This window comes from Acidimicrobiales bacterium (assembly GCA_035536915.1).
In the GTDB taxonomy this organism is placed as follows: Bacteria; Actinomycetota; Acidimicrobiia; order Acidimicrobiales; family JAHWLA01; genus JAHWLA01.
The window spans coordinates 56161-167809 of the sequence record DATLNE010000044.1 but is presented as its reverse complement, the minus strand read 5'-3'; the positions used below and the strand labels follow the sequence as shown (position 1 = coordinate 167809).

Genomic DNA, 111649 nt, shown 5'->3' with positions numbered 1-111649 from the left:
CGGCGGACAGGCAAAGTCTGGAAACGGAAACCGCAAGGGCGGCAACCGCGCCAAGAAGGGTCGTTGATCATGGAGTGGGTCGAAACCACCGGCCGCTCGGTGGAAGAAGCGAAGGACGCCGCCCTCGACGAACTCGGGGTCGACGAGCAGGACGCCGAGTTCGAAGTGCTGGAGGAGCCCAAGGTCGGGCTCTTCGGACGGCTGCGCAACGAAGCTCGCGTGCGGGCCCGGGTGCGCCCCACGGCGCCGCGCCCCAAGGAAGACCGACGCGACCGGCGTCGCAAGAAGACCGGCAACGGGAGCAACGGTGCAGGTCAGGCGGCTGCGGCGCCCTCGGCCGACGGCGAGGCGGCGGCCGCGCCGAAGCCTGTGCCTCGGCCCGAGCGCGCCGAACGGCGGCCCCGGCAGGAACCGAAGCAACAGCAGCAGCGGAGCGGGTCGAATCGGCCCCGACAGGAAGGAGCCGAGGTGGACGAGGACGTGCCGTTGGCCGAGCAGGGGGAAGTGGCCCGCCAGTTCCTGACCGGCTTGATGACCGAGCTGGGGGCGACCGCCGAGGTGGCCGTGCGAGATGTCGACGAGGACACCATCGAGCTGGTGGTGGAGGGAGACGACCTCGGCACACTCATCGGCCCCAAGGGGACGACGTTGACAGCGCTGCAGGAGCTCACCCGCACCGTGGTGCAGCGGCGTACGGGTGGCCGCAACGGTCGACTGCTGGTCGATGTGTCGGGCTACCGCCAGAAGCGCCGTGAGGCGCTGGAGAAGTTCACCCACAGCGTGGCCGCCAGCGTGCTGGAGACGGGGGAGCGCAAGGCGCTCGAGCCCATGCACCCTGCCGATCGCAAGGTCGTACACGACACCGTCAACACCATCGACGGCGTGCGCACGATCTCCGAGGGCGAAGAGCCCCGCCGCCGGGTGGTGCTGTTGCCGGAGAACGACTAGGCGCTTTCCCGCTGTACGTGCTGTGCTGACGACCCGCCTCCAGGGCGGGTCGTTGCGCGTCCGGGCGCAGGCGGGCAGGGTAGGCGGGTGCAAGAGGTGCGGAAGTGGCTGGAACAGTCTCGGGAGTACGGGTTCCTCGGCCCGGGGCCGGTTGACGACCATATCGAGCACGCCCTGGGGTTCGCCGACGTGGTGGGGGAGGCGCCCGAGGCGATCGTTGACCTGGGCAGCGGGGGAGGTGTGCCCGGGCTGGTGCTGGCGGCGCTGTGGCCCCGGGCGTCGTTCGTGCTGCTCGACAGCAACGAACGACGTACTGGGTTCCTGCGGGAGGCGGTCACCGACCTTGGTTGGGAGGGTCGGGTGGACGTGATGCGCCTGCGGGCCGAGGTAGCGGGTCGGGAGGACGTCCTGCGGGGTCGGTTCCCGCTCGTGGTGGCCCGCAGCTTCGGGGCTCCCCCGGTGGCGGCGGAGTGTGCCGCTCCCCTGCTGCGGGTCGGTGGCCGGTTTGTGGTGTCGGAGCCGCCGAGTGAGGAACAACCCCGGTGGCCCGAGGACGGCTTGGCGCTGTTGGGGCTTCGCCTGAGTGCTCGGGCGGAGGCGCGTGGGGCTGGGTATGTCCTGCTTACGCAGCACGAGGCGTGTCCGGAGCGCTACCCACGCCGAGAAGGCATCCCGGGAAAACGGCCGTTGTGGTGATGTTTCACGTGAAACGGCGACCGCCAGGTTTCACGTGAAACATGAGGGTCCTTGACCGGTAGACCCGGAACGAGCAGAGTGTGCCCGTGAGCGCTGAGGACGAGTTGGCCGAACGTGGGCGGGCAATCTTCGAGCGCCTCCGTGGTGCGACCGAGAACCCGGAGCCGGAGTTCATGGCGGAGCCGGAAGTCACGGCGGAGCCGGAGATCACGGGCGCCCCCGACGAACCGGAGGCCGAGGCCGAGCTTCCCTCGCCGCAGGGGGAGGCTCCGGCGGACGAATCTTTGTCTGAAGGCGAGGTTGGCCCCGATTCGCCGCGTGTTGATGACGACGGCGTCCCTGAGCCCGATGTTGAGGTTGGCGTGGAGTTTGCCACCGAGCCGGAGGTCACCGACGAGCCTGGGCCTGAGGCCGCTCCGCATGACTCCGGACCCGAAGCAGCGGGGCCGGCCGATCCGGAGGAAGACGCCAGCGAGCCGGGGCCGCAGGCCGCCCCCGAAGACGTGGTGCCGGCAGCCGAGGCCGAGTTGCTTCAGGATGAGGAGGCGCCTGGGGAGGAGCCAGCTGCGAGCACGCCCGTCGAGGTGCTCCCCGAACCGGAAGTGGTGGCTGCGCCTCCCGAGACTGCGGGCACCGGTCACGGCCTGGGTTCGGCACCCACATGGGGCGCCGAGGGCGCCCCCACCCTGGACGACGAGACTCCTCCCCCGGCCAACCCGTTCGTGCGGCCGCTCCCCCGCATCCTGGCCATCGCCAACCAAAAGGGTGGCGTGGGCAAGACCACCACGGCCGTCAACCTGGGTGCCGCCCTCGCTGAGCTGGGCTATCGCGTGCTGGTGGTCGACCTCGACCCCCAGGGCAACGCCACCACCGGCCTGGGCGTGAACCCTCGCAACCTGGAGTCGTCGGTCTACGACGTGATCATGCACGACACCCCGCTCGAGGACTGCATCGAGCCAACGTCGTTGCGCAACCTCTTCGTGGTGCCCGCCACCATCGACCTGGCGGGCGCCGAGATCGAGCTGGTGCCTGCCTTCAGCCGTGAGCTCAAGCTGCGCAAGGCGCTGGCCACGGTGATGGACGACTTCGACTTCGCCCTCATCGACTGTCCCCCGTCGCTCGGGCTCATCACCGTGAACGGCCTGGCCGCCGCCACCGAGGTGGTCGTCCCCATCCAGTGCGAGTACTACGCACTTGAGGGTTTGGGCCAGCTCCTTCGCAACGTCAACCTCGTGCAGGGCAACCTCAACCCGGGCTTGGAGGTCAGCGCCATCATCCTCACCATGTACGACGCTCGCACCAAGCTGGCCGACCAGGTGGCCACCGAAGTACGTACGCACTTCGGCCCCAAGGTGTGCCGCAACATCGTGCCGCGCACCGTGCGGCTGTCGGAGGCCCCGTCCTTCGGCCAACCCATCATCGTGTTCGATCCAACCTCTCGGGGCGCCATCGCCTATCGGGAGCTGGCCAAGGAGGTGAGTGGTGGCGCGCCGCAGCGGGTTGGGTAAGGGCCTCGGCGCCCTCATCCCGACGGAGGTCACCGGCGAACGAGGCTCGGCCCTCGTCGAGATCCCCATCGGTGATGTACGCCCCAACAACTACCAGCCCCGGCGCCACTTCGACGAGGAGGCGCTGGCCTCGTTGACCGCGTCGGTGCGGGAGTTGGGGGTCTTGCAGCCCGTTCTCGTGCGCCCCGCAGGGGAGGGCAGCTACGAGCTCATCGCCGGCGAGCGCCGGTGGCGGGCAGCCAAGCGGGCAGGCCTCACCTCGATCCCCGCCATCGTGCGGGAAGCGGGCGACGTGGCCAGCCTGGAGCAGGCGCTGGTCGAGAACCTCCACCGTGAGGACCTCAACGCCTTGGAAGAGGCGGCGGGCTACCAGCAGCTCATCGAGGAGTTCAACCTCACCCACGACGAGGTGGCGGGCCGGGTGGGCAAGAGCCGTACGGCCATTACCAACACGCTGCGTTTGTTCCAACTCCCTCCCGCTATCCAGAAACTGGTAGCCGAGAACCAACTGTCAGGCGGGCACGCCCGGGCGCTGCTCGGTACCCCCGACCGTGCCTTCCAAGAGTCGCTGGCCAAGCGGGCGGTGGCCGAGAGCCTGTCGGTGCGGGCCGTGGAAGAGGCCGTACGCCTCCGCAACGACCTCGGCGAGCAGTTGGGCGGCGCCTCGGCCACGCCGGGGGCCATGGCCAAACGACGCCTGCCCCGCGCCGGCCTCGACGACCTGGCCGAGTTGCTGTCGCACCACCTCGACACGCGCGTGAAGGTTGACATGGGCAGCAAACGGGGCCGCATCGTGGTCGAGTTCGGCGGCCTGGAAGACCTCGAGCGCATCTACAAGGTGATGACAGAGCCGCCCACCGCCCAGGCCTAGGGTTCAACCCTCAACCTCTGCTCAACCGTCCACAGTCTGTGCAGAAAGCTGTGGACGCCTGATTATTCGCCGCCGGCAGCGGCCCAGGCGGCTAGCACCTCACCGAAGGCCACAGCCAGTTCCGCCGTACGCTCCACCACCAGCGACGGCGGGCCCAGTTCGCACAACACGGCGGGCATGCGGGTCTCCAGCAACACCGGCAGGGCCATGCCGTGCACGCCCCCGTCCTTGAGGTCGAGGGTTTCGGGCACCAGCTCCTGCACGAACTCTGCCAGCCGACGGCCGCCAGGCGACTCGTAGCGGTGCCCGGCGTAATAGGCAGTGGAGCAACCGTCGATGTCGGGGCTCACCGTGAAGCCGAGGTAGACCTCGGCGTTGACGGCGTTGGCCTCGGCCGCCTGCTCCGACTGGTCGGGGTGCTGGGTCACCGCCACCAGCGCCCCTCGATCGGCGAGCACCTTGGCCACGGTGGTCACCAGAGCGTTGAGCCCGCCGCCGTCGCCCACCACGATGCGCCGGTCGGCCAGGGTGCGCGGCGCCGAGCGCAGCTTCTCAATCTCCCGCACCGCCGCCACCGACAACGGCCCCTCGCACTTGGCACCGAGCCGCTCCAGGGCCTGCACGGTGGTGGGGCCGCAGATGCCGTCGGCGTTCATGCCCACGTTGCGCTGGAACTCGGCCAGGGCGACGCCGGTCAGGGGCCCGAACAGCCCGTCGACCTTGCCGGGGTCGAAGCCCAGCGAGCCCAAGCGCCGCTGCAGGGTGGCCACGTCGTCGCCCCGCAACATGGGTTGGCGCAGGAACAGCAGCCGGTCGCCCAGCCGATAGCCCGCCTCCACCAACGCCGACCAGGTGTAGCGGCCGCAGATGCCGTCGACCCGCAGGCCCCGCGCTGTCTGGAAGCTGCGCACGGCGGCTTCGGTGCCCGGCCCGAAACGGCCCGGCTCGTCGCCGGGGGCGTCGTGGCCCACAGCGACGAGCCGTTGCTGGAGATCCCGGACAGCTTCGCCTGTGTCTCCGGCCCGGAGCGGCAGGCCCTCTACAGGAATGCCTGCAGCTCCTGAAGCAGCTGGCCCTTGCCCTTGGCGCCGATGAGGCGGAGCTGCGGCTCGCCTTCCTTGAACAGGATGAGCGTGGGGATGCTCATGACCTCGAAGCGCCGGGAGACCTCGAGGGCCTCGTCGACGTTGACCTTGGCCACCCTGATCTTGCCCTCGTGTTCGTTGGCAATCTCTTCCAGAACGGGGGCGATCATCTTGCACGGGCCGCACCACTCCGCCCAGAAGTCGACCAGGACAGGTTCGTCGGACCCCTTGATCTCCTCGTCGAACGTGCTGTCGGTGAGCGTTGCGATGTTGGCGGCCACGGTGGCTCGACCTCCTCAGGTGCGTCGCCGGGAATCTACCCGGACACGGGGGTGCAACACCGAGGGCATAGTGCCGATTCCGCCCTCGGTGGGGGCTACCAGTTGCGGGGCGTCTCCACGATCTCGTTGTCGGTCTCGACGGACTCCAGCCAGCGCTCGGCGTCGATGGCGGCCGTGCAGCCCGAGCCCGCGGCGGTGATGGCCTGGCGGTAGGTGTGGTCCTGCACGTCGCCGCAGGCGAACACGCCGGGCACGTTGGTGCGCGACGACTTGCCCAGGGTGATGAGGTAGCCGTTGTCCTCCATATCGAGCTGACCCTTGAAGATGTCGGTGTTGGGCACGTGGCCGATGGCCACGAACAGCCCGGTGACATCGAGCTGCGACTCCTCGCCGGTGTCGAGGTTGCGCACCCGCACGCCCGCCAGCTTGGTGTCGCCCAGCAGCTCGGTGACCACCGTGTCCCAGAGGAACTCGATCTTGTCGTTCTTGAAGGCCCGCTCCTGCATGATCTTCGACGCCCGCAGCTCGCCCCGGCGGTGGATGATCGTCACCTTGGCGGCGAACTTGGTGAGGAACAGCGCCTCCTCCAAGGCCGAGTCGCCGCCGCCGACCACGGCGATGTCGTGGCCCCGGAAGAAGAAGCCGTCGCAGGTGGCGCACGTCGACACCCCGTAGCCGACCAGCTCGGTCTCGCGGGGTATGCCCAGCATCAGCGAACGGGCCCCGGTGGAGACGATGATCGACCGGGCCTGGAACTCGTCGTCGCGCACCCACACCCGGAAGGGCTGGGCGGAGAAGTCGACGCGGGTGACCTTCTCGGTCAGGAACTCGGCGCCGAAGCGGGCGGCCTGGCCTCGGAAGTTGGCCATGAGCTCGGGGCCCATGATGCCGTCGACGAAGCCGGGGTAGTTCTCGACCTCGGTGGTCAGCATGAGCTGGCCGCCCGGCTGGTCGCTGGTCGACGACGGCTCGCCCTCGATGACCAGCGGGTGCAGGTTGGCCCGGGCCGTGTAGATGGCGGCGGTCAGGCCCGCGGGCCCCGAACCGATGATGATGACGTCGCGGACGTCGGGCAACGAACTACCCCTTCCTGATGGCGGTGGCTCTGCGCAGCAGGAACAGGCCTGCCAGCGTGAAGATTCCGCCGAGGAGGGCGTAGGCGATCCACACCCGGCCTTCGCCCGTGTAGACGTCGACCAGGCGCACGAGCCCGACGACGAGGAAGACGGCCGCGGCGCCGCCCACGATGGCGGCCAACAGGCCGAACACCATGGCCCGCGCCACGATCACCAGCGGCGTGGTGGTCTTGTTGCGCACCGAGCCGACGACCCGCTCGACGGTGTCGGCGGCTTGCACAGTCCAGTCCTGCCCAGCGGCTTCCGGCATGGCGGCACACTACCCTCGCCCGTCGATGCGCCTCGCCCTCGCCGTCCTCGCCGGTGCCGCCACCGCCACCTTCAGCGCCCTCGTGCTGGGCGAGTACGAGTTCGTGGGCACCACGCCGTACGTGGCCGGGGTGCTGTTCGGCCTGGTGGTGGCCGAGGCGATGGTGACGGTGGCCCGCCGCGGCGGCCTGGCCCTTGCCGTCGTGGCCGCGGCGCTGGCGGGCGGCGGCCTGGTGTGGGCGGCGTGGATCTCCTCGGGCCGCGACTGGGACTACGTGCCCACCCTGGCGTGGGTGGCGGTCGGCTTGGGCGTGGCGTGCGCGGGCGTGCGCACCGCCCGCGCCGCGGTCAGAACGTCTGGGCCACCAGCAAGCGACAGTCCGCCGTCGCCATGACCAGCACCCGGTGGTCGAGTGCTCCGGTGGCGCCCTCGATCCGGTAGACGAGGGCGACGGACGCCGTGCCCTCCCAGCGCAGGGTGGCGCTGTAGACGAGCGGGCCGAGCCCGTTGCCGTACTCCGAGGCCGCTGTCGGTCCACACGGGGTGCCCGGCGGCGACGAGCCCGCGCCGGCTCGGCGGGCGGACAAGGCTTGGGGCGAGCTCTCGACGGTGGCCCCCGCCGCCCCCGACGACGCGTCGCCCCCGCCTGCCGTGGGCGCCATGTCGGCCATGGCCTGGGGCTCCACCACGCCGCGCAAGCGCTCGGCCAAGGCGGTGGGGTCGGACTGGTCGCCGATGTCGGCTTCGGCACGCATGTCGGCGGCCTCCGGTGCGCTCGCCGCCATCTGGCTGCGGCCGTCGTCGTCGCCCCCGTTGACCAGCGACACCGCCACCATCACCACCACGACCAAGGCGGCGGCGGCCAAGGCGAACGGCCCCCGCCGGTCGCGGTGCAGCGGGGTCACGTTGGCAGCCCGCAGGGCGGCCGCCACCGCGATGTCGGCGGACGGCACCGCCAGCGGAGCGGCCACCGAGGCGGCGACGGCCCGGAACTGGTCGAGGCGGGCGGCGCACTCGCGGCAGCCCGCGGCGTGGGCCAAGGCTTCGGCGTCGTGGCCGTCGAGGGCCGCGCTCAGGCGCTCGTCGTCGGGGTGGGGGGAGCTCATGATCGTTCCGTTGGACGGTCGGCGGGCATGGACGGGTTCCCCAGGTCGGCGGCCAAAGCGGCCCTGCCCCGGGCGATACGGGAGCGAACCGTGCCGGGCGGGATGTCGAGCACCTCGGCGATCTCGGCGTAGTCGAGCGCGCACAGGTCGCGCAGCACCACCGCGGCGCGGTAGTCGGGCGGGAGGCGGCGCAGGGCGGCGTCTACGTCGATGCGGTCTCCCACCCGGCTCTCCACCGACGGCCCGGTGTCGGCCACCCGGGCCAGCGACAGGTCGTCAGTCGGCTCGGGCCGGCGCTTGCGCCGACGCAGTTCGTCGAGGCAGGCGTTGACCGCCACCCGGTAGGCCCACGTGGAGAACCGGCTGCGCCCGTCGAAGCGGCCGATGCCGCGGGCCATGGCGATGAGCGCGTCCTGGGCGGCATCGGCGGCATCGGCGTCGTTGCCGGTCATGCGCCGGCACACGGCGTACACGCGGTCGTACTGGGAACGCAGCATTGTGTCGAGGGCGGCACGGTCGCCCGCCGCCGCGCGGCGGGCCAAGGCGAGCTCGTCGGACACGAGCCGCAGGGTACTCAGGCCCGCAGGCTGACCTCGGCGATGCGGGCCTTGTTGCCCTCGCCGGGGTCGGTGATCCACAGCAGCACGGCGGCGCCGCGTCGGCCTTGGAGGTCGAAGGTGGTGTTGCCGTCGATGGCCGTCTTGGTGTCGACCGGCTCGCCCCAGTCGGCCAGCGTGCTGCTGGGCCGGTCGGCGACGTACACCGCCGCCGCCCACCCCGACGTCGGCGACTGCACCTCCAGTCGCCGCAGCGGCGAATCGCCGGGCACGGTGAGGACCAGCCCCAGCCCCTCCTTGAGCCTGCCGAACTGGCGGCTCTCGTAGGTGAGCGTGCTCCACATGGTCTCGGGGTTGCCGTCGAGCACGTTGGGGGCGTCGTCGTCGTTCTCGCTGCGGTCGCCCTGGGGGTCGAAGGCCTCGGCTGCCGTGGGCGTCACCACGCGTGCCGCCTGGGGCCGAGGCCGGGCCGCGGCGGGCTCGGTGTCGTCGTCGGGCAGGAACGACACGGCCACCATCCCGGCGGCGACGACCAGCAGCACGACGAGCAGGGCGGGCGCCCAGGCGCGGCGCGAACGGCGGGCCACCGGCACGATGCCGTCGGGGGGCGTGGGGTCGCGGACCACGAAGGGCTCGGCGTCGTCGTCGGCCAGGTCGACGGCCAGCAGCGCCCCGCGCAGGTCGGCCGCGCTCTGGTAGCGCTGGTCGGGCTCCTTGGCCATGGCCCGCAGCACGACCTGTTCGAGAGGGCGCGGGATGCCCGCGCACACCTGGCGAGGCCGCGGCGGCTCGGCCTGCACGTGCTGCATGGCGGTGGCCAGCTCGGTGTCGCCGCTGAACGGCGGCCGTCCGCACAGCATCTCGTAGAGCACGACGCCCAGTGCGTAGACGTCGGAGCGGGCATCGGGGGAGCGGCCCTCGACCTGTTCGGGCGACAGGTACTTGGCCGTGCCCACCAGTGCACCGGTGGCGGTGAGGTCGCCGCCCCCCGACTGCAGCTTGGCGATGCCGAAGTCGGCCACCTTGACCCGCACGCCCCCCGCCGGGGCTTCGCACAGCAGGATGTTGGCGGGCTTCACGTCGCGGTGCACCAGGCCCGCCCGGTGCGCGTGCTCCAAGGCATCGGCGACGTCGGCGGCGATGCGCACCGCTTCCCGCGGCGGCAGCGGCGACTGTTCCATCGACTGGCGCAGCGTGCGCCCCCGCACCAGTTCCATGACGATGAAGGCCACGCCGTCGTCGGCCCCTGCGTCGTAGGTGGCGACGATGCCGGGGTGGGTCAGCCGGGCGGCGGCGACAGCCTCACGGCGGAAGCGCTCGACGAAGCCGTCGTCGTCGGCCAGGTGGGAGTGCAGGATCTTGACGGCCACCGGCCGGGCCAGCACGTCGTCGACGGCTTCCCACACCTCGGCCATGCCCCCGCGGGCGACGGGGGAGACGAGGCGGTAGCGGCCGGCCAACGTGCGATCGGTGGTGAGGGGATAGGTGCGGTCCGACACGACCCCTTCACCGTACCCACGCAGCGCGGTCGCGCTGTGTCAGCGGGGGACGTGGAAGGTGACGCCGAGCACGCGGGGCCCGCCGTGGGCCCCGATGACGGCGCCGATTTGGCCGACGATGATCTCGTCGCGGGGGTAGACGGCGCCCAGCAGGTCGAGCATCTCCTCGATGTCGGGAGCATCGCCGTGCATGACCGCCAAGTCCTCGACGCGGGGGTACTGGCGCACCTTGTCGACCAGGTAGCGCAGCGACTTCGACCGGGTGCGCTGCTTCGACTCGGGCTCGACCTTGCCGTCGGCGATCTCGATGATCGGCTTGATCGACAACACCGACCCCAGCGCGGCCTGGGCGGCGCCGATGCGCCCGCCCTTCTTGAGGTTCTCCAGGGTGTCGAGGGCGGCGAAGGTGCGGGTGCGGGGCACCAGGTCCTCGGCCGCGCCCAGGCAGTCGTCGAGGCCCTTGCCCTGGCGGCTCATGCGCGCCGCGGCCACGGCCATGAGCCCTTCGCCCAAGCTCACCGTGCGGGAGTCGAGCACCCGCACCGGGATCGTGCCCTCCACGGCGCGGGCCGCCAACTGGGCCGACTGGAAGGTGGCGGAGAGGCCCGCGGCCAGGCACACGCACACCACGCCGTCGTTGCCCTCGTCCGCAGCGCGGCGGAAGGCCGCCTCGAAGGCGCCGGGCGAGGGTGCTGCGGTCTCGGGCAGCACGGGCGAGCCGTGCATCCGCTGCCAGAACTGTGTGGGCGTGAGGTCGAGCCGGTCGACGAGGGTCTCCTCGCCGAAGCGGATCGTCAGAGGGACGATCTCGATGCCCAGCTCGTCGGCCAGCTCCTGGGGGAGGTCGCAGGCACTGTCGGTCACCACTTTGACGGGGCTCATCGTTTCTCCTCGCTGGTGGCCGACACTGTGACGTCGTACCAGCTCTTGGTCCGGTCCCACTCCTTGAGGAGGTAGGACGTCGCCTGCTTGCGGACGGTCAAGCGAACTCGTCCCTGCTGGTCGACGGCGAAGGCCGTTATCTCGGCACTGTCCTTCGCCGCCCGGTCGGCGGCCGCCTGCTGGGCGGCCTCGGGGTTGCCGCGGTCGCGGATGATAAACGCCGCGTCGTCGGCCGCGTCGTGGGCCACGCCGTCGAGCTGGATGCGCACGATCACCGGGCTGCCGAGCTCCAGGGCCGCGAAGCCGAACAAGGCAATCCCCAGCACAAGTTTCACCAGCCAACCGGCGATCACGTGGTGCGCCTCCGAATGCGAAGAACGGTGTGGAGCTCTGCCACTCCGACGGCTCGGGCGACGAGAACGTACACCGCCACGCCCAGCGGCACCGCGATGGCGACCCGGGGGAGGGGGTCGTCGACCAACGCGTTGACGCCGGCCACGGCCACGGCCATCACTGCGGCGGCCGCACCGACGCGGGCCACGGTCGTGGCCAGGCGGGGGCCGTCGATGCCGTCGAGCCGGCGGCGGAGGTGGGCGAGGGCGACGGCGGTGCCCACCGTGTAGGCGACGGCGTAGGCGAGGGCCAGGCCTTGCACGCCGAGGGCGGGGTAGAGGGCGAGGGCCAAGGCGATGTTGAGGGCGTTCTCGACGGCGTAGAGGACGAACATCGACCGGGTGTCCTGCATGGCCTGGTACGCCCGCATGAGCAACAGGTACGCACTGAAGCCGGGCAGGCCGACGGCCAAGAGCGCCAACACGTCGGCGGTGGTCTCGGCGCTGGCGGCCCCGAAGGCGCCGTGTTCCAGGGCCACCCGCACGATGGGGTGCGCCAGCACCAGGTAGCCCACGGCCGCGGGCACCAGCACCAGGGCGATGGTGCGGAAGCCGAGCGACACCCGGGTGCGGAAGCCGTCGACGTCGCCGGTGCTCCAGCGGGAGGCGAGGTCGGGCAGCAGCGCGGTCATGACCGAGACGCTGAACACGCCGTGGGGGAGGAGGAAGAACACGAGCCCGGCTTGGTACGCGGTCACGTCGCCGGGCTCGCCCTGGTTGGCCAGCACCAAGACGATGTAGAGGCTGACCTGGTTGGCCGCGGCGAAGCCGAACGTCCAGCCCGACAGCCGCACGACCCGGCTGACGGCAGGGTGGCGCAGGTCCCACCGGGGGCGCAGGCGGATGCCCGCCCCCCGCAACGACAGCACCATCACCACGGCTTGGGCGGCCACGCCCGCGGTGGTGCCGAGGCCGAGCAGCATCAAGGCGCCGGTGTCGTTGCGCATGGCGGCCAGCGAGAGGTCGTCGGCGATGCGGGGCACGGCCAGCAGGGTGGCGATCACGACGAGGTTGTTGACCACCGGCGAGAACATGGGCGCCCCGAAGCGGCGGCGGGCGTTGGCCAGGGCGGTGGCCATGGTGATCACGCCGTAGAGCGCCACTTGGGGGGCGAAGAGGACGAGCAGGGTGGTGGCCACGGCGCGCTGGTCGGCCGCTTCGGGGCCGGTACGCCCCACCGTGTAGAGGCGGATGAGAAGGGGGGCAGCCAGGGCGAACAGGGCGCTGACCGCCACCATGACAACGGCAGCCGCGGTGGCGATGGCCGAGATGCCTTCCCACGCTTCTTCGTCGGACTTGGTGGCCAAGAGGTCGACGAAGACGGGGATGAGCGTGGCCGACAGGATGCCGCCCAGCACCAGTTCGTAGACGATGTTGGGGGTGGTGTTGGCCAGCGTGTAGGTGTCGGTGAGCCGGGTGAAGTTGAAGGCGTAGGCCAAGGCGACCAGGCGGCCGAAGCCGGTGAGGCGCGACAGCATGGTGCCCGCCGCCATCACCGCCGTGTTGCGGGCGAGGGTGGTCACGCGGGGACGAGGCGGCGGTTGCGGCGGCCGCGGACCAGGTGACGGGCCCACCACGCGGCGAGCACCAACAGGGCGCCCGCCGAGAGGACGAGGCCCACGCCGGAGATGGCCGTCGAGCGCACGGTGAAGCGGGTCTCGCCCACCACCAGGCCGCCGTCGGGCGACGTCAGCCGCACCCGCAGGGGGAAGGCGCCCGAGGTGCGGGCCTCGACCACGAACTGCTCGGTGGTGTTGCGCCGGGCCAGTTCCACGGACCGGGTCGACCCGGCGGGGAAGGCGAGCTTGTCACTGTCGACGTCGACCACCAGCCGGACCGGGTAGTCGGCCTCGTTGAGCACGGTGATGGGGATTTCCCCGCGGCGGGCCGTGAGGGTGATGGAGCGGTCCTGGGGCACCCGCACGAGGGTCAGTTCCTTGGCGATGAGCGAGTCGACGCCGTCGAGGTAGGCGGCCCGCCGCCGGGGGTCGAGGTCGACCGACTGTCCCACCAACAGGATCTCGTCCACGGTGTCGTCGCGCGGGTTGTCGGTGTCGAGCATGGCGGCGAACGAGCGGATGCGGCGGCGGGTGTTCTGGATGCGCTCGGCCGGGAGGGCGCCGGGGCCCACGTTGGCCGGTGGCGGGACGGGGGAACGGCGCAACACGTCGTTGCGGCGGCCGGTGGTGATGGGCGGCACGTCCTTGAAGATGGCCTCGACCGTGGCGCCCGCCACGATGGGGCTGGAGGCGACGCCCGCCAGCACCGTGTCGAGGAAGGAGCGGTCGCCCGACCACGACCGGGGCGGCAAGGCCACCACGCCCCGCGAGCGGCCGGGCCGGTCGAAGTAGAGGACGGCGAGGTCGGCCAGCAGGTGATGGGCGGCCAGGGCGGGGTCGTCGCCTCGGCTGAAGTGGGCGGCCAGCCCGGCGTCGGCGGCCAAGGCCACCGGGCGGCGCACCTCCCGGTTCTCCAGCTCGAAGGGCTGGGCCAGGGTGACGTCGAGGTCGACCGGGGTGAGCAGGGGGTCGGGGACGACGAGGTGGTCGACCTGCTGGTCGCGGAACTGCTGGAGGGCCGTTTCGTCGAGGTGCTCCTCGACCACCGCCAGGTTGGGGTCGGGCTCGGCCGCGAGCAACTGGTCGAGCACCTGGCTGCCGCGCTGCACCTGGCTGGTCGCCTCCGAGCGCAGGCTGGCGAAGGCGGTGGGCGGGACGGGCACGTAGGTGGCGCCCACCACTTGGCGGCCGGTGGTGGCCCGGGCCAGGGTGGCCACTGCGTTGCGGGCGGCGTCGTCGGGGGACGACGCCAGCGCCTGCAGCGTCTCCGGGGTGGGCTTGAGGGTGAGGGGCACCTCCCGGTGGGCGTCGACCGCGGCGGCCAGCCCCACCAGGCGGTCTCGGTCGCGGTCGGGCAGTTGGCGGACGCCGTCGGGGCGCAGGGCGGGCGGGGCGTGAAAGGGCACCACCAGGCCGAAGCGCAGCTTCTGGCCGCCGTCGGCCGGGGGCGTGGCGTAGACGAGGTGCGTCACCAGCCGGGCCAGGACGGGACCGCCGCCTGTGCGCCGCAACTCGGCGCGCACCGGGTAGACGCCGGGCTCGCGCAGGCGCAGGCGGCCGTTGTCGGCGGGCTGGGCCGGGTCCTGCACGGGAATGTGCACGTTGCGGGCGCCGCCTGCGTCGGGGGGAAGCTGCGCCAACGGCGTGGCGGGGGTGACGGTGATGGCCGAGCCCCGGATGCGGTCCTCGAGGGTGAGGGCGTACTCCGAGCGGCTGGCCACCGCACGGAAGACCGACACGGCCAGTTCGGTGTCGGCCAGGTCGACGTCGCCCAGGACCACCAGGCGCAGCACGAAGTCGCCGCCGGGCGTTACCCATGACGTCTGCGAGGCCAGCCGCAGCGCCGGAGGGGGCGGCTGCTGCTGGGCCGCAGCCGCAGTGGCCAGCGTGGCGGCCAGGACCGCCGCCGCCAGCAGGGCGCGCTTCAAGGAGCCAGGCCCGCGCTGAGCACGGTCAGCCCGCTCGGCTCGCGCCGGAAGCCGAGGCTTTCGTAGAGGGCGAGTGCTCGCTCGTTCTGCAACTGGGTGTTGACCACGGCGCGCTCCACGCGCCACCGGCGCAACCACCGCAGCCCGTCGAGGACAAGCGCCCGGCCCACGCCCGCGCTCTGCCGGTCGGGGGCGACGGCCAAGCGCTGGAGGAAGCCGCGGCGACCGGCTCGTCCCGTCACCGCGTAGCCGAAGACGTCGGGGTCGGCGGCCAGCCGGAAGCGGGCGTGCGGGGTGGCTCTGACTGCTTCCTCCAGGCCTCGTTCGTCGAGCCGCCAGAAGGGCGGGAAGGCGACGCCGTCCACGGCCAGCACAGCAGTGCGGTCACTGGGCCGGGCCCGGCGCAGGGCGCGTTCCGACTCGGTGGCGGGCGGCAGGTCGCGCACCTCGTGGGCGAGCAGGTGGAGCTCTTCTTCCACCTCGAAGCCCGCGGCCAGGAAGCCCGCCTGTTCGCCCGGTGCCAAGGCGCCCGTGACCACCCGTGTGAACCCCCGAGCGGCCAGTTGCTCGCAACAGCGCCGCACGAAGCTCGCCGATGGCGCGGGGGCATCGGGCACCGGGGTGAGAAAGGCGACGCGACGATCACCGCGCCAAGGCCCGGTCCTGGCGCGTTCGGCCCCCCAGCGGATGACGTCGATCTCGGCGCCCACGGCAAGGCGAGGTTACCGACCCGGGTTCAGGCGGCGCGGACGGAGGTGACGATTGCTGTCGGACGATGGTCGCGGTGCCACGTCGCCGTGTCGAGCGAGCTCGTGGGGTCGACCCAGAAGCTGAACCGGGCCATGTCTCCTCCCGACGTGCCGGTGAGGTGGACGATGGAAAGCTGGCCGCCCTCTGTGGCGTCGAAGCGAGAGACGGCGAATCCCAGCGCTCGCAGCTCGGCTTCGACCGTGGCCACCACCTGCCGAGGTGCGTCGACGGGGACGTAGTCCCACGAGGTCACGTAGCCCACGCGACGACCGCTCCCCGTCTTCCCTTCGGGAATGACCTCGCCCTCGGAGTCGATCGCATGGTCTTGGGTGACGGCCACGGCGCGGGCGCCGTTCACCTCACGGAGCTGCGCCGCCAAGGCGTCGTTGCGAGCCTTCACCGAGGCAGGCGCCGCGGGTCGACCGTCGCGCAGGACCACCACGGCGGCGGCGCCCAGCCCGACGAAGACGGCGAGGGCCACCCAGGTGAATCGCCTCGTCGTCATGGTGCAGCCAGCGTACGACCGAAGGCCTAGCCTCGAAGGGTGGCTGTCCTGCTCGGCACGTCGCCCCGGTTCCTCGACCACGACACCGGCTCCGGCCATCCCGAGCGCCCAACCCGGCTCGACGCCGTGTTGCGCGGCATCGATGCCGCGGGCGTGGCCGACGCCCTGGTGCGGGTGGCGCCCCGCGCTGCCACCCGGGCCGAGCTCGAACGGGTGCATCCCGCCGGCTACCTCGACGCCGTCGAGGGCTTCTGCGCGGCGGGCGGGGGCCGGATCGACGCCGACACGACGGTGAGCGCCGAGTCGTGGGACGCCGCCGTGCTGGCCGCAGGCGCCGGGCTCGACGCCGTGGAGCGCCTCGACCGGGGCGAGGCCGACGCCGCCTTCCTGGCCCTCCGACCGCCCGGCCACCACGCCACGCCCCGCACGCCCATGGGCTTCTGCCTGATCAACAACGTGGCGGTGACGGCGGCGGCCTTGGCCGACCGGGGCGAGCGCGTGTTGGTCGTCGACTGGGACGCCCACCACGGCAACGGCACCCAGGACGCCTTCTACGCCGACGGCCGGGTGGCCTACCTCTCGCTCCACCAGTTCCCGCTCTATCCCGGCACCGGCCGCCTCGACGAGACAGGGGCGGGCGAGGGCGCGGGCACCACGGTCAACCTGCCGCTTCCGCCGGGCACCACCGGTGACACCTACCTGGCCGCCTTCGACGAGGTGATCGCCCCGCTGGCGGAGCGGTTCCGCCCCACGTGGTGCCTCATGTCGGCGGGCTTCGACGCCCACCGGGCCGACCCGCTCACGTCGCTCGGGTTGTCGGCGGGCGACTTCGCCCTGCTGGCCGAACGGGTGGCCGCGCTCGTGCCCGCGGGCAGGCGCATCGCCTTCTTGGAAGGCGGCTACGACCTCGACGCGCTGGCGGCGTCGGCCGGTGCCTGCGTGGCTGCGTTGGCAGGTGCGGCATATCGGCCCGAACCGCCCACCTCGGGCGGCATCGGACGCTCGGTGGTGGAGGCCGTCAAGCGGGTGGTCGATCGCGCCGATCCCTAAGGCGGTGCTCGATCTCAACGAACTCCTTCGTTACACCGTGGAGCAGCGGGGGTCCGACCTGCACGTCAAGGTCGGCTCGCCGCCCCACGTGCGCGTCGACGGACACCTCATGCCCGCGCCCTTCGACCGGGTCACCCCCGCCGACGCCGAGCGCATGGCCTTCCAGATCATGCCCAAGGACCGGGCCGACGAGTTCGTCGACTCGGCCGAGGCCGACTTCGCCCTGAGCCTGTCGGGTCTGGGCCGCTTCCGGGTCAACGTCTTCCGCCAGCGCGGCTCGGTGGGCCTGGTGTTCCGCCGGGTGCTGCCCGGCATCCCCAGCTTCGAGTCGCTGGGCCTGCCCTCGGTGGTGCGTCGGCTGGCCGAAGAGCCCCGCGGCCTGGTGCTCGTCACCGGCCCCACCGGCTCGGGGAAGACCACGACCATCGCAGCGATGATCGACCACATCAACGAGACAAGCGCGGTCAACGTCGTCACCATCGAGGACCCCATCGAGGTCCTGCACGTCGACAAGAAGGCCATCGTCAACCAGCGCGAGATCGGCACCGACACCCGCGACTACGCCATGGCCATGAAGCGGGTGCTGCGCCAGGACCCCGACGTCATCTTCATCGGCGAGATGCGCGATCCCGAGACGGTGTGGGCCGCGCTGGCCGCGGCCGAGACCGGCCACCTCGTGCTGTCGACCCTGCACACCACCAACGCAGTGGAGACGGTCAACCGCATCGTCGACTTCTTCCCGCCCCATCAGCAGAAGCAGATCCGCCTGACCATGGCGTCGTCGATGCGAGGCGTGGTCAGCCAACGCCTGCTCGAGCGGGCCGACGGCAAGGGCCGGGTGCCCTCGGTGGAGGTGCTGGTCATGACCGGGCGCATCTTCGACCGCATCGTCGACCCCAACGCGGGCGGCAACGAGTCAATCGAGGACATCATCGCCGAGGGCGAGTACTACGGCATGCAGACGTTCGACCAGAGCCTGTTCGGCCTCTACAAGAACGGCTTGGTCGACATGCGCTCGGCCATGGCGGCGGCGTCGAACCCGCATGACTTCCGCATCGCCTTGCAGCAGGCGGGCCTGCTCCCCACCTAGTAGTGACCTGAGTCGGAAATCCACCGGCATCTCGACGGCCAGGGTCGCCGCTCGCGGCGTTCTCGGATCTAGCGGTGGGGCAAGGCCAGCGCGTCGATCCTGCGGCCTTGCGACCGACGACCCTGGCTCGCCGAACTGCTCACTGACTTCCGACTCAGGTCACTAGGCAGCCATGCGGCGGCGGGCTTCGACGGCCACGGCGGCCAAGGCGACCATCGACAGCAGGATCAGCCACCACGGCAAGCCGTCGCGCTTCTTGTCGTCGTCGGCGTCGTCGGCTGCCTTGAGCGCCCCGTCGAAGGTGAAGGTGAGCGAGCGCTCCTGGTCGGCCCCGCCCTGCACCAAGCGCAGCTTCATGCGGGCGTCGTAGGTGCCTGGCTCCAGCGGCTTCGGCGGTGGCACCTTGAACGTGCGCTGCTCGCGGGGCGGCACCGTTCCCAGTACCGGGAGGTCCGTCGACCCGTCGAGCCCGCCGCGGCTGATCGTGAGTGTGCCGAGGGGCTCGACCAGCAGGTCGCCGGTGTTCTGCACGTCGACTTCGAAGGCGTCGCCCGCCCAGCGCAGGTCCTTGAACTCGAACGTCCGAGCCAACCCGCCTGTGCGGCCGCTCTCGCCCGCCGCGGACTGCACGGTGAGGTACACCCGGACCCCCACACGCTGCACGAGCTGCACGTTGCCCGACCCTGTCGGCGGCCCCGCCTTCTGCGCCACCACGGCGGCGATGTGGTCGCCTTCGGCGGCATCGGCGGGCACCTTCACCCGCACGCTCACGGGCGTGGTGCCCCGGGCGGGGACCCGCACCCGAGCGGGGGTGACGGTCAGCCATCGGCCGTCGGCCTGGGTGGCTGTCCCCGGGGCGAACTGCCCGTCGCCGGTGATGGTGGCGTCGACGGGGGCAACGTCGAGCTCGATGGGCTTGTCGGTGAGGTTCACGGCCAGCAGGCGGTCGCTGAACTCGGCGCCCGGCTCCACGGTGCGGACCACGTAGGACCGGTCACGGGCTTCGGCGGTGGCAGGACGGTCGGGCCGCAACGAGAACTCGGCGTTCTCGGCGGCCGACGCCGGTGGCGGCGCAACCAGTGCGAGCGCCACCGCCAGGGCGCCCCACAGGTTGCGCCGCACGCCGGGCCTCAGCTGACCGTTTGCGTGACGACGACGCTGTAGGTGCCGGCCTCGGTGTTGGGCGGGACGGTGAAGGTCAGCGTCGGGTTGTAGGTGTAGGTACCACCACCGGCGCCCAGCAACGACACGGCCACGGGGACCGGCGTGGTGTTGTTGAGGAAGCCGCCTGCGCCTGCGCTCACGCCGCTGAGCAGGCTGCCCGTGCCGGCGGTGACGGTGCCCGTCACCAAGCCGAGCGGGGCTGCGGCGGTCAGGGGGATCGTCTTGGGCGTGGCGCCGGCCGTCGACATCGACGCCGTCGTCGTCAGGGCGGTCACCGACCATCCGAGAAGGGTCCCACGGGCGTCGGTCACCGTGGTCTCACCCATGGCGGCTGTGGCCACCGAGCCGGGAGCGACGGAGATGGTGCCCAGCGAGGCGGCGTCAGGGGCGGCGATCGTCAGGCTGCCTGCTTGAAGGGTCACCGAGACGGTGGTGGAGTCGTCCGCAGCAAGGGCCGCGGGTGCCAGCGAGAGGGTTGCGGCTGCGGCGGTGAGGAGGATGAACGGCTTGCGAACGGTCACGGGGGTTTCCTTCCGACTGGGTGCTGAGAGAAGTTTCGGCACGCGCAGTGGTTGACTCCATGGCCCGATGTGACGGTTTCACCGTCCCCGTTCGAACTAGTTACACAGGGGGCTGAGCGTGGTGCGCGACACCTGCGCCGTCGGCGCGCTGCGCCAGTTCCCCTTGGTTGCCTGCACCACGTAGTGGTAGGTGGTGGCGAACGACAGGCCGGTGGCGGTGAACGTCGTGGTGCTTCGTCCGCCGACGGTGCCGATGGCGGTGTAGGGGCCGCCCGAGAGCAGCGAGGCCCGCACCTCGTAGCCGTCGGCCCACGTCGACGCCGTCGCCGTCCACGTCAGGGTGATCGACGCCATCACGGCTGCGGTGCACGGCCCGTGGCCCGCCGCCAGGTTGGTGGGGGGCTGCAGGGTGTCGGTCGACACCGTGGCCGACACGGACGCGCCGTCGAGGAACGACGCCGACGCCACCGAGGCGGTCAGCAGCAACGCCGTGAGCACGGCGAGGACGGATGCCGCTCGGTCACGCACGCTGCCGCGATGCCAGGGCGCCGACGGACAGGAGGGCGACGACGGCCAGTGCCCCGCGGGCGTCGAGGGGTTGCGGGTGCGGCCGCAGTGTCGTCACCGGAAGTTCGTCGTCGTCCCGCCAGATGTCCTTGAGCCACAACACGGCGAGGAGGAGGGGGACGGCGAAGAGCACGAGCTGGCGGGCCAGGGGCGCGCGCAGCTTCTCGAAGGCGTAGCCCACGCCGGGAATGGCGGCTCGCACCTTCCACACCTTTTGGCCTTGGAGCTCGGCCACCCACGCGTCGGGGGCGTTGTTGGCGTCGCCCTTGGTCACCACGGTGCCGGGCTTGACCACCTCGACGACCCGATGGGTGACGACGCGCCGGTCCTCGACGGGGATGCGATAGGTGATGACGTCGCCGACCTTGACCTGAGGAATGGCGACCGGCGTCGACACCACGATCGTGCCCTCCGGCATGTCGGGGCGCATGCTGGCGGTGAGCACGGTGTAGGTGCGGTAGGCGCCGGTGCGCGGCCCCAGGGCGAGGGCGCAGAAGACGAGGGCCGAGCACGCGACGAAGACCGGCCCGAGGAGCCGGCCTGCAGTGAGGGCGAGTGTGGCGAGTCGACGCATCGATGTTCCTCCCCGAACGAGGTCCGGCCGGGCCGCACGGGGGGGTGCGGCCCGGCCGTTCCTTCAGTCAGTGGTTACTTGCTGCCGCCCGCCCGCTGGGTGGCGTTGAAGGTGTAGGTGATGACCGACTCGAGGCCCTGGAAGTTGTTGCCCGCCGTGCTGGGCAGGTCGACGGTGACCACCATGTCGTCACTGGAGCCTGCGGTCAGCGACGCCATGCCCGAGAGGGCGATCGTGCTGCCGAGGATGGCCCGCCGAGCGAGCACTGTGGAGACGGTGCCGGCGCACGTGTAGGTGTACGGCGTGGTGAGGGATTCCACCCAGGCCACCGAGCACTTCTCGATCTTCATCTGCAAGCCGTCGGTGGTGTCGCTGGTCAGCAGGGTGCTGGCCGCAGCCGTGGTGCTCAGGGTGACGGAGGCCAGGTTCTGGTTGCCGTCGTTGCTGAGCACGACCCGGCGCTGCAGGGAGTCGCCCGGCACCATGCCGCTGGCCCCCACGTTGAGGCGGTTGTTGGCCCCGACGTCGGCCAGGTCGATCGTGACGGTTCCCGCTGTGATGGTGGCGCTGGCGCTGTCGGTGTCGGTGAAGGTCGCAAAGGTCCCCAGCCCGGCGATGCTCGCTGCGGCCCCGACTGCACCGATGGAAAGCAGGATCTTGCGGGTCGTCTTCATGTGTGATGCCTCTCCCTTGTTCGCCCTTGCAGTACGAAGGAAAGCTTCGGCCCGTCACCCTCCGTGAGTGGAGCGTGGTTTACGAAACCGCCCGACCGGGCTACTGCCGGTGCTCCGGGTGGGTGACAAGTCATTGACGTCAATAGCCCGATCAGGCCGGCCCGCTGGGCGGTTCGCGGCCTACCGGTAGCCTCGGTTGCCGTGATCCCCCAGCGCTTCCTTCCTCTTCGCGACCAGACGGCCGACCTGGCCGAGCGGTTCGCGCGGGCGGGAAAGGCGCTGTACCTGGTGGGCGGCGTGGTGCGCGACGCCCTGCTCGACCGGGTGCGCGAGGAGGACGACCTCGACTTCACCACCGACGCCCTGCCCGACGAGATCGAGGCGTTGATCGCAGGCGAGGCCGAGGCGGTGTGGCTGCAGGGCAAGCGGTTCGGGACCATCGGGTGCGTGTGGCAGGGGCGCCGGTGCGAGATCACCACGCACCGGGCCGAGGCCTACACGCCCGACTCGCGCAAGCCCGAGGTGGCGTTCTCCGACGTTGTCGACGCCGACCTCAGCCGGCGCGACTTCACGGTCAACGCCATGGCGTTGCGGCTGCCCGACTTCGAGCTCATCGACCCGTTCGGGGGGATTGCCGACCTGGCTGCGGCCCGGCTGCGCACGCCGTTGTCGCCCGAGGAGTCCTTCGCCGACGACCCGCTGCGCATGCTGCGCGCCGCCCGCTTCCTGGCCGGGTACGGGCTGACGCCGGAGCCTGCGTTGGTGGCCGCCGTCGAGGCCATGCATGCCCGGTTGGAGATCGTGTCGGCCGAGCGGGTGCGCGACGAGTTCGACAAGCTGATCGTCGTGCCGCGCCCGGGGCCGGGGCTGTGGTTCCTGGTGGAGACGGGGCTGGCCGACGAGTTCCTGCCCGAGTTGGCGGCCATGCGGTTGGAGCAGGACCCGATTCATCGGCACAAGGACGTGCTGGCCCACACCATCGCCGTGGTGGAGAACACCACATCGGACCGGTGGCTGCGGCTGGCGGCGCTGTTCCACGACGTGGGCAAGCCCAAGACCCGCTCGATCGGGCCCGCGGGCGTGTCGTTCCACCACCACGAGGTGGTGGGTGCGCGCATGACGCGCGACCGGATGAAGGCGCTGCGGTACTCGACCGACGACGTCGAGGCGGTGTCGCGCCTGGTCGAACTGCACCTGCGCTTCCACGGCTACCGGGAAGGCGACGGCGGCTGGACCGACGCCGCCGTGCGCCGTTACGCCCGTGATGCCGGGCCGTTGCTCGACCGGCTGAACGAGCTCACCCGCTGCGACTGCACCACCCGCAACAAGCGCAAGGCGGCCGAGCTGGCGACGCGCATGGACCAGTTGGAGGAGCGCATCGAGCGGCTGCGGGAGCAGGAGTCGCTCGACTCGTTGCGCCCCGACCTCGACGGCCGCCAGGTCATGGAGCACCTCGGCGTGCGCCCGGGCCGCGTGGTGGGCGAAGCGCTAGCCATGCTGCTGGAGCTCCGCCTGGAAGAAGGCCCGCTGGGCGAAGAAGAGGCCTACCGCCGCTTGGACCAGTGGTGGGCGTCACGCTCGCGGGCCACCGACTGAGGCGGTGCTGCCTGAGACTTGGTTCGTCACTTCAGGTGCGTCGGTCGACGCTCCGCGACAAGGCCCGAGGTGACAGGCATGGTCTGACTCTTGCCGTCCTCGTTGATCAACACCGCTACGTGAGGTCGCACTTGGACGGGGACGCGCACGGGGACCGCCACGACAGCGGTACTGCGACCGGGAAACACGCTGGGCCATACGACCTCGTCGGCCGGGAACTCGGTGCCGTCGCGCGCTCGCAAGAGAACCCTGGGCGCCGGCGTGGCGGTACGTTCGCCAATGTTCGTGGCTACGACTGGGAGGATCCACACGTGGTGGGGCCCGGGCTGGGTGTAGAGGATGTCGGGCTCCTGCACCGGCTGCCCGGTGTCGTACGCGAAGTGCGCATCGTTGGGATCGTGGACCCCGACGGCGATGAGTGCCATCACCAGCACCGCTACGGCTGCTCGCCCGAGCACATCTGCGAGCGTCTCTCCGACCACCATTTTGGTCGCCCCCCAGGCAGCCGCGCGCAGTCGGCTCATGGGCTGTGGGACGGCGGGACGAGATGGTGGACTTGACCGAGCGGTGCTGTCAGGTCGAGCCCCACGGAGGCCACGAGCACGCGCAGATCGCCGCGCTGGAGGTGTACCGCGCAGTAGGCCGGCGGCTCGTCTCCCGACGCCGCGACCGAAGGCGGCCCGAGAGGATCGCCCGGCTTTGCGGCGATCAGTTCGCCGAGTTGATGCTCGGCCAAGCGGACCGATGCAATCGGCGCCCACGTGATGAACGTGACGAACGCCCGCCCCGGCGGCGCTCCCCAGTCCACCGATCGCAGCGCCGTCTGCAGTGCATCGAGATCCGCTGTCGACGGCGAGCTCGGGAGCACGGCCGGGGTTATCTCCACGACCGTGTCGTTGTCGTAGAGCATCAGCTTCAGCGCATCGTCGCCCGCCGTCTCCAAAAGCACTGTCGTCGCCGGGCTCATCCGCTTAACGCACAGGCGCGTCACGTCCGCCAGCACGGCGTGGTCGAGGAAGGACAAGGCGTCGTCGTCCTTGCGGCGGTCGAGTTCCCGCAACAGGCTTTCGGCGACGGCGCGCCACGTTGCCTCATCGCGCCAATTGGGCGAGGCCTCCACGGGCATGTCGGGCGACGAGGTCGAGAGCAGCTCGGCGAGGAGGTCCGGCGGCGGCACGCCGAGCGCAGTGGCGAGAGCGATGAAGGTCGTAAGCCGAGGATCGCCACCGTGGGATTCGAGATGCAGGAGGGTGCCGGGTGCCACGCCGGCCGCCTTGGCGAGGCCGCGGAGGCTGCGCTCGGCGCGCCGGGTGCGAAGCACATTCTGAAAGGCCGTCGGCATCACCGCAGCGGCTTGTTCGGCGTCCTCCATCGGTTCTGCGCCCTTCGTGCAATGTATTGACCACACCGGTCAATACATTGTGCACAAATGCCATTGATGGGATTCAAGTGCGCGAAGACCCAAACAGCCGTTTCCCTTGGGAAAGCATGGCCCGCCAGCGGTTTGGTGCTACCTCGACGAACGGGAAGGGCACGACCTTGCCGGTCGAGCGGTCGTAGAAGGCGTGGGGGTGGTCGGCGGGCAGGCGGCACAGGACGTGCACGCTCACGCCGGTGCCAGGGCCGGGGTTGCGCACCCGGTGCCAGCCTTCGCCTTCGTCGGGCAGCAGGTAGGTGATGTCGCCCTGGTGCCAAACGTGGCGTGACGTCTCGGCCCGCTCGTCGTCGTAGCGGGTCTCTTCGTCGCCACCCTGGAGGTAGCCGATCACGCCCCAGCAGCCGTGGTGGTGCACGCCACTCGACGTCCCCTCGGGGAACACCACGGCGAGCACGTGGAAGCGCCCGTCGGGATCGGCGTGCAAGAGGTTGCCGACCGCCTCGCCTTCGTAGGGCTCGTACGCCCAGGCCGGGATGGGATCGGCCGCCGCCAGCAGCGCCGCCATGGCCGGCCGCATGCCGTCGCACCGCGCCCGATCCGACCCGTCACCGTTGGCCAGCGCGGCGTCCACGGCGTCCACCAATGAATCGATTGCGGCAGTCCTCACCGCGCCATCGTGCCTCGCCCCATCCGAAGTTGCGTAGGAATCGCGCCGAAAAACGGCACGGTTCCTCCGCAACTACGACGTGAGCAGCTTGACCACCGACTCGACGTCGGACAGGTCGTCGAGCACGGCGTCGGCATCCACGCCGTCGAGCTCGTAGGGACGGGCACCCGTGCGCACCAGCGCACAGCGCCCCCCGCCCGCCCGGGCGCAGGCCAGGTCGTGCACGGTGTCGCCCACCACCCACACCTCGTCGGGCCGGAACCGCCCGCCCGCCCGCGCCAACGCCACCGGCACCAGGGCCAGCCGATCGGGGTTGTCGCTGCCGAAGGCGCCGATCTCCAGGTCGAGCCACCGGTCGAGGTCGAAGGCGGCCAGCTTGGTCGCCGCGTTGGCCGCGGTGTTGCCGGTCAGCACCGTCTGCACCAGGCCGGGCTCGTCGTGCAGGCGGGCCAGCACGTCGCGCACCCCCGGCAGCACGGTGCCCGCCTCGCGCATGAGCTCGACGGCCTTCGCCAACTCCGCCTCCAACCGGCCGAGCACGAGGGGCAGGTGGTCGTCGCCTGTGTCGATGCCCATGGAAGCGAGGATCTCCAGGGCGATCTGCGGGTCGGTCTTGCCGCCCATGCGCACGCCGTGCGCCCCGGGGTGACGGCCCACGGCATGCTCGACGGCCAGCGAGAACACGTCGGCCGCCACCTGCCCCGCCCGCACCAACGTGCCGTCGATGTCCCAGAGCACGAGGCGACCCATGGCGGGCGACGGTAGCGTCCGTGGCCATGGTCGCCCGCATCCAACTGGCGCACCTGCCGACGCCCCTGGAACCGGCGCCTCGGCTGGCCGCCGCCTTGCACATGGACGACGACGCCCTCTGGATCAAACGCGACGACTGCACCGGGTTGGGCGGCGGCGGCAACAAGGCCCGCAAGCTTGAGTACCTGTGCGCCGACGCGCTGGCGCAGGGCTGCGACACCTTGGTGACGGGCGGCGGCCGGCAGAGCAACCACGTGCGCATGACCGCCGCCGCGGCCAACAAGCTCGGCCTCGACTGCACCATCGTCCTGTCGAGCGACCCGCCTGCCACACCGACGGGCAACGTCGTACTCGACCTGGTGCTGCGGCCGACCATCGAGTGGGCGGGCCGTCTCGACTACGTCTCCCTGGAGGCGGCCATCGACGACGCCGCCGAACGCCTGCGGGCCGCCGGCAAGCGTCCGTACGCCATGCCCATCGGTGGCGCCTCCGTCATCGGGGAACAGGGTTACGTGGCCTGCGCGGCCGAACTGCCCGACGACGTCGACCTGGTCGTCACCGCCATCGGCTCGGGGGGGACCCAAGCGGGACTGGTGGCGGGGCTTGGCGACCACGCCAAGGTGCTCGGCGTCGACGTCGGGGCCCGCACCGACCCGGCCGAGGCGGTGGCCCATGGCGCGGCCGCCGCCGCCGAGTACGCCGGGTTGCGCACGCCCGTGGGCACGCCGCAGGTGGACTTCACCCAGGTGGGGCCGGGGTACGCAGTGCCGACGGCAGAGGGCCGGGAAGCCGTCGACCTCGCCGCCCGCACCGAAGCGCTGCTGCTCGACCCCGTCTACACGGGCAAGGCCATGGCCGGCCTGGTTGCCGCCCGCCGCGCCGGGCGCATCGAGCGCCACACCCGCACCGTGTTCCTCCACACCGGCGGGCTGCCCGCCCTCTTCGCCTACGCCGAGTGGGTCAGGTCCGGTCCCACGTGACGCGACGGGAGCCCTCGTAGCACTGGTAGTGCCCGACCGGCATCGCCTCGTCGTCGGTGGCCACGGTGCAGTGCCACCCCTCGCCCGCGTCGAACTGACGCGGGCCGGTGACGAAGTTGTGCGAGTCGGCGACGCGGCGCACGACCGCTTCGGCTCTGGCGCAGTCAGGTGTGGCGGGGTCGGGGCCGAGGCTTGTCTGCGACCGCACGTTGAAGGCGACACGGTCGGTGCCCGGCTCGAAGCCGATGTCGGGGCACGCGTCACTGCTCGGTGCCGTCACCGGCGCGTCCGTGGCGTCGTCCTGGCACGCGCCGAGGGCGAGCACGGCGACAAGCCCGAGGGCGAGCAGGCGGGCGGTCAGCTGCCTTCCTTGCGGGCCCGGACGATCAGCGTGCGGGGCACGTAGCGGAACGTCTCGCGCCACTGCTGGCTGCGCGGCCCGGTGTGGGTGGGTGCGGGCTCGAGGATGGTGTCGACCCGATAGCTGGCCCGCACCAGGCTCATGTAGATCTCACCGATGGTGTGGTGGTAATCGGTGAACGGGATCCCGTTCCACTCGTAGTCGATGGGGGAGCGGTCGAAGTACGAGCGGCGCACCAGCAGCGGCTGGTCGGAGTCGTCGTCGATGAGGTCGTAGGCCGGGTGGGGGAGGCTGAACACCAAGGGCGCGCCGACCTTGAGCACCCGGTGCACCTGGCGGAAGACCCGGTTGAGGTCCTCGACGTAGCCGAACGAATAGGCGCTGAACACCAAGTCGATGGAGTCGGCCCGCAGGAAGGCGAGGTCGGCCAGGTCGCCCTGGCGCAGCTCGACCCGCACTTCCTCCCGCTCGCACAGGCGCTTGGCAAAGGCCAGTTGCTCGGCCGAGAAGTCGATGCCGATGGCCGTTGCGCCCTGCTTGGCGAAGGCGATGGAGCACTGGGCGCCGCCGCACCCGAGCTCGAGCACCCGCTTGCCCTTGACGTCACCGAGGAGGCGGAAGTCGACCTCGGTGCCGATGTCGGGGCCGTAGTGCACCACGTCGGTGGGGAGTTGGGCGCCCGCCTGGTAGGCAGCGGCGTGACGATCCCAGGCGGCAGCATTGTCGGTCGGCATTGGGAAGATGTTGCCCCACGGGGACCCATGAGAGTCGTGACCTTCAACATTCAGCACGGTGCGGGCGGCGATGCGGCCGCCTTGGGGCGCGCCTGCGCGGGGTTGCAGGCCGACGTGCTGGCGCTCCAGGAGGTCGACGTGCGAGTGCCCCGATCGCGCTTCGTCGACGAGGTGGCAGTGGTCGCCCGGGCCACCGGCATGCACTCGGTGTTCGCGCAGACGTGCCGCGTCGGCGGGGTGGGGCGCTACGGCAACGCCCTGTTGACGCGGGCACCGATGGCCGACGTCGAGGTGGTGCGACTGCCTCGCGTCGGCCGCACTGAGCGGCGCGGTGCGGTGCTGGCGTCGGTCGACGGCGTGACGGTGGCGGCCACCCACCTGTCGATCCACCAAGGGGAGAGCGCGGCCCAACTCACCGCGCTGGTGGAGCTGGTGCGGGAGCGGCCGCAGCCGTGGGTGTTGCTGGGCGACCTCAACCGCTTCCCCGACCAGCTCGACGCGCTGGCAGGCTTCGACCTGGCCGACACCGCTGAGCCGACCTTTCCCGCCGACGCGCCCCGAGCCCGCATCGACCACATCGCCGTCGTGGGCCTGCGCATCGAGTCGGTGGAGGTGCTGCCCCGGCAACCGGTCAGCGACCACCGCCCCCTCGCCGCCACGTTGATTTCGCAGTAGTTACAAGCCGGCTCGTAACTACTGCGATCTCAACGGGCGGGAACTACTTGCCGTCGGCGAAGTCGTCAACCATCTGGCGGGCCACTTCGTCGCGGTACTGCACGGGGGGCGACTTCATGAAGTAGGCGCACGCACCCATGACCGGTCCGCCGATGCCGCGGTCCTTGGCCACCTTGGCGCAGCGCACGGCGTCGATGATCACGCCCGCCGAGTTGGGCGAGTCGTGGACCTCGAGCTTGAGCTCCACCGTCAGCGGCACGTCACCGAAGTTGCGGCCCTCAAGGCGGATCATCGCCCACTTGCGGTCCTCGAGCCACGGCACGTGGTCGGACGGGCCGATGTGCACGTCGCGGTCGGAGATGCCGGCGTCGATCTGCGAGGTGACCGACTGCGTCTTGGAGAGCTTCTTCGACTTCAGCCGCTTGCGCTCCAGCATGTTCATGAAGTCCATGTTCCCGCCGAAGTTCAGCTGGTACGTGTGGTCGATCGTCGTGCCACGGTCCTCGAACAGCCGGGCCAGGGTGCGGTGCACGATGGTGGCGCCCACCTGCGACTTGATGTCGTCGCCCACGATCGGCACGCCGGCCGCGGTGAACTTGGCCGCCCACTCGGGGTCGGAGGCGATGAACACGGGGATGGCGTTGACGAACCCGACACCGGCGTCGAGGCAGGCCTGCGCGTAGTAACGCTGCGCCTCCTCGGAGCCGACCGGCAGGTACGACACCAGCACGTCGGCGCCCGATTCCCGCAGGGCGGCGGCCACGTCGACCGGCTCGGCGGGCGATTCCTCGGCCACCTCCCGGTAGAACTCGCCGAAGCCGTCGAAGGTCGGCCCCCGCTGCACGGTCACGCCCAGGTCGCTCACGTCGGCGAAGCGGATGGTGTTGTTGAGGCCCGAGTAGATGGCCTTGCCCAGGTCGATGCCGACCTTGGTGGCGTCGACGTCGAAGGCGGCGACGAACTCGACGTCTCCCACGTGGTAGCCGCCCAGCACCACGTGCATGAGGCCCGGCACCCGCTCGCTCGGGTCGGCGTCGCGGTAGTACTCGACACCCTGCACCAGCGAACTCGCGCAGTTGCCCACGCCTGCGATTGCGACTTTGACCTTGCTCATCGGTTGCGGTCCTCCTGCTTTTCCAGTTCGATCAGTCCGTCGAGCCACGAGATGTCGCGCTCGGTCGTTTCCGTGCCGTGATCCAACAGCGACTGCGTGTACGCATCGAGGCGGTCGCGCCGGACCCGGACGGCACCCCGGGCTCGGGCCAACCGCTCGACCAGATAGGCCCGCCGCCGCTCCAGGAGCCCCAAGCGGGCCTCCGAGGGCAGGTAGCGGGCGAAGGCCAGCTTCAAGTTGAACGCTCGGTCGTCGTCCCCCGACTGCGACTCGGCCAGCAGCAGCTCCTCGAAGAGGTGCTCACCCCGGTCGGTGATGCCGTACACCTTCTTGCCCCGGGTCCCCCGCACCGCCCGGGACCTGGCCCGGAAGGCAGCGAGCTCGCCCGTGAGGGCTCCCGTCATGGGGATGGCAGGCCCCGGTTCCCCGTTGGCCTCCACCGCCTTGACCGCTCCCGCCGACTCCAGGCGCGCCAAGCACGGATACAGGGAGCCGAACGACACGCTGGAGAACGGGCCGAGCGTTTCCGTCAGCCGCTTCTTCAGTTCGTAGCCGTGCAGCTCCTGTTCCTTCAGCAGGCCCAGGATGGCGAGTTCCAGCAAGTGTGTGCCCCGATGTATCGGTCCGATATATCGAGAACGAGTGTGACGACATCGGCCGTCGAAGTCAAGCGAGGGCACGGGTACCCTGGCGGGGTGCAGTTCGGGCCGCAGTCGTTAGGCGCCTCGGGTGGGGCCAACCTCCCCGGGCAGATCGACTACCGGCTGGCGCGCAACTCCATCGTCAAGGAGTTCCGGCGCGGCCGCCTCTCCCGGCTCGACGTTTGCGATGCCCACCCCGAGCTGCTGCGGGCGGCCCGCAACATCGGCGCCCCAGCCACCGAGGACTGCCCGATCTGCGAGACGCCGGCGCTCGTGCACGTCTCCTACGCCTTCGGTGCGCGCCTGCCTCCGAGCGGCCAGACGTTCATCGACGCCACAGAGCTCGGACGACTGACGCGCCGCGCCGGGCAGGTGGCGTGCTATGTCGTTGAGGTGTGCCCCGACTGCAACTGGAACCACTTGGTCCGCGCCTATCCGGCCGGGAGGCGGCGGGCGTAGCAGCCGCGGCGCTCGTCTTGACCTCGACGGGGGACGCCTTCCTGCTCGCGCTGCTCCTGGGCTTCGCCGCCCGTTCGCGCCTGGTGGGCGCCACCACGACGGCGGTAGCGGTGGCCTTGTTGGCCCGGTGGGGGAGTTCGTCGCTGGCCGCCGCCGCGGGCGCCCAGGCGGTGCTCGGCCCCGCCTTCCTCTTGTTGCCCGTGCCGTCGATGGCCTCGACGTGGCTGGCGGCCGCGGCCTTGCTGTTGGTGGCGCCCGTCGGTTGGTTGGCCCCGCTGTTCGGCGCCACCGCGGGCCTGGTGGCGGCAGGCCCGGGCGTGACCTCGCCCCTCGACGCGCTGGTCCGCCTGGCCGCCTTGGCCGCAGGCGCCGCCCTCGCCTGGTTCGTCGCCCCCCGCCTGGCTCTGACGTGGGTGCCCCGCCTGGCCCCCGGCCTGGCGGTGGCCGCGGCCGCCCTGGCGGTGGCGGCATGAAGGCTGTGTACGGATCGCGCCGTTTTGCAGCGCGATTCGTACGCAACTTCGGCGTCGGGGGCTGGTGGACGCTGGCGGGAGCCGTCGTCACCCTCGTATGGCTCGTGGGTGTCGTGCCCGCGGAGCTCGACACTCGCGCCCTCGTGGTCGCCACCGCCACCGCTGCGGTGGTGACGGCGACGTGGGCACCCCGTACCGACGCGGTGGAGTGGCTGTTCGCCTCGGGACTCGCCCTCGTCCTCCTGCCCACCGCTGCCGCGCTCGTCGTCGACCGCTACCCCGGAGGCAGCCTGCTCGGCCTGGCCGCCGTGGTGGCCGGCGGGTTCCCAGTCGCCCCCCGGCTGGCCCGTCCGCTGCTGGTGGTGGGCGTCGCCCTCGCCGTGCCTGCGGCCACCGGCGCCACCGTGGCCGCAGCAGCCGCAGCAGGCGCAGTCCTCGTCGCCATGTGGTCGGGCGCCTTCGCCCTGCCCCTCGCCCTCGTGGCCGTGGCCGCCGCGCCCGTGGCCCCCGTCGGCGCCCTCCTCCTGGCCGCCGCCGCTGCCCTCGCCGCAGCCGACGACGACCAAGGCGGGGCCGTCGCCGTCCTCGCCTTGCCTGGTGCCATCGCCGCCGCCGCAGCCATCGCCGCCGGCCCCGTCTCCGCCGAACGGGTGGCGGCCACCGTCGCCCTCGCCGCCGTCGCCTACCTGGCCACCACGCACGCCCCCGCCCGCACGCTCGCGCTCCCGACCGCCCCTGCCGCCGCCCTCGCAGCCTGGTTGGTCGTCGCCCCCGCCACCTGGACGTGGGCGGGCGACACCCGCCTGGGCCACTACGACCGAGGCGTGGCGATCGCCGCGGCCGTCGTCGTCGGCGCCGAGGTCGTGCGACGTATCCGGCCCGGCCCGGTACCCTCGGACCCCGAGCTTCCCTGATGCCCGAGCCCCGCCCCCGCCCGCGACGGCCGGCCCCGAAGAAGCGCCGCAGCTTCGCCTGGCGCTACCGGCGCCTGCTCTTCCTCTTCGGCCTCCTCGCCTTCACCGGCGTGGCCGGAGCGACCTACCTCTTGGTGCGCGTTCCCCTGCCGCCCGAGCGCATCCAGGCCGAGACCAGCTTCCTCACCGACATCAACGGCAACCGCCTGGCGGCCATCGCCACCGACACCAACCGGGTGAACGTGAAGCTCGACGACGTGCCCGAGGTGCTGGTCGACGCCGTGCTGGCCAGCGAGGACAAGTCGTTCTTCGAACACGGCGGCCTCGACCCCGTGGGCCTGGCCCGGGCCACCATCTCCGACATCCGGGGCAAGGGCGCACTGCAGGGCGGGTCGACCATCACCCAGCAGTACGTGAAGAACACCTACCTGGGCAGCGACCGCACGCTCGGCCGCAAGCTCAAGGAGGCGGCGCTGGCCGTCAAGGTCGAGCGCAAGCTCGACAAGCGGGAGATCCTCGAGCGCTACCTCAACACCATCTACTTCGGGCGGGGCGCCTACGGCGTGCAGGCGGCGTCGCGGGCTTACTTCGGCAAGGACGTCAAGGACGTCGACCTGCGCGAGTCCTCCTACCTGGCGGGCCTCATCCGCGCTCCGGTCGGAGCCGACGCCCTCAAGAACCCCACACTGGCCAAGTCGCGACGCGACAGCGCGCTGCGCCTCATGGCCCGGGCGGGCCACATCAGCGAGGCCGACCGGCAAGCGGCCGAGGCCGTGCCCGTCGAGTCGTACGTGGTGGCCAAGGAACAAGCCGACCCCGCCTTCGCCATGCCCGACAAGGGCACGCAGTACTTCGTGGAGCACGTGCGCCGGCAGTTGGTGGCCAAGTACGGCGAGGCCACCGTCTACGGCCGCGGCCTGCGGGTGAAGACCACCCTCGACCTGGCCATGCAGTCGCACGCCTACGACGCGGTGTACGGCTTCCTCAACCGCAACGACGACCCCGCCGGCGCCCTGGTGGCCATCGACGACAACGGCCACGTCAAGGCCATGGTGGGCGGCAAGGACTGGGCGGCGTCGCAATTGAACCTGGCCACCGGCCGCGACGGCGGGGGCTCGGGACGCCAGCCGGGATCCACCTTCAAGCCCTTCGTGCTGGCCGAGACGGTGAAGCAGGGCTACACGGTGCAGTCGACATTCCCGGCGCCCGCCAAGATCGTCTTCCCCAAGGCCAACCAAGGCTCCGACTACCCCGTCGAGAACTACGAGAACGAGGACTTCGGCAACTCCCTCAACCTCGTCGACGCCACCAAGAACTCGGTGAACACCGTCTACGCCCAGCTCATCGACGTCATCGGCCCGGCCAAGGTGGCCGACACGGCCCATCACATGGGCATCCAGTCCGACCTGGTCCCCCGCCTGTCGCTCACCCTGGGGACCTCTGAGGTGTCGGTGCTGGAGATGGCCGCGGGCTACACCACCCTCGCCAACCGGGGCGAACGGATCGACCCCACGGTGATCGTGGAAGTGGCCACCGCCGACGGCACCGTGCTGGAGCGGGTGCGGCCGTCGCGCACCAAGGTGCTGGAGCGGCGCCATGCCGACGTCGTCACCTACTGCCTGCAGCAGGTGGTGCAGAGCGGGTCGGGCACGGGCGCGCAGTTCGGCAAGCCGCTGGCGGGCAAGACCGGCACCACCAACGACTTCGGCGACGCCTGGTTCGTGGGCTACACGCCCAAGCTCACCGCCGCCGTGTGGATGGGCTACCCCGAAGGCAACTCCCGCAAGATGCTCAACGTGCGGGGCCGCCGGGTGAACGGCGGGTCGTTCCCCACGGCCATCTTCAAGCGCTTCATGACCGAGGCCACCAAGGGCGTCGACACCGGTTCGTTCCCGGCGGTGACGAGCTTTCCGGGCAAGACGCTCAAGCCCTCGACCCGTGGCGTGATCGAGACGACGACCACCTCGTCGTCGTCGTCCACCTCGACCACGGCACCGGCCGCGGCCGCCACCACCACGAGCACCACGACGAAGAAGGGCGGCGGCCCGCCGCCGCCGACCAGTTCCACCACCACCACGACCACGGCGCCGACCACCACGACCACGGAAAAGAAACGCGATGAAGGCGGTTAGCGCGCTAACGGCGCTGGCCGTCCTTTTCGGCGCGTGCTTCGGCGGCGACGGCCCTCCCGACGCCACCAGCCGCGTCACCGACGCGGTCGGCGACGTGGCCCGAGGCCCGGCCGCCGACGCACCCCAGCCTCCGGGCATCGACCTCGCGACGGCCGAACTGACGCGGGCCGACGGCACCTTGTCGTTCACCGCCACCGTGGCCGACCCCGGGGACGAGCGGACGCGAGTGTGGGTGGTGCGACTTCGCGAGACGGACGGCACCCTGCTCGCCATGCTCTACGCAAGCGACAGCAACGTGCTGTTGTGCGACCACGACCGGTTCTGCACCGAGCGCGTGGAGGACGCGACCATCGCCCAGTCGGCGTCTTCCGTCGAGGTGCGCCTGCCGCTGCCCAAGCTGCCCGACTCCTTCGAGTGGGAGGCTTCCGCGTCGAGCTCGTCCACGCCGAACATCGACGACACGTGGAACGACTTCGCGCCGAAGGCAACCCTCAGCGGTTGACGGTGTCGGCGTCGATTGTGATGCCGTCGCTCGGCTTCGCCTCCAACGCTTCGAGCTCCGGGCGGGCCAGCACGGCGTCGATGCAGTCGGCCGAGCCGCCCACGTAGGTCCAGCAGAAGTCGATCTCGGTGGCCACGCACCACGCCCGGTCGTCGGGCCACCACAGGTTGGCCGACTGCCGCCACGGCGGTTCGCAGAACGACTCGCCCACCGCCTCGATCGGCCCGGTGAACAGGTGCAGCCGCCGCCCGGGGATCTCGAGCGACGGCGCCGCGTGTACCTCGGGTGCAATGCCGCCGAAGCCCTCCCACACGGCGAACCAGCACCGGTCGGGCGTGGTCGTGTGCGCCCGCAGCGTCGCCACCAACGGCGCCTGCAATTCGACGGGCACGGTGCCGTCGTAGGGCGCGTCGTTGGGGTCGCCGCCGATGGCGTGCCACTGCATCTCCCGGTGCACCACCCGCCCGTTGGCGGCCGCCACCTCGGCCCACCGCCGTCCGTCGTGGGGGTGGAAGACGCGGGCGTAGCGGGCGAAGCCCGACGGCACCACCGACGTCACGTCGACGGCGAAGGTGATCAGCCGCTCGACCACCCAGTCGGCGGGCGCGGCGTCGGGTGCAGCCCTCAGTCGACGACCTCGTGGGGGTACATCGAGCGGCACGAGAAGCACCACAGCTCACCGCCCGGCACGGTGGTCGACGAGCCCGCTGTGTCCCAACTCTCGGGCACCACGTAGACCCGGCTGACCAGCACCAGGTCGTCGTCCTCCCGGGCACAGTTCTCGCAGACCCGCTCCATGTTGCGAACGGTAGCCCCGCAGGCTCACACTGGAGGTACCGCCGGTAGCCGAGGGGCACTGGACGGGAAAAGGAGGCCAAGCGACATGGCCGCTGCACGCACGTCGCCCATCACCGTCCCCGCAGTCCGCGCCCGCAAGGGCGGCGAGCCGCTCGTCATGGTCACCGCTTACGACGCCCCCGGTGCCCGCATCGCCGATGAAGCAGGCGTCGACCTCATCCTGGTGGGCGACTCCCTCGCCATGGTGGTGCTCGGCTACGACGACACCCTCCAGGTGACGGTGGCCGACATGGCGCACCACACCGCGGCGGTGGCCCGGGCCAAGCCCCGGCCGCTGATCGTGGCCGACCTGCCCTGGCTGAGCTACCACGTGAGCATCGAGGACACCGTGCGCAACGCCGCGACCCTCATCCGGGCGGGCGCCCAGTCGGTGAAGCTGGAAGGCGGTCGCAAGCGGGTCGCCCATGTGGCCGCCCTGGTCGACGCCGAGATCCCGGTCATGGGCCACATCGGCCTGACCCCGCAGTCGGTGCACGCCATGGGCGGCTTCAAGGTGCAGGGCAAGGACGCCGACGCCGCCGCTGCCCTGGTCGACGACGCCTTGGCCCTGGCCGAGGCGGGCTGCTTCGCCCTCGTGCTCGAAGGCGTGCCCGACGCCGTGGCCCGCATGGTGACCGAGGCCGTCGACATCCCCACCATCGGCATCGGCGCAGGCCCGTGGTGCGACGGCCAGGTGCTCGTCTTCCACGACGTGCTCGGCCTCGAAGACCGGGTGCTGCCGAAGTTCGTGCGCCGCTACGCCGGCTTGAAGGCCGACGCGGTGGCGGCGGTGGCGGCCTATGCCGACGACGTGCGCACCGGCGCCTTCCCGTCGGACGCCGAGAGCTACCACCTCTCCGACGAGACGGCCCGGGTGCTCGGCCTCTACGGCAGCGGCGCCGACGCCGTGTCAGCATGACCGCGTGACGAGCAGCCCAGTCGAGCTCCCCGAGTCCCTCCCGCCCGGCCTCCGGCGCACGTTGGCCTGGTTCAGCACCGAGACAGGGCGGCGCGCCCTGTGGTGGATCATCGGCGTCCTCCTGGCCCTGACCTTCCTCGGCTTCCTCGCCGTGGGCGCCAACGGGCCGGCCGACCCGACCTTCGCAGGCGAGGAGTCCGTGGCCCTGCGGGTCACCGCCGCCGACGGGCGCGAGCAGGTGCACTGCGTGCTGGTGGCCGACGACGCCGAGGAGCGGGCCCGGGGCCTGATGGAGCGCACCGACCTCGGCCCGTACGCGGGCATGGCGTTCGTCTACCAGAGCGACGTCGACCACGGCTTCCACATGAAGAACACCCCGCTGCCGTTGACGGTGGCGTGGTACCGGGCCGACGGGTCGTTCGTGTCGTCGGCCGACATGGACCCGTGCCCGCAGGCCGTCGTCTCGTGCCCGCCGTACAAGCCGGCGGGCGCCTACCGCATCGCCGTCGAAGTGCCCAAGGGCCGGGCCGGCGCGCTGGGCATCGGGCCGGGGTCGAAAGCAGCCGTGGCGTCCGCCTGCGCCTGACCGGTACCATGGCCCGGTTCAACTGAACACCCTGCCCCCGACCGCCGGGGGCCCCGAGCACTCGGTGCCGGGTCCACAGGGAGGTACCAGGCCTTTGCGGCCCTACGAAGTCATGGTCATCCTCGATGCCGCCCTCGAAGAGGACGTCATCCGCAGCGTTGTCGACCGGGCCACTGAGCTCCTCCGGTCGCGTGATGCCAACCCCGGTCGTGTCGAGACCTGGGGGAAGCGTCGGCTGGCGTACGAGCTCAACCACCGCACCGAGGGCTACTACGTCCTCATGGAGACGACGGGCGAGCCTGCGGCCATGGCCGAGCTCGACCGCATGCTCTCCCTCGCAGACGAGGTGATCCGCCACAAGATCATCCGCCTGCCGGAGCACGTGGCCGGCCGCCGCACGGCGCCCCCGCCGGCCCCTTCAGCAGGTGAGGCCCCCGCCGAGGCGGGCGCCCCAGCGAACGGAGCGTGAGCACATGAGCAACGGCAACAGTGTGACCCTGGTGGGCAACGTCACCCGCGACCCCGAGTTGCGGTTCACCCCCAGCGGGCAGGCCACGGCGTCCTTCGGGCTGGCCGTGAACCGCCGCTGGCAGAACCGGCAGTCGGGCGAGTGGGAGGAAGCAGTTTCGTTCTTCGACGTCGTCTGCTGGCGGGAGATGGCAGAGAACGCCAGCGAGTCGATCACCCGAGGGTCGCGAGTCATCGTGACCGGCCGCCTCGAGCAGCGGTCGTGGGAGACGCAGGACGGCGAGAAGCGCTCGAAGATCGAGGTGGTGGCCGACGAGATCGGCCCCAGCCTCCGGTGGGCAACGGCCACCGTGACCAAGAACGAGCGCCGCGGCCCCGGTGAGGGCGGCGGCGGTGGCGGCGGCCAAGGTGGCGGCGGCGGCCAGGGCGGCGGCGGCCGTCCTGCCGGAGCCAACGAGCCGCCTGCCGGCGGCTACGGGTACGACGAGGAGCCTTTCTAGTGGCACGAAGCAACGATCGCGACCGGGGCACCAAGCGGGCCCCCAAGGACGACCGCCGCCGCGGCGGCAAGAAGAAGGTCTGCGTCTTCTGCAAGGACAAGATCGACTGGGTCGACTACAAGGACGTGAACCTGCTGCGCCGGTTCATGTCGGACCGGGGCAAGATCCGCGCCCGTCGGGTCACCGGCAACTGCTCGCAGCACCAGCGTGACGTGGCCGTGGCCATCAAGACGTCGCGTGAGCTGGCCTTGCTGCCGTACCTGCAGCGCACGGTGGCCGAGCGTTCCGGTGGCCGCGGTGGCCGCGGGGATCGTGGCGACCGCGGGCCTCGCCCCGACCGTCGTGACGAGGCGGCGGCCGACGTGGTGGCCGAGGACCTGCCCGACGACGTGACGCTCGACGGCGACGACATCGTCGCCGAGCCGATCGGCGATGCGCTGGTGGCGGCCGGCGGCGGTGACGACGAGGCGGCCGAGTGATGCGGATCGTCCTGCGCACCGATGTCGACGGCGTCGGCAAGAAGGGCGACATCCTCGAGGTCGCCGACGGCTACGCCCGCAACTTCCTCATCCCCAAGGGGCGGGCCATCAAGGCCACCCCCGGGGTGCAGGCCCAGGCCGAGGCCATGCGCCGGTCCCGCGACCTCAAGGACGCCAAGGACCGGGAGTCGGCCGAGGTGGTGGCCCGCACGCTCGTCCCCAAGACAATCCGCATCCCGGCCAAGGCCGGGGCCGAGGGCAAGCTCTTCGGCTCGGTGACGGCGGCCGACATCATCGCCGCGGTGACCGAGCAGGCGGGCGTGGAGCTCGACCGGCGCAAGCTGCAGCTCGACGAGCCCATCAAGACGCTGGGCACCCACCACGTCCCCGTGAAGCTGCACAGCGATGTGCAGTTCCCGGTGACCGTGGAGGTCGTCGCCAGCTGAACTCCTGCTGAAGTTGCACCGGTTTCGTTGCGGAATCCGCAACGAAACCGGTGCAACGTCGCGTCCGGGGTCGGGCGGCGGGAAAATTGTCACACCCGCTCGTCATCCTCAGGGGTGTGCACAACTTGGCGGCAAATCCCCAACGTCGTCCTCTTCCTCCCCACAGGCTCGGCCCTGTCTACTGAGGGTCACCCATGGTCCAATCGATCGAAGAAGCTCGTCGGCGGCAACAACAGGCGTCCTCCAAGCCCCGTGTCCCGCCCCACAACCTCCAAGCCGAGGAGTCCCTGCTCGGCGCCATGCTCCTGTCGCGCGACGCCATCGTCGACGCGGTCCAGATCGTCGGCGCCGACGACTTCTACAAGCCGGCCCACGGCCACGTGTTCGAGGCCATCACCTCCCTCTACGGCCAGGGCGAGCCCGTCGACCCGGTCACCGTGTCCGACGAACTGCGCCGGGCCGACCTGCTCGACCACATCGGCGGCTCGGCCACGCTGGTCTCGCTCCAGGCCAACACCCCGGCCATCTCCAACGCGGCGCGCTACGCCCGCATCGTCGAGGAGCACGCCCTCCTGCGCCGGCTCATCGGCGTGGCGGGCGAGATCGCCGAGCTCGGCTACGACGTGCCCGACGACGTCGAGGCCGCCGTCGACCGGGCCGAGTCGATGGTCTTCGAGGTGGCCCAGCGCCGGGTCACCGATACCACCAAGCCGCTGCGCGACCTGCTGGCCGCCAGCCTCGACCGCCTCGAAGCCCTCTACGACCGGGGCGAGTCGATCACCGGCGTGCCCACCGGCTTCACCGACCTCGACGACCGCCTGAGCGGCCTGCAGCCCTCCAACCTGCTGATCGTGGGCGCCCGCCCCGCCATGGGAAAGACCTCCTTCGCTCTCAACATCGCAGCGCACGCGGCCATGGAGGGCAACACCCCGACCCTCATCTTCTCCTTGGAGATGAGCCACCTGGAGATCACCCAGCGCCTCATCTGCGCCGAGGCCCGGGTGGAGGCCAGCCGCATGCGCAACGGCCGCCTGCACGACTCCGACTGGGGCAAGATCAGCCACGCCGTGGGCCGCCTGGGCGAGGCCCCCATCTACATCGACGACAACCCCATGATCACGGTCATGGACATCCGGGCCAAGGCCCGGCGCCTCAAGAGCCGCGAGGGCCTGGGCCTCGTCATCATCGACTACCTCCAGCTGATGTCGGGCCGCTCCAACGCCGAGAACCGCCAGGTGGAGATCTCCGAGATCAGCCGAGGGCTCAAGATCCTCGCCCGCGAGCTAAGCGTGCCCGTCATCGCCCTCTCCCAGCTGTCCCGGCAGTTGGAGATGCGGGCCGACAAGCGCCCCCAGCTGGCCGACCTGCGAGAGTCGGGCGCCCTCGAACAGGACGCCGACGTGGTGATGTTCCTCTACCGCGACGAGGTCTACAACAGCGAGTCACCCGACCGGGGCACGGCCGAGGTCATCGTCTCCAAGCACCGCTCGGGACCGACCGGCACCACCCAGCTGGCCTTCCTCGACCACTACACCAAGTTCGCCAACATGGCCCGGGTCTAGCGCTCGACTAGTAGCCGGCGTCGTGCCACGGGGTGCGCCAACGCGACTCGCTCTGGCCGTGGCCAGGCCACAGTGGGCGTTCTGTCGTCGCCGTGAGGATGGTCTCGGCCCGGCCCCGCAGGCTGGCTCGCCGCTCCCGCACCGGCGGTGCCACCGCGGCGCGCCCCCCGGTGACCAACTCGCTTACGGCCCGGCACACCCGCAGGGCGGGCCAGCCGAGTTGCGTCATCAACTGCGCGGGCGTGGTGTGCCCGGCGGCCACGGCCGTGCTCAACGTCCAGGCGTCGGCCGACAGGTGCACGTCGTCGTCGCCGTGGGACAGGGTCACCACCACCGCCATCGACGGCACCACCTGGGCGACCTCTTCCCAGTCCATGACCGCCTCGCCTGCCTCGGCCAAGACCTCGGCGATGTGCCGGCCGAAGACGTCGCCGCCGACGGTGGCCGACTCCTCGAAGCGGAACCGACCTTGCGGCGTGCGCAGCATGCGCACGACCTCGTCGACCGCGTCGTCACCCAGCACCCGGCCGTTGCGGAACGACACGGCGATGTCGTCGACGCGCAGCACCCCGCTCTTGCCGGTCAGCCCCAGGAAGTGCAGCAGCGTGCGGGGGCGGAAGTCGACAAGCGTGCCGGTGAGGGCGGGCGGGTCGGAGGCCACACCTTCCTGTCGGAGCGCACCGCCTCCTGGTTGACCGCAGAAATGTCCGCTTCGGCCGTTTGTTCACGCCGAGGCGGCAAGCTGCCGATAGGCGCGCATGACGCGCGTGCTCGTCGTCGACGACAACCCCGTCGCCCGGTGCGTGGCCGTGATGGCCTTGGAACTGGCGGGCATGGACGTCGACGAGGCGCCCGACGGCAGCCTCGCCTTGGAACGGCTGGCCGCCGAGCCCGCCGACGCCGTCGTGCTCGACATCATGATGCCGGGGCTCTCCGGCCACGACGTCCTGGCCGAACGGAGGCGACGCCACCTCGCGCCGGAGACCGCGGTGATCATGCTCACGTGCAAGACGGACGACGCCGACATCACCCGGGCGTTCGCCGCCGGCGCATGCGACTACATGACGAAACCCTTCGACCCGGACGCCTTGGTGCGGGCGGTGCGCACGGCGGTCTACGGCTCGATCGGCTGAGTCTCAGGGAGGCAGGGCGGGAGCCGAGAGAAGGGAGCCGTCACGGCGGGACACCGCATCGGTTTGGAGGGTCCTCGACCCCCGCGCCTGCCTCCAGCGGAGCTTGCTGGGTAACTCCGCTGCCCGAATCTGTCGGCCCGCCGCACCGCCGAGTTGAGCAAAATCACCACACAGAGTGGCAAAAGGTAGTCTCCGGGCGTGGACGCCCGCCGGGCTTCGTTCGTCGCCGTGGCCGCCTGTGTGCTGTGGGGCACGATCCCGTTGCTGGTCCGAAAGGTCGAAGTGCCCACCGTGGCCCTGGTGTTCTCCCGGGTCGGCATCGCTGCCGTGGGGCTCGGCGTCCTGCTCGCCGTGCGCCGTCGGCGCCTCACCGGCCTGCCCGCGGGCCGAAGCGCCCTGGCCGCCGCCCTCCTGGCCGTGCACTGGTCGGCCCAGTTCGCCGCCTACCGACGCCTGCCCGTGGCCGTGGTCATCCTCGTCATCTACCTGTCGCCGGTAGGCATGGCCGTGCTGGCCCGGCGCCTGCTCGGCGAGCGGGTGGAACGGCGCACCGCCGGAGCCCTCGGCATCGCCCTCGTCGGCTTCGTCGTCATCGCCGCCCCCGAGGTGGAAGGCCCGGGCGACCCCGTCGGCCTGGCGCTGGCCGTGTTCGCAGCGGCCACCTATGCACTCGTGATCGTGGTGGGCAAGCCGTTGGCCCAACAGGCGGGGGCGGTGTCGGCCACGTTTGTGGAGATGGCCGGTGCCGCGGCGCTGCTGGCGCCCCTCGCCCTCGCCGCCGACTGGGGCGAGCCGAGGTGGGCGTGGGGGTGGTTGGTCGTGCTCGGCCTGGTGCACACGGCGGCCGCCACTGCTGCCTACCTCGCTGCCGTCGCCGTGCTGCCGACGGCCCGGGCCGGCGTGTTCGGCTACCTGGAGCCGGCATCGGCCGTGGTGCTCGGCTGGGCGGTGCTGGGGCAGCGGCCGACCCTCGCCACCGCCGCGGGTGGGTTGTTGATCGTGGCGGCCGGCATCGTGGTGCTGACCGCTGCCCCGCCCGCTTTGGAGGTGCCCACCGGTGTTCCTCGGTGACGACCTGCTGCCCTACCTCGTGCTTGCCTTGGGCGGCGCCATGTTCGTGGGCAGCACGCTGGCCGTCGTGCGCCCGCCCGAGCGCACACGCGAAGGGGAGTTGGAGCGGGCCCCGATCGGCCGCAGCATGGCCATGGCCGCCGTCGGCCTCGTCGCTGCCCTGTGGGCCTTGGCCTCGCTGATCGCCGGCTGAGACCGCCGGTGGACCGCTTGCAGCGCCAGCTCCAGTTCCTGCTGGAGGCCGACCGGGTGAAGCAGGTGGTGCGGCAGAACCCACTGGCCGACGGGTCGCGCCGGGAGAACGACGCCGAGCATATGTGGCACTTGGCCCTTGCCGTGCTGGTGCTGGCCGAACACGCAGCGGAGGCCGTCGACGTGGTGCGGGTGCTGACCATGGTCCTGGTGCACGACTTGGTGGAGATCGACACCGGTGACGTGTTGGTCTACGACGAGGTGGCCCGGGCGGCCGCCGTCGAGGGCGAGCGTGCCGCGGCCGAACGCATCTTCGGGCTGTTGCCCGACGACCAGGCGAGCGCGTTCCGAGAGGCGTGGGAGGAGTTCGAGGCGGGGCGCACCGCCGAGGCCCGTTTGGCCGCCGCCGTCGACCGGTTGCAACCGATGCTGCTCAACCACGCCGCCGGTGGGGGCGCCTGGGTCGAGCACGGCGTGTCGCTGGACGCGGTGACGGCGCGCAATGCGCAGATCGCCGAGGCGGCACCTGCGCTGGGCGAGACGGTGCGGTCGCTGCTGGCCGATGCCGCCGAGCGCGGGATGTTGCGACCGGGCAAGGCAGGGGCTCCCTTCGCCCCCCCGGATGAAGGAAGCCCCTGATCGTCCTCGGCGCCGCCGAGCACCTTGCGAGACCCATAGTGCGCTTCCCCGGCCCAGGATGCGAGGGCCATTTCTCCGGGCTAGGAGACGATGGCCCTATCGGGGGAGGCGCCCGCACGGTCAGTGACGGCCGTCGCGGGCCGTCGCACCGCGAGCACCAGCGCGGCCGACCACGACAACAGGATTAGCACGTCGAGGCCGTACACCACGTAGGCGAACCCTTGCGCGCCGGGCCGCTGCTCGCGCAGCAGGTACCGGGTCTCGGGCTCGAAGGCGGCCCGCCGCGACACCGGCTCGATGGCGGGCTCGCCGATCTCGGGGTCGGCCGGGAACCGCAGCGGCACGGCCATGAGCTCGTCGCCGCGGTGCAGGCGCAGCACGGTCTTGCCCGGCCCCGTCAACGGGACGGCACTGGCCAGCACCCAGCGGCCCGCGCCCGCTTCCTGCAGGTCGAGGGCTTCGTGGCCACCGCCCTGCCACGTCATGACCTGGAACCAGCGCACGTCGTCGGCCGCGTCGGGCGGGTCGAGCACCACCTCGAGGTCGGCGCGGTCGCCCCGGGGGACGAAGCGGATGTCAGCGGTCACGTCGCCCACGTTGCGGGGGAACGGCACGGCCAGCGCCACGAGCACGGCGACGGCACCGACGGCGGCCAGTCGACCCGACATGCGGGGCGCCGTCGTCACCACGCCTCCGGCGAAGGCCGCCGCCAGGACGGCGGCGCCGATGCCCGCCAACGTCGCCAGGATCACCGCTTCGGGCAGGAGGTCGGTGGTCCACGGCTGGAAGGCCCGGGTGTTCAAGGCCCACTCGCCCGCCAGGCCGATCGTGCCCACCCCGATGCCGGCCACGGCGGCGAAGCGCAGCCGCGAGGCCGTCCCCACCGACAGCGCCGCCGCCTCCACGGCCAACGCTGAGGCCACATAAAGCCCCGTCTCCTTGATGTCGAGCGGCCCGCGGTCCTGGAAGATGGTGAAGCTGACGACGAGGTTGATCACCGCCACTTCGAGCGCCCCGCCACGGCCCAGCACCAACCGGGATGCCACCATGGCGAAGGCGGCCGCGATGCTGACGAGCACCGGCAGGTAGAGCTGCTGGAACTGGGGTACGCCGAAGACGAACTCGCCTTGTGACGCCGACAGCCCTTGCACCGTCAACACCGCGGCGAATACGTGCACGGCGTGCGTGGCGCGCCGACGATCGGGGCGCGCACCAGCCTCGCCCAAGGCCAACCACGCGGCCAACGGCGTCAGGGATGCACCGAGGATCATGATCATGTGGGTGGGGCTCCACATGGTGACGTCGATGCCGTAGCGGGCGTGCCACAAGTCGTCGAGGGGGAAGCCCGACAACGCGGTGACCCCCAGCACCCCGAGGGCCAGGCACGACCACGGCACCCGCAGCTTGCCCAGGCGGAACCCCACGTCGGCCCGCTGCAGCGTGGCGAACAGCACGCCCACGGCGCCTGCAAAGGGGATCAGGGCCAGCCCGACGACGATGCCCGTGTGCGGGGCGGTGAACAGTTCCTTGTCGCGGCCCAAGGCGATGTGCCAGGCCACGTCGTCGTAGAAGCCGACGCCCGCCACGGCCACGGCGAACAACGAGGTGCCCACCGCGGCCGCCGCCCACCCCGGCACGCCGGTGGCCCGTTCGAGGGCGTCGGGGATGCGCAGGAGGAAACGGCCCAGCACCGGCCCCCTGGTGCCCGGGCGCCCGAAGACGGTCAGCAACGCCACGATCACCGCGTAGCCGCTCAACAAGGCGAGGAAGGGCGTGAAGCTGGAGATCTCCGCGAGCGCGTCGGCGTGGGCGAGGAGCATTGGTGCATTGTACGGCCGCAACCCCCATTTTGAAAAGAAGTCTTTCCTGTTACTCTTGTCACGGTGAGCAGCAGTTCCAGCCGTCGATATCGAGGTATGTCACGCGACGAACGGCAGGCCGAGCGCCGCCGCCGGCTGCTCGACGCGGGCCTTGGCCAGGTCGGCACGGCGGGCTACGCCCGCACCACCATCGAGGGACTGTGCGCCGGCGCGGGGGTGACGCCCCGCCACTTCTACGAGGAGTTCTCCGGACGCGAGCCGCTGCTGCTGGCCGTCTTCGAAGAGATCGTGGGCTGGACCCGCGAGGCGGTTGCGGCTGCGGTGGCCGCCGCCCCGGTCGACCCCGAACGCCGGGTGCGGGCGGGCATCGGTGCCTTCCTCCACGCCCTGCTCGACGACCCCCGCCGGGCTCGGGTGGCGTGCGTCGAGGTGGTGGGGGTGAGCCCCACGGTGGAAGGGCGACGGCGCGAGGTGCTGCACGAGTTCGCCGCTTTCATCACGGGCGAGGCGCGGCAACTGCAGGTGACGGAGCGGCCCGACACCGGTTCGTTCGCCGTCGCCGCCATGGCCTTGGTGGGAGGCACCAACGAGTTGGTGGTGGAGTGGGTGCTGGGCGAGCACCGTCCGCCCCTCGACGACCTGGCGGACGAGATCACCCGCTTGTTTCTGGCCGTGGGACGGACGTACTTCAGCTGAGCTTGGCCACCTCGTCGCCCACCCGGATGGTGCCGGGCTCGACCACCCGGGCGTTGATGCCCCGGGCCCGCAGCCGCTTGCCGTCCGGCGAGTTGAACAAACGGACTGCCTCCGGGCCGTAGCGGGCGCGGAACTTGGCGCAGCCGTTGTGCGGTTCGGGCGTCACCTCGACCACGGCGGTGCCGATGCGCAGGCGGGTGCCCGTCGGGAGGTTCTCGTGCGACAGGTCGAAGTCGATGTAGAGCTGGTCGCCAGCGAGGGGCCACCGTTCCCGTTCGCCGGCCACGATCGCTACGGCGCGCGAGTTCATCAGCGTCAGTTGGCGGTTCACCTCGGGCGATCCGTCGGGCGTGTGGCGGCTGCCTCGAGCACGCCAGCCGTCGCCCACCAAGCCCTCGTCGGTGGTGAGCTCGCCGACATCGAGGATCTCGCGCTCGGCGGGCGCGGGGCGGCGCACGATCATCTCCAACGACCCCACATCGCGCGGCGACGCTTCGATGGAGGCGAGCACGTCGGTCACGGCAGCCCATGGTGCCGGCCGAGAATGGGCGGCGTGATCCTCGTCGACCTCGACCGGGCGGCTGCGTCGCGGCCCGGCCGCCCGCTGTTCACCGACCTCTCGCTGACGGTGGCCGACGGGGACCGGTTGGGGGTCATCGGCCTCAACGGCACCGGGAAGTCCACGTTGCTGCGGGTCATCGCCGGCTGCGACGAACCGGAGTCGGGCGCGGTGCGCCGAGGCCGTGGCGCCCGCGTCGGGTTCCTGGCCCAGCGGCCCGACCTGCCGCCGGGCACGGTGCAGGCGGCGGTCGGCGATGGGTGGGAGGCCGCCGCCGTGCTCGACCGCTTGGGTATGAGCGGCGTGCTCGACGCCGACGTGGCGACGCTGTCGGGCGGCCAGGCCAAGCGGGTGGCGCTGGCGCGGCTGCTGGTCGAGGAGCCCGACCTGTTGGTGCTCGACGAGCCCACCAACCACCTCGACATCGACGCCATCGCCTGGCTGGAGGACCGACTGGCCCGCCACCGGGGCGGGCTGGTGCTGGTCACCCACGACCGGCACGTGCTCGACCGGGTGACCACCCGGGTGCTCGAGCTCGACCGGGGGCGGGGCTACGTGCACGAGGGCGGCTACGCGGGCTACCTCGAAGGCCGAGCGGTAAGGGCGGAGCAGGAGGCGACGGCCGAGTCGGTGCGGCGCAACCTGGCGACCCGCGAGCTGGCGTGGCTGCGCCGAGGGGCGCCCGCCCGCACCCGCAAGCCCAAGGCCCGCATCGCCGCGGCCACCGCGGTGGTGGAGGGCAGGCAGGCCGCCGCCGCCCGGCCCGACGAACTGCAACTGCACTTCGGCACGCCGCGCCTCGGCGACAAGGTGGTCGAGCTCACCGGCGTGGGCCATGCCTTCGACCGGGTGCTGTTCGACGGGGTCGACCTCGACCTCGACCCGCGGGAGCGGCTCGGCATCATCGGGCGCAACGGTTCCGGGAAGTCGACGTTGCTCGACGTCATCGCCGGGCGCTTGGCGCCGTTGCGGGGGACGGTGGAGCGAGGGCCGACCGTGCGCATCGGCTACTACGACCAGGCGGGCGCCACCCTCGATCCCGAGCAACGGGTACGCGATGCGGTGGCCGGGCCGACCCGCAAGCCCAGTTGGGAAGACGCGGCGTTGCTGGAGCGGTTCTGGTTCGACCGCGATGCCCAGTGGGCTCCCATCGGCTTGTTGTCGGGTGGTGAGCGGCGGCGGCTCCAGTTGTTGTTGGTGCTGGCGGCGCGGCCCAACGTGTTGCTGCTCGACGAGCCGACCAACGACTTCGACCTCGACACGCTGCGGGTGTTGGAGGACTTTCTGGAGGACTGGCCCGGCGCGCTGGTGGTGGTCAGCCACGACCGGGCATTTCTGGAACGCACGGTGGAGGACGCGCTGCTGCTCGACGGCGAGCGCAGCGCGGCGCGGGTGCCCGGCGGCTACGCCGCCTGGGAGGACGCCCGGCGCAAGCAGATGGCCGCCGCGGGCACGCCGGTTCGAGCCACCGCGCCCACGCCGCCGCGGGAGCGGCCGAAGCGGACGGGCCGTTCGCCCAGCACGCTGCACCGGCTGTTGCGCACGGCCGAGCGAGAGGTGGCCGACTTCACGGCGCGGCGCGATGAGTTGAACGCCGCGCTGGTGGCGGCAGGCGCCGACCACGAAGCCCTGACCCGCCTCGGCACCGAGCTGGCCGACGTGCAAGGGCTGCTCGACGCCGCAGAACTGTGCTGGTTGGAGCTCGCCGAAGAAGCGGAGGGGTGACCGTTGGGGTGACCTCTCGCTTGGCGGCTGAGTACGCCGCTTGAAGGCGGCTGTCTCCTGCCCGTCGTTGGTGGTGTGTCGAGTTGGCGACCCCGGCGGATCCCCGTCTGTCAGGGGCGAGCGAACCATCGGGCGAGCGGTCGGAGGTCGACCATGACGCTCGCGGATCGGTAACTGAAACGCACGTCACACGGCACAGATGCCTCGCGACCGTCAAATGCCAAAGGGAGGTTCCGCACTGTGCTTGAAGTCCGGCCCTCGGGCCCACCCAGGGCGTCGGAGGTGGCCCAAGTCGGCTCCACCCGCACTGTGGGCCTCACCCGAGTCTTCACCGACAGCGGGATCCACCTTGCATCGGGCTCGTCCCAATGGAAGTGCAGGAGCGCAGCGTGCCATTTGGCGGTTCGCGCCAGCGCCACGAACGCCGCAGATTGCGACACTCCAGCGTCACGCGCCACTCCGTCGAGCGTCTTCAGCGAAACGAGGTGCAGGTCGCTCCGCGCTTTTAGCCACTGCACCGGCAGCAGGAGGTACGAGGCGAAACTGTTGCACACCGACTCGGCGACTGGATGGTCGACCTGATGTGAGAAAGGAACTCCTGCCCGCTGCAACATGATGTGTCCGAGTTCGTGGGCAACGGTGAACCGGTGCCTGTACAAGGGCAGGTCGGACGACGTCTCGATCACGTAGCCCGTGCCCCTCGGCGTCACGCGCCCGGCATCCTCGAGCCCGGGCACTCTTCGAATTACGGCTCGAAGGTCATCCGCAATTTCTTCCAGGGGGACGGTCGGGGACGTACTTACGTGCGCGGAACAGATGCGAAGTTGGTGGAGAAGCGCACCGGCTGAGGGGATCTCAGCCAAGTTTTCCATCCCGCCACGCCCGGTAGAGGCGTTCCCACGCCTCTTGGGTTGTGAGGTCGTAACGATCGCTTCGACGTGGCGCTCCCGAAGCGTGGCGCCGCGCCGCCTTGGCGGCATCCGCGCTCTTCATCTGCCGAGCGGCCACGGATACGACGTTGCGCAATTCGTCGCCAAAACGATTGCGTTCCTGCCACTGGCGCAGGGCGACCTCTTCCGCCGGGTCGAGCTCCCGTAGACGTCGGATCGACGCCAGAAACGGTGCGACCTGTACTCCCAACGCTGCGCCGAGCCGGACCAATTTTCCAGCAGGCAGCGCAGCAAGCATCAGCGGGTATTCCACCGTGATCTCGATTTCACCCGAACCCATGCCCGCAATGAAGCACACCTCTGCGAGCTCGGCGTGTGACTTCGCCCTGAACTGCTCTCGCCACGCCCCCGCCAGTTCACGCTGCAAAGGCGCCCAGAGGTGCGCCGTGGAGGCTCGCATCGTTGGCCCGATCGACAGCGCCACACGTCGGGTGCGAACCCATTCCGTCACTGCGGCCTCAAGCTCTCCATCGCTGCTGTAGGGCACGATGGACATGTCGAGTCCGTCAAGGCTCATGCCAGTCGTCTGCCGACTGACTGGCTCGTCGATGTGGTGGACATAGAGGAGGGGAATCCCACGCAGGTAGGCAAGGGTCCCCTCGTTCCCGACGCCGAAGCTGGCGCCATCTGCTCCGTGGACAATCAATCCGTCGGCCAGTCGGACAACGTGGTGAAGGTTCCGCCTCCAGATGTCGATCGGTTGATCCTCGTTTCGCCAAGGCGCCGTGTACATGAGGGGCGTATAAACCACCAGTTCCCAGGCGGGCACATCGTCCACTGCGGCGGATACCGCAGCTCGTTGGATGACATGACACTCGAGTTCAAGGCGTTGGCGCCGTTTCGCGGAGAGGCCGGTCAACTTGCACGCCAGGTAGAGGTGCGGCTGCGCTGTGCCTGGGTCGAAGATGTCGCTGGCTGGGATTTCGACCGTCATCAGGGCTCCTCTTCGGTGGGACGGCGGACGTGCGACAACATCCACTGCAGCAGCGCTGCCCGACGGCACTTTCCGCTTCTGATAGCCATGGCGAGAACAGCGAACTCCGAGAGGTCGTCACGGCCGGATTGCCAGCGACCACCGTTGGCCGCGATGAAGTCGCGTAAGCACGCGAGGGTGACGGGGTCGTCGGAGGGATCGGCGTCCGAGCGTCGAATGAGACGAACCGTTTGCACCATGGCCTGGGAAAGCACTCCGTGGTACCGATGGCCGTTCCCCAGCGGCGTCGCCGGTGCCAGCAAGGCTGCCCACACCGAGGGGAGGTCGGGCGAAACCACCACCCCGGAACGGGCAGGGCGCTGCGCGTTGTGCCGGAGGTAGTCCCCGAGCGTGAGGTACCGGGTCAATAATCCAACCCTTTCGTGGAGCCTGCTTGTGCGACGTTACCTTTGGGGAATGATTAGGTCAATAGTTGACCACATCGACGCACGAGGAGCACACTGAGTGTTATGACGAACCTCGAGCCAACCCTGCGAGCCCTCGCCAACCTCGCTCGTCACCCATGCACGGAGTACGAGGCTGCAATTGGTGTGATCCCCGATATCGGACGAGCGCTGCGAGAACCGAACGGGCCGATAACGGAACTGGAGACAGCGCTCGGTGCCGCGCGCTTCACGGCCGACCACAGGGCGAGGATCGAATCGCCCCTCGGGGTGCTGCGGCAGGGAAAGGCAGACACATATCTCGCGGGAGCGCTGTGGGCGTGTTTCGACATCGTTCGTGCCTACAACGCAAGCATTGCTGCAGAACGGGAGCGCCGAGCACAGCGAATGGGTCGGGACACGGCCCGTAAGACGGTCATCGAACTCCTCAACACTCAGGCTGACGTGTCGCCAAAGGAAGTCAGGACCGCCCTGACGGAGAAGGGTGTCGAGGTGAGCGCCGAGACGGTTTCGAAGGCACTCGCAGATCTGCTTCAGGACGGGATCATCGTTGAATCGCAACCGCGCCGAGGCTCGAATCGCCGTCAACGGTTCTATCGCCTGGCCGAGGCTTCGGCTGACAACCGGAGCGTCGAGCGGATTCGTGCCGCTCTCGATGAACTTCGCACGCAGATTTCCCGCCCGGAGATGGAAGCGTTGCTGGCGGATTGGATCCAACCGGATGAGCGAAGTGCAAACCGGCGCTGAGCGTCAGTCGAGGCCGTGCCACTCGGCGTGGCGGCCACGGGAGGAGAAGAGCCACAACCCAGGCCCGTCGCCCCGTTCGTCCGCATGTTCGCTGTCAGGTGCGTACACAGCCGGTGGTCGTGTGTCGTCCCCGTAGGGTCCCCGGAAGAACGCTTCGGTCTCGCGAGTGGCTTTTCCTGGTGACCGCGCCAATCGGCGCGGTCCGATGGCGACGATCACGAACGCCTGCGTCGTCGTCGACAAGCGCTCGGCAACGCCGATGATCGATTCGGCCCGGTCAGTGAACGAAGGGACGATCAAGAGATTCACGCCGGCATCCGACAGCAGCTCCATCAAGCGCCGGTCCTGTGCGTCTCGGCACAACAGCACTGCGAGGGCCAGGTCCCCAGCACGCCACACGGTGACGGAGGGCGGCTGGTCGGTGGCTATCCCCTCCGCTTGCCCCTGGAACTCAGCGCGGTGAACCTTCCGGAAAGCTCGACTCGTACAAACGTCGCCCGCTGTGACCAGGATTGACCCCTCGTTGAACCCCTCGTCGGTCATCGTGGAGCCAGCAACGACGAGCATTGGCGCGTTCGGGAGTTCCTCGAGCACCTCTTTCAAGCGCGTACGGGTCGCCTCGGGAACCGCATACTCGGGTAAGACCACCACGTGGGCCTCAAGGTCTGCCGCCTTGCGCAACAACGCTGTCAGGACTTCGGCGTGCGCGTCCGGATCGACTGGACCTCGGTTGACCACCGTCCCGGCCTCGGGCCCCGGTTCGATGATGAAGTCGTCGACGGTGCCGTCGGGATGGAGGGTCGTGATCCTGAGGTCGTCCAGTCCGCTCAATCCTGTGAGGACGCCTTGAAGCGTCCAGTCCAGCGTCAGGCGGTAATGGTGATGAAGGTCGTTTCCGATGTGAACGTTGTGGACCGCGTCACCAGGAACTGCCGAGGGAAGGCGCTGGGGGCGGGTGTTCGCAGAGCCGCCAAGCCATGTCCTGGGGTCGAGCCGAGCGACCGGGTATGCCCGACGGGGCTCGATCACGAATCGACCCTGCCCAGCGGACCAATCGGAAAGGGTGTCCTGTCGCTCCTCGTCGATGACGTGAGCGAGCCTTTGCGCTGCCCACAGCGCCATCCCGGGGCGTTCCTCCTCGCTGTATTCGGCCAAGAAGCGGTCGAGGGCGTCGATGATGAGCGCTGCTGCTTCCTGCCCCACCCACACCGATCGAGCGTCGGCCATCGCCTCGCGCAGCGATGCGATAAGGATGGCCGCGTCCTCATGCTCGTTGGCCCGAGGCGGCCAGGTCGCTTGATTGTCCTCAACGAGAAGGAGCAGGGCTTCAACCAGCGAGAACCAGGTCCCGCCGTCGGAACGCGATGACCCGACGGCGCCGACGGTGGCGCGCAACCATCGCTGAGTGTCGCTGGTGTCGGTCTTCGCCAACGTATCCCACCCGGCGTCCTGGCCTTGGAGGTAAGCGGACGCGAGGGCGGTCTCGTCGATGCGGTCGTAATCGTGGCGGTGCTGCGAAGGATCTGCGTTCGCGGGCATGGTTCCTCAGCGGGTTCGGCGTCGGGTACAGAGGCGTGTGGCTTCATGCCGCCCCCCACTCGGCCGACGGCCCGCGGCTGATAGGAGACACGCCATGCCTATTTCACGAACGAGAAGGTCCGGTGTCGCGAAAAAATTTGGGCGAGGAGACAAATATCCTGTATCGATGCGCACTTCGGTGCCTGCGAGAGCGGGTGGCGGTGCCCGGACGTGCTTCGAATTCGGAAGCCCTCATGAGAGGTGCCCGCGATACATGCCTGCTACCAGTCACCTGCTGGCCTTCGACGTGGGGGGTAGCGCCGGGACCCGCGACCAGCATCTATCGAGAGCGGGTGACGGGAATCGAACCCGCGTTCTCAGCTTGGGAAGCTGATGTTCTGCCTCTGAACTACACCCGCAGAGTGGCTGCCACTGTAGCGTGAGCGCCCGATGATCCTCTCTGATCGAAGCATTCGCGAGGAGCTTGACGCAGGACGCATCGTCATCGACCCGTTGGGCGAGGGATGCATCCAGCCGTCCTCCGTCGACCTCCACATCGACCGCTACTTCCGGGTGTTCCGCAACCACACGATGCGAGTCATCGACGTGAAGGAACCCATGGAGGATCTCACCGAGCTGGTCGAGATCAACGAGGAGGACCACTTCGTCCTCCACCCGGGCGAGTTCGTGCTCGGCTCCACCTTCGAGCGGGTCGCACTGGCCCATGACCTGGTGGCCCGCCTGGAGGGCAAGTCGAGCCTCGGCCGCCTCGGGCTGCTGATCCACTCCACCGCCGGCTTCGTCGACGCGGGCTGGGACGGCCACCTCACCTTGGAGCTCTCCAACGTCGCCAACCTGCCCATCACCCTCTACCCGGGCATGAAGATCGGCCAGATCAGCTTCCTGACGATGACCACCGAGGCCGACGTCCCCTACGGCTCCAAGCAGGTCGGCTCCAAGTACCAGGGCCAGCGGGGCCCCACCCCCAGCCGCTACTACGAGAACTTCAAGCCCCGCTAGCGGCAGGTCTCAGAACTGGGTTCCGGTGCGGGTCGCCGTGCCGGTCACGGCCGTGCCGCCCGCGGTCAGCCCCGACGCCGGCGTGTACGTCGCCGTGGACGAGCCCGACACGGTGCTCCGGGTGCCGCACGACCCGCCCGCCGTACACGGCGTGCCCAGCACCAGGGTGAGGGTGTTGCCGGTGGCGTCCCAAGTCAGTGTCGAGCTCTCGAACGTGACGTCCTTGTCGGCGAAACCCGGGGTCCCGAGGTCGATGGTGCCGAACCGGAAGGTCCCGCACCCGGAGGCTGACGTCGCCAGCTTCGAGTTGGCCGGGTTGTTCTTGGCCGTGTCCACATCGAGCGTCGCCGTGACCGACAAGGCGTTGCCGCTCCAGCCGGAGCACACCGTCGACAGGTTGAGCGCCCGGTTGTAGGTGACGATCACCCGGTCGGTCGCTTCCAGCAGCCCTGCCGTCGAACCCCGGTTCTGCAGGTTGAGCGACAGCATGCAGCTCACCGTCACGTTGACCGTGGCGCTGGCCTGCCGCCCCGCGGCACCCACGGCGTAGACCGTGTGGTTGCCTGCGGCGAGGCACGCCGAGAACGTCACCGTCACCGAGCTTGTGCCGGTGGAGGCCAGCACGGTGCCCGTCGTCGGGTTGCCCAAGCGGAACGTCAGCGCGTCGGAGCCGAACCCGGTCGTGGAGCCCGACAGCGTCTTCGGCAACGAGTCGACCGTCGAGTTGGCAAAGGTCAGGGTCTGCGTGACCACCGGCGGCGTGTAGGTGAAGGTCGCCGACGCAGGCGGGACGGCACCCTCGGCGCTGCCGATCAGGTAGACGGTGTGCGGCCCCGTCGACGTCCCCGCAGGGATGGTGACGCTGACGGCGCCGCCGCCTGAGGCGGGCACGGTGGCGCCACCGGCCAGCGTGCCGGTGAGGACGGTCCCGCTCGTGGGGTTGTCGAGGCGGAACGTCACCGTCTCGCCCGCAATGAGGTTCGCCGCCGTGCCCGTGAGGGTGGCGGGCACCGAAGAGATGGTCGAGGGCGACAGCGTCAGCGACGGCGAGCCCACGGTCGCGCTGCCACGGGCGCTCTCCGCACCCGTCCATGCTGCGTATGTGGGGGTGACGCTGTAGTGCCATGTACCGGGAGCGACTGCGGTCTCGGTGCAACTCGTCGGCGCGCACGACAAGGTGGCAACCGGCGCACCGCCTGACGCGGCTGCGTAGCGGGAGACGGTGTACGACGTGGCCGCTTGGCCGTCCTTGAACGCAGCCGCACTCCACGACAGGGCGACCGAACGGCTGGTCACCACGGCAGCGGGAACGGCGCCGCCGGGCAAGCTGTCGGAGCCTGCGGTACCGAAGCCGTCGCCTCGCGACAGCCACAGCGCAGAGGCGCCGCTCACGGTGGCAACGACCAGAGCGATCACGGCGACGACCAGGGCGCGCTTCACGCCTGCACCGCCTGGGCCGAGTAGGAGAGGGTGAACGTCAGGCCTGCGCACACGTTGGCCGCCTCCGGTCGCATGCGCACCGGCAAGGTTGCGGCGGCCGTGCCTCGGGCGGGCACGACGACGGGCGCGTTGCGCAGCGCCTCGAAGGTGAGCGAGCCGACGGGGCATGCCGCATTGCTCGACTGCTTCACCCGGGCGCTCACGTCGGTGACCTTGATGGCAAAGGCGTAGGGGTTGGAGATGGTGAGATCGATTCCCCGGGAGGCGCCGGGGAACAACCCGGTGATGCCGCCGTCGACGGCGAACTCGGCGGGGCCGCCGGTGTTGTTGCCACCACCGGGGTTGTTGCCGCCACTGTTGGGAGGGCCGGGCTTTCCTTGCTGGACGATGACATCACCCAACACCTTGGTGGGCGTGTCGCCGTCGACGACGGAGATGCCCACGAGCGCCGCGGCCAGTGTGCCGGTCGTCACGAGGGACAAGAGCGTGGTCTTCACGGGACACCTCCTTCCTGAACGGGCGGAAGCCCGGGGACCGAAGTCCCCGGGTTCCGGACAATGAGTAGAGCTAGCCGGCCTGCACGAGGCTGGCGCCGCTGAAGTTGAAGGTGAAGCTCGTGCCTGCGCACCCGTCGGGGGCGGCTGAGGCCATCGACACGCTCATGGTGTAGGTGCGGCTGCCGTTCGTGTTGCCGCTCTTGGCGGCGATGCTCGTGCCCTCACCGCCCGTCGGCGCCACCGGGTTGGTGCCGTCGCCCAGGGTGGCCACGCTCACGTTGGACCCTTCGCAGCCGTCTTGGTCCTCGGCGTTCACGCCGCCGATCTGCAGCAGGTTCACGGCGTAGGGGTTGGGGTTGTCGACCGTGACCGTGATGGTCTTGGTGGCACCGGGGTAGAGGTCGGCGCCGTTGGCTGCCGCCGCGATGGCGGAGTTCTGGATGGCCACCGAGCCGGCGGTGGCAGAGCCGGAGCCGGTGGAGCTCCAGAGGGCCATGGCGGCGCCGCCGACGGCGACAGCAACGGCGACGGAACCGAGGACAGCGACCTTGCGGGAAAGCTTCATTGTTGGTCTCCTTCAAAAACGAGTGGACTTGGCAAACGGAAACCGGGCGTCGGTTTCGCCACTCGCTCCCCTCCGGTTCGGCGACCAACTGCGGCCGAAGGATCTATGCGTCGCCCGTGAGGCTCGCTCTCCGCTTGCCTCGATTGCCCAATGTACGGAGGCCCCGACGCGGCGACTTCACCAAGATTGATGAAAAGTCAGGCCCGCCAGCCCAGCCGCTGCGCCAACGTGACGGCGGCCAGCTGCGAGTTCACTTCGAGCTTCTGCAGGATCGATCGGATCTGCGATCGCACCGTCGCCAGCGACACGAACTCCAGCCGAGCGATCTCCTCGGCCGACTCGCCGTCCATCAGGTGGGCGAGCACCTGCCGCTCCTTGGCCGACAGCCGGGCGAACGGCGCCTGCCGCTCCTCCTCCTCGGCCCGCCCCCGTTCGGCCGCCTCCAACAAGGCCTCCCGCTCGGCGGGCCGCATCACCGACGACCCGTTGACGGCATCGCCGATGGCCTCGGCCAACCGGTCGAGCGACTCGCTCTTGGGCACGATGCCCGACGCCCCCTGCTCCAGGCACTGCCCCAGCACCCGCGGGTCGGTGGTGCCGGTGAGCACGATCACCTGTGCGCCCAACGCCACCAGCGGGGCGATCATCGGCAGGCTGTCGCAGTCGCCCAGGTAGAAGTCGAGCAGGACGATGTCGGGCTGCATGGCCGTGGCTGCTTCTACCACCGCATCGACGGCCAGGTCGGGCGCCAACTCCACCGTCATGCCCTGCCGCTGCAACGCCAAGGCCAGCGCCTGTTTGATGATGGCGTGGTCTTCGACGACCAGCACCCGGGCGGCGCTCATGGCTTCATTTCATCAAATGTGAGGAACGCCGCCGCCTCGCCGCCGGGTTCACTGGACACGTGGACAACCGGCGCCGGCCGCGCATCGCCATCGCCGTGGAACCCGCCATCCTGGCCGACGCCCTCGCCGAGGTGCTGCGCTACGCCGACGTGGACGACATCGTCGACCTCCGGGACCACCCGCACGTCGACGCTGCCCTGGTCACCATCGGCCTGCCCAACGACGTCGACGCCGAAGTCGTCATCGAACTGCCCAACGCCGACTGCGGCACCGGCCCGGCGGGCGTGCACGTGCACGGTCAGTCCGCCGCTGTCCGCGTAGACGGCTTGGCCGACGTGCTGCGCCTGCTCGACGACTACTGCCCGGGCCGGAATCCCCGCACCTAGCCCTCGACCCCGGTGTCGTCGGCCCCGTGCTCCTGGGGCTGGTGCATGTCGGGCCCGCCCACCGATGCAGGCACGGCAGTGCCTCGGCCCTCCAGCGCGTCGAGCAGGTGCATGGAGATGTCCTGCACGACGATGTCGTCGCGCCCGTTCTCCTTCACCCCGTCGTCCAGCATGATGTAACAGAAGGGGCATGCGGTGGCCACGCGGGTGGCGCCGGTCTCGATGGCCTCACGCGACCGCTCGGTGTTGACCTTCTTCCCGGTCGACTCCTCCATCCACATGCGGGCGCCGCCCGCGCCGCAGCACATGCCGCGGGTGCCGGTGCGGCCCATCTCCACGATCTCGATGCCCTTGAGCGAGCCGAGCACCTTGCGGGGCGCCATGTACACGTCGTTGTGGCGGCCGAGGTAGCACGAGTCGTGGTAGGTGACCCGCTCCTCCAAGCGGGCCTCGCTCATGTCGAGCTTGCCCGTCTCGATCAGCCACTCGAGGAACTGCGAGTGGTGCACCACCTCGTACTTGCCGCCCAACTGCGGGTACTCGTTGCCCAGGGTGTTGAAGCAGTGGGGGCACTGGGTGATGATCTTCTTCACGCCCATGCCGTTCATCGTCTCGATGTTCTGCATGGCGAGCATCTGGAAGATGTACTCGTTGCCCGAACGCCGCGCCGGGTCGCCGGTGCACATCTCCGACGGGCCGAGGATGGCGAAGTCGATGCCCGCCCGCTGCAGCAGCTTGGCGGTAGCCACCGTGACCTTGCGGTTCTTGTCGTCGAACGAACCGGCGCAGCCCACCCAGTACAGGTACTCGTGGTCCAACGGAGACGACCCGTCGACCACCGGCACCTCGTCGGGCAGGGCGGTGACCCAGTCGGCCCGGTCGCCCTGGTTCATGCCCCAGGGGTTCCCGGAGTTCTCCATGGACCGGTAGGCGTTGCCCAGCTCGGTGGGGAAGTTCGACTCCATGAGCGACAGGTAGCGCCGCATGTCGAGGATCTTGTCGAGGATCTCGATGTTGACCGGGCAGATCTCGTCGCACGCCTTGCACGAGGTGCACGCCCAGATCTCCTCGGCGCTGATGCGCTGGAACACCTCGGGGGCCGACACCGTCAGCGACGGGTCGTGGCTCACGATGGGCGACACCGGCCCGTCGGGCCGCGACTCCGACATGACCTGGCCGACCTTCAGCACGATCTCGCGGGGGTCGAGCGGCTTGCCGGTGGCATTGGCCGGGCACACCGAGGTGCAGCGCCCGCACACCGTGCAGGCGTCGGTGTCGAGCAGCTGCTTCCAGGTGAAGTCCTCGATCACCGAGGCTCCGAAGCTCTCCAGCTCCGTCTCCATCAGGTTGGGCATGGGCTTCATGGCGCCCTTGGGCCGGTCGCGGTCCGACAGGTACATGTTCAGCGGCGAGGTGAACATGTGGCGCAGCTTGGTGACCGGCAGCAGGATCAGGAAGGCGATGAACGTGGCCAGGTGCACGCCCCACACCACCTGGTGCACTGTGCCGAGCGACGCCATGCCGTCGAACAACGACGACAGCGGGTAGCCGATGATCGACCACTTCTCGAAGTCGGGCCGGTCCTGCAGGGCGATGCGGCAAGCCTCGGCCACGAAGCCGGAGATGCCCATGACGAAGAAGGTGCCGAGGATCACGCCGTCCTCAGGACGGGTCTTGATCTTCAGGCGGTACGGCTTCTGGATGTAGCGGCGCACCGCGGCCCACACGATGCCGACCAAAAAGACCACGCCCGCCACGTCGCCGATCAAGGCGTAGCCCCGGTAGACGTCGCCGTGCAGGAACTTGAGGCTCTGCGGCAGTTGGTGGTTGATCTCCAGCACGGTGGTGACGGCGAACAGCACCAGGAAGCCGAAGTAGATGCACGAGTGCATGAGGCCCGCGGCCGGGTCGCGCATCAACGTCTTCATGTAGACGCCCGCCCGGAAGTCGGCCATGCGCTTGCCGACGTTCTTCTTGGTGGTGGCCCGGCGGTCGGGCCGGCCCCGCTCCCAGTTCTGCATGCGCTGCGAGAACAGCCACGCCACGGCCATGAACAGCACGGTGAGCGTGGTGTAGAAGAGCGCCCGCACCGGGCCGGGGATGTTGAGGAACACCTCGCGCTGCACGGGCGAGTCGTCGTGCTCCTGGGCGAGGGCGGCGACGATGCCGGAACCGGCGGTGACGAGCGCCATCCCGAAGCCGATGAGCAGGGCGATCTGCGACGGCTTGAGGCGTCGGCTGGGGCGAGTCGACATGGGCCGGAAAGCTACTTGGGAGTAGGAGGTTCCGGGAAAACGGGGAGGCTCAGTGGTACGCCTTGGCGTCGGCGTCGCGCAGCCGGGTGGCCATGGTCTTCAGCACCTTGTGGGCCAGGCCCGGCACCTCGTCGAGCAAGCCGTTGAACTCGCGCTGGCCGAGTACGAGCAGCCGCAGGTCGGTGTCGGCCACCACGGTGGCGGTGCGGGGGCCGCGGTCGAGCAGCGACAGCTCGCCGAAGTACTGGCCCGCCGAGAGGGTGGCGATCTTGCGGTTGTTGCGCCGCACCGACGCCTCGCCGTCGAGGATCAGGTAGAACTCGTGCCCCGGCCTGCCCTCTTCGGTGAGCGCCTTGCCCGCAGGCACGGTCACCTCGTCCGACGTCCTTCCGATCACCTGCAGGTCGCGCTTGGTGCAGGCCGAGAAAAGCCACATCCGGCCAAGCTGCTCGAGCTTCTCGTCTTTGCGTGCCATAAGGGACAACCTACTTACCTCGTCAAGTTCACGACGAGGAAACAACGTCGCAATGTGGGCTCCTTACCGTGCCCAAGGTGGAAGTCGTCTTCGTGCGCTGGCCCCAGGATGCAGACCGACGGACCCGATTGGCGGAGGCCGAGGTGCCCCGCCTGCTGCTGGTCGAACGCGATGCCGCCCCACCCGAGCCCCTCGACTGCCTGGAGGACTGGGTGCGCGTGCCTGCGGAGGAAGCCGACGTGGGCGCCCGGGTGGCCACACTGCACCGCCGGCTGGCTGTGCATGCCGAGCCCGCCCCGGTCATCGACGACCACGGCGTGCTGCGCTACGGCACCCGCTGGACGCCGCTGCCCCCGGTGGAGGCCCGCATCACCGCCCAGTTGGTGAGCCGCTTCGGCGGGGTGGTGAGCCGCGAGGCGCTGGCCCGCGCCGGTTGGCCCGACGGCGCGCCCGGGCGCAACGCCCTCGACGTGCACATGCTGCGGCTGCGGCGCCGCCTGGAACCGGTGCGCCTGGCCATCCGCACCGTGCGCTCGCGGGGCTACCTGCTGGAGTCAGGTCCGCGTCAGCAAGCCGTTCATGAGGCGTAATGCGGGCACAACGGAGACGACACACCCAGTCCTTACCGTCGCTCCCATGACGACCAGAAAACGCATAGGAACGGCGGGAGCGCTGGCGGCAGCCCTTGTGCTGTCAGGGGCCGACCCCGCATTTGCCCAGGAAGCAGAAGCCACCGCGGCCGACGTGCAGACGAACCTCGACAACGTGTTCGTGCTGCTGTCGGCCGTGCTGGTGATCTTCATGCAGGCGGGCTTCGCCCTGGTGGAAGCGGGGCTCACCCGGGCCAAGAGCGTGGCCAACATCATGATGAAGAACCTCATGGACTTCGCCGGCGGAGCGCTGGCCTTCTTTGCCGTCGGCTACGCCATCGCCTTCGGCGACGGCAACGACTTCTTCGGGTGGAAGGGCTGGTTCCTCGGCGACGGGGCCTTCCAGTACGGCACCCTCACCGTGCCGGTCACGTTCGTGTTCCAAGTGGCCTTCGCCGCCACCGCGGCCACCATCGTGTCGGGCGCCATGGCCGAGCGGACGAAGTTCAAGAGCTACTTCGTCTACAGCGTGTTCATCTCCGGCCTCATCTACCCGGTGGTGGTGCACTGGCAGTGGGGCGGCGGCTGGCTGTCGCAGCTGTCGACGCCGTTCGTCGACTTCGCGGGCTCGACCCTGGTGCACATGACCGGCGGCGTGGCGGCGTTGATGGGCGCCATCATCCTCGGCGCTCGCATCGGCAAGTACGGCCCCGACGGCAAGCCCCGGGCCATCCCCGGCCACAACATCCCCTTCGCCATCCTGGGCACGTTCATCCTCCTGGTGGGGTGGTACGGCTTCAACCCGGGCTCGGAGTTGGCGGCCGACGGCGCCATCGGCGGCATCGCCTTGACGACGACCCTGGCTGCGGTGGCGGGCGCGGTCATGTCGATGCTCACCATCTGGTTGAAGACCGGCAAGCCCGACGTGGCCATGACGGCCAACGGCATGCTGGCCGGCTTGGTCGGCGTCACCGCCGGGTGCTTCGCCGTCAGCCCCATCGGCGCCCTCGCCATCGGTGCCATCTGCGGCGTGCTGGTGGTGCTGTCGGTGTTCTTCTTCGACCGGGTGCGAGTCGACGATCCGGTGGGCGCCATCTCGGTGCACGGCGTGTGCGGTGCCTTCGGCACCCTGGCAGTGGGCCTTTTCGCCACAGAGGGCGGGCTGTTCTACGGCGGCGGCACCGACCAGTTGGTGAGCCAGGCCATCGGCGTAGCTGCCGTGGGTTCCTTCGTGGCGGTGACGGCGGGCATCTTGTTCCTCGCCATCAAGTTCACCATCGGGCTGCGGGTCAGTCCTGAAGAGGAACTGGAAGGCCTCGACGTCCTCGAGCACGGCGCTCCCGGTTACGCGGAGGACGTGCTGGTGGGCGCAGGCCAGGCAGGCAACGGATCGCTCCGTCCGTCCGCACTCACCCCGGCGTAAGGAGGAACGAACCCATGTTGCAACTTGTCACTGCAGTGGTGAAGCCCCATGTGCTCGACGCCGTGCGGGAGGCCCTCCAGGGGATCGGCGTGCAAGGCGTCACCGTCACCGAGGTCAAGGGCTTCGGGCGCCAAGGCGGGCACTCCGAGACGTACCGAGGCGCGGAGTACCAGGTCCACTTCGTGCCCAAGGTCAAGGTCGAGGTGGTGGCCGATCTCGCCGACGCCGACAAGGTGGCTGACGCCATCGCCCGGGCCGCAGGGACCGGCAAGATCGGCGACGGGAAGATCTGGATCGTCGACGTCGGGTCGCTACTGCGCATCCGCACGGGAGAACGGGGCAACGACGCCCTCTGATCCCGTGACGTCGCGTACGGATCGCGCCGTTTTGTAGCGCGATCCGTACGCAACGTCGGCGCGGCGGGTCAGGTGAGGGCGGTGAGCACCGGCACCAGTTCGGCCGGGCCGGGCATGGCCTCGATCGACCGGCGCAGGCGTTGGGCGTTGGCGAAGTAGAGCGGGTCGTCGAGCAGCTCGCGCACGGCCCGCCGCACGGTGCCGGGGTCGACGGCGTGGGCCAGCAGCCGTAGCCCGGCACCGCTCGCTTCGACGCGGAAGGCGTTGGAGAACTGGTCGCCCGCTTGGGGCAGCACCAGGCTCGGCTTGCCCGCCACCAACGTGGCCATCGTCGTGCCCCATCCCCCGTGGCCCACCACGACGTCGGCCTGGCGGGCGCCCGCGCCCACCGGCACCCACTTGTCGGCGCCCAGTGCCGTCACCACGTCGACGTCCTCCTGCGCCAGCCCGTCGAGCACGGCCTGCAACACGTCGCCCGCCCGCTTGGCGAACACGGTGCCCAGGGTGACGAGCACCAAGGGCCGGTCGCCGTGGCGGGGCAACTCGACCGGCGGTGTGGGGCCGTCGTAGGGGACGGGGCGCAGCGGTCGCAGGTCCGGGTACCACGACTGCGGCGTCGGGCTCAGTTGAAAGTAGGGCGGGTAGCAGGCCAGGTGCAGGCACGACGCCAGCCGCTCCAGGTGGGGGTCGGGCGCCAGGCCGAGGTCGGCCCGCACCCGGTCGAGGGTGGGGGCGAAGAACGGGGCCAGGCTCTGCGGCGGCCAAGCGGCGTCGGTGATGACCGTCACCCGGGGGACCTCGACCATGTCGGCGGCCAGCACGGTGCCGAACTCGGTGCCTTCGTGCACCACCACGTCGGGCCCCCACGAGTCGAAGGCGCCGGGCAGGTCGCCCGCCATGGCCGCGGCGGCATGCTCCAGGAAGATGCGGTTGAACAGGAAGTCGCCCAACTCGACGATCCCCATGGCCGCCGTCTCCGGGAACGCCGCCTCGGGAGCCGACTCCAGCCAGTCGAGCCCGGCGGGCAGCGCCTCGAACCCGGCGGCCTCCACCACCGGCACGAACGACGGCGCCACGACGAAGGCCACGTCGTGGCCCTCGTCCTCACACGCCGTAGCCAGCGGCACCAACGGGTGGAAGTGGCCGTAGGCGGGCTGGCAGACGAAGAGCGCTCGCACCCCGGCATTCTGGTCCGTAGATCCGGCGCCAAGGCGCCGGATCTACGGACCAGAAGCGGCTTAGCGGCCCTGGTTGGCGACCGCCTCGGCGGCGGCGGCTGCGGCGTCGGGGTCGAGGTAGCGCGACCCGACGGGCTGCATGCGCTCGTCGAGGTCGTAGACCAGGGGCTGGCCCGTCGGGATGTTGAGCCCGACGATGTCGTCGTCGCTGATGCCGTCGAGGTGCTTGACCAAGGCTCGCAGGCTGTTGCCGTGGGCGGCCACCAGCACCACCTGTCCGGCGGCCAGGTCGGCCACGATCGAGTCGTACCAGTAGGGCAGCATGCGCTCGACCACGTCCTTGAGGCACTCGCTGGCGGGCAGCACGTCGGGCGGCAGGGCTCGGTAGCGGGGGTCGAGGCGGGGGTGGCGCTCGTCGTCGTCGGCCAGCGGGGGCGGCGGCGTGTCGTAGCTGCGCCGCCACAGGGTGTACTGCTCCTCGCCGTACTGCTCCAGGGTCTCCTTCTTGTTCAACCCCTGCAGCGCGCCGTAGTGGCGCTCGTTGAGCCGCCAATGGCGCTTGACCGGGATCCACAGCTGGTCGAGCTCCTCGAGTGCCAACGACGCCGTGCGGATGGCCCGCTTGAGCAACGAGGTGTGGCAGACGTCGGGCCGGATGCCCGCCTCGGCCAACAGGCGACCGCCGTTGCGGGCCTGCTTCTCGCCGTCGGTGGTCAAGTCGCAGTCGTACCAACCGGTGAAGAGGTTCTCCCGGTTCCACGTGCTCTCGCCGTGGCGGAGCAGCACCAACGTCGCCATGCGGCCGACGTTAGGCCGGGGGTCGCGCCGCCTGCGACCCCGCCGGGGGAGCGGCGCCGAAGGTCGCCGCCGTCAACTTCGAGACCTTGCGCTCGATGGCCTGGGCCAGCAGCGGCGCCACGATCTCACCGAGCAACGGGCGCATTCGCTGGAGGAACTCGGTCATCGTCTGCAGCTCCTCGGGAGGCATGCCGCGCTCGACGTGGGGGTCCCACACGTGGGTGCGGAACAGCGCCACCCACCGCTCCGCCACCTCGTCGAGATCCGTGGTCAGCAGCTCGGCCTCGTCGAGCAGGGCCCCGATGGGGTAGCCCACCTCCACCATCTGCCGGGCCGCGGCCAGCAGGCGAGGGCTTGGCACCCGGAAGCGGTCTCGCTCGGGCACGAGCACGCCCATGCGCACCGCGTGCGCCAAGGCCCGCATGTCTGCTCCGAACATGTCGGCCAGCTCGTCGGCCCCGAGGAAGGTGCTCGGCTCGTTCTCCCACGGCGCGGCCAAGGCCTCTTCGAAGCCGAGCACGTCGGCCAGCCCGTAGCCCCGTTCCCAGGCGTCGAACAGCTGGCGGATGGAGGCCAGCGAAAAGCCCCGTTCCAGCAGCTCGGCGATGTGGCGGAGGCGGGCGACGTGTCCCTCGCCGTAGTACCCGACGCGGCCGACCAGGCGTGGCGGCGGCAGCAACCCCCGCTCCTGGTAGGCGCGGATGTTGCGGCTCGTCGTGCCGGCGCGGCGGGCGAGCTCATCGATGGTCAGCTCGCCAACCCCGCCCCCTGGATCGGCATCCGTGGTGATGGCAACCGACAGTACCGGCCCGTCGGCGGAAAGACACCCCTTGACACGCAGACGGGTGAGACATACAACAACGGAACACGCATCTATGCACCATTGATCAATGGCGAACTATCCGCTGTTGATCCGCAGCCGACGGCAGTCCGGAAACGGGGGGGACAGAGGTTTCCCGGAACGGGCCGTTCCGTCACGCACTCCACATCAGAGCCCTGCCGCGTGCCGGACCAACCCGATTCCTCGAAAGGAAACCACACCGTGTTTCGACGCATCCTCCGCCGCAAGGCGCTTTTCGCCTTCGTCGGCGCTTTCCTCATGCTGGCCCAGGCAGCCGATGCCGGCCACGCCATGAACTACAACGTCACGCAGGACACCTACGTGAAGAGCCAGTACCCCGACGTGAGCGGCTACACGTACTACGGCAGCGCCACACCGCTGACATCGACAACCGACATCCCCTCGGGCTACGACGTGGCCCAGTCGACCGGCACATCGCCGTTCGCCGACAACCCCAGCGACGAAGAGGTCGTGGGCTCGGGCACGGCGACAGCAAGGTGGGTGCCGTTCTGCGCCAGCAGCAACCTGGGGTTGACTGCGAAGTGGGAGACGACAATGCCCGCCACAAAGCCGGCCAACACCGTCGGCATGGTGACGATCGAGGCGGCGGGCGGCCTCTTCACCACCGAGGCCTTCATCGTCCGTGAGGGCGCCTCGAACTACAAGATCGAGGTCCCGCAGATGCCCAACAGCAGCGTCTGCAACTCAACCACGACCGGCGCCATGACCCTCAACCTGCTCGGCGAGACGGCCGACGGCAGCGACGTCGTGCGCAACCCGGCGACGGCGGGCACCTACACATGGAGCTCGACCTACACCGACGACGCCACGCCCGCCGGCACACACAGCGACACCACAGACGTGGTCATCACCAACTGACCCGCTGACCAGCACCAGTGTCCGGCCGCCACGGGTTCCGGCGGCCGGACACTGCGCGCCGGCCAGACGATCAAGCGTTCGTGTAGTCCCGGTGCCCCAACTGACGACCTTGATAACAACGCACTCAACTTAGCTATACTGTCCTCCGTCATCTAGCTCGCAGTGTACGGAGGCAGGAACCATGCCCAAGGCCGTCGGAATCGACCTCGGCACCACCAACTCGGTCGTCAGCGTCCTCGAAGCCGGGGAACCGACCGTCATCCCCAACGCCGAAGGCGGCCGCACCACGCCGTCCGTCGTCGGCTTCTCCAAGTCCGGCGAGGTGCTCGTCGGCGAGGTGGCCAAGCGCCAGGCCATCACCAACCCCGACCGCACGATCCGGTCCGTCAAGCGCCACATGGGCACCAACTGGACCGTAGACATCGACGGCAAGAAGTACACCCCGCAGGAGATCAGCGCCCGCATCCTGCAGAAGCTCAAGCGCGACGCCGAGGCCTACCTGGGCGACACGGTGAACCAGGCCGTGATCACCGTGCCTGCCTACTTCGACGACGCCCAGCGCACCGCCACCAAGGAGGCGGGCCAGATCGCGGGCCTCGAGGTGCTGCGCATCATCAACGAGCCCACCGCGGCCGCCCTCGCCTACGGGCTCGACAAGGAGGGCGACGACCAGACGATCCTGGTGTTCGACCTGGGCGGCGGCACCTTCGACGTGTCGATCCTCGACATCGGCGAGGGCGTGTTCGAGGTCAAGTCCACCCACGGCAACACGCAGTTGGGCGGCGACGACTGGGACCAGCGGGTCATCGACTGGCTGGTCACCGAGTTCAAGAACACCGAAGGCGTCGACCTGTCCAAGGACAACATGGCCCTGCAGCGCCTCAAGGAGGCGGCCGAGAAGGCCAAGATCGAACTGTCGGCCGTGCAGGAGACGACGATCAACCTGCCGTTCATCACGGCCACCAACGAGGGCCCCAAGCACCTCGACATGAAGCTGACCCGCGCCGAGTTCCAGCGGCTGACCGCAGACCTCGTGGAGGCGTGCAAGGGCCCCTTCGAGCAGGCCATCAAGGACGCCGGGCTGACCAAGTCCGACATCGACCACGTGGTGCTGGTGGGCGGCTCCAGCCGCATGCCCGCCATCCAGGAGCTCGTCTACAACCTCACCGGCAAGGAGCCCCACAAGGGCGTCAACCCCGACGAGGTGGTGGCCATCGGCGCCGCCGTGCAGGCGGGCGTGCTCAAGGGCGAGGTCAAAGACGTCCTCCTGCTCGACGTCACCCCGCTGTCGCTCGGCATCGAGACCCGCGGCGGCATCATGACCAAGCTCATCGAGCGCAACACCACCATCCCCACCAAGCGCTCCGAGGTGTTCACCACCGCCGAGGACATGCAGCCGTCGGTGGAGATCCACGTGCTCCAGGGCGAGCGCGAGATGGCGATGTACAACAAGACGCTGGGCAAGTTCCAGCTCGTCGACCTGCCTCCCGCGCCCCGGGGCATCCCCCAGATCGAGGTCACCTTCGACATCGACGCCAACGGCATCGTGCACGTGTCGGCCAAGGACCGGGCCACCGGCAAGGAGCAGTCGATCACCATCACCGGGCAGTCGGCGGTTGCCCGTGAAGACATCGAGCGCATGGTGCGCGACGCCGAGGCCCACGCCGAGGACGACCGCCGGCGCAAGGAAGAGGCCGAGGTCCGCAACAACGCCGACTCGCTCGTCTACCAGACCGAGAAGCTGCTCAAGGAGCAAGGCGAGAACATCACCGGCGAGGAGAAGGACACCGCCGAGGCCCGGCTCAAGGAACTGAAGGACGCCATGGGCGGCGACGACATCGCGGCGGTCAAGCAGGCCACCGAGACGCTGGCCACCGCGGTGCAGGCCTTCGGAGCCAAGGTGTACGAGCACGCCACGGCGACGGCATCCGAGGGTGCTGCGGACGGCGGCTCCTCGGCCCCGAGCGACGACGAGGTTGTCGACGCCGAGATCGTCGACGAGGAGAAGGGGGCTTGAGGGAACCCGTGGCATCGAACCCCATCGACGACAACAGCCCGGGGCCCGACCCGGCCGGGGACCCCTCCCCCCCGGCTGACGACCCGGAGCCCGCTGCCGCACCATCAGCGGAGCAGGAGCGCGACGAGTACAAGGCCCTGGCCCAGCGCATCCAGGCCGACTTCGAGAACTACAAGAAGCGGATCCTCAAGCAGCAGACCGAGCACCTCGCGCGGGCGGGCGAGGACTTGGTCACGAAGCTGTTGCCGGTGCTCGACACCGCCGACCTGGCCCTGGCCCACGACGAGAACGAGTCGCTGGGCCAGGTGGTCGGCGCCCTGCGCGACGTGCTGGCCAAGGAGGGGCTGGAGCGCATCGACCCGGCCGGGCAGGCCTTCGACCCCACCGAGCACGACGCCGTCATGCACGAAGCGGGCGAGGGTGAGCCGACGGTCAGCGAGGTCCTCCGAGCCGGCTACCGCTGGCGCGGCCGCGTGCTCCGTGCGGCGATGGTAAAGGTGACCGGATGAGCTTCTCGGGGTCCTGTCAGCCGGCGGCCCCCTCCCAGCCGTGCGTACGCACGGCCGGGCCCCTCCCCGGCTGCCACCCCTCGTCGGTGCGGGAAGAAGGAATCCGGCTGCGCCGGATGCTCTTGGAGTTGTAGATGGCGCCTCAGCGGGAGTGGTTCGAGAAGGACTACTACAAGGTGCTCGGCGTGCCGCAGTCGGCTTCCGAGAAGGACATCACTCGCGCCTATCGCAAGCTGGCCAAGCAGTACCACCCCGACGCCAACCCCGGCGCCGAGGAGCGGTTCAAGGAGATCTCGGCCGCCTACGACGTGTTGGGCGACCCCGGCCGGCGCAAGGAGTACGACGAGGTCCGCCGCCTCGGCCCCATGGCGGGCGGCGGCGGCTTCGGCGGCGCAGGCGGGCCTGCACCGGGCGGCGGCTTCGGCGGTGGCGGGTTCCGGGTCGACGACCTCAGCGACCTGCTGGGCGGGCTCTTCAACCGGGGCCGGGCCTCGCGTCCTCCCGGTCCCAAGCGGGGCGACGACCTCGAAGCCCAGCTCCACCTGTCGTTCCAGGAAGCCGTCGAGGGCGTGACGACGACCGTCAACGTCACCAGCGACGCTGCCTGCTCTCGCTGCCACGGCACCGGCGCGGCGCCAGGAACGAGCCCGGTCATCTGTTCGTCGTGCGGCGGCCGAGGGGTGGTCGACGACAACCAGGGCCTGTTCTCGTTCAGCCAGCCGTGCCCGACCTGCCGCGGCACCGGCATGCGGGTGGAGACCCCGTGCCCCACCTGCCACGGCGCGGGCATCGAGCGGCGGCCCCGGCAGGTCAAGGTGCGCATCCCGCCCGGCGTCGACGACGGCTCGCGCATCCGGGTGAAGGGCCGCGGCGGCGCGGGCCACAATGGCGGTCCCCCTGGCGATCTCTACGTGGTGGTGCGAGTGGCTGCCCACGAGCTGTTCGGACGACGAGGCAACGACCTCACGTTGACGGTGCCCGTCTCCTTCCACGAGGCCGCCCTCGGCGCCTCCGTCACCGTGCCGACCCTGGATGCGCCGGTCACCCTGCGCATCCCCCCGGGCACCCGATCGGGCCGCACCTTCCGGGTGCGGGGCCGGGGCGTACCCGCGTCGACGGGCACAGGCGACCTCCTCGTCACCGTCGAGGTGGCCGTGCCCGAGGAGCTCTCCGATGCCCAGCGGGAGGCGGTCGAGGCCTTGGCCGCCGCCACCCCCGAGTCCCCCCGCCGCCACCTAGGAGTGTGACGTGAAGCTGACGAACGACCAGCGTGCGCTCTACGTGATCTCGGTGGCTGCCGAACTGGCAGGCGTGCACCCCCAGACGTTGCGCATCTACGAGCGCAAGGGGCTCGTCGACCCGGCCCGCACCGGCGGCGGCAGCCGGCGGTACAGCGACCGCGACATCGCCCGCCTGCGGCGCATCTCGGAACTGACCGCCGAAGGGCTCAACCTCGAAGGGGTGCGGCGGGTCATGGCCCTGGAGGACGAGAACGAACGCCTGCGCCACGCGTTGGCCCAGGCCCAGGTCGAGGCCCGCGAAGCCGTCGAGCGCACCCACCGCCAGTACCGCCGCGACCTGGTCCCGCTGAGCCAGTCGCCCGTGCTCTACCGCGGCCGCCGCTGACGCTCCCACCACATCGGGGCGGAACGTCCCCTTTGCGTCCTCAAGACCACGGTGAGTGGTTGCCGATGACCAGTACGTCACCACCCGTGCACTCGGTCGCGAACGAGGAAACGAGCGGTGGCAGGGAAGCGATGATCCGAACGACCCCCACCGACGCACACCAGCGCACGGAGACACATCGGTCGCCTAGGCCGTTCGGGGAGTGAGTGGCGAGACCGACCCGCCCAAGATCGGGGCGCTCACAGTGAGCGTTCCGTTGACCGGACGGGAGCCAAGAAGTGCCGAGCTTCACCAAACTGTTCAACCGTTTCCTCTTTGTTCTTCTGGGAGCTGCCTTTGGCCTGACTCTCTCGGCAACGGCTGCATCGGCTGCCCCGTCCGGCTCTGGCACGGGCGGGAACCCCAATGCGGCTTGCGACGGGACGCATCACAGCGACTCCGGGCACGGCGCAAACCGCCGTGGCGCTTATGACGAAACCTGCGACGGCTCGCCGTCGGGCAACGGGAACGGCACGGGCGCTGCGAAGGGCAAGCCGTGCGCCGGCTGCGTGGGCAACGCCGACGACAAGAACCCTCCGGGGCAGAAGCCGAACGGCAGCGACCGCAACGCCGGTTACGAGTGCGACCGCAACCGTGGCGTGGGCCGGACCAATCCGGCACACACCGGGTGCAGGACGACCAGCTCCCCGACCAGCACGGGTGGCGACGTCGGCGGCACCAGGTCCATTACGACAGTCCCGCCGGCATGTCCTGCGGGCTCGACGATGGTGGACGGCGCATGCGTCTCCGGAGCGAGCACTGTGAAGCCGACCGTGGCGACGGACTCGCCCGTTGCCGCCTCGTTCATCCCCGACCCCTCGGGCCCCGCACGGGTGCTCGGCGTGCAGTTTCTGCGTCCGAGCCTCATGTCGACGAACGTAGGCAGCGAGTTGGCCCGCTCCGCCGGGACCCTGCCGATCACCGGGAACAGCTCGCCCGACCTGGTGCCGATGGCTTTGGCCCTCTGTGCCCTCGGGACGCTGCTCGCCCGGTTCGGCCGTTCGCAGAAGCGTGAAGTGAAGGCGTAACGAACATTATCCAAGGCAACGAGGGACCGGCTCCGGCTGGTCCCTCGTGCGCGTCCGAACCTCGACAGAACTTGCTACACTGACTATCAAGTTTTCTGAGCACGAGGTAGCACCATGGACCCCAATCGCTGGACGCTGAAGACGCAGGAAGCCTTCAACGCCGCGCTGGAGCGCACGCGGGCGGCCAACAACCCCGAGGTCACCCCCGACCACCTGCTGGCCGCCATGCTGGGCCAGCAAGGCACCGCCGTCCTGCCCGTGCTCCAGAAGGTCGGCGTCCCCCCGCTGTCGCTACGTAACCGCCTCGAAGACGGGCTGGCCAAGCTGCCCAAGGCCTACGGCAGCGAGCCGCAGCTGGGCCGTGACCTGCGCGATGCCCTGGCCAGGGCCGACAACGAGCGCACGGCGTTGGGCGACGAGTACCTGTCGATCGAGCACCTGCTGCTGGCCTTGGCCGACCGGGTGGGCGTCAGCCGCGACGACCTGCTCGCCGCCCTGGCCGACGTGCGGGGCAGCCACCGCGTCACCAGCGCCAACCCCGAGGAGCAGTACCAGGCGCTGGAGAAGTACGGCCGCGACCTCACCGAGGAGGCCCGCAAGGGCAAGCTCGATCCGGTCATCGGCCGCGACGAGGAGATCCGCCGGGTCATCCAGGTCCTGTCGCGGCGCACCAAGAACAACCCGGTGCTCATCGGCGAACCGGGCGTGGGCAAGACCGCCATCGTCGAGGGGCTGGCCCGGCGCATCGTCGAAGGCGACGTGCCCGAGTCGCTGAAGAACAAGCGGCTGCTGTCGCTCGACCTGGGTGCCATGGTGGCGGGCGCCAAGTACCGGGGCGAGTTCGAGGAGCGGCTCAAGGCCGTGCTCAAGGAGATCACCGACGCCGAGGGCGAGGTCATCACCTTCATCGACGAGCTCCACACCATCGTGGGGGCGGGCGCCGCCGAGGGCGCCATGGACGCAGGCAACATGATCAAGCCCATGCTGGCCCGGGGCGAGCTGCGCATGATCGGCGCCACCACCCTCGACGAGTACCGCAAGCACATCGAGAAGGACCCGGCCCTGGAGCGCCGCTTCCAGCAGGCCTACGTGGGCGAGCCCACCGTCGAGGATTCGATCGCCATCCTCCGGGGGCTGAAGGAGCGTTACGAGGTGCACCACGGCGTGCGCATCCAAGACGCTGCGCTGGTGGCCGCCGCCGTGCTGTCGTCTCGGTACGTCACCGGGCGCTTCCTGCCCGACAAGGCCATCGACCTGGTCGACGAGGCGGCATCGCGCCTGCGCATCGAGATCGACTCGATGCCCACCGAGATCGACGTGGTGGAGCGGCGCATCCGCCAGTTGGAGATCGAGCGGGTGGCGCTGTCGAAGGAGACCGACTCGGCGTCGGCCGAGCGGCTGGCCAAGCTCGACGAGGAGCTGGCCAACCTTCGTGAGACCTCCGACGCCATGAAGGCCCACTGGCAGCAGGAGAAGGACGCCATCGGCGCCATCCGCCGGCTCAAGGAGTCGTTGGAGTCGCTGCGCTCGGCTGTCGAGCGCGAGCACAACCTCGAACGGGCGGCCGAGATCCGTTACGGCCAGATCCCCGCCTTGGAGAAGCAGGTCGAGGAGGCCACCGCCCGGCTGGCCGAGCTCCAGCGCAGCGAGAAGATGCTGAAGGAAGAGGTCGACGAGGAAGACGTGGCCGAGGTGGTGGCCAAGTGGACCGGCGTCCCCGTGTCCCGGCTGCTCGAAGGCGAGATCGCCAAGCTCGTGCGCATGGAGGAGGTCCTCCACGAACGGGTGGTGGGCCAGGACGAAGCAGTCACCGCAGTGGCCAACGCCATCCGCCGGTCGCGGGCGGGGTTGTCCGACCCTGACCGGCCCATCGGCTCGTTCCTCTTTCTCGGGCCCACCGGCGTGGGCAAGACCGAGCTGGCCCGGGCGCTGGCCGACTTCCTGTTCGACGACGAGCGGGCCATGGTGCGCATCGACATGTCGGAGTACATGGAGAAGCACGCGGTCTCGCGGCTGGTCGGCGCGCCCCCCGGCTACGTGGGCTACGACGAGGGCGGCCAGCTGACCGAGGCGGTGCGGCGGCGGCCCTATTCGGTGGTGCTGCTCGACGAGATCGAAAAGGCCCACCCCGACGTGTTCAACGTGCTGTTGCAGGTGCTCGACGACGGCCGCCTCACCGACGGCCAGGGCCGCACCGTCGACTTCACCAACACGGTGCTGATCATGACGTCGAACCTGGCGGCCGACCCGGCCGAGTTCTTCAAGCCCGAGTTCCTCAACCGGGTCGACGAGATCGTGCGCTTCCGGTCGCTGACCGAGGACGACCTCGCCCATGTGGTCACCATCCAGCTACGGGCGCTCGACCGGCGCTTGGCCGATCGGCGGCTGAAGCTCGACGTGAGCGACGAGGCCCGGGCGTGGCTGGCCTCCCACGGCTTCGACCCGGTGTACGGGGCTCGGCCGTTGAAGCGGCTGATCCAGCGGCGCATCGGCGACGCCTTGGCCATGGCGCTGTTGGAAGGCCGCTACGGCGAGGGCGACACGGTGACCGTCGCCGTGGCGGGCGACGACCTCGTCCTCAAGTAGGTCAGCCCGCCCTCGGCCGAAGTTGCGTAGGACGGCGCGTTTTCCGGCGCGATTTCTACGCAACTTCGAGGTCGGCGGCCAGCTTCAGCAGCAGGCGGTCGGCGCCGTAGCGGGCCACCAGTTGCACGCCGATGGGCAGGCCGTCGTCGGTGGCGTGCATCGGCAACGAGATGGCGGGCTGGCCGGTGATGTTGAACGGCACGCAGTACGGGACCACCTGCGAGGAGCGGAACACGCCGCCCAACGGGTTGTCGGGGGCGCTGGCGAACGTGCCCAGCGGCGGCGGCACTTCGGGGATGGTGGGGGTGACGAGCAGGTCCCACCCGTCGTCCCACCACGACTGCACCCGCCGTGAGTAGTCGTGCAGGTGGGAGAGGGCGTCGACGTACTGGGCGCCGCTCACCGTGCGCCCCATCTCGGCCAGCGTCCAGGTGAGCAGCTCCACGTCGTCGGGGCCGAGCACCCGGCCGATGCGGGTGCCCCACAGGTCGAGGTCATGGGCCGTCCACACCGCGTAACAAGGGAGGAACCACGTGGTCAGCGCCGGGTCGGCCAGCGCGGCCGGGTGCGCCACCTCGACGGTGTGGCCCAGGCCTTCCAGGCGGCGTGCCGTGAGCTCCGCAGCGGCTACGCACTCGGGGGCAGTGGGCACTTCGGCGAGCGAGGTGTAGAGGCCGACCCGCAAGGGCCGGTCCTCGACGGGCAGGTCGGGCGGGGTGTGCAGGTCGCCGGTGGCCGGCCCTGTCACCACGTCGTAGAGGAGCACGGTGTCGCGCACGGTGCGGGTCACGAAGCCCTGCATGACGAGGCCGCCCCAGAACTCGGGCACCTCCGGCCATTGCGGGATGCGCCCTCGGCTGGGCTTGAGCCCCACCAGCCCGCACTCCGAGGCCGGGATGCGGATGGACCCGCCGCCGTCGTTGGCGTGGCCGACGGGCACCATGCCCGAGGCCACGGCCGCGCCCGACCCGCCGCTGGAGCCGCCGGTCGAGCGTGTGGGGTCGTGCGGGTTGCGGCTGGGGCCGCGTAGTTCGGGCTCGGTGGTGGGGATGAGGCCCAGTTCAGGGGTGTTGGTCTTGCCCACGCAGACGGCGCCCGCAGCGCGCATGCGCGCCACCAGCACGCTGTCGTGCGTCTCCACGTAGCCGGCGGCGTCGACGCCCCGGATGGAGCCGGTGTAGGGCTCGCCTGCGAACTGCACGTCGAGGTCCTTGACCACCCAGGGCACGCCCCGCAACGGCCCGTCGGGCAGCGAGGCGGCCTCGGCCCGGGCCTTGTCGAACCGTTCGAAGACCACAGCGTTGAGCTCGGGGTTCAGCTTCTCGATGCGGGCGATGGCCGCGTCGACCACCTCGATCGGGCTCGCGTCCCCCCGTTGCACCAACGCTGCCGTTTCATAGGCATCGAGGGCGTCGTCCATGGGCAGACGGTATCGGCAATGGTGGAGGCATGACGTTGCCGACCCGCGTGCTCGCGGCGATCGTGGCCGCCCTGCTGGTGGCAGGCTTGGCGGTGGCCGTGGTGCGCGACGACGAGGGCGTGCGCACTGCTGCGTCGTCCACCTCCACGTCGTCGACCGCGCCGGGCGAGACGACGACCACGACGGCGACGCCGACCACGGAGTTGGAGCGGGGGATCGCCGAGATCGAAGCGTTCGTGGCCAAGGCCCGAGGGCTGCCGTTCAAGGCCAAGGTCAAGGTCGCCCTGCTCGACGACGCCGCCTTCCGGGCCCGGCTCAAGGACGACAGCGACATCGACCGCGAGCAGTTGGCCAAGACGACCAAGGTGCTGCGGGCGCTCGACCTGTTGGAGGAGGACGACGACCTCGAAGCGGCCTACAACTCGCTGCTCGGGGATGCCGTGCTCGGCTTCTACGACTTCGAGACCGACGAGATGGTGGTGCGGGGCGCGAGCCTGACGCCGGGGGTGCGCCAGACGCTGGCCCACGAGCTGACCCATGCCCTGCAGGACCAGCACTTCGAGCTCGACCGGCCCGAGTTGGAAGAACGCGACGACGAGGCCGAGATCGCCTTCACCGGGCTGGTGGAGGGCGATGCCCGCCGCATCGAGCACGAGTACGCCGACACATTGTCGGCCGCCGAGCGGCGCCAGGCGCAGCGCCAGACGAGCTCCGCCGCCCTCGCCCCCGACATCCCGCAGGTGCTCATCCAGTCGGTGGTGTTCCCGTACGTGTACGGCCCGCCCTTCGCCGAACGGGTGGTCGACGAGGGCGGGCAAGGGCGCATCGACGAGGCGTTCCGGTCACCGCCGCTCACCTCCGAGCACATCATCCACCCCGAGAAGTTCCTGCGGGGCGAGCAGCCCAGGGCCGTGCCCGAGCCGCCCGCCGAGGGGCCGGTCTTCGACCGGGGGGTGATCGGGGAGTTCGGCCTGGTGCTGATCTTCGGCGACGACCTGCGGGCAGGCGACCTGCGCAAGGCGGTCAACGGCTGGGGCGGCGACCGCTACGTGGCCTGGGAAGCCGACGGCCGCGTGTGCGTGCGGGCCACCTTCGAGATGGACACCGCCAAGGACGCCGACGAGTTGCGTTCGGCCCTGCGCACCTGGGCCGGCAAGCACCGCGCCACAGCCGACAACCTCACCCTGACCAGTTGCCGCTAGTCCGCGGCCCGAGCCGGTCGACGAAGCGTTCGCCGACAAATCTCAGCCCGTCGACCGAGACCTCGTTGAGCGCATCGGCGCCGTAGCGGCGGATCGTTCGCACGACACGCGACGCCCCTTGGAGGAGGGCATCCTCGGAGGCTCGGCGCACCGCTTCCCGCAGGGGGCCGTCGGCAGCGGCCACCGAAGCGGCCACGTCGCCGTCTTCGTCGAGCGCTTCGAGCAGTCGGTAGAGGTCGTAACCGTCGGTCGCCTGTTTCCGAGGCGGCCGTCGGCGGCCGAGCACGCCGCAGAGCTTGGTGGCCACAAGCCCCGCAGCCGTCGCAAGCGGCAGGACGCCTTCGACACGATCCGGCCCGTCGACCACGAGCCGCACCATCTCGGCTTCCTCGAGTGCGTACCGATGGGCTCGAACGAACAGCTCGTCGAGCGGGTCGTCCACGTCGATGGCGTCGAGCGGCGTCGTCGCTATGACGTCGACGGCAACCCCGTCGAGTTCCACTCGGTCGGCATGGTTTGCCGCGGCCTGAGCGCCAGGGAGGTCGCCGAGGACTTCTATGACCGAGGGCAGGCGCGCCTCGGCCACCGTGTCGACATCGGTCGTGGCCCGGTGGGCATGCCGCAGGCGGCAGGTGACGGCGACGCCGCCGACGATGGCGACACGCCCGATGTCCGCGCCGACAACGGCCAAGGCCGTCCGCACGAGCTTCGGCGTGTCGGTGTTGCCCGCGACGTGGACGACCAGCATTCACCAAACCCGCACGAACGGCGTCGGTGGGGTCCAGGCCTCCAAGATCTCTGTGCCTCGGCCCAGGTCCCCCGCCAAGTCGAGTGCGACCACGGCCGGGTGAGCAAGCGGCATGCGTTCGCCTGCAAGGCGGTGCCGGAAGCCGACTGCCATCGTCGTCGGCGCTACCCGCAGCATCGATCCGGCTGCACGGGGAGTGACCGCTTCACCCAGCCGTTGTCGAGCGCGGCGAGCCACCGCCTCGTTGGGCACGAGGATCTCCAACAACGGCGACCGGGCTGCGATCACCGGCGCCCCCCAGGCCGCCGCCGCCTTGGCCCCCGTCAGCGCCCAGCCCGGCTGGTCGAGGTCGTCGTCGCCCATCTCCAAGAATGCCGCGTCTTCTGGCCGGGGACGCCGTTTCAGCGACACCACCGCACGCGGCCAACGGTCGGCCAGGACCCAAAAGAGATCGGGGACGACCGGGCGCCCGTCGGGCTCGACAAGCAGGTGGTCGCGGAGGCGGCCGAGCGCTCGACTGATGGACGAAGGGTTAAGGCCTGCAGCCGCCGCAGTGGCGCGCACACCGAATGGCTCGTCGGGCCGAAGCAGCAACGCCAGCGCAGCCGCCACCCCGGCTTTGCCGGCGACGGGTTCGCGCTCGTCGTCGGCGTCTCGTCGCGGCGCGGCCGGGACCTCGGCGTCGACGTGCAGGCCGGGCGCTCGCACGAACACATGGCCGCGGCGGTCGAACCAACCCCAGCCCTCGTCGCGCAACAGCTTCTTGGCGCCGGCGGTAAGTGTGTCGGCCACCAGCAGCCTGACTCGACTCTCCGGTGCGCCCCCGCCGGTGCGGGCCACCAGCGCCCGGACCCGGCTGGGATTGGCCAACGAGAGGGCCTTGACCTCGATGCCCACTGTCCGGTCGTCACCGATGTCGACGGCGATGTCGGCGAGGTCGTCAGGAGGAGCCATCGGAAGCCCGAGGGCGTCGAGGGCGTGCATCAGCGCGACCTCGGCCTCCGCTCCGAAGTCCTCGGTAGTGGGCCGCACGGCGCCTCCTGTTGCGCGTTGCCTGACAAAGCAACAGTAGCCTCAGCAGTCACGTTGCGCGTTGCGTTGCAACACAACAGCACATCTCGCCCGTCGAGCATGGATACCCCAGCGGCACGCTGGCGTGGTGGATGGGGCGCTGGGCGCTCGGCTTTCGCCCCGACTCAGGTCACTGGTTCCCGGGGACGTCGACGACCAACGTGACCGGCCCATCGTTGGCCAGTTCCACCACCATCTCGGCCCGGAAGCGGCCCGTTGCCACCTCCGCTCCAAGGTCCCGCAGCGCCGCCACCACTTCCTCGATCAACGGCTCGGCCTCTTCGGGCGGGGCAGCCTCGATCCACGACGGCCGCCGTCCCCGTGACACGTCGCCGTAGAGGGTGAACTGACTCACCACCAGCACCCGTCCGCCCACCTCGCCGACCGACACCTCGCCGTCGAAGATCCGCAAGCCCCACAGCTTCGCCGCCAGCTTCCGGGCCGCCGCCGCGGAGTCACCCCGTCGCACCCCCACCAGCACGCACAGCCCCGGCCCGTCGATCGAGCCGACCACGGCGCCGTCGACCGACACCCGAGCCCACGCCACGCGCTGCACCACCGCTCGCATCGCCACAGTCTGCGTCGAGGTATGCTGATCGGACCGGTAAGGCACTTTGAAGGGACAGACGCGTGCCCGCAACCGTGGTCGTCGGGACCCAATGGGGCGACGAAGGGAAGGGCAAGCTCACCGACCTCCTCGCCAAGGAGATGTCGGTCGTGGTCCGCTACCAAGGCGGCCACAACGCAGGCCACACCATCGTGGTCGACGGTGAGTCCTTCGCCCTTCAGCTGATCCCCAGCGGCGTCCTCTACCCGCACATCTCGCCCGTCATCGGCAACGGCGTCGTCGTCGACCCCGCCGTCCTCCTCAAAGAGGTCGACACGCTCACGGCCAAGGGCGTCGACTGCTCCAAGCTCCGGGTCAGCGGCAACGCCCACCTGATCATGCCGTACCACCAGGAGATGGACCGGGTGACCGAGCGCTACCTGGGCAAGAACAAGCTCGGCACCACCAAGCGCGGCATCGGCCCGGCCTACGCCGACAAGGCCTCCCGCGTCGGCCTGCGGGTGCAGGACCTGCTCGACGCCAAGATCTTCCGCCAGAAGCTCGACGTGGTCCTCAAAGAGAAGAACAGCATCCTGGCCAAGGTCTACAACCGGCTGAAGATCTCGGCCGACGACATCGCCGCCGACTACCTGGCCCAGTACGCCCCCCGCATCGAGCCCATGATCACCGACTGCGTGAGCTTCGTGCACGAGGCCCTCGAACGGGGTGAGAACGTCCTCCTTGAGGGGGCGCAGGCCACCTTCCTCGACCTCGACCACGGCACCTATCCGTTCGTCACCTCGTCGAACCCCACAGCGGGCGGCGCCTGCGTCGGGGCGGGCGTCGGCCCCCGCCACATCGACCGGGTCATCGGCATCGCCAAGGCCTACACCACCCGGGTGGGCGCCGGGCCCTTCCCCACCGAGCTGTTCGACGAGCACGGCGACGCCCTCGTCGACCGGGGCCGCGAGTACGGCACCAACACCGGCCGCCGCCGTCGCCCCGGCTGGTTCGACGCGGTGATGATGCGCCAGGCCGTCCGCCTCAACTCGCTCAGCGAGATTGCCCTCACCAAGCTCGACGTGCTCGACACCTTCGACACCGTCAAGGTGTGCGTGGCCTACGAGTGCGAGGGCGAGCGCTTCACCCACCCGCCCTACCACCAGTCGGTGCTGCACAAGGTCACCCCCGTCTACGAAGAGCTGCCGGGGTGGAACACCGACCTCACGCACGCCACATCACTGAAGGAACTGCCCAGCGCGGCCCGCGACTACGTCGCCTTCCTGGCCGAGCAGAGCGGGGTGCCGGTCCGGTTCGTCGGCGTCGGACCGGGACGTGAACAGTTCGTCGACTTCGCGGCGTGATGCGAGTCGCCGTCGTCGGCAACGGCGGACGGGAGCATGCCTTCCGCCAGGTGCTGTCCCGCACGGCCACAGTGGTGCCCGACGACGCCGACGACGCCGACCTCTACGTCATCGGCCCTGAGCAACCGTTGGTCGACGGCGTGGCCGACCGGCTGCGGGCCGACGGCAAGCTCGTCCTCGGCCCCGGCGCCGACGGCGCCCGCCTCGAAGGCTCCAAGGGGTGGATGAAGGAGGTGCTGCGCGCCGCAGGCGTGCCCACCGCTCGCTCCGCCACCTTTGCCACCGCCGAAGGGGTCGACGCCTACCTGGCCGACCTGCCCTCCGGTGCCGTGGTGAAGACCGACTACCTCGCCGCAGGCAAGGGTGTGCTGGTTTCCACCGACGCAGACGCCCTCCGCAACGACGCCCGGGCCAAGCTCGCTCACGGCGACGTCGTCATCGAGGAACTGCTGGCCGGCCCCGAGCTGTCGGTGTTCGCCGTGTGCAACGGCAAAGACTTCGTCCTGCTCCCCCCGGCCCGCGACCACAAGCGGGTGGGCGACGGCGACACCGGCCCCAACACCGGCGGCATGGGCGCCTTCTCGCCGGTGCCCGACGTCGACGCCGCGGTCGAGGCCGCCGCCGACATGGTCGACCGCACCCTGGGAGAGTTCCAGCGCCGCGGCATCGACTACCGCGGCATCCTCTTCGCCGGCCTCATGCTCACCCCCGACGGTCCCAAGATGCTCGAGTACAACGTGCGCCTGGGCGACCCCGAGGCCCAAGTGGTGCTGCCCCGGTTCACCTCCGACCTGGCCGAGCTCCTCGCCGCGGCGGCCGCGGGCGACCCCCTCCCGCCGCCCACGTTCACCGACGCCGCCGCTGTCACCGTGGTCCTGGCCGCCGAGGGCTACCCGGTCGACGTGCGCACCGGCGACGTGATCGAGGGGGTCGACGACGCCGAAGCCCTCGACGGCGTCACCGTGTTCGAGGCGGGCGTGGTGCGCGACGACACCGGGCGCTTGCGCACCGCCGGGGGGCGGGTACTGGCCGTCACGGCCCTGGCTGCCACCTTGGCCGAGGCCCGGGAACGGGCGTACGAAGCCGTCCAACAGATCAGTTGGCCGGGCATGCACTATCGAAAGGACATCGCTGCGCAATGAAGGTCGCCGTGCTCATGGGTTCGCCCAACGACAAGGACAAGATGGCGGGTGCCGCACAGATGCTGGAGCGCTTCGGCATCGAGGTCGACGAGCGAGTGCTCTCGGCCCACCGCAACCCCGCCGAGGTCACCGCGCTGGCGTCGGGCCTGCGCGACAACGGCTACGTCGCCGCCATCTGCGGCGCGGGCATGGCCGCCCACCTGGCGGGCGTCGTCGCCGCCCACACCACGCTGCCGGTCATCGGCGTGCCCCTCTCGGGCGGCGCCCTCAACGGCGTCGACGCGCTGTACTCGACCGTGCAGATGCCCAAGGGCATCCCCGTTGCCACCGTGGCCGTCGACGGCAGCGCCAACGCGGGCATCCTCGTGGCCGAGATGCTGAGCATCAGCAACGAGGACATCGCCAAGAAGCTCGACGAGTTCCGCGCCGCCGGAGCCCGATGATCCCCAACGTCCTTGCTGCCCGCTACGCCAGCCCGGCCATGGTCGAGCTCTGGTCGCCGCGGCACAAGGTCGTGCTCGAACGCCAACTCTGGATCGCCGTCCTCCGGGCGCAGAAGCAGCTCGGCGTCGACGTGCCCGACGGGGTGATCGAGGCCTACGAAGCGGTCGTCGACAACGTCGACCTCGACTCCATCGAGGCCCGTGAGCGGGTCACCAAGCACGACGTCAAAGCCCGCATCGAAGAGTTCTGCGCCCTGGCGGGCCACGAGCACATCCACAAGGGCATGACGTCGCGTGACCTCACCGAGAACGTCGAGCAACTGCAGGTCCGCCAGGCCCTCGAACTGGTGCGCGACCGCATGGTGGCCGCCCTCGCCCGGCTGGCCGAGCGGGCGGCCGAACACGCCGAGACGGTCATCACCGGCCGCAGCCACAACGTGCCCGCCCAGGCCACGACGTTGGGCAAGCGCTTCGCCAACGCGGGCGAGGAACTGCTCCAGGCCTTCACCCGCGTGGAGGAGCTACTGGCCCGTTATCCGTTGCGCGGCATCAAGGGACCGGTCGGCACCCAGCAGGACATGGCCGACTTGGTCGACGATGTCGACCGTTTGGAAGAACTGGTCGCCCAGCACCTGGGCTTCGAGCGGGTGCTCGACAACGTGGGGCAGGTCTACCCCCGCTCGCTCGACTTCGACGTGGTGAGCGCGCTGGTGCAAGCAGCCTCGGGGCCGGCCAACCTGGCCAAGACCATCCGCCTGATGGCGGGCCACGATCTGGTGACCGAGGGCTTCCTGCCCGGGCAGGTGGGCTCGTCGGCCATGCCCCACAAGATGAACGCTCGCTCGTGCGAGCGCATCAACGGCTTCGTCGCTGTCCTGACCGGGCACCTCGCCATGGTCACCGCCCTCACCGGCGACCAGTGGAACGAAGGCGACGTGAGCTGCTCGGTGGTTCGACGAGTGGCGCTCCCCGACGCCTTCTTCGCCATCGATGGGCTGTTCGAGACCTTTCTCACTGTGCTCGAGGGCTTCGGCGCCTACCCCGCCGTGATCGAGCGCGAGCTGCGTCGCTACCTGCCATTTCTCGCCACGACCAAGCTCATGCTCAGCTACGTAAAGCGGGGGATGGGCCGGGAGCAGGCGCACGAGCTCGTCAAAACCAAGGCCATCGAGGCCGCCCTCGCCATGCGCGAGGGCGCTGAAGGCAATCCATTGTTCGTCGAGTTCGGAAGCGAGCTCGACGACGCCCTGTCGTTCGTGGGTGCCGCACCTCGACAAGTCGAACGCTTCGCCGCCCGCGTGGGCGAGGTGGTCGACCGTTATCCGACCGCAGCCAAATACGTCCCGGAGGGGATCCTGTGAAGCACGTCTATTCCGGCAAGGTGCGCGACGTCTACGAGGTCGACGACCGCACGCTGCTGTTCGTGGCCAGCGACCGCATCTCGGCCTTCGACGTAGTGATGGCCGAGCCCGTCCCCGACAAGGGGCGGGTGCTCACCGGCATGACCGCCTTCTGGCTCGACCAGCTGCGCGACCTCGCCCCCAACCACATGGTCTCGGTCGATCCCGCCGACTTCCCGTCGGGCGGCCCCGCCGACGCTGCCGGGCGTTCGATGCTCGTGCGCAAGGCCGACATGCTCGCCATCGAGTGCATCGTGCGCGGTTACCTGTCAGGTTCGGCGTGGAAGGAGTACAAGGCGACGGGCACCATGCACGGCACGCCGCTGCCGTCGGGGCTGCAGGAGAGCGACAAGCTGCCCGAGCCGGTGTTCACCCCGTCGACCAAGGCCGAGTCGGGCCACGACGAGAACATCAGCTTCGAGGTGGCCTGCGACATCGTCGGCGCCGACGTGGCCAAGGCCGCTCGCGAGATCAGCCTGGCCGCCTACCAACGGGGCGCCGACTTGGCTGCCGAGCGGGGCATCATCATCGCCGACACCAAGTTCGAGCTCGGCTTCATCGACGGGGAACTGGCTCTCTGCGACGAGGTGCTCACCCCCGACTCCTCCCGCTTCTGGCCTGCCGATCAATGGCAGCCCGGCGCCACGCCGCCGTCGTTCGACAAGCAGCCCGTGCGCGACTGGCTGGAAGGCACCGGCTGGGACAAGACGCCCCCGCCGCCCGCCCTGCCCGCCGACGTGGTCGACACGTCTCGCCAGCGGTACGTGACCGCCTACGAGAAGCTCACCGGGAAATCGTTCACCGACTGGTACGGGGTATCTCGATGAAGACGTTCAGCGTGCTGGTCGAAGTCAGCCTGCGGCCCGGCATCGCCGACCCCCAAGGCGCCACCGTCGAACGGGCGCTGCCTGCGCTGGGCTTCGACGGCGTCACCGGCGTGCGGGTGGGCAAGGCCATCCGCTTCACCATCGAGGCGGCCGACGAGGCCGCCGCCCGCGGGGCGGTGGAGGAACTGTGCAAGCGCTTCCTCACCAACCCGGTCATCGAGGACTCCCGCATCGAACTGAGCGGCGTGTCATGAGTGCCCGCATCGGGGTCGTGCTCTTCCCCGGCTCCAACTGCGAGCACGACGCGGTGGAAGCCGTCGACGCGCTGGGCGGCAAGGGCGAAGTGGTGTGGCACGGGGCCACCTCGCTCGAAGGCTTCGACGGCGTCATCCTCCCCGGCGGCTTCGCCCACGGCGACTATCTCCGCCCCGGCGCCATCGCCCGTTTCTCCCCGGTGATGACTGCGGTGGTCGAATTTGCTCGCAGCGGCGGCCCGGTCGTCGGCATCTGCAACGGCTTCCAAGTGCTCACGGAAGCGGGTTTGCTGCCGGGCGCCTTGCAGAAGAATCGCGGTCTCAAATTCCTGTGCACGACGGTGGACGTGCGCGTGGAAACCACCAATTCTGCTCTGACGCGGGAGGCAGAGGCCGGTGCCGCGCTACGCATACCCATCAACCATTTTGAGGGCAACTACACGTGCGACGAGCGCACGCTGGCCGAGCTTCGGAGCGAAGACCGAGTGGTGTTCAGGTACGTCGACAACCCCAATGGGTCTGTGGACGACATCGCCGGGATATGCAACAGCGAGCGCAACGTCGTCGGCTTGATGCCCCATCCTGAACGAGCCTGCGACCCCCTCCTGGGCTCGACCGATGGTGTGACGCTGTTGCGCTCGCTGTTGGCAGCGGCTTCGGTTACCGCTTAGTAACTGTTCAGTCGGTACCGCGACGGATGCCGGCCTGCCGCAACACGGCCGGGTTCACGCCTGCTTCCCGCCACGCGGCATAGCTGATGCCCTTGCGGCGTCCGTACTCCTTGGCGGCCTTGATAAAGGCTTGCTCGAGGGCGCCGAGGTCGACTGTGGCCGACTTGCTGGCCAGTTCGTTTTGGAGGTTCATCCGCTCCTGCACAAGCTGGAGACGGGAAAGCGGGTCGGCGTCCTGCAGCCTGTTCTCGATGTCGGCCAGACGCTTTTCGATGGATTCCGGCGTGCGCTTCCGTCCGCGCTTGGGCTTGTGGGCCTCAAGTGCTTCGAGATACCGACGCACTGCTCGGCCTTGGTCTCGCCCGAGGGCGAGGGCCTCCTTGTGCTCGTCGGACATGCCGGGCTTGGCTCGCTTCTTGGGGGGCATGCCAGGAAGTATTGCTCGACTGGCTCCCTTGTTCAAGTTCTTCGCCTTTTCATTTGGTCAATGTTTGTCACCCGCGAGACAAGCCGTGGACAGTTCCTGCATGCAGTCGATCCGGGGCCGGCGCGGGCCGGTTACCGTGGAGAGGTGGCCGACGAACTGCACCGAGCGCTGGGACTGACCGACGACGAAGCCGCCGACATCGAGCGCATCCTGGGCCGTTCACCGAACCATCTCGAGCTCGCCATGTATGCGGTTATGTGGAGCGAGCACTGCTCGTACAAGTCGTCTCGCTTGCACCTGAAGCGGCTGCCGACCGAGGGGGCGCACGTGCTCGTCGGCCCCGGCGAGAACGCCGGCGTCATCGACGCAGGCGACGGCGTGGCCGTGGCCCTGCGCATCGAGAGCCACAACCACCCCTCGGCGGTGGAGCCCTACCAAGGGGCGGCCACCGGGGTCGGCGGCATCCTGCGCGACATCTTCACCATGGGCGCCCGCCCCATCGCCGTCATGGACCCACTGCGCTTCGGGCCCCTCGACGACCCCCGCAGCCAGTGGATCTTCGAAGGCGTGGTGAGCGGCATCTCGGGTTACGGCAACTCGGTCGGCGTGCCCACGGTGGGCGGCGAAGTGGTGTTCGACGAGACCTATGCCGACAACCCGTTGGTCAATGTCCTGTGCCTGGGCGTGATGCCCAAGGACCGCTTGGTGCTGGGCCGTGCCAGCGGCGTGGGCAACCTGGCCGTGCTGCTCGGTTCGACCACCGGACGCGACGGCATCGGCGGCGTGAGCGTGCTCGCCTCGGCGGGTTTCGGCGACGCCGAGGCCGACGCCGAGAAGCGCCCCAGCGTGCAGGTGGGCGACCCCTTCGAGGAAAAGCGCCTCATCGAAGCGTGCCTGGAACTGCTCGATGCCGGCCTCGTTGTCGGCATCCAAGACCTCGGCGGTGCGGGCCTCACCTGCGCCACCAGCGAGACCGCCTCCCGAGGCGGCGTGGGCATGGACGTGTGGGTCTCCGAGGTGCCCCAGCGCGAAGCGGGCATGGAGCCCTTCGAGGTCATGACCAGCGAGAGCCAGGAGCGCATGCTGGCCATCGTCACGCCCGAGGCGCTCGACGAGGTGCTGTCGGTGTGCCGGCGCTGGGAGGTGCGGGCGTCTGTGGTGGGCCGCGTCACCGAGGACGGCGGCCGCCTGCGCATCTTCGACCGCCCCGACGGCGAGGAGCTGGCCGACGTGCCCGCGACGTCGCTGCACGAGGACGCCCCGCTCTACGACCGTCCCCTGGCCCGGCCCGCCTGGCTCGACGAGCTGTTGGCGGCCTCGCCCGCCGACCTTCCGTCGAACGACCCGGGTGCCGAGCTGCTGTCGATGCTCATGGACCCGTCGTGGGTCTACTCCCAGTACGACCACCAGCTGTTCCTCAACACCGTGGAGGCGCCAGGGGCCGACGCCGCCGTCCTACGCCTCAGGGCGCCGGGCCTGCCCGGCCGGTCGGACAAGGCGCTGGCCCTGTCGACCGACGGCAACGCCCGCTGGTGCGCCCTCGACCCTCGCCAGGGCACGGCCATGGGCGTGGCCGAAGCCGCGCTCAACGTGGCCTGCGCGGGCGCCCGCCCGGTGGCGCTGGTGAACTGCCTCAACTTCGGCAACCCCGAGCACCCCGAGGTCATGTGGCAGTTGTCGGAGGCCATCGACGGCATGAGCGAGGCGTGCCTGGCCTTGGACATGCCGGTCATCGGCGGCAACGTCAGCCTCTACAACGAGAGCCGGGGCCGCGACATCGACCCCACGCCCGTGGTCGGCGTGCTCGGCATCATCGACCGCCTGGAACGGCGGCCGCCTTCGGTGGCGCTGGTCGACGGCGGTCGGCTGGTGCTGCTGGGCGAGACGGTGCCCGAGCTGGGCGGCTCGCTGTGGGCGCTGCGCACCCACGGCCACCGTGGCGGCACCCTTCCCCCGCTCGATCTCGCCGCCCACGCCCGGCTGCTGGCCTTCGTGCAGGCCATTGTCGGCGACGGCTTGGCGGCGGGCATCCACGATGTGTCGGAAGGCGGGCTCGGCGTGGCGCTGGCCGAGATGGCCGTGCGTTCCCAGGTCGGCTTCCGGGTGGCCGGCATCGACGGGCACGCCGCCCTCTTCGCCGAGTCGCCGTCGCGGGTCGTGGTGTGCGCGGCCCCCGACCAGGCCCAGGAGATCGTGCGCCGGGCGGGCGACACGGGCGTGCCCGCGGCCTTCCTCGGTGGCTCCGGAGGCGACCGCTTGGTGGTCGACGGGTTGGTCGACGTGGGGCTCGACGAGGCCACCTCGGCATGGCGCGATGCGATCCCGAGCGCCTTGGCGGTCGCCCGGTAGCCTGCGCCCCATGGACGAGCGGGGGCTGGTGGAACGGGTCGACTCCCTCACGGCCGCAGTGGCCGACCTCGGGTTCAAGCTCGACACGCTGATCAGCTCGACCACCGCGTTCCGGGAGTCGTTCGGCGAGCGCATGACCGACTACGCCGACCTCGTCGCCCACTGGAGCATCGAGACCGAGGAGAACCTCAAGGCGCAGCGCCGCACCGTCGACCGCGCCCTCGCCGCCCAGGACGAAGCGGTGGCCCGGCTGGCCGCCATGGTGGAAGGCGTGGCCCAGGCCGTCGAGGCCTCAGGGGCGCCCGTGCTCGCCGGGCTGGTAGCGCTGCGCCAGGAGATCGCCACCCTGCCCCGTGACGGCGTTGACCTCACGCCGGCGATCGACGAGGTGCGCAGGCTCCGGGAGAACGTCGTCGACGCCGACGCGCTGTCGGCGGTGCTGGCCGAAGTGGCGGCGGTGCGCAAGGACGTAGGCACGTTGCCCCGTGACGGCGCCGACCTCACGCCGGTGATCGACGAGGTGCGCGGACTGCGTGAGAACGCCGTCGATGCCGACGCGCTGGCGGCAGTGCTGGCCGAAGTGGCGGCGGTGCGCAAGGACGTGGGCACGTTGCGGCGCGACGACGTCGATCTTTCGCCCGTGGTGGCGGAGGTCCGTGCCCTGCGGGACGACATGGCCGCAGCGCCCGGCGACGAGGTCGACCTCACGTCGGTGATCGACGAGGTGCGTGGGCTGCGGGAGAACGCCGTCGATGCCGACGCGCTGGCCGCAGTGCTGGCCGAGGTGGCGGCCGTGCGCAAGGACGTGGCCAAGCTGCCCCGCCAGGCCACCGACGTGACCCCGTTGCTCGACGAGCTTCGCCGGCTTCGTGAGGTGCTGTCGGAGGCCGACGTCGACGATGTGGAGGACGAGGTGTCGTTCGCCGCCGCTTTGGGCGAGCAGTTGGCCGCCCTGCGCAGCGACGTGGCCGCCCTGGCGAATCGGCCCACCGGCGGCGAAGGCAAGGGCAAGGCAGATCCCGCCGTGGTCGAGGCCATCGTCGGCCTGCGGGCCGACCTGGCCGCCTTGCGTGAGCAAGTGACAACCGTGCCGCCGGTGCCGCCCGAGGTCACCGCCCTCACCGACGCCTTGCAGGCGTTGCGCAGCGAGTTGGAGCACGAGCCCGCCGACGCCACCGTGGCTGCTGCTGCGCCTGGCGACGACCGGCTGGAGGAGACACTGGCCGAGCTCGTCTACGAGGTGCGCGCCCTGCGCCGCCGTTTCCCGGTGCGCCCAAGCACGGGCGAAGGCGACGACGAGCCGGTGCCCGCCCCTCGCCGCCGGCGCCGCACCACCACCCCCGACTGACGTGCCAGTTGTGCGCGTCCGGCCGCGCACATGTGGCAACTCAGCGGGCGAGGCGACCCCGTAGCTCCGCCAGGGCCGAGTCGGGGACGTCGAGGTCGCCCGTGCCACGACCGACAGCCAGGTCGGGCTTGTAGTCGCCGTGGTGGTCGGAACCGCCGGTCGCCACCAGCGAGTGTTCGTCCGCCAAGGACGCCAGCCCGGCGCGGTCTTCGGGGGAGTAGCGCCCGTAGTGGGCCTCGATACCTGCCAGGCCGAGCTCGGCCAGTTCGCCCACGGTGCGCCCCAGGTCGGCAGGCGACAGCCCCAAGCTGAACGGGTGGGCCAGCACGGCCACCCCGCCCGAGTCCCGCGCCAACCGCACGGCGTCGCCCACGGCCAGCCGCTCCTTCTCCACGTAGCCGGGCCTGCCCTTGGCCAAGTACACGTCGAAAGCCTCCTGGATCGAACCCACCACGCCCCGCCGCACGAGGATGGCGGCCGCGTGGGGCCGCCCGGCGCCGATGCCGCCCGCCTCCACCAGCAGTTCGGCATAGGGGATGCCGAGCCGTTCGCACATGAGCTCGTTGCGCCGGTCGCGTACCGCCTGCAGCCGCACCAGCTCGTCTTGCAACGGCCCGTCGCCGGGTTCCACGAAGTACACGAGCACGTGCATGGTGCCGGGCGAGAACTCGCACGACAGTTCGCAGCCGGCCACCAGTTCCACGCCAAACGCCGCCGCCCGCGCCCGGGCCTCGGCGATGCCGTCGAGGCGGTCGTGATCGGTCAGGGCCACCGCCGAGCACCCGGCGGCGGCGGCCAACTCGGCCACTCGGGCGGGCGAGTCGGTCCCGTCCGACACCGTGGAGTGGGTGTGAAGATCGATCACGCGCGCAGGGTATGTCACCATGGGCTCTGTGACGGGCGCACTCGACTTCCCCCCGCGCGCCGACGAGGACGACGACCACCCCAAGGAAGCCTGCGGGGTCTTCGGCATCTACGGCCCGGGCCTTCCCGTCGCCCACCTGACGTTCGACGGCCTGTACGCCCTGCAGCACCGGGGCCAGGAATCGGCGGGCATGGCGGTCAGCGACGGCGAGACCATCACCATCGACAAGGACATGGGCCTCGTCAGCAACGTCTTCAACGACTACAAGCTGGCGGCGCTGCCCGGGCACCTGGCCATCGGCCACACCCGCTACTCCACCACCGGGTCGAGCACGTGGCGCAACGCCCAGCCGGTGTACCGCAAGCCCGGCGAGAGCGGCTTCGCCCTCGGCCACAACGGCAACCTCACCAACACCCCCGAGTTGGCGGAACTGGCGGGCATGCTGCCGGGCACGGTGGCCAGCGACAGCGACCTGGTGGCCGAGATGCTGGCCGCCGAGTTCCCGCCCGAGGGCGAGGACCGCAGCGACGGCCGCGACCTGGAGGTGGCCCTGGTCAAGGTGCTGCCCAAGCTGGAAGGCGCCTTCTCCTTCGTCCTCATGGACGCCGGCCACCTCATCGGCGTGCGCGACCCCAACGGCTTCCGCCCGCTGTGCCTGGGCAAGCTCGACACGGGTTGGGTGCTGGCCTCGGAGACGCCCGCCCTCGACGTCATCGGCGCCCACTTCGTCCGCGAGATCGAGCCGGGCGAGATGATCGTCATCGACGCCGCCGGCCCCCGCTCCGTGCACCCCTTCCCGCCCGCCCGGCTCGACCCCAAGCTCTGCATCTTCGAGTTCGTCTACTTCGCCCGCCCCGACTCCCGCCTCTACGGCAAGGAAGTGCACGGGGCTCGGCGCCGCATGGGCGAACTGCTGGCCGACCAAGCCCCGGTCGACGGCGACATGGTGATGGGCGTGCCCGATTCGGGCGTACCCGCGGCCGAGGGTTACGCCAAGCGCAGCGGCATCCCTTACGGCCAAGGCCTGGTGAAGAACCGCTACATCGGCCGCACGTTCATCGCCCCCAGCCAGGACATGCGCAGCCGGGGCGTACGCCGCAAGCTCAACCCCTTGCGCGAGAACATCACGGGCAAGCGGCTGATCGTGGTCGACGACTCCATCGTGCGGGGCACCACCACCCGCCAGATGGTGCGCATGCTGCGTGACTCGGGCGCTGCCGAGGTGCACCTGCGGGTTTCGTCGCCGCCCTACAAGTGGCCGTGCTTCTACGGCATCGACACCGGCAGCCGCGCCGAACTGTTGGCCGCCAGCCTCACGGTGAGCGAGATCCAGGAGTACCTCGGGGTCGACTCCATCGCCTACCTCACCATCGAAAACCTCGAAGCGGCCATCGAGGCGCCGGGCGCCGGGTTCTGTTCCGCCTGCCTCACCGGCAAGTACCCCACCGAGGTCTCGGTGGAGCTTTCCAAGCACGTGCTGGAAGAATCACCCCAGCATGTCTGACGCAAGCGGCGACACAGCCCCCGAACCTCTGACCTACGCCGCCGCTGGCGTCGACATCGCCGCGGGCGAAGAGGCCGTCGAGCGCATCAAGCGCCACGTGCGTTCCACCATCCGCCCCGAGGTCATCGGCGACATCGGCGGCTTCGGCGGGCTGTTCGCCTTCCCCACAGACCGCTACCGCGATCCCGTGCTGGTCAGTTCCACCGACGGCGTGGGCACCAAGGCGTTGGTGGCCAAGGCGGCCGGTCGCTTCGACACCATCGGCGTCGACCTCGTCGCCATGTGCGTCGACGACCTGGTGTGCCAAGGCGCCGAGCCGTTGTTCTTCCTCGACTACATCGCCGTGGGCCGCTTGGTGCCCGACCACATCGAGCAGTTGGTGGAAGGCGTGGCCCGTGGCTGCAAGCAAGCCGGGTGCGCGTTGATCGGCGGCGAGATGGCCGAGCACCCGGGCGCCATGGAGCCGGGCGAGTTCGACCTCGTCGGCTTCGCCGTGGGCGTGGTCGAACGCGACCGCATCCTCACCGGCGACCGGGTCGACGTGGGCGACGTGCTCATCGGCCTGCCCTCGCCGGGGCTGCGCTCCAACGGGTACTCGCTGGCTCGGCGGGTGCTGTTCGACGTGGCCCGCCGCAAGCTCGACGACGCCGCCTGGGCGGGCTCGCACCGCACCATCGCCGACGAGCTGCTCGAGCCGTCGGTCATCTACGCGCCGGCCATCGGCGCCCTGCTCCGTGAGGTCGACGTGCACGGCGTGGCCCACATCACCGGCGGCGGCATCCCCGGCAACGTGTCGCGCATGCTGCCCGACAACCGCGACGCCGTGGTCAGCCGCAGCCAGTGGGAGCCGCCCCGCATCTTCAGCGAGATCCAACGCCTCGGCGGCATCAGCGACGACGAGATGGCCCGCGTGTTCAACCTCGGCCTCGGCATGGTGATCGCCGTTCCCCCGGTCGACGTCTTCCGGGCCATCGACGTCCTGCGCGAGCGGGGGCACTATGCAGTGCGGGTGGGTGAGATCACCAGGGGACGGGGCACCGTCCACGTGGAGCGCTGACATGACCCGCGTGCTCATCGTCGACGACGAGCCCGACATCCTGTTGATGCTGCGGGTCAACCTGGAAGCCGACGGCTTCGAGACGGCGCTGGCGGCCGACGGCGAGACGGCGTTGCAGCGGGTGACCGAAGAGCGCTTCGACCTCATGCTGCTCGACGTGATGATGCCGGTGATGGACGGCTGGGGCGTGCTCGACGGCCTGGCCGCCCTGTCCAGCCCGCCCCGGGTGATCGTGGTCACCGCCAAGTCGTCGGAGCGTGACGTGGTGCGGGCCATCGAGGCGGGCGCCGTCGACTACCTCACCAAGCCGTTCAGCCCCGCCGAGCTCGGCGCGTTGGTGCAGAAGGTGGTGGGCCTCGGCCCCGACGACCTCGACGCCCACCGACAGGCCCGCCTGGCCCGGGTCACGGCTGTCTAGTGCCGGCCGCCCCCCCCACCCCGAAGTTGCGTAGGAATCGCGCCGTTTTCCGCGCCGTTTCCTACGCAAGTTCGGGGGAGGGACGGTGATGACCTACCTCGACGGCCTGCGCCGCCACCTGTTGGAGCACTCGGTGCGCACCGGCGACTTCGTGCTGAAGTCGGGCCGGCGCAGTTCGTGGTTCATCGACTCCAAGCAGACGGCGTGCCGCCCCGACGGCCTGCTATTGATGGCCGACGCTGCCCTCGACGTGCTCGACCCGTCCGCCACTGCCATCGGCGGACTGACCATGGGCGCCGACCCCGTGGCCTTTGGGGTGGCCGGGGTGGCCGCAGCGCGGGGCCGAGGCTTGAAGGCGTTCTCGGTGCGCAAGGAGGCCAAGGACCACGGGGCGGGGGGCCGCATCGCCGGAGCCCTCGACCCGGGCGACCGGGTGGTGATCACCGAAGACACGGTCACGCGGGGCACGTCGTTGTTGGAGGCGGCCACGGTGGTGCGGGAGTTCGGCGCCGAGGTGGTGCAGATCGTGGTGCTGGTCGACCGGGGCGGCACGTGTGAGGCCATGGCCGCCGCCGAGGGCATCCCCTTCACCGCCCTGGTGACCGCTCCCGACCTCGGCTTCCCGTACGAGGGGGCGTAAGCCGGCTGTCACGACCCAGAAGCCGGTGGGGTCAGCGCAGTTCGCCGGGGGTGCGGAACAACCGCACGTGCGACACCGCCTCGATGCGGCGTTCGGCCACCCGGTCGGCCGCCGCTGCCGTGGTGGTGCCCTCGGCCGCGGCCGTGTCGAGCACCTCGGTGGTGGTGTCGTAGATGCGCCGGACCTGTTCGTAGGCCCGCTCCTGGTGGTAGCCGTGCAGCTCCTCGGCGATGTTGATGACGCCCCCGGCGTTGACGATGAAGTCGGGGGCGTAAAGCACCCCTGCCTCGGCCAAGCCCTCGGCGTCGGACGGCTCGCCCAGTTGGTTGTTGGCCGAGCCCACCACGGCGGCGCAGCGCAACTCGGGGATCGTCGTGGCAGTGAGGACCGCCCCCATGGCGCACGGCGAGAAGATGTCGCACTCCACCGCGTGCGCCTTCTCCGGCGGCACCGAGTCCACTTGGAGGTCGCGCACCGTGCGCTCCACCGCGGCGGGGTTCACGTCGGCCACGGTGATGCGGGCCCGCTCCTCCACCAGGTGGCGCACCAGGCAGTAGCCGACCTTGCCGGTGCCGCTCACCATCACGTGGCGGCCCGCCAGCTCGGTGGTGCCCCAGAGCCGCTTGGCGACCGCCTTCATGGCGTGGAGCACGCCCCACGCGGTGGCGGCCGACGGGTCGCCCGAGCCGCCCAGCCACTGGCTCACCCCGGTGACGTGGCGGGTCTCGCGGCGGATGAGGTCCATGTCGGGCTGGGTGGTGCCGACGTCCTCGGCCGTGATGTAGCGCCCGCCCAACGCATCCACGAAGCGGGCGTAGGCCCGCAGGAGCGCCTCGTGCTTGTCGCGGGCGGGGTCGCCGATGATGACGGCCTTGCCGCCGCCCAGGTCGAGCCCGGCGGCGGCCGACTTGTAGGTCATGCCCCGAGCCAGCCGCAGCACGTCCTCCACGGCCTCGTCTTCGGAGCGGTACGGGAAGAAGCGGGTGCCGCCCAGCGCCGGGCCCAGCCGGGTGGAGTGCACGGCGATGACCGCCCGCAACCCCACCGAACGGTCGTGGCAGTAGACGACTTGTTCGTAGTCGTCGCCGCCGATGCGCTCGAACACCTTCACAAAAGCCCAGGTTAGGGCGTAACTAGTCAGTTCGAACTACGCAAGATGACGCGTTCGGGCCATCGACGCCGGAAGGGACTGCCCGTACCTTCGGGGCACGAAAGGGACACTTTCCGAAGGGACTCCAGATGACAGACCAGAACACCCCCGACGCACTCCTGACGCCTGCGGAAGTCGCAGCATTGTTTCGAGTGAACCCCAAGACCGTCACCCGCTGGGCGCGGGCCGGCAAGATCACAGCGATTCGCACCCTGGGTGGCCACCGCCGCTTCCGGGCTTCCGAGATCCGCCGTTGCCTGGAGCAGATGGAGCACGAGACCGCCTGAACCACATCGACGGGGGGAAGTCCCTTTGATTCCTTCACTCTGGTCCGAGGTTCCCGCACGCAGGTGCCGGAACCTCGGACCAGAGTCGTTTTCCGGCAGGTAGCGTCAGGCCAGCATGCCTACGCCCAACGCCAGTTATTCCGTCAGCCTCCGGGTCGAGCTCGAGAACAAGCCGGGGGTCCTCGGCCGCCTTGCCACCGCCATCGGTGAAGCAGGCGGCAGCCTCGCCGCACTCGACATCGCCGAGGCCCGACCCGACGTCATCGTGCGCGACGTCACCGTGTTCGCGGCCGACGACGAGCACGTGCAGCGCATCCGCAAGGCCATCGAGGAGCTCGACGGCATCCACGTGCTCGACGTACGCGACCGCACGTTCCTCATGCACGAGGGCGGCAAGATCGAGGTCCGCTCCAAGGTCCCGTTGGCCAGCCGCGACGACCTGTCCATGGCCTACACGCCGGGCGTGGCCCGGGTGTGCAACGCCATAGCGGAGGATCCCGCCCAGGTCCACCGCTACACGATCAAGCGCAACACGGTCGCCATCGTCACCGACGGCACGGCGGTGCTCGGGCTCGGCAACATCGGCCCCGAAGCGGCGCTGCCGGTCATGGAGGGCAAGGCGCTGCTGTTCAAGGAATTCGCGGGCATCGACGCCTTCCCCGTGTGCCTGCGGGTCGACAGCGCCGAGCAGCTGATCGAGACGGTCGAGCGGCTGGAGCCGGTCTTCGGCGGCATCAACCTGGAGGACGTCGCCGCCCCCCGGTGCTTCGAGGTCGAAGAACGGCTCAAGGCCAGCCTCGACATCCCCGTGTTCCACGACGACCAGCACGGCACCGCCGTGGTGGTCCTCGCCGCCCTGCGCAATGCCCTCAAGGTGGTGGGCAAGGACATGGCCGACCTCAAGGTCGTCATGTCGGGGGTGGGCGCCGCCGGGGTCGCCATCACCAAGATCCTGTTGCAGGCGGGGGTGCCCAACATCATCGGCGTCGACCGCAAGGGCGCCATCTACGAGGGGCGGTCCGACCTCGACGCCTCCAAGCAGTGGCTGGCCGAAAACTCCAACCCCGAGCACCGCAAGGGGTCGCTGCACGAGGTCATGCCCGGCGCCGACGTGTTCATCGGCGTGAGCGGGCCAGGCGTGTTGCTGCGAGACGACCTGCGGGTCATGCACAACGACCCTGTCGTGTTCGCCTTGGCCAACCCCGACCCCGAGATCACGCCGGAGGACGCCGAGGGGTTGGTGGCGGTCATGGCCACGGGCCGGAGCGACTACCCCAACCAGATCAACAACGTGTTGTGCTTCCCCGGCATCTTCCGGGGCGCGCTCGACGCGGGCGCCCGCACCATCACCGAGGGCATGAAGCTGGCGGCGGCCGACGCCATCGCCGCCGCCGTGCCCGAGGGCGAGCTGTCGGCCGGCTACATCGTGCCCAGCGTGTTCAACAAACGGGTGGTGGAGTTGGTGGCCGCCGCCGTGGCCGAGGCCGCCGTGTCCGAAGGCGTGATCCGATGAGCGCCATCGAGGCCGTCACCTTCGACTACTGGAACACGCTCATCTACGAGGACCGTGGGCATCTGCGGGGCAAGCGCCTGGAGGCGTGGGCCGGGATCCTCGAAGACGTCGGCTTCGCCTGCGAACGGGAACAGCTCGACGCCCTCTTCGACGCCTCGTGGAAGCGCTACGTCGAGTCGTGGACGTCGAACCAGCAGTACCAAGCGGCCCAGGCGGCCGAGGACATCATCGAAGACCTGGGCTTCGACGTGCCCCCCGACGTGCGGGCGGCGCTGCTGGAGTCGTTCGGCAACGCAGGCGAGGACGCCGAACTGCACCTCACCGAAGGGGTGGAGGACACCCTGCGCACGCTCAAGGACGCGGGGATCAAGCTCGGCATCATCTGCGACGTGGGCATGACGCCGTCGTCGAGCCTGCGCACCCACCTCATCCGCCACGGCGTGCTGCCGCTGTTCGACCACTGGTCGTTCTCCGACGAGGTGGGCGCCTACAAGCCGTCCCCGGTCATCTACGAGCACGCCCTCGAAGGCCTCGGCAACCCCGCTCCCGAGCGGGTGGCCCACGTCGGCGACATCCGCCGCACCGACATCGCCGGGGCCAAGGCCATGGGCATGGTGGCCGTGCGCTACATCGGCGTGAGCGACGACACCTCCCAGCCCGAGCCCGAAGGCGACCACGTGATCAAGCACCACTCGGAGCTGCCCGAGGCCCTTGGGGTCATGTAGTACGCACGATCGTGCGCCTTCGGGCGTTCCGCCCGGATGAACGGCGGCCAACGGACAAAAAACGCACGATCGTGCGCTTTCAACGGTACTATGACGGGGTGCCCGGGCAATCCGCCGACAAAGCGCACGATCGTGCGCATGACATTGCCGTTCTGGGCCAGGTCATCCGGGCTCGGCGTAAGCGGCTGGGGCTGACCCAGGCCGACTTGGCCGACCTGGCCGGCTGCGGGCAGCGAACGGTAACGGCGATCGAGACAGGCAAGGCCACCGTTCGCCTCGACGTCGTGGTGGCCGTCCTCCGCACGCTGGGTCTGCGGATGCGGGTAGAGCCAGGCCGCCCGGTCGTGGTTGCCGATGACTGAGGCCGACGTCCGCGGCATCGAGCGGGCTGACGTCTACAAGGGCGACGAGTTGGCGGGCACGCTCGAGCGCACAGGGAGCACGACCGCCTTCCGTTACGTCTCGGGGTATCGCGGGCGAGCCGTCGCCGGTGCCCTCCCGGTGAGCGGCCAACCTGTCGTGCGCCAGGGTGGCGCCGTCCACCCCTTCTTTGCCGGCCTGCTTCCTGAGGGCGTCCGCCTCACGGCACTGCGCTCGCGCATCAAGACGTCCGCCGACGACATGTTCAGCCTGCTGCTGGCAGTCGGCGGCGACTGCATCGGTGATGTCCGGGTCGTCCCCGCAGGCCATGACCCGACGCCGCCGCCGCCCCTGGTGCAAGGCACGGACTGGAGCGCTCTCGACTTCGAGGCGCTGTTCGAGGCCAGCGTCGCCGTGGGGGGAGAACAGGTCGAGCGGGCAGCACTGCCGGGCGTACAGCCCAAGGTGTCCGCCGACATGATCTCGTTCCCCGTGCGCACGGCGACGGGCGCCTACATCCTCAAGCTCAACCCGCCCGAGTACCCGGCGCTGGTCGAGAACGAGGCGTTCTTCCTGCGCCTGGCCGCCGACGCCGGCCTCCGGGTGGCGCAGGCCGAAGTCGTCGTCGACGGGTCGGGGCGCACCGGGCTGTGGGTCCGGCGCTTCGACCGGGTCGTGGGCCAAAGCGGCGTGTCGCGCCTTGAGCAGGAGGACGCCTGCCAGTTTTGCGACGAGTACCCGTCGGAGAAGTACCGATTGTCGATCAACCGCGTCACCGAGCAGGTGGTCGAGTTGGTCGATGCCCCCGTCGTGGCCGTGCGCGACCTCATCCGCCTGGTGGCCTTCAGCTACGTCATTGCCAACGGCGACCTGCACGCCAAGAACATCAGCATCCTGCGAGAAGGCGACATCCTGGGCCTGGCACCGGCCTACGACCTGGTCGCCGACCTCCCGTACACGAGGGACGAGCGCATGGCCCTCCAACTCGACGGACGCGACCTGGCGTTCAAGCGGCGGTACTACGTCGACTTCGCCGCCCGCTTCCGGGTGCCCGCGCCCGCCGTGCACCACCTGCTCGATCGCATCTGCGACGTCGTCCCCGCTGCTACAGAGCGGTTGGGCGAGATCGGGCTCGACGACCGGCGTACCGAGCACCTCCGACGAGTCATGCTCAATCGGCGCGAGGACCTCGGCTCGTGAGAGTGGTCGGGACCGGTGTCGATCCGGTGACCTCACGCTTTTCAGGCGCGCGCTCTACCAACTGAGCTACCCGACCGTGACGGCCTACCGAGGTAGGCCGACGGAGCGGTCCTGACGGGATTTGAACCCGCGACCTCCGGCTTGACAGGCCGGCGTGCACTCCAAACTGCACCACAGGACCAACGATGCTGGCACCCCCAACGGGATTCGAACCCGTGCTGCCGCCTTGAAAGGGCGGTGTCCTAGGCCGCTAGACGATGGGGGCCGGCTTCCGTGAGGGCGTGGTCACGATAGCAGTCCGCCTCCGACCCTCAACCCGGTAACGACGAGGCCAGCGCCTCGACCATCTGTTCCTCCAGCCACGACAGGTAGCTGTAGAGCGCCAACCCCGTCCCCCGGGGGTCGTCGGGGGCGATGGCGTCGTAGTCCATGTCCTCCGACACGTCGAGGCGGGTGCCGATCACCAATCGCAGGTCGTTGACCGCCGAGAGCCACGCCACCAACTCGCCTTCGGCCAGCCGCTCCTGGTCGATGGTCGACTCCATGATGGCGATGGCCTGCAGGTGGTGCTCGCGCAGGTCGTCGCCCATGAGGCGCCGGTACTCGTCCTCGTGCTCTTCGTCGCCCACGTAGGCGGGCGGGAACAGCCGCCGCACCGACGGGTCGCCGTCGTCGCCCTCGGCCAGCAGCTCGCGCAGCTGCGGCGGCAGTGTGCGCAACAGCTCCCGCTCCTCGCCTTCGAGCCGCACCCGGTAGTCGCCGCCCCGAGTCCGCTCGATGCGCCGCTTCATCTAGTGCTCCCTGGACGGAGCACTAGAGGTCCTGCTGCATGGTGGCCCACAGGCCATGCTCGTGCAGGCGGAACACGTCGAGCTCGGCCCGCTCGCGGCTGCCCGACGACACCACGGCCCGGCCCTTCTCGTGCACGTCGAGCATGAGCTTGGTGGCCTTCTCCCGGCTGTAGCCGAACAGCTTCTGGAACACGTAGGTGACGTACGACATCAGGTTGATCGGGTCGTTCCACACCAGCACGATCCACGGGCGGTCGGGTTCCACCACGTCGGAGGTGCCGGGTTCGCCGACCTCGACAGGTGCCTCAGTCGGTGCTGCCATCCCCTGATTCTCTCAGGCGCGGGCGCCCACGCCGACGCGGAACCACACCAGCGCCACCCACGCCCCCGCGGCGCCCACGATGTGCAGCCCCACCAGTAGGGCGGGCACGCCCGAGAAGTACTGCACGTAGCCCACGACGATCTGGCCGATCACCACGGCCACCACCACCTCGGCCCGGCGCACCAGCGCGGCGGCCGCACCCGTGCGCACCATGCCCCACACCGTGTAGAGCAGCAGGGCCACGAACAGCAGGGCGGCGATCCCGTGGTACCGGGTCACCTCACCGGGGTCGAACCCGAAGCGCCGGGCTGTCTCGTCGCCCCCGTGCGGCCCCGAGGCCGTCACTACCGTGCCCAGCACGATCGTCAGCGCGCCCGCCCACAGCAGCAGCCTGCTCACCCGCACCAGCTCAGGGTCGTCGGCCACCACGGCCACGTCGTCGTCGGGCCGCCCCGCCCGGTGGTGCAACACCACGGCACACCACAACAAGGCCATCGACACCAGGAAGTGCCCGGCCACCAAGGCCGGGTGCAGGTGGAACAAGACGGTGAGCCCGCCGAGCACGATCTGGCCCAGCACCCCGGCGACCAAGCCGAGCGAGTAGCCGACCAGGTCGCGGCGCCGCGGCACCCGTCGCAGCGACCCCAGCACGGCCAAGATCACCACCACCGACACGACCCCGGTCACCACCCGGTTCACGAACTCGACCATGGCGTGGTACTCCCACGGCGCCACCAGCCGGTCGTTGGAACAGGTCGGCCAGTCGGGGCAGCCGAGCCCCGAGCCGGTGAGCCGAACCGCCCCGCCGGTCACCACGATGAAGAACAGGGCGACGAGCGCCACCAGCGTGACGCGTCGGTACGCAGCGGGGGACATCGGCGGGCGATGGTAGGGCGATTCGAAGAACAACCCCCCACGCACCTAGTCTCCCCCCTCGATGTCCCGCCTGCGGGCCTACGTCGCCCTGACCAAACCGCGCATCATCGAGCTGCTGCTCGTCACCACCGTCCCCACCATGTTCGTGGCGGCGCGTGGGGTGCCCTCGGGCTGGCTCATCCTCGCCACCCTGGTGGGCGGCGCCTTCGCGGCAGGCGGCGCCAACGCCGTCAACATGTACGTCGACCGCGACATCGACGCAGTCATGCACCGCACCCGCAACCGGCCGTTGGTCACCGGCGCCGTCACGCCCCGGGCCGCCCTCACCTTCGCGGTGGCCCTCGAGGTCTTCGCCTTCGTCGAGCTGTGGGTGCTGGTCAACCTGCTCAGCGCCGCCCTCGCCGTCAGCGCCACCTTGTTCTACGTCTTCGTCTACACCCTGTGGCTCAAGCGGACGACGAGCAACAACATCGTCATCGGCGGTGCCGCAGGCTCCGTTCCCGTCCTGGTGGGCTGGGCCGCCGTGGAGAACAGCCTCGGACTGGCCCCCCTCGTCCTCTTCGCCGTCATCTTCGTCTGGACGCCGCCGCACTTCTGGGCCCTGGCCATCCGATACAAGGACGACTACGCCTCGGCCGACGTACCCATGCTGCCCGCGGTGGCCAGCCTGGCCGCCACCGCCCGCCAGATCGTCTTCTACACCGTCGCCCTGTGGGCGGCGTCGCTGTGGTTCGCCGACGTGGGCCACATGGGGTCGATCTACCTGGGCACGGCCATCCTCACCGGTGCCGTGTTCCTGCTGATGGCGCTCCAGCTCCTGCGCGACGCCACGCCGGCGCGGGCGATGAAGCTGTTCCACTACTCCATTTCCTACGTCACCGTGCTCTTCGGCTCCATGGCCCTCGACCAAGTCGTCCGGGGCGCATGAGGCTGTCTAGAGTTCGCACGCCCGAACCGTCGATCGCTCCATCCCAGGAAGGCGCATGACGCTCACCGAGACCCGCCCCGAGGCCCCGGCCGCTGCCGCGCCGGCGACACCCCCTGCTCCCACCGGGTTGCTGTCGACGGCCGACCACAAGCGCCTCGGCCTCCTCTACCTGGCCGTCTCCCTGCTGTTCCTCGTGGTCGGCGGCGCCTTGGGCGTCGCCCTGCGGGGCGAGCTGGCCGAGGCGGGCAACCAGTTCCTCGGCGACGACTACGTGCGGGTCTTCTCCATGCACGCCACGGTCACGCCGGTGCTGTTCCTGGCCCCCCTGTGGATCGGCCTGGCCACCTTCCTGGTGCCGCTGCAGATCGGCGCCTCCCGCCTGGCCCTGCCCCGGCTCCACGCCTTCGCCCTGTGGCTGCACGTGGTGGGCGGCGGGATCCTGGTGGCGAGCTACATCGTGGGCCGGCCCACCGGGCTCGGCCTGTCGACCGCCTCGCCCATCCGCACGCCCGAAGGGGGCGGCGAGGTCGAAGCGGTGCTGTGGGTGCTCGGGCTGATCGTGGTGGCCGTGGCCACCTTCCTGGCCTCGCTCGACCTGGCCGTGACCCTGGCCACGCTGCGCACGCCGGGCCTCAGCTACGCCCGCCTGCCGCTGTTCACCCTGGCGAACGGCGTGGCCAACCTGGTGACGATCCTGGCCGCGCCGGTGTTCATCGCCGGGATGCTGTTGCTCTACCTCGACCAGCACTTCGGCGGGCAGTTCTTCGGCGCCGACAACCCCGCGGCGCAGGTGGTCTGGCAGCACACGGCCTGGTTGCACGGCCGGCCGGAGGTCTACCTGCTGCTCCTCCCGGGGTTGGGCGCGGCCAGCGACATCGTCGCCACCCACTCCCGCCGGCCGCTGCTGAGCCATGCGGGCGCCCGCACGCTTCTCGCCGCCTTCGGCCTGCTGAGCCTGGCGGCATGGGGCGCAGGCACCCAGGTGGCCGACGCCGTGGTGCTGCCGACGTACTCGCCCGCCACCGCCCTCGTGGCCGTGCCTGTGGGGCTGCTCGCCCTGCTCTGGCTGGGCTCGTTGGTGAAGGGCAAGCCCCACTTCCACGTGAGCCTGGCCTTCGTGGCCGGCTTCCTCGGCCTGGCCGCCTTCGGTGCCGTCAACGCCGGAGTCGCCGCGCTGGCCAAGGTCGACGGCGGCACGGCGTGGACCACCGCCCACATCCACATGGTCGTCTTCGGCGCCCCGCTGCTGCTGGGCGTGGCGTCGATCTACCACTGGGCGCCCAAGCTGTTCGGCCGCCAGTTGGCCAACGGCCTGGGCGGGCTGATCTTCCTCCTGCTCTTCGGCGGCTTCTTCCTCAACGGCCTTGGCACCTACCTGCTGGGCTACGACGGCGCCCCCGCCCATGTCAGCGACTACACCGACACCACCCAGCTCAACTACAGCCGCCTGGCTGCGGCGGGCGGTGTGCTGGTGCTGGTCGGCGTGGCCCTGCTGGTGCTCGAAGTGGTGCGGGCGCTGGCCGGACGGGGCGAGGCCACAAGCGAGGCCGACCCCTACGAGGGCTTGACCTTGGAGTGGGCCGCGGCGTCACCCCCGCCGCCTGAGAACTTCGTGGCCGTGCCCGAGGTCCGCTCCCCGTACCCGCTCTACGACCTGCGCACCTCCGGAGGGTCGAACTGATGGCTGCTCTCCCCGCCCCCATGCCGAAGTTGCGTACGAATCGCGCCGTTTTCCAGCGCGATTCCTCCGCATGTTCGCCGGAGGTGGCCCGATGACGGCGCCCCTCGCCCTCCCCGCCGGCGGCGGCGCCCGCCACCGCAGCACCCTCTCCCTGGCCGCCCTGCTGGTCGGCGCAGGCGGGTTCATGCTGTTCGGCACCCTCATCGCCGTCTACGTGCTGCTGCGCTCCCGCGTGCACCCGTTCCCGCCCGAGGACGCCACCCTCGACCAGTACCTCGGCAACATGCTCGTCATCACCATGCTGCTGAGCTCGGCCACCGTGGAGTGGGGCATCTCGGCCGTGCGCCGGGGGATCGGCAAGCAGGCCGCCGCCGCCTTCGGCATCACCGTCGGCTTCGGCCTCGCCTTCCTCAACCTGCTGGCCTTCACCGCCAACCACGCCGACTACGGGGCGTCCACCCACGCCTACGGCACGGTGGTGACCGCCATGGTCCTGGCCCTTGCCGTCGCCGTGGCCATCGGGATCGCCTTCGTCGTCCTCACGCTCTTCCGGTTGGCGGGCTCGCAGGTCTCCGCCGCCGACCCCGACCAGGCCCGTGCCCTCGGCTGGTACTGGCAGTTCACCGTCGTCGCGACCGTCGCCGTGTGGTACACGGTCGTCGTCCTCAAGTAGGAGCTGCGTTGCTCAGCCTGCCCACCAAGCTGCTGTTCGCCCTCGCCGGCCTGGCCCTCGTGGGCGCCGCCGGCTACGGCGTGTCGGTCGGCGAACGCGCCGGCATCGGCATCTTCTTGAGCCTGGCCGTGGCCGCCTCGGTCGCCGGGCTCGCCATGCTGGTCGCCCGCGACGACGAGCCCTTCGTGGCCCCCGACGCCCCGCCCCCCGACCCCCGGGCCACCACGCCGGGCGCCGCCGCCCGGGGTTCGATCTTCCCCCTGCTCACCGCACTCGCCGTGGGCGTGGTCGCCGTGGGCGCCGCCGTCGGGGCACCGCTGGTCGCCCTCGGCATCGGACTCACCGTGGTCGTGGGCATGGGCTGGTTCGGCCGGGCCTGGAGCGAGCACCCCAACTGGACTCCCCGGGTGCGCGAGCGGGTCGACTACCGCTTCCTCGTCCCCGCGTCGCTGCCCATCCTCATGCTCCTGCTCGTGTTGGCCCTGGCGGCCAGCTTCTCCCGGGTGCTCCTGGCCGTCGACAAGGACCTCGCCACCGTCATCGCCATGGTGGTGGCCATCGCCCTGGTGGCTGTCTTCGCCGTGTTCGCCCTCAAGCCCCGCGTCAGCCCCCGCGTGCTGAGCGCGACCGCCGTCGTGGGCGCCATCGCCACCTTCGGCGCCGGCGTGGCGGGCGCCGCCCAAGGCGAACGCCACTTCGAGCACCACGGCCATGCAGTGCCCGAGGTGCATGTCACCGCCAAGGACACGGCCTTCGCTGAGGCCGAACTGGTGGTCCCCGGCAACGCAGAGAAGGTGAAGATCGACTTCACCAACAGCGACCCCGGCATCTACCACAACGTCGCCATCTACGACGGGGTCGACGCCGACGCCAAGCCCCTGTTCAACGGCGTGGGCTTCACCGGCATCGACAACCAGACATACGAGCTCAAGCCCCCGCCGCCCGGCACCTACATCTTCGTGTGCGACTTCCACGTCAACATGAGAGGGCAGTTCGTCGTCGAGTGATGGGCCGGCTTTGGCTTGCGCCGCTCGGCGTCGTCGCCGTGGCCGCGCTCCTGCTCGTCGGCCGGAGTGACGGCGCTTCCGACCCGTCCCCCCTCGTCGCCCCTGCGTTCTCCGTGGAAGATGTCCGCAACCCCGCCGCCACCGTGGCCCTGCCCGCAGGCCGCCCCTCCGTGGTGAACTTCTTTGCCACCTGGTGCGCCCCGTGCCGGGAGGAGCTCCCCATCCTGCAACGCGCCTCGGCCCGCCACGGCAGCCAGGTGGCCTTCGTGGGCATCGACGTGGCCGACTCGCGCACCAAGGCCACCGACCTGCTCGACGAGCTGGGCATCGGTTTCCCGGCGGGCTACGACCCCCATCGCAAGGTGGCCGACGCCTATCGCCTCACCGGCATGCCGACCACGGTGTTCGTCGCCGCCGACGGCCGGGTGGCCGGAACGGTGCGAGGCCCGTTGACCGCGAAGAAACTCGACGAATGGGTCGAACGACTGCGAGAGGCGGCCTGACTTGGCACTGCTTCGGCCCATGCGAAATGCTGACGCCCGAACTGGCGCACCAGACCATCCCAAGGAAGCCACGTTGACCTCCCGGAAGACCCGTCTCGCCGCGCTCACCGGCCTGCTCGCTGTCGTTGCGACGGCGTGCGGCGACTCGTCGCAGCCCCAGAACACATTCGACCCCCGCGGCCCTGAAGCCCGGCAGCTCGACGACCTCATCAACCCGGTCTTCTGGGTTGCCGGGGCCATCTTCGTGCTCGTCAACGTGCTCATCGTGGTGGCCGTGGTGAAGTTCCGCCGCCGCTCCGACGACGACGCTCCCAAGCAGGTGCACGGCAACGCCAAGCTGGAACTGGGCTGGACCATCGCCCCGGCCGTCATCCTCGCCGTCATTGGCGTCGCCACCCTCGGCACCATCGCCGACATCAACGCCAAGCCCCCGGCCGACGCCCTCAAGGTGCGGGTCATCGGCCACCAGTGGTGGTGGGAGTACCGCTACGACGGCGACGCCATCGTGACCGCCAACGAGCTGCACATCCCCGTCGGCCGCGTGGTGTCGATCGACCTGGAAGCAGCCGACGTGGTGCACAGCTTCTGGCCGCCCAAGCTGTCGGGCAAGGTCGACGCCATCCCCGGCCGCACCAACCACATGACAGTGCAGGCCGACGAACCCGGCATCTACTACGGCCAGTGCGCCGAGTTCTGCGGGTTCTCCCACGCCAACATGCTCCTGCGGGTGGTGGCCCACGAGCCCGCCGACTTCGAGCGCTGGTACGCCGCCAACCGCACGCGGCCTGCCGACGTCTCCACCCTGACGGGCGACGCCGCCGCAGGCGCCGGCCTGTTCCGCACCAAGGGCTGCGCCAGCTGCCACGTGGTCGAGGGCTACTCGGCGGGCGAGTTCGGCCCCAACCTCACCCACCTCCAGCAGCGCGACACGTTCGCAGGCGCCATGTTCGAGTTGGACGACCGCAACCTGCGCCGTTGGCTGCGCGATCCCCCGGGTGAGAAGCCGGGCTCGCTGATGCCCAACCTGGAGCTCACCGAAGATGAGATCACCAAGCTCATCGCCTACCTCAACACGCTGAAGTGACGACCATCACCTTGCGTCTGGAGCTGAATCGCTAATGGCCACCGTTCTCGAGCCGTCTCTGGCCCCGCCGCCTCCCCCGGAGGAGCCGGCGCTCTTCAAGCGCCCCACCGAGACCACGGGCGTCTGGGGCTGGATCACCACGATCGACCACAAGCGCATCGGCATCATGTACGGCGTCACGTCGTTCGTGTTCTTCCTGCTGGGTGGCATCGAGGCGCTGCTGATCCGCCTGCAGCTGGCCCAGCCCGACGGCACCATCCTGTCGGCCGATGCCTACAACCAGGTCTTCACCATGCACGGCACGACGATGATCTTCCTCGTCGTCATGCCGCTGTCGACGGCGTTCTTCAACTTCCTCATGCCGATCCAGATCGGCGCCCGCGACGTGGCCTTCCCGCGGCTGAACGCCTTCAGCTACTGGACCTTCCTGTTCGGCGGGCTGTTCCTGTACTCCAGCTTCCTGCTGGGCGGGGCGCCCAACGGCGGCTGGTTCGGCTACGCCCCCAACACCTCGGTGACCTTCAGCCCCGGCCACAACATCGACTTCTGGGTGCTGGGCCTGCAGATCCTGGGCATCGCCTCGACCGTGGGCGCTGTGAACTTCATCACGACGATCCTCAACCTCCGGGCCCCCGGCATGACCTTGATGCGCATGCCGATCTTCACCTGGATGACCTTGATCTCGTCGTTCCTGCTGCTGTTCGCCATGCCGATCATCACCATCGCCTTGTTCATGCTGATGTTCGACCGGAACTTCGGCTCGCAGTTCTTCGACCCGGCGGGCGGCGGCAACCCGCTGTTGTGGCAGCACCTGTTCTGGCTGTTCGGCCACCCCGAGGTGTACATCCTCATCCTCCCGGCCATGGGCATGGTCTCCGAGATCATCCCGGTCTTCTCCAAGAAGCCGCTGTTCGGCTACCCGGTGATGGTGTTCGCCTCCATCGCCATCGGCTTCATGGGCTGGGGCGTGTGGGTGCACCACATGTTCGCCACCGGCCTCGGGCCGGTCGCCATCTCGGCCTTCTCGATATCGACGATGTTCATCGCCGTGCCCACCGGCGTGAAGATCTTCAACTGGATCGGCACCATGTGGGGCGGGTCGTTGAAGTTCACCACGGCCATGCTCTTCGCCATCGGCTTCGTCGGCATGTTCACCATCGGCGGCCTGTCGGGGGTGACCCACGCGGTGTCGCCGCACGACCGCCAGCAGACCGACACCTACTACGTCGTCGCCCACTTCCACTACGTGCTCTTCGGCGGCGCCCTGTTCGGCATCATGGGCGGCATCTACTTCTGGTGGCCGAAGATCTTCGGCTGGATGCTCAACGAGAAGCTGGGCAAGTGGAACTTCTGGACCTGGCTGATCGGCTTCAACGTGGCCTTCGGTCCCATGCACCTGCTCGGCCTGCAGGGCATGCCGCGACGCATCTACACCTACGGCGAAGAGCTGGGCCTCAACTTCTGGAACACAGTGTCGACCGTCGGCGCCTTTCTCATCGCCGTGTCGGTGCTGATCTTCATGTGGAATGTGGCCAAGTCGAAGCGTGAGCGGGTGGTGGCGTCGGCCGACCCGTGGGACGGCCGCACCCTGGAGTGGGCCATCCCCTCGCCGGTGCCCGCCTACAACTTCGCCGAGGTCCCGACCGTGCACGCCGTCGACGCCTTCTGGCACGAGAAGTACGACGAGGACGCCGAAGGCCGCCCGGTGCGTCGCGACACGGCGCCCCCGGCGGGATCGGGGCTGGCGTCGGAGATGGGCGACGTCGACGCGAGTGCCATCCACATCCCGTCGCCGTCGTACTACCCGCTGGTGGCCTCGGCGGGCCTGCCGCTGATCGCCTACGGCATGGTCTACGGCCGCACCTCGGGGCAGAACTACTCCCTGGCGGTGCTCGGCGCCATCGTGCTGCTCGGCGGCCTGTACGCCTGGGCGCTCGAGCCGTCGACCGAGCCCCATGACGACCACCACGACGAGCACGCCGAAGCCGAGGTGGTGCCCGCGCTGGAGCCCGCGACAACGGGCGACGGAGAGGAAGCCTGATGGCGGCCACGACCACCCCCGCGACCGCGCACCAGGACGGCGGCGACCACAGCGCCCACGGCGTCACCAACACCGGCCTCTCCAACGAGAAGCTGGCCATGTGGACGTTCCTGGGCTCGGAGTGCCTGCTGTTCGGCGCCTTGATCTCGGCGTACTTCCTCTACCGGGGCAAGCACTTCGAGGGCGTCAACCCGTCCGAGCTCTACGACATCCCCTACACCTCGGTCAGCTCGTTCGTGCTGCTGATGAGCTCGCTGACCATGGTGCTGGGGCTGGCGGCCATCCAGCGGGGCGACCACCGGCGGCTGCGCATCTGGTTGCTGGCCACCGCCTTCCTCGGTGCCAGCTTCATCGCCGGGCAGATCTACGAGTTCACCTCGTTCATCCGCGAAGGCATGACGATGAAGACCAACCCGGCGTCGTCCGCGTTCTACACGTTGACCGGCTTCCACGGCGTCCACGTCACCCTCGGCATCGTCATGCTGCTGTCGCTGTGGAACCTGTCGATGCGGGGCAAGCTCGGCACCGATCGCACGGAAGTGGTCGAGATCGCCGGCCTCTACTGGCACTTCGTCGATGTCGTGTGGATCGTGATCTTCACCGTCATCTACCTGATCCCTTAGGACTGCCGATGAGCGACCTGCACGACACCAACGCAGAGCACGGCCACGGGGCGCATCCCACCGAGATCTTCTACATCAAGATCGCGGCGATCCTGGCGCTCGTCACCGCCGTCGAGGTGGCGCTGTACTACTGGAGCTTCGAGGAGAAGCTGAACAACGTCGTGCTCATTGCACTGGCGGCCATCAAGTTCGTGATGGTGGCGGCGTACTTCATGCACCTGCGCTTCGACAGCCGCATCCTGCGGCGGTTGTTCATCAGCGGCTTCGTGTTGGCGGTGAGCGTCTACATCGCCTACCTGATGACCCTCGGCGTCTTCATCTGATGCTGCTGGCCCACGGCTCGCCGGTCGAGTCTCCGTGGGCCTTCCACGCCCATCCCGACGTCTGGCTGCTGGTGGCCGTGCTCGGCGTGGCCTACTGGCGGGGGGTGCGGGGCACCGACGTGACGCGGCGCCAGGTCGTGCTGTTCGGCTGCGGGCTCGCTGCCCTGTGGCTGCACAGCGAGTGGCCTCTGCACGAGATCGCCGAGAAGTACCTGTTCTCGGTGCACATGGTGCAGCACGCCGGGTACCAGTTGATCGCCGCGCCGTTGCTGTTGCTGGGGCTGCCCACGTCGCTGTTCCGGCGGCTGTTCGTGCGGCCGGGCATGCGCTTGGTGACGCGGCCGCTGGTGGCGGGGCTGCTGTTCAATGTGGTGACGGCGGTGACCCACGCGCCGGGCATCGTGAACACGTCGGTGGAGAACCACTTGTTCCACTTCTTCGTGCATGTGGTGCTGTTCACCGTCGCGGTGATCATGTGGCTGCCGGTGCTGAACCTGGGCCGAGCGCCGGAGCTGCCGCAACTCGGTGACGCCGGTCGCATGGTGTACCTGTTCCTGCAGTCGGTGCTGCCCACCGTGCCAGCGTCGTTCCTGACGTTTGCCGACGGGGTCATCTACCGGGTCTACGAAGCGGCGCCGCGGGTGTTCGACCTGTCGGCCGTCGACGACCAGCAGTTGGCCGGGGCGCTCATGAAGATCTACGCCGGGTCGTTGTTGTGGGGGACGATCATCGTGATCTTCTTCCGGTGGTACGCCAAGGACCAGCGGGCCTCGACGCTGAGTTGGGACGATGTGGAGCGCGAGCTGGCCCGCACGGCTGCGCCCAAGGAGCCGGCGCCCTGAGGCGAGCGGTGGCGGTGCTGCTGTTGGCGCTGGCGGCGTGCAACTCGTCCGACACGCCGAGGGCCGAGGTGGGGGAGCGAGCGCCGACGTTCACCTCGGTCGACCTCGACGGCAAGCAGGTGCGGCTGGAGGACTTCCGAGGCCGGGTCGTGCTGCTCAACTTCTGGGCGTCGTGGTGCGGGCCGTGCACAGAGGAGTTCCCCCGGCTGAAGGCGGCGCACGGCGACGACGTGGTGGTGCTCGGCGTGGTCTTCGACGACAGCGCCGAGGCGGCCCGCGACTTCGTGCGCAAGCAGGGCGCGACGTGGGCGAGCGTGGTCGACCCCGACCACCAGATCGCCGACGCCTACGGCGTGGCCAAGAAACCCGGCATCCCGGTGACGTGGCTCGTCGACCGGGACGGCGTGGCCCGCGCCCGCCACCTCGGCCTGCTCAAGGAGGCAGACGTCGAGGCCTTGGTCGGCGCTACGAGGTGAC

The 111649-nt window shown here is 70.1% G+C and carries 124 protein-coding genes, 4 tRNA genes and 1 pseudogene (1 of these 129 cut by a window edge); 72 read left to right on the top strand and 57 right to left on the bottom strand.

All coding sequences use genetic code 11. From position 1 onward, the window contains the following. From VM938_13135 to VM938_13115, 5 genes are all read left to right on the top strand, one after another. On the top strand, window positions 1–67 hold the end of the coding sequence (locus tag VM938_13135) for a YidC/Oxa1 family membrane protein insertase (GenBank protein ID HVF75983.1). Its footprint begins 839 nt before the window's first position; 67 of the gene's 906 nt are visible here — the last part of the coding sequence; its start codon lies beyond the left edge, outside the window; the stop codon is at window positions 65–67. 2 nt (window positions 68–69) lie between these two features. Then, window positions 70–948, top strand: a complete 879-nt coding sequence (gene jag / locus VM938_13130) for an RNA-binding cell elongation regulator Jag/EloR (GenBank protein HVF75982.1) — start codon at window positions 70–72, stop codon at window positions 946–948. A gap of 87 nt (window positions 949–1035) precedes the next feature. After that, entirely contained in the window at window positions 1036–1644 is a 609-nt protein-coding gene (locus tag VM938_13125; GenBank protein HVF75981.1) for an RsmG family class I SAM-dependent methyltransferase, read from the top strand. 86 nt (window positions 1645–1730) lie between these two features. Continuing rightward, entirely contained in the window at window positions 1731–3152 is a 1422-nt protein-coding gene (locus tag VM938_13120) for an AAA family ATPase (protein HVF75980.1), read from the top strand. Further along, window positions 3127–4023 carry a ParB/RepB/Spo0J family partition protein gene (locus tag VM938_13115; protein HVF75979.1) on the top strand — a complete coding sequence of 299 codons (897 nt, stop codon included), beginning with the start codon at window positions 3127–3129 and terminating at the stop codon, window positions 4021–4023. The genes VM938_13120 and VM938_13115 overlap by 26 nt, the downstream gene beginning before the upstream one ends. A 62-nt stretch (window positions 4024–4085) precedes the next feature. On the opposite strand, the gene VM938_13110 is transcribed toward VM938_13115, so the two are convergent. From VM938_13110 to VM938_13095, 4 genes are all read right to left on the bottom strand, one after another. Then, on the bottom strand, window positions 4086–5057 hold the full coding sequence (locus tag VM938_13110) for a peptidoglycan-binding protein (protein HVF75978.1): 972 nt from the start codon (window positions 5055–5057) through the stop codon (window positions 4086–4088). 5 nt (window positions 5058–5062) lie between these two features. Continuing rightward, complete coding sequence (gene trxA / locus VM938_13105; GenBank protein ID HVF75977.1) at window positions 5063–5389, bottom strand: thioredoxin; 327 nt, start codon at window positions 5387–5389, stop codon at window positions 5063–5065. 95 nt (window positions 5390–5484) lie between these two features. Next, window positions 5485–6465: a thioredoxin-disulfide reductase gene (trxB, locus tag VM938_13100; protein ID HVF75976.1), complete on the bottom strand. Its 981-nt coding sequence runs from the start codon at window positions 6463–6465 to the stop codon at window positions 5485–5487. Window positions 6466–6469: 4 nt separating this feature from the next. Next, window positions 6470–6775, bottom strand: coding sequence for a hypothetical protein (locus tag VM938_13095; protein HVF75975.1), 306 nt, complete (start codon window positions 6773–6775; stop codon window positions 6470–6472). On the opposite strand from VM938_13095, the gene VM938_13090 reads away from it, so the two are divergent. Then, complete coding sequence (locus VM938_13090; protein ID HVF75974.1) at window positions 6774–7169, top strand: hypothetical protein; 396 nt, start codon at window positions 6774–6776, stop codon at window positions 7167–7169. The two genes, VM938_13095 and VM938_13090, sit on opposite strands and share 2 nt — an antisense overlap. Here the strand turns inward: VM938_13090 and VM938_13085 are convergent. The 9 genes from VM938_13085 to VM938_13045 are packed head-to-tail and all read right to left on the bottom strand — an operon-like array spanning window position 7123 to window position 15953. Beyond that, entirely contained in the window at window positions 7123–7881 is a 759-nt protein-coding gene (locus VM938_13085; GenBank protein HVF75973.1) for a hypothetical protein, read from the bottom strand. The genes VM938_13090 and VM938_13085 overlap by 47 nt on opposite strands. After that, on the bottom strand, window positions 7878–8441 hold the full coding sequence (locus VM938_13080) for a sigma-70 family RNA polymerase sigma factor (GenBank protein HVF75972.1): 564 nt from the start codon (window positions 8439–8441) through the stop codon (window positions 7878–7880). Before VM938_13080 ends, VM938_13085 begins: the two co-directional genes overlap by 4 nt. Window positions 8442–8455: 14 nt before the next feature. Then, a complete protein-coding gene (locus VM938_13075; protein ID HVF75971.1) occupies window positions 8456–9937 on the bottom strand; it encodes a protein kinase in 1482 nt (493 codons plus the stop codon). A 39-nt stretch (window positions 9938–9976) separates the two neighbouring features. After that, window positions 9977–10819 carry a DegV family protein gene (locus VM938_13070; GenBank protein HVF75970.1) on the bottom strand — a complete coding sequence of 281 codons (843 nt, stop codon included), beginning with the start codon at window positions 10817–10819 and terminating at the stop codon, window positions 9977–9979. Beyond that, a complete protein-coding gene (locus VM938_13065) occupies window positions 10816–11172 on the bottom strand; it encodes a hypothetical protein (protein ID HVF75969.1) in 357 nt (118 codons plus the stop codon). The genes VM938_13070 and VM938_13065 overlap by 4 nt, the downstream gene beginning before the upstream one ends. After that, entirely contained in the window at window positions 11169–12734 is a 1566-nt protein-coding gene (gene murJ, locus VM938_13060; protein HVF75968.1) for a murein biosynthesis integral membrane protein MurJ, read from the bottom strand. The genes VM938_13065 and murJ overlap by 4 nt, the downstream gene beginning before the upstream one ends. Beyond that, entirely contained in the window at window positions 12731–14698 is a 1968-nt protein-coding gene (locus tag VM938_13055; GenBank protein ID HVF75967.1) for a DUF6049 family protein, read from the bottom strand. The genes murJ and VM938_13055 overlap by 4 nt, the downstream gene beginning before the upstream one ends. Beyond that, window positions 14695–15408 carry a GNAT family N-acetyltransferase gene (locus VM938_13050; GenBank protein ID HVF75966.1) on the bottom strand — a complete coding sequence of 238 codons (714 nt, stop codon included), beginning with the start codon at window positions 15406–15408 and terminating at the stop codon, window positions 14695–14697. Before VM938_13050 ends, VM938_13055 begins: the two co-directional genes overlap by 4 nt. Window positions 15409–15434: 26 nt before the next feature. Further along, window positions 15435–15953 (bottom strand): hypothetical protein, encoded by a 519-nt coding sequence (locus tag VM938_13045; GenBank protein ID HVF75965.1) that lies wholly within the window; start codon window positions 15951–15953, stop codon window positions 15435–15437. A gap of 39 nt (window positions 15954–15992) precedes the next feature. Between VM938_13045 and VM938_13040 the strand changes: the two genes are divergently transcribed. Then, a complete protein-coding gene (locus tag VM938_13040) occupies window positions 15993–17003 on the top strand; it encodes a histone deacetylase (protein ID HVF75964.1) in 1011 nt (336 codons plus the stop codon). 4 nt (window positions 17004–17007) lie between these two features. Beyond that, a complete protein-coding gene (locus VM938_13035; GenBank protein ID HVF75963.1) occupies window positions 17008–18093 on the top strand; it encodes a PilT/PilU family type 4a pilus ATPase in 1086 nt (361 codons plus the stop codon). Window positions 18094–18255: 162 nt separating this feature from the next. Here the strand turns inward: VM938_13035 and VM938_13030 are convergent, their stop codons facing one another. The 5 genes from VM938_13030 to VM938_13010 all read right to left on the bottom strand — a co-directional run bounded on the left by VM938_13030 (window position 18256) and on the right by VM938_13010 (window position 21593). Next, a complete protein-coding gene (locus VM938_13030; GenBank protein HVF75962.1) occupies window positions 18256–19215 on the bottom strand; it encodes a hypothetical protein in 960 nt (319 codons plus the stop codon). A gap of 8 nt (window positions 19216–19223) precedes the next feature. Next, a complete protein-coding gene (locus VM938_13025) occupies window positions 19224–19778 on the bottom strand; it encodes a hypothetical protein (protein HVF75961.1) in 555 nt (184 codons plus the stop codon). Window positions 19779–19874: 96 nt separating this feature from the next. Continuing rightward, window positions 19875–20306 carry a fibronectin type III domain-containing protein gene (locus VM938_13020; GenBank protein ID HVF75960.1) on the bottom strand — a complete coding sequence of 144 codons (432 nt, stop codon included), beginning with the start codon at window positions 20304–20306 and terminating at the stop codon, window positions 19875–19877. Beyond that, the gene (locus VM938_13015; GenBank protein HVF75959.1) at window positions 20299–20919 is read right to left on the bottom strand and encodes a signal peptidase I; all 621 of its coding nucleotides are present in this window, start codon (window positions 20917–20919) and stop codon (window positions 20299–20301) included. Before VM938_13015 ends, VM938_13020 begins: the two co-directional genes overlap by 8 nt. Window positions 20920–20993: 74 nt before the next feature. Continuing rightward, the gene (locus tag VM938_13010) at window positions 20994–21593 is read right to left on the bottom strand and encodes a TasA family protein (protein ID HVF75958.1); all 600 of its coding nucleotides are present in this window, start codon (window positions 21591–21593) and stop codon (window positions 20994–20996) included. Window positions 21594–21794: 201 nt separating this feature from the next. Here VM938_13010 and VM938_13005 point away from each other — a divergent pair, with 201 nt between their 5' ends. Then, window positions 21795–23189 (top strand): CCA tRNA nucleotidyltransferase, encoded by a 1395-nt coding sequence (locus VM938_13005; GenBank protein ID HVF75957.1) that lies wholly within the window; start codon window positions 21795–21797, stop codon window positions 23187–23189. Window positions 23190–23215: 26 nt separating this feature from the next. Here VM938_13005 and VM938_13000 read toward each other — a convergent pair whose 3' ends face one another. The 4 genes from VM938_13000 to VM938_12985 all read right to left on the bottom strand — a co-directional run bounded on the left by VM938_13000 (window position 23216) and on the right by VM938_12985 (window position 25984). After that, entirely contained in the window at window positions 23216–23713 is a 498-nt protein-coding gene (locus tag VM938_13000; protein ID HVF75956.1) for a hypothetical protein, read from the bottom strand. Next, complete coding sequence (locus VM938_12995) at window positions 23710–24561, bottom strand: helix-turn-helix transcriptional regulator (GenBank protein ID HVF75955.1); 852 nt, start codon at window positions 24559–24561, stop codon at window positions 23710–23712. Before VM938_12995 ends, VM938_13000 begins: the two co-directional genes overlap by 4 nt. Before the next feature lie 73 nt (window positions 24562–24634). Continuing rightward, on the bottom strand, window positions 24635–25234 hold the full coding sequence (locus VM938_12990; GenBank protein HVF75954.1) for a cysteine dioxygenase family protein: 600 nt from the start codon (window positions 25232–25234) through the stop codon (window positions 24635–24637). A gap of 72 nt (window positions 25235–25306) precedes the next feature. Further along, complete coding sequence (locus tag VM938_12985) at window positions 25307–25984, bottom strand: haloacid dehalogenase-like hydrolase (protein HVF75953.1); 678 nt, start codon at window positions 25982–25984, stop codon at window positions 25307–25309. 26 nt (window positions 25985–26010) lie between these two features. Here VM938_12985 and VM938_12980 point away from each other — a divergent pair, with 26 nt between their 5' ends. Next, entirely contained in the window at window positions 26011–26964 is a 954-nt protein-coding gene (locus VM938_12980; GenBank protein HVF75952.1) for a D-cysteine desulfhydrase family protein, read from the top strand. On the opposite strand, the gene VM938_12975 is transcribed toward VM938_12980, so the two are convergent. Then, entirely contained in the window at window positions 26945–27289 is a 345-nt protein-coding gene (locus tag VM938_12975; protein ID HVF75951.1) for a hypothetical protein, read from the bottom strand. The two genes, VM938_12980 and VM938_12975, sit on opposite strands and share 20 nt — an antisense overlap. 32 nt (window positions 27290–27321) lie before the next feature. Beyond that, on the bottom strand, window positions 27322–28059 hold the full coding sequence (locus VM938_12970; protein HVF75950.1) for a class I SAM-dependent methyltransferase: 738 nt from the start codon (window positions 28057–28059) through the stop codon (window positions 27322–27324). Window positions 28060–28095: 36 nt separating this feature from the next. Here VM938_12970 and VM938_12965 point away from each other — a divergent pair, with 36 nt between their 5' ends. Next, a complete protein-coding gene (locus VM938_12965; GenBank protein HVF75949.1) occupies window positions 28096–28734 on the top strand; it encodes an endonuclease/exonuclease/phosphatase family protein in 639 nt (212 codons plus the stop codon). Window positions 28735–28777: 43 nt separating this feature from the next. Here VM938_12965 and VM938_12960 read toward each other — a convergent pair whose 3' ends face one another. Continuing rightward, the gene (locus VM938_12960; GenBank protein HVF75948.1) at window positions 28778–29848 is read right to left on the bottom strand and encodes an inositol-3-phosphate synthase; all 1071 of its coding nucleotides are present in this window, start codon (window positions 29846–29848) and stop codon (window positions 28778–28780) included. Next, window positions 29845–30450 (bottom strand): PadR family transcriptional regulator, encoded by a 606-nt coding sequence (locus tag VM938_12955; GenBank protein HVF75947.1) that lies wholly within the window; start codon window positions 30448–30450, stop codon window positions 29845–29847. The genes VM938_12960 and VM938_12955 overlap by 4 nt, the downstream gene beginning before the upstream one ends. A 93-nt stretch (window positions 30451–30543) precedes the next feature. On the opposite strand from VM938_12955, the gene VM938_12950 reads away from it, so the two are divergent. From VM938_12950 to VM938_12930, 5 genes are read left to right on the top strand one after another with little or no spacing between them, the layout of a single operon-like run. Beyond that, the gene (locus tag VM938_12950) at window positions 30544–30948 is read left to right on the top strand and encodes a DUF5318 family protein (protein ID HVF75946.1); all 405 of its coding nucleotides are present in this window, start codon (window positions 30544–30546) and stop codon (window positions 30946–30948) included. A gap of 17 nt (window positions 30949–30965) precedes the next feature. Further along, a complete protein-coding gene (locus VM938_12945; protein ID HVF75945.1) occupies window positions 30966–31421 on the top strand; it encodes a hypothetical protein in 456 nt (151 codons plus the stop codon). Beyond that, window positions 31418–32335 (top strand): hypothetical protein, encoded by a 918-nt coding sequence (locus VM938_12940; GenBank protein ID HVF75944.1) that lies wholly within the window; start codon window positions 31418–31420, stop codon window positions 32333–32335. Before VM938_12945 ends, VM938_12940 begins: the two co-directional genes overlap by 4 nt. Next, a complete protein-coding gene (locus tag VM938_12935; protein HVF75943.1) occupies window positions 32335–34467 on the top strand; it encodes a transglycosylase domain-containing protein in 2133 nt (710 codons plus the stop codon). Before VM938_12940 ends, VM938_12935 begins: the two co-directional genes overlap by 1 nt. Next, window positions 34454–34969 (top strand): hypothetical protein, encoded by a 516-nt coding sequence (locus tag VM938_12930; GenBank protein HVF75942.1) that lies wholly within the window; start codon window positions 34454–34456, stop codon window positions 34967–34969. The genes VM938_12935 and VM938_12930 overlap by 14 nt, the downstream gene beginning before the upstream one ends. Here the strand turns inward: VM938_12930 and VM938_12925 are convergent. Continuing rightward, the gene (locus tag VM938_12925) at window positions 34959–35561 is read right to left on the bottom strand and encodes a hypothetical protein (protein ID HVF75941.1); all 603 of its coding nucleotides are present in this window, start codon (window positions 35559–35561) and stop codon (window positions 34959–34961) included. The two genes, VM938_12930 and VM938_12925, sit on opposite strands and share 11 nt — an antisense overlap. Before the next feature lie 32 nt (window positions 35562–35593). Beyond that, a complete protein-coding gene (locus VM938_12920) occupies window positions 35594–35767 on the bottom strand; it encodes a hypothetical protein (GenBank protein HVF75940.1) in 174 nt (57 codons plus the stop codon). An 85-nt stretch (window positions 35768–35852) separates the two neighbouring features. On the opposite strand from VM938_12920, the gene panB reads away from it, so the two are divergent. The 7 genes and pseudogenes from panB to dnaB all read left to right on the top strand — a co-directional run bounded on the left by panB (window position 35853) and on the right by dnaB (window position 40766). Further along, window positions 35853–36725 (top strand): 3-methyl-2-oxobutanoate hydroxymethyltransferase, encoded by an 873-nt coding sequence (gene panB, locus VM938_12915; protein ID HVF75939.1) that lies wholly within the window; start codon window positions 35853–35855, stop codon window positions 36723–36725. A 4-nt stretch (window positions 36726–36729) separates the two neighbouring features. After that, window positions 36730–37311 carry a DUF192 domain-containing protein gene (locus VM938_12910; protein HVF75938.1) on the top strand — a complete coding sequence of 194 codons (582 nt, stop codon included), beginning with the start codon at window positions 36730–36732 and terminating at the stop codon, window positions 37309–37311. Window positions 37312–37405: 94 nt separating this feature from the next. Then, window positions 37406–37780 (top strand): 30S ribosomal protein S6, encoded by a 375-nt coding sequence (gene rpsF / locus VM938_12905; GenBank protein ID HVF75937.1) that lies wholly within the window; start codon window positions 37406–37408, stop codon window positions 37778–37780. A gap of 4 nt (window positions 37781–37784) precedes the next feature. Then, complete coding sequence (ssb, locus tag VM938_12900; protein HVF75936.1) at window positions 37785–38279, top strand: single-stranded DNA-binding protein; 495 nt, start codon at window positions 37785–37787, stop codon at window positions 38277–38279. Continuing rightward, window positions 38279–38539, top strand: a pseudogene (rpsR, locus tag VM938_12895) (30S ribosomal protein S18). Before ssb ends, rpsR begins: the two are co-directional and overlap by 1 nt. A 218-nt stretch (window positions 38540–38757) precedes the next feature. Then, window positions 38758–39204 carry a 50S ribosomal protein L9 gene (rplI, locus tag VM938_12890; protein HVF75935.1) on the top strand — a complete coding sequence of 149 codons (447 nt, stop codon included), beginning with the start codon at window positions 38758–38760 and terminating at the stop codon, window positions 39202–39204. 194 nt (window positions 39205–39398) lie between these two features. Continuing rightward, complete coding sequence (gene dnaB, locus VM938_12885; GenBank protein HVF75934.1) at window positions 39399–40766, top strand: replicative DNA helicase; 1368 nt, start codon at window positions 39399–39401, stop codon at window positions 40764–40766. 7 nt (window positions 40767–40773) lie between these two features. Here dnaB and VM938_12880 read toward each other — a convergent pair whose 3' ends face one another. Continuing rightward, complete coding sequence (locus VM938_12880) at window positions 40774–41427, bottom strand: DUF4388 domain-containing protein (protein ID HVF75933.1); 654 nt, start codon at window positions 41425–41427, stop codon at window positions 40774–40776. Between the two features lie 97 nt (window positions 41428–41524). Between VM938_12880 and VM938_12875 the strand changes: the two genes are divergently transcribed. The 4 genes from VM938_12875 to VM938_12860 all read left to right on the top strand — a co-directional run bounded on the left by VM938_12875 (window position 41525) and on the right by VM938_12860 (window position 43801). After that, the gene (locus tag VM938_12875; GenBank protein HVF75932.1) at window positions 41525–41899 is read left to right on the top strand and encodes a response regulator; all 375 of its coding nucleotides are present in this window, start codon (window positions 41525–41527) and stop codon (window positions 41897–41899) included. 198 nt (window positions 41900–42097) lie between these two features. Beyond that, window positions 42098–42970, top strand: coding sequence for an EamA family transporter (locus tag VM938_12870; GenBank protein HVF75931.1), 873 nt, complete (start codon window positions 42098–42100; stop codon window positions 42968–42970). Next, window positions 42957–43163, top strand: coding sequence for a hypothetical protein (locus VM938_12865; GenBank protein ID HVF75930.1), 207 nt, complete (start codon window positions 42957–42959; stop codon window positions 43161–43163). The genes VM938_12870 and VM938_12865 overlap by 14 nt, the downstream gene beginning before the upstream one ends. Before the next feature lie 8 nt (window positions 43164–43171). After that, window positions 43172–43801: an HD domain-containing protein gene (locus VM938_12860; protein ID HVF75929.1), complete on the top strand. Its 630-nt coding sequence runs from the start codon at window positions 43172–43174 to the stop codon at window positions 43799–43801. A gap of 80 nt (window positions 43802–43881) precedes the next feature. Here the strand turns inward: VM938_12860 and VM938_12855 are convergent, their stop codons facing one another. Continuing rightward, window positions 43882–45621: a hypothetical protein gene (locus VM938_12855; GenBank protein HVF75928.1), complete on the bottom strand. Its 1740-nt coding sequence runs from the start codon at window positions 45619–45621 to the stop codon at window positions 43882–43884. Between the two features lie 96 nt (window positions 45622–45717). Here VM938_12855 and VM938_12850 point away from each other — a divergent pair, with 96 nt between their 5' ends. Next, entirely contained in the window at window positions 45718–46317 is a 600-nt protein-coding gene (locus VM938_12850; protein HVF75927.1) for a TetR/AcrR family transcriptional regulator, read from the top strand. On the opposite strand, the gene VM938_12845 is transcribed toward VM938_12850, so the two are convergent. Then, a complete protein-coding gene (locus VM938_12845; protein HVF75926.1) occupies window positions 46310–46837 on the bottom strand; it encodes an MOSC domain-containing protein in 528 nt (175 codons plus the stop codon). The two genes, VM938_12850 and VM938_12845, sit on opposite strands and share 8 nt — an antisense overlap. A 33-nt stretch (window positions 46838–46870) precedes the next feature. Here VM938_12845 and VM938_12840 point away from each other — a divergent pair, with 33 nt between their 5' ends. Then, complete coding sequence (locus VM938_12840) at window positions 46871–48601, top strand: ABC-F family ATP-binding cassette domain-containing protein (protein HVF75925.1); 1731 nt, start codon at window positions 46871–46873, stop codon at window positions 48599–48601. An 855-nt stretch (window positions 48602–49456) separates the two neighbouring features. Here the strand turns inward: VM938_12840 and VM938_12835 are convergent. Continuing rightward, window positions 49457–50485, bottom strand: coding sequence for a hypothetical protein (locus tag VM938_12835; protein ID HVF75924.1), 1029 nt, complete (start codon window positions 50483–50485; stop codon window positions 49457–49459). Further along, on the bottom strand, window positions 50485–50892 hold the full coding sequence (locus tag VM938_12830; protein ID HVF75923.1) for a hypothetical protein: 408 nt from the start codon (window positions 50890–50892) through the stop codon (window positions 50485–50487). Before VM938_12830 ends, VM938_12835 begins: the two co-directional genes overlap by 1 nt. A 102-nt stretch (window positions 50893–50994) precedes the next feature. On the opposite strand from VM938_12830, the gene VM938_12825 reads away from it, so the two are divergent. After that, window positions 50995–51675 (top strand): hypothetical protein, encoded by a 681-nt coding sequence (locus VM938_12825; protein HVF75922.1) that lies wholly within the window; start codon window positions 50995–50997, stop codon window positions 51673–51675. 3 nt (window positions 51676–51678) lie between these two features. On the opposite strand, the gene VM938_12820 is transcribed toward VM938_12825, so the two are convergent. Together VM938_12820 and VM938_12815 are read right to left on the bottom strand one after the other, a co-directional pair. After that, window positions 51679–53214 (bottom strand): hypothetical protein, encoded by a 1536-nt coding sequence (locus VM938_12820; GenBank protein HVF75921.1) that lies wholly within the window; start codon window positions 53212–53214, stop codon window positions 51679–51681. A gap of 327 nt (window positions 53215–53541) precedes the next feature. Beyond that, window positions 53542–53612, bottom strand: a tRNA-Gly gene (locus tag VM938_12815). Window positions 53613–53643: 31 nt separating this feature from the next. Here VM938_12815 and dcd point away from each other — a divergent pair. Further along, window positions 53644–54213: a dCTP deaminase gene (gene dcd, locus VM938_12810; protein ID HVF75920.1), complete on the top strand. Its 570-nt coding sequence runs from the start codon at window positions 53644–53646 to the stop codon at window positions 54211–54213. A 9-nt stretch (window positions 54214–54222) separates the two neighbouring features. Here dcd and VM938_12805 read toward each other — a convergent pair whose 3' ends face one another. The 4 genes from VM938_12805 to VM938_12790 all read right to left on the bottom strand — a co-directional run bounded on the left by VM938_12805 (window position 54223) and on the right by VM938_12790 (window position 57560). Further along, window positions 54223–55653: a hypothetical protein gene (locus tag VM938_12805; GenBank protein HVF75919.1), complete on the bottom strand. Its 1431-nt coding sequence runs from the start codon at window positions 55651–55653 to the stop codon at window positions 54223–54225. Then, window positions 55650–56150 carry a hypothetical protein gene (locus VM938_12800; GenBank protein HVF75918.1) on the bottom strand — a complete coding sequence of 167 codons (501 nt, stop codon included), beginning with the start codon at window positions 56148–56150 and terminating at the stop codon, window positions 55650–55652. Before VM938_12800 ends, VM938_12805 begins: the two co-directional genes overlap by 4 nt. Before the next feature lie 70 nt (window positions 56151–56220). Further along, window positions 56221–56715 carry a hypothetical protein gene (locus tag VM938_12795; GenBank protein ID HVF75917.1) on the bottom strand — a complete coding sequence of 165 codons (495 nt, stop codon included), beginning with the start codon at window positions 56713–56715 and terminating at the stop codon, window positions 56221–56223. A gap of 197 nt (window positions 56716–56912) precedes the next feature. Then, on the bottom strand, window positions 56913–57560 hold the full coding sequence (locus tag VM938_12790) for a response regulator transcription factor (protein ID HVF75916.1): 648 nt from the start codon (window positions 57558–57560) through the stop codon (window positions 56913–56915). 59 nt (window positions 57561–57619) lie between these two features. Here VM938_12790 and VM938_12785 point away from each other — a divergent pair, with 59 nt between their 5' ends. Further along, window positions 57620–57946 (top strand): hypothetical protein, encoded by a 327-nt coding sequence (locus VM938_12785; GenBank protein HVF75915.1) that lies wholly within the window; start codon window positions 57620–57622, stop codon window positions 57944–57946. Here VM938_12785 and VM938_12780 read toward each other — a convergent pair. Continuing rightward, window positions 57943–60201, bottom strand: coding sequence for a heterodisulfide reductase-related iron-sulfur binding cluster (locus VM938_12780; GenBank protein HVF75914.1), 2259 nt, complete (start codon window positions 60199–60201; stop codon window positions 57943–57945). The genes VM938_12785 and VM938_12780 overlap by 4 nt on opposite strands. 49 nt (window positions 60202–60250) lie before the next feature. Next, window positions 60251–60676: a cyclic nucleotide-binding domain-containing protein gene (locus VM938_12775; protein HVF75913.1), complete on the bottom strand. Its 426-nt coding sequence runs from the start codon at window positions 60674–60676 to the stop codon at window positions 60251–60253. 68 nt (window positions 60677–60744) lie between these two features. Between VM938_12775 and VM938_12770 the strand changes: the two genes are divergently transcribed. The 3 genes from VM938_12770 to VM938_12760 are packed head-to-tail and all read left to right on the top strand — an operon-like array spanning window position 60745 to window position 63045. Then, window positions 60745–61266, top strand: a complete 522-nt coding sequence (locus tag VM938_12770) for a winged helix-turn-helix domain-containing protein (protein HVF75912.1) — start codon at window positions 60745–60747, stop codon at window positions 61264–61266. Window positions 61267–61312: 46 nt separating this feature from the next. Then, a complete protein-coding gene (locus VM938_12765; protein ID HVF75911.1) occupies window positions 61313–62689 on the top strand; it encodes an ammonium transporter in 1377 nt (458 codons plus the stop codon). 17 nt (window positions 62690–62706) lie between these two features. Beyond that, window positions 62707–63045, top strand: coding sequence for a P-II family nitrogen regulator (locus tag VM938_12760; GenBank protein ID HVF75910.1), 339 nt, complete (start codon window positions 62707–62709; stop codon window positions 63043–63045). A gap of 68 nt (window positions 63046–63113) precedes the next feature. Here VM938_12760 and VM938_12755 read toward each other — a convergent pair whose 3' ends face one another. The 3 genes from VM938_12755 to VM938_12745 are packed head-to-tail and all read right to left on the bottom strand — an operon-like array spanning window position 63114 to window position 65766. Further along, the gene (locus tag VM938_12755; GenBank protein ID HVF75909.1) at window positions 63114–64223 is read right to left on the bottom strand and encodes a glycosyltransferase; all 1110 of its coding nucleotides are present in this window, start codon (window positions 64221–64223) and stop codon (window positions 63114–63116) included. A 60-nt stretch (window positions 64224–64283) separates the two neighbouring features. Beyond that, complete coding sequence (locus tag VM938_12750) at window positions 64284–65021, bottom strand: phosphoglyceromutase (protein HVF75908.1); 738 nt, start codon at window positions 65019–65021, stop codon at window positions 64284–64286. 10 nt (window positions 65022–65031) lie between these two features. Further along, the gene (locus VM938_12745) at window positions 65032–65766 is read right to left on the bottom strand and encodes a MerR family transcriptional regulator (protein HVF75907.1); all 735 of its coding nucleotides are present in this window, start codon (window positions 65764–65766) and stop codon (window positions 65032–65034) included. A gap of 297 nt (window positions 65767–66063) precedes the next feature. Here VM938_12745 and VM938_12740 point away from each other — a divergent pair, with 297 nt between their 5' ends. From VM938_12740 to clpB, 7 genes are all read left to right on the top strand, one after another. Beyond that, window positions 66064–66741, top strand: a complete 678-nt coding sequence (locus VM938_12740; GenBank protein HVF75906.1) for a hypothetical protein — start codon at window positions 66064–66066, stop codon at window positions 66739–66741. Window positions 66742–66922: 181 nt separating this feature from the next. Further along, window positions 66923–68758: a molecular chaperone DnaK gene (dnaK, locus tag VM938_12735; protein ID HVF75905.1), complete on the top strand. Its 1836-nt coding sequence runs from the start codon at window positions 66923–66925 to the stop codon at window positions 68756–68758. 8 nt (window positions 68759–68766) lie between these two features. After that, window positions 68767–69267: a nucleotide exchange factor GrpE gene (locus VM938_12730; GenBank protein ID HVF75904.1), complete on the top strand. Its 501-nt coding sequence runs from the start codon at window positions 68767–68769 to the stop codon at window positions 69265–69267. A 134-nt stretch (window positions 69268–69401) separates the two neighbouring features. After that, window positions 69402–70514 (top strand): molecular chaperone DnaJ, encoded by a 1113-nt coding sequence (gene dnaJ, locus VM938_12725; protein ID HVF75903.1) that lies wholly within the window; start codon window positions 69402–69404, stop codon window positions 70512–70514. 1 nt (window position 70515) lies between these two features. Further along, on the top strand, window positions 70516–70893 hold the full coding sequence (locus tag VM938_12720; GenBank protein ID HVF75902.1) for a MerR family transcriptional regulator: 378 nt from the start codon (window positions 70516–70518) through the stop codon (window positions 70891–70893). Window positions 70894–71171: 278 nt separating this feature from the next. Next, window positions 71172–71960 (top strand): hypothetical protein, encoded by a 789-nt coding sequence (locus VM938_12715; GenBank protein ID HVF75901.1) that lies wholly within the window; start codon window positions 71172–71174, stop codon window positions 71958–71960. 114 nt (window positions 71961–72074) lie between these two features. Continuing rightward, window positions 72075–74546: an ATP-dependent chaperone ClpB gene (gene clpB / locus VM938_12710; GenBank protein HVF75900.1), complete on the top strand. Its 2472-nt coding sequence runs from the start codon at window positions 72075–72077 to the stop codon at window positions 74544–74546. A gap of 55 nt (window positions 74547–74601) precedes the next feature. On the opposite strand, the gene VM938_12705 is transcribed toward clpB, so the two are convergent. Further along, window positions 74602–75966, bottom strand: coding sequence for an amidase (locus tag VM938_12705; GenBank protein ID HVF75899.1), 1365 nt, complete (start codon window positions 75964–75966; stop codon window positions 74602–74604). Between the two features lie 29 nt (window positions 75967–75995). Here VM938_12705 and VM938_12700 point away from each other — a divergent pair, with 29 nt between their 5' ends. Then, window positions 75996–77168 (top strand): hypothetical protein, encoded by a 1173-nt coding sequence (locus VM938_12700; protein HVF75898.1) that lies wholly within the window; start codon window positions 75996–75998, stop codon window positions 77166–77168. On the opposite strand, the gene VM938_12695 is transcribed toward VM938_12700, so the two are convergent. The 3 genes from VM938_12695 to dtd all read right to left on the bottom strand — a co-directional run bounded on the left by VM938_12695 (window position 77146) and on the right by dtd (window position 79555). Then, window positions 77146–77916, bottom strand: a complete 771-nt coding sequence (locus tag VM938_12695) for a nucleotidyl transferase AbiEii/AbiGii toxin family protein (protein ID HVF75897.1) — start codon at window positions 77914–77916, stop codon at window positions 77146–77148. The genes VM938_12700 and VM938_12695 overlap by 23 nt on opposite strands. Next, window positions 77917–78948: a hypothetical protein gene (locus VM938_12690; protein HVF75896.1), complete on the bottom strand. Its 1032-nt coding sequence runs from the start codon at window positions 78946–78948 to the stop codon at window positions 77917–77919. It abuts the gene before it with no gap. Between the two features lie 169 nt (window positions 78949–79117). Beyond that, the gene (gene dtd, locus VM938_12685; GenBank protein ID HVF75895.1) at window positions 79118–79555 is read right to left on the bottom strand and encodes a D-aminoacyl-tRNA deacylase; all 438 of its coding nucleotides are present in this window, start codon (window positions 79553–79555) and stop codon (window positions 79118–79120) included. Between the two features lie 62 nt (window positions 79556–79617). Between dtd and VM938_12680 the strand changes: the two genes are divergently transcribed. Genes VM938_12680 through purQ form a run of 7 tightly spaced genes read left to right on the top strand, consistent with a single transcriptional unit; the run spans window position 79618 to window position 85635 of the window. After that, window positions 79618–80898, top strand: a complete 1281-nt coding sequence (locus VM938_12680; protein HVF75894.1) for an adenylosuccinate synthase — start codon at window positions 79618–79620, stop codon at window positions 80896–80898. Next, window positions 80898–82040 (top strand): phosphoribosylamine--glycine ligase, encoded by a 1143-nt coding sequence (gene purD, locus VM938_12675; GenBank protein HVF75893.1) that lies wholly within the window; start codon window positions 80898–80900, stop codon window positions 82038–82040. Before VM938_12680 ends, purD begins: the two co-directional genes overlap by 1 nt. After that, window positions 82037–82483 carry a 5-(carboxyamino)imidazole ribonucleotide mutase gene (gene purE, locus VM938_12670; GenBank protein HVF75892.1) on the top strand — a complete coding sequence of 149 codons (447 nt, stop codon included), beginning with the start codon at window positions 82037–82039 and terminating at the stop codon, window positions 82481–82483. The genes purD and purE overlap by 4 nt, the downstream gene beginning before the upstream one ends. After that, a complete protein-coding gene (gene purB, locus VM938_12665; protein HVF75891.1) occupies window positions 82480–83844 on the top strand; it encodes an adenylosuccinate lyase in 1365 nt (454 codons plus the stop codon). The genes purE and purB overlap by 4 nt, the downstream gene beginning before the upstream one ends. Next, window positions 83841–84710: a phosphoribosylaminoimidazolesuccinocarboxamide synthase gene (locus VM938_12660; GenBank protein HVF75890.1), complete on the top strand. Its 870-nt coding sequence runs from the start codon at window positions 83841–83843 to the stop codon at window positions 84708–84710. The genes purB and VM938_12660 overlap by 4 nt, the downstream gene beginning before the upstream one ends. Further along, entirely contained in the window at window positions 84707–84964 is a 258-nt protein-coding gene (gene purS, locus VM938_12655) for a phosphoribosylformylglycinamidine synthase subunit PurS (GenBank protein HVF75889.1), read from the top strand. Before VM938_12660 ends, purS begins: the two co-directional genes overlap by 4 nt. Continuing rightward, window positions 84961–85635, top strand: coding sequence for a phosphoribosylformylglycinamidine synthase subunit PurQ (gene purQ / locus VM938_12650; protein ID HVF75888.1), 675 nt, complete (start codon window positions 84961–84963; stop codon window positions 85633–85635). Before purS ends, purQ begins: the two co-directional genes overlap by 4 nt. Window positions 85636–85642: 7 nt before the next feature. Here the strand turns inward: purQ and VM938_12645 are convergent, their stop codons facing one another. Then, on the bottom strand, window positions 85643–86062 hold the full coding sequence (locus VM938_12645) for a hypothetical protein (GenBank protein ID HVF75887.1): 420 nt from the start codon (window positions 86060–86062) through the stop codon (window positions 85643–85645). Window positions 86063–86206: 144 nt separating this feature from the next. Between VM938_12645 and purL the strand changes: the two genes are divergently transcribed. Both purL and VM938_12635 read left to right on the top strand, forming a co-directional pair. Further along, the gene (purL, locus tag VM938_12640; protein ID HVF75886.1) at window positions 86207–88411 is read left to right on the top strand and encodes a phosphoribosylformylglycinamidine synthase subunit PurL; all 2205 of its coding nucleotides are present in this window, start codon (window positions 86207–86209) and stop codon (window positions 88409–88411) included. Between the two features lie 10 nt (window positions 88412–88421). Further along, a complete protein-coding gene (locus VM938_12635; protein ID HVF75885.1) occupies window positions 88422–89759 on the top strand; it encodes a hypothetical protein in 1338 nt (445 codons plus the stop codon). Window positions 89760–89799: 40 nt separating this feature from the next. On the opposite strand, the gene VM938_12630 is transcribed toward VM938_12635, so the two are convergent. After that, the gene (locus VM938_12630; GenBank protein ID HVF75884.1) at window positions 89800–90624 is read right to left on the bottom strand and encodes a PHP domain-containing protein; all 825 of its coding nucleotides are present in this window, start codon (window positions 90622–90624) and stop codon (window positions 89800–89802) included. Window positions 90625–90643: 19 nt separating this feature from the next. On the opposite strand from VM938_12630, the gene purF reads away from it, so the two are divergent. The 4 genes from purF to pyrE all read left to right on the top strand — a co-directional run bounded on the left by purF (window position 90644) and on the right by pyrE (window position 94243). Then, window positions 90644–92128 carry an amidophosphoribosyltransferase gene (gene purF, locus VM938_12625; GenBank protein HVF75883.1) on the top strand — a complete coding sequence of 495 codons (1485 nt, stop codon included), beginning with the start codon at window positions 90644–90646 and terminating at the stop codon, window positions 92126–92128. After that, complete coding sequence (gene purM, locus VM938_12620; GenBank protein HVF75882.1) at window positions 92121–93185, top strand: phosphoribosylformylglycinamidine cyclo-ligase; 1065 nt, start codon at window positions 92121–92123, stop codon at window positions 93183–93185. Before purF ends, purM begins: the two co-directional genes overlap by 8 nt. Before the next feature lies 1 nt (window position 93186). Next, window positions 93187–93603 (top strand): response regulator, encoded by a 417-nt coding sequence (locus VM938_12615; GenBank protein ID HVF75881.1) that lies wholly within the window; start codon window positions 93187–93189, stop codon window positions 93601–93603. A gap of 88 nt (window positions 93604–93691) precedes the next feature. Beyond that, entirely contained in the window at window positions 93692–94243 is a 552-nt protein-coding gene (pyrE, locus tag VM938_12610; protein HVF75880.1) for an orotate phosphoribosyltransferase, read from the top strand. Window positions 94244–94274: 31 nt separating this feature from the next. Here pyrE and VM938_12605 read toward each other — a convergent pair whose 3' ends face one another. Continuing rightward, window positions 94275–95354 (bottom strand): Glu/Leu/Phe/Val dehydrogenase dimerization domain-containing protein, encoded by a 1080-nt coding sequence (locus VM938_12605; protein ID HVF75879.1) that lies wholly within the window; start codon window positions 95352–95354, stop codon window positions 94275–94277. 128 nt (window positions 95355–95482) lie between these two features. On the opposite strand from VM938_12605, the gene VM938_12600 reads away from it, so the two are divergent. From VM938_12600 to VM938_12580, 5 genes are all read left to right on the top strand, one after another. Further along, complete coding sequence (locus VM938_12600; protein ID HVF75878.1) at window positions 95483–95680, top strand: BldC family transcriptional regulator; 198 nt, start codon at window positions 95483–95485, stop codon at window positions 95678–95680. Window positions 95681–95795: 115 nt separating this feature from the next. Next, window positions 95796–97193 (top strand): NAD-dependent malic enzyme, encoded by a 1398-nt coding sequence (locus tag VM938_12595; protein ID HVF75877.1) that lies wholly within the window; start codon window positions 95796–95798, stop codon window positions 97191–97193. Continuing rightward, a complete protein-coding gene (locus VM938_12590) occupies window positions 97190–97918 on the top strand; it encodes an HAD family hydrolase (GenBank protein HVF75876.1) in 729 nt (242 codons plus the stop codon). Before VM938_12595 ends, VM938_12590 begins: the two co-directional genes overlap by 4 nt. 11 nt (window positions 97919–97929) lie before the next feature. Continuing rightward, a complete protein-coding gene (locus VM938_12585) occupies window positions 97930–98280 on the top strand; it encodes a helix-turn-helix transcriptional regulator (GenBank protein HVF75875.1) in 351 nt (116 codons plus the stop codon). After that, the gene (locus VM938_12580) at window positions 98273–99478 is read left to right on the top strand and encodes a HipA domain-containing protein (GenBank protein ID HVF75874.1); all 1206 of its coding nucleotides are present in this window, start codon (window positions 98273–98275) and stop codon (window positions 99476–99478) included. Before VM938_12585 ends, VM938_12580 begins: the two co-directional genes overlap by 8 nt. 3 nt (window positions 99479–99481) lie before the next feature. Here the strand turns inward: VM938_12580 and VM938_12575 are convergent. The 6 genes from VM938_12575 to VM938_12550 all read right to left on the bottom strand — a co-directional run bounded on the left by VM938_12575 (window position 99482) and on the right by VM938_12550 (window position 101467). Continuing rightward, window positions 99482–99554, bottom strand: a tRNA-Phe gene (locus VM938_12575). 30 nt (window positions 99555–99584) lie between these two features. Continuing rightward, window positions 99585–99659 (bottom strand) — tRNA-Asp (locus VM938_12570). Between the two features lie 8 nt (window positions 99660–99667). Then, window positions 99668–99743 (bottom strand) — tRNA-Glu (locus VM938_12565). A 46-nt stretch (window positions 99744–99789) separates the two neighbouring features. Then, a complete protein-coding gene (locus VM938_12560) occupies window positions 99790–100269 on the bottom strand; it encodes a DUF2017 family protein (GenBank protein HVF75873.1) in 480 nt (159 codons plus the stop codon). Window positions 100270–100291: 22 nt separating this feature from the next. Beyond that, window positions 100292–100591, bottom strand: a complete 300-nt coding sequence (gene clpS, locus VM938_12555; GenBank protein HVF75872.1) for an ATP-dependent Clp protease adapter ClpS — start codon at window positions 100589–100591, stop codon at window positions 100292–100294. Between the two features lie 12 nt (window positions 100592–100603). After that, window positions 100604–101467, bottom strand: a complete 864-nt coding sequence (locus VM938_12550) for a COX15/CtaA family protein (protein HVF75871.1) — start codon at window positions 101465–101467, stop codon at window positions 100604–100606. Between the two features lie 61 nt (window positions 101468–101528). Here VM938_12550 and VM938_12545 point away from each other — a divergent pair, with 61 nt between their 5' ends. From VM938_12545 to VM938_12495, 11 genes are all read left to right on the top strand, one after another. Beyond that, window positions 101529–102395 carry a heme o synthase gene (locus tag VM938_12545; protein ID HVF75870.1) on the top strand — a complete coding sequence of 289 codons (867 nt, stop codon included), beginning with the start codon at window positions 101529–101531 and terminating at the stop codon, window positions 102393–102395. Between the two features lie 55 nt (window positions 102396–102450). Continuing rightward, a complete protein-coding gene (locus VM938_12540; GenBank protein HVF75869.1) occupies window positions 102451–104076 on the top strand; it encodes a cbb3-type cytochrome c oxidase subunit I in 1626 nt (541 codons plus the stop codon). 91 nt (window positions 104077–104167) lie between these two features. Next, entirely contained in the window at window positions 104168–104749 is a 582-nt protein-coding gene (locus VM938_12535; protein ID HVF75868.1) for a hypothetical protein, read from the top strand. 8 nt (window positions 104750–104757) lie between these two features. Next, window positions 104758–105756, top strand: a complete 999-nt coding sequence (locus VM938_12530; GenBank protein ID HVF75867.1) for a cupredoxin domain-containing protein — start codon at window positions 104758–104760, stop codon at window positions 105754–105756. Further along, a complete protein-coding gene (locus VM938_12525) occupies window positions 105756–106259 on the top strand; it encodes a TlpA disulfide reductase family protein (protein ID HVF75866.1) in 504 nt (167 codons plus the stop codon). The genes VM938_12530 and VM938_12525 overlap by 1 nt, the downstream gene beginning before the upstream one ends. A gap of 73 nt (window positions 106260–106332) precedes the next feature. Then, on the top strand, window positions 106333–107343 hold the full coding sequence (coxB, locus tag VM938_12520) for a cytochrome c oxidase subunit II (GenBank protein ID HVF75865.1): 1011 nt from the start codon (window positions 106333–106335) through the stop codon (window positions 107341–107343). Between the two features lie 34 nt (window positions 107344–107377). Next, the gene (gene ctaD / locus VM938_12515) at window positions 107378–109384 is read left to right on the top strand and encodes a cytochrome c oxidase subunit I (GenBank protein HVF75864.1); all 2007 of its coding nucleotides are present in this window, start codon (window positions 107378–107380) and stop codon (window positions 109382–109384) included. Further along, window positions 109384–110007, top strand: a complete 624-nt coding sequence (locus tag VM938_12510; GenBank protein ID HVF75863.1) for a heme-copper oxidase subunit III — start codon at window positions 109384–109386, stop codon at window positions 110005–110007. The genes ctaD and VM938_12510 overlap by 1 nt, the downstream gene beginning before the upstream one ends. Before the next feature lie 8 nt (window positions 110008–110015). Continuing rightward, a complete protein-coding gene (locus VM938_12505; GenBank protein ID HVF75862.1) occupies window positions 110016–110330 on the top strand; it encodes a cytochrome C oxidase subunit IV family protein in 315 nt (104 codons plus the stop codon). Then, a complete protein-coding gene (locus tag VM938_12500) occupies window positions 110330–111172 on the top strand; it encodes a cytochrome c oxidase assembly protein (protein ID HVF75861.1) in 843 nt (280 codons plus the stop codon). Before VM938_12505 ends, VM938_12500 begins: the two co-directional genes overlap by 1 nt. A gap of 8 nt (window positions 111173–111180) precedes the next feature. After that, on the top strand, window positions 111181–111648 hold the full coding sequence (locus VM938_12495) for a TlpA disulfide reductase family protein (protein HVF75860.1): 468 nt from the start codon (window positions 111181–111183) through the stop codon (window positions 111646–111648). Window position 111649: the final 1 nt, after the last annotated feature.

Coding starts and splice junctions, on each gene's coding strand:
- jag (HVF75982.1), top strand. CDS start 70: ATGGAGTGGGTCGAAACCACCGGCCGCTCGGTGGAAGAAGCGAAGGAC.
- VM938_13090 (HVF75974.1), top strand. CDS start 6,774: ATGGCGGCACACTACCCTCGCCCGTCGATGCGCCTCGCCCTCGCCGTC.
- VM938_13095 (HVF75975.1), bottom strand. CDS start 6,775: ATGCCGGAAGCCGCTGGGCAGGACTGGACTGTGCAAGCCGCCGACACC.
- VM938_13085 (HVF75973.1), bottom strand. CDS start 7,881: ATGAGCTCCCCCCACCCCGACGACGAGCGCCTGAGCGCGGCCCTCGAC.
- VM938_13070 (HVF75970.1), bottom strand. CDS start 10,819: ATGAGCCCCGTCAAAGTGGTGACCGACAGTGCCTGCGACCTCCCCCAG.
- VM938_13045 (HVF75965.1), bottom strand. CDS start 15,953: ATGACGACGAGGCGATTCACCTGGGTGGCCCTCGCCGTCTTCGTCGGG.
- VM938_13015 (HVF75959.1), bottom strand. CDS start 20,919: ATGCGTCGACTCGCCACACTCGCCCTCACTGCAGGCCGGCTCCTCGGG.
- VM938_13010 (HVF75958.1), bottom strand. CDS start 21,593: ATGAAGACGACCCGCAAGATCCTGCTTTCCATCGGTGCAGTCGGGGCC.
- VM938_13000 (HVF75956.1), bottom strand. CDS start 23,713: ATGAGCCGACTGCGCGCGGCTGCCTGGGGGGCGACCAAAATGGTGGTC.
- VM938_12995 (HVF75955.1), bottom strand. CDS start 24,561: ATGGAGGACGCCGAACAAGCCGCTGCGGTGATGCCGACGGCCTTTCAG.
- VM938_12985 (HVF75953.1), bottom strand. CDS start 25,984: ATGGGTCGCCTCGTGCTCTGGGACATCGACGGCACGTTGGTGCGGGCG.
- VM938_12980 (HVF75952.1), top strand. CDS start 26,011: ATGGTCGCCCGCATCCAACTGGCGCACCTGCCGACGCCCCTGGAACCG.
- VM938_12970 (HVF75950.1), bottom strand. CDS start 28,059: ATGCCGACCGACAATGCTGCCGCCTGGGATCGTCACGCCGCTGCCTAC.
- VM938_12960 (HVF75948.1), bottom strand. CDS start 29,848: ATGAGCAAGGTCAAAGTCGCAATCGCAGGCGTGGGCAACTGCGCGAGT.
- VM938_12940 (HVF75944.1), top strand. CDS start 31,418: ATGAAGGCTGTGTACGGATCGCGCCGTTTTGCAGCGCGATTCGTACGC.
- VM938_12935 (HVF75943.1), top strand. CDS start 32,335: ATGCCCGAGCCCCGCCCCCGCCCGCGACGGCCGGCCCCGAAGAAGCGC.
- VM938_12930 (HVF75942.1), top strand. CDS start 34,454: ATGAAGGCGGTTAGCGCGCTAACGGCGCTGGCCGTCCTTTTCGGCGCG.
- VM938_12920 (HVF75940.1), bottom strand. CDS start 35,767: ATGGAGCGGGTCTGCGAGAACTGTGCCCGGGAGGACGACGACCTGGTG.
- panB (HVF75939.1), top strand. CDS start 35,853: ATGGCCGCTGCACGCACGTCGCCCATCACCGTCCCCGCAGTCCGCGCC.
- ssb (HVF75936.1), top strand. CDS start 37,785: ATGAGCAACGGCAACAGTGTGACCCTGGTGGGCAACGTCACCCGCGAC.
- rplI (HVF75935.1), top strand. CDS start 38,758: ATGCGGATCGTCCTGCGCACCGATGTCGACGGCGTCGGCAAGAAGGGC.
- dnaB (HVF75934.1), top strand. CDS start 39,399: ATGGTCCAATCGATCGAAGAAGCTCGTCGGCGGCAACAACAGGCGTCC.
- VM938_12875 (HVF75932.1), top strand. CDS start 41,525: ATGACGCGCGTGCTCGTCGTCGACGACAACCCCGTCGCCCGGTGCGTG.
- VM938_12855 (HVF75928.1), bottom strand. CDS start 45,621: ATGCTCCTCGCCCACGCCGACGCGCTCGCGGAGATCTCCAGCTTCACG.
- VM938_12850 (HVF75927.1), top strand. CDS start 45,718: ATGTCACGCGACGAACGGCAGGCCGAGCGCCGCCGCCGGCTGCTCGAC.
- VM938_12835 (HVF75924.1), bottom strand. CDS start 50,485: ATGACGGTCGAAATCCCAGCCAGCGACATCTTCGACCCAGGCACAGCG.
- VM938_12825 (HVF75922.1), top strand. CDS start 50,995: ATGACGAACCTCGAGCCAACCCTGCGAGCCCTCGCCAACCTCGCTCGT.
- VM938_12820 (HVF75921.1), bottom strand. CDS start 53,214: ATGCCCGCGAACGCAGATCCTTCGCAGCACCGCCACGATTACGACCGC.
- dcd (HVF75920.1), top strand. CDS start 53,644: ATGATCCTCTCTGATCGAAGCATTCGCGAGGAGCTTGACGCAGGACGC.
- VM938_12795 (HVF75917.1), bottom strand. CDS start 56,715: ATGAAGCTTTCCCGCAAGGTCGCTGTCCTCGGTTCCGTCGCCGTTGCT.
- VM938_12790 (HVF75916.1), bottom strand. CDS start 57,560: ATGAGCGCCGCCCGGGTGCTGGTCGTCGAAGACCACGCCATCATCAAA.
- VM938_12780 (HVF75914.1), bottom strand. CDS start 60,201: ATGTCGACTCGCCCCAGCCGACGCCTCAAGCCGTCGCAGATCGCCCTG.
- VM938_12775 (HVF75913.1), bottom strand. CDS start 60,676: ATGGCACGCAAAGACGAGAAGCTCGAGCAGCTTGGCCGGATGTGGCTT.
- VM938_12765 (HVF75911.1), top strand. CDS start 61,313: ATGACGACCAGAAAACGCATAGGAACGGCGGGAGCGCTGGCGGCAGCC.
- VM938_12750 (HVF75908.1), bottom strand. CDS start 65,021: ATGGCGACGTTGGTGCTGCTCCGCCACGGCGAGAGCACGTGGAACCGG.
- dnaK (HVF75905.1), top strand. CDS start 66,923: ATGCCCAAGGCCGTCGGAATCGACCTCGGCACCACCAACTCGGTCGTC.
- dnaJ (HVF75903.1), top strand. CDS start 69,402: ATGGCGCCTCAGCGGGAGTGGTTCGAGAAGGACTACTACAAGGTGCTC.
- clpB (HVF75900.1), top strand. CDS start 72,075: ATGGACCCCAATCGCTGGACGCTGAAGACGCAGGAAGCCTTCAACGCC.
- VM938_12705 (HVF75899.1), bottom strand. CDS start 75,966: ATGGACGACGCCCTCGATGCCTATGAAACGGCAGCGTTGGTGCAACGG.
- VM938_12700 (HVF75898.1), top strand. CDS start 75,996: ATGACGTTGCCGACCCGCGTGCTCGCGGCGATCGTGGCCGCCCTGCTG.
- VM938_12695 (HVF75897.1), bottom strand. CDS start 77,916: ATGCTGGTCGTCCACGTCGCGGGCAACACCGACACGCCGAAGCTCGTG.
- dtd (HVF75895.1), bottom strand. CDS start 79,555: ATGCGAGCGGTGGTGCAGCGCGTGGCGTGGGCTCGGGTGTCGGTCGAC.
- purD (HVF75893.1), top strand. CDS start 80,898: ATGCGAGTCGCCGTCGTCGGCAACGGCGGACGGGAGCATGCCTTCCGC.
- purE (HVF75892.1), top strand. CDS start 82,037: ATGAAGGTCGCCGTGCTCATGGGTTCGCCCAACGACAAGGACAAGATG.
- purB (HVF75891.1), top strand. CDS start 82,480: ATGATCCCCAACGTCCTTGCTGCCCGCTACGCCAGCCCGGCCATGGTC.
- purS (HVF75889.1), top strand. CDS start 84,707: ATGAAGACGTTCAGCGTGCTGGTCGAAGTCAGCCTGCGGCCCGGCATC.
- purQ (HVF75888.1), top strand. CDS start 84,961: ATGAGTGCCCGCATCGGGGTCGTGCTCTTCCCCGGCTCCAACTGCGAG.
- VM938_12645 (HVF75887.1), bottom strand. CDS start 86,062: ATGCCCCCCAAGAAGCGAGCCAAGCCCGGCATGTCCGACGAGCACAAG.
- VM938_12635 (HVF75885.1), top strand. CDS start 88,422: ATGGACGAGCGGGGGCTGGTGGAACGGGTCGACTCCCTCACGGCCGCA.
- purF (HVF75883.1), top strand. CDS start 90,644: ATGGGCTCTGTGACGGGCGCACTCGACTTCCCCCCGCGCGCCGACGAG.
- purM (HVF75882.1), top strand. CDS start 92,121: ATGTCTGACGCAAGCGGCGACACAGCCCCCGAACCTCTGACCTACGCC.
- VM938_12615 (HVF75881.1), top strand. CDS start 93,187: ATGACCCGCGTGCTCATCGTCGACGACGAGCCCGACATCCTGTTGATG.
- pyrE (HVF75880.1), top strand. CDS start 93,692: ATGACCTACCTCGACGGCCTGCGCCGCCACCTGTTGGAGCACTCGGTG.
- VM938_12600 (HVF75878.1), top strand. CDS start 95,483: ATGACAGACCAGAACACCCCCGACGCACTCCTGACGCCTGCGGAAGTC.
- VM938_12595 (HVF75877.1), top strand. CDS start 95,796: ATGCCTACGCCCAACGCCAGTTATTCCGTCAGCCTCCGGGTCGAGCTC.
- VM938_12590 (HVF75876.1), top strand. CDS start 97,190: ATGAGCGCCATCGAGGCCGTCACCTTCGACTACTGGAACACGCTCATC.
- VM938_12580 (HVF75874.1), top strand. CDS start 98,273: ATGACTGAGGCCGACGTCCGCGGCATCGAGCGGGCTGACGTCTACAAG.
- VM938_12560 (HVF75873.1), bottom strand. CDS start 100,269: ATGAAGCGGCGCATCGAGCGGACTCGGGGCGGCGACTACCGGGTGCGG.
- clpS (HVF75872.1), bottom strand. CDS start 100,591: ATGGCAGCACCGACTGAGGCACCTGTCGAGGTCGGCGAACCCGGCACC.
- VM938_12550 (HVF75871.1), bottom strand. CDS start 101,467: ATGTCCCCCGCTGCGTACCGACGCGTCACGCTGGTGGCGCTCGTCGCC.
- VM938_12545 (HVF75870.1), top strand. CDS start 101,529: ATGTCCCGCCTGCGGGCCTACGTCGCCCTGACCAAACCGCGCATCATC.
- VM938_12540 (HVF75869.1), top strand. CDS start 102,451: ATGACGCTCACCGAGACCCGCCCCGAGGCCCCGGCCGCTGCCGCGCCG.
- VM938_12535 (HVF75868.1), top strand. CDS start 104,168: ATGACGGCGCCCCTCGCCCTCCCCGCCGGCGGCGGCGCCCGCCACCGC.
- VM938_12525 (HVF75866.1), top strand. CDS start 105,756: ATGGGCCGGCTTTGGCTTGCGCCGCTCGGCGTCGTCGCCGTGGCCGCG.
- ctaD (HVF75864.1), top strand. CDS start 107,378: ATGGCCACCGTTCTCGAGCCGTCTCTGGCCCCGCCGCCTCCCCCGGAG.
- VM938_12510 (HVF75863.1), top strand. CDS start 109,384: ATGGCGGCCACGACCACCCCCGCGACCGCGCACCAGGACGGCGGCGAC.
- VM938_12505 (HVF75862.1), top strand. CDS start 110,016: ATGAGCGACCTGCACGACACCAACGCAGAGCACGGCCACGGGGCGCAT.
- VM938_12500 (HVF75861.1), top strand. CDS start 110,330: ATGCTGCTGGCCCACGGCTCGCCGGTCGAGTCTCCGTGGGCCTTCCAC.